At 70.7% G+C, this 83,063-nt stretch carries 59 protein-coding genes, 1 tRNA gene and 2 pseudogenes (1 of these 62 only partly in view); 34 read left to right on the top strand and 28 right to left on the bottom strand.

Translation table 11 applies throughout. The annotated features are described in order from the left end of the window. Positions 1-255 (top strand): annotated as a pseudogene (locus tag AWX74_RS27295) (crotonyl-CoA carboxylase/reductase); the annotation flags it as partial. On the opposite strand, the gene AWX74_RS27290 reads toward AWX74_RS27295, so the two are convergent. Next, positions 219-587, bottom strand: a complete 369-nt coding sequence (locus tag AWX74_RS27290) for a GDSL-type esterase/lipase family protein (protein ID WP_207550425.1) — start codon at positions 585-587, stop codon at positions 219-221. The pseudogene AWX74_RS27295 and the gene AWX74_RS27290 overlap by 37 nt on opposite strands. On the opposite strand from AWX74_RS27290, the gene AWX74_RS40885 reads away from it, so the two are divergent. From AWX74_RS40885 to AWX74_RS27280, 3 genes are all read left to right on the top strand, one after another. Then, a complete protein-coding gene (locus AWX74_RS40885; RefSeq protein WP_207550424.1) occupies positions 579-740 on the top strand; it encodes a hypothetical protein in 162 nt (53 codons plus the stop codon). The two genes, AWX74_RS27290 and AWX74_RS40885, sit on opposite strands and share 9 nt — an antisense overlap. A gap of 606 nt (positions 741-1,346) precedes the next feature. Further along, on the top strand, positions 1,347-2,996 hold the full coding sequence (locus AWX74_RS27285; RefSeq protein WP_242666442.1) for a zinc metalloprotease HtpX: 1,650 nt from the start codon (positions 1,347-1,349) through the stop codon (positions 2,994-2,996). Positions 2,997-3,630: 634 nt separating this feature from the next. Then, positions 3,631-5,445: a malectin domain-containing carbohydrate-binding protein gene (locus tag AWX74_RS27280; RefSeq protein ID WP_165615797.1), complete on the top strand. Its 1,815-nt coding sequence runs from the start codon at positions 3,631-3,633 to the stop codon at positions 5,443-5,445. Between the two features lie 161 nt (positions 5,446-5,606). On the opposite strand, the gene AWX74_RS27275 is transcribed toward AWX74_RS27280, so the two are convergent. Then, the gene (locus AWX74_RS27275; RefSeq protein WP_091282840.1) at positions 5,607-6,821 is read right to left on the bottom strand and encodes an acetyl-CoA C-acetyltransferase; all 1,215 of its coding nucleotides are present in this window, start codon (positions 6,819-6,821) and stop codon (positions 5,607-5,609) included. A gap of 300 nt (positions 6,822-7,121) precedes the next feature. Here AWX74_RS27275 and AWX74_RS27270 point away from each other — a divergent pair, with 300 nt between their 5' ends. From AWX74_RS27270 to AWX74_RS27230, 9 genes are all read left to right on the top strand, one after another. Next, positions 7,122-7,967: an SDR family oxidoreductase gene (locus AWX74_RS27270; protein ID WP_091282838.1), complete on the top strand. Its 846-nt coding sequence runs from the start codon at positions 7,122-7,124 to the stop codon at positions 7,965-7,967. Continuing rightward, a complete protein-coding gene (locus AWX74_RS27265) occupies positions 7,967-9,337 on the top strand; it encodes an aminotransferase class I/II-fold pyridoxal phosphate-dependent enzyme (RefSeq protein ID WP_091282836.1) in 1,371 nt (456 codons plus the stop codon). Before AWX74_RS27270 ends, AWX74_RS27265 begins: the two co-directional genes overlap by 1 nt. Continuing rightward, positions 9,334-10,284, top strand: a complete 951-nt coding sequence (locus AWX74_RS27260; protein ID WP_165615796.1) for a diiron oxygenase — start codon at positions 9,334-9,336, stop codon at positions 10,282-10,284. The genes AWX74_RS27265 and AWX74_RS27260 overlap by 4 nt, the downstream gene beginning before the upstream one ends. A 13-nt stretch (positions 10,285-10,297) precedes the next feature. Next, positions 10,298-11,110, top strand: a complete 813-nt coding sequence (locus AWX74_RS27255; protein WP_242666441.1) for a tryptophan 2,3-dioxygenase — start codon at positions 10,298-10,300, stop codon at positions 11,108-11,110. After that, positions 11,107-12,141, top strand: a complete 1,035-nt coding sequence (locus tag AWX74_RS27250; protein ID WP_091282831.1) for an alpha/beta hydrolase — start codon at positions 11,107-11,109, stop codon at positions 12,139-12,141. Before AWX74_RS27255 ends, AWX74_RS27250 begins: the two co-directional genes overlap by 4 nt. A gap of 337 nt (positions 12,142-12,478) precedes the next feature. Continuing rightward, positions 12,479-13,633 (top strand): thiolase family protein, encoded by a 1,155-nt coding sequence (locus AWX74_RS27245; protein ID WP_091282829.1) that lies wholly within the window; start codon positions 12,479-12,481, stop codon positions 13,631-13,633. 277 nt (positions 13,634-13,910) lie between these two features. Continuing rightward, the gene (locus AWX74_RS27240; RefSeq protein ID WP_091282827.1) at positions 13,911-14,414 is read left to right on the top strand and encodes a 2Fe-2S iron-sulfur cluster-binding protein; all 504 of its coding nucleotides are present in this window, start codon (positions 13,911-13,913) and stop codon (positions 14,412-14,414) included. Positions 14,415-14,597: 183 nt separating this feature from the next. Continuing rightward, entirely contained in the window at positions 14,598-16,064 is a 1,467-nt protein-coding gene (locus tag AWX74_RS27235) for an MFS transporter (protein WP_091282826.1), read from the top strand. Positions 16,065-16,103: 39 nt separating this feature from the next. Beyond that, positions 16,104-16,661, top strand: a complete 558-nt coding sequence (locus AWX74_RS27230) for a MarR family winged helix-turn-helix transcriptional regulator (RefSeq protein WP_091282824.1) — start codon at positions 16,104-16,106, stop codon at positions 16,659-16,661. Here the strand turns inward: AWX74_RS27230 and AWX74_RS27225 are convergent. Next, on the bottom strand, positions 16,655-18,100 hold the full coding sequence (locus AWX74_RS27225) for a serine hydrolase domain-containing protein (protein WP_091282822.1): 1,446 nt from the start codon (positions 18,098-18,100) through the stop codon (positions 16,655-16,657). The genes AWX74_RS27230 and AWX74_RS27225 overlap by 7 nt on opposite strands. 48 nt (positions 18,101-18,148) lie before the next feature. Then, entirely contained in the window at positions 18,149-18,472 is a 324-nt protein-coding gene (locus AWX74_RS27220) for a DUF6221 family protein (protein ID WP_091282820.1), read from the bottom strand. 77 nt (positions 18,473-18,549) lie between these two features. Between AWX74_RS27220 and AWX74_RS27215 the strand changes: the two genes are divergently transcribed. Beyond that, positions 18,550-19,584: a hypothetical protein gene (locus AWX74_RS27215; RefSeq protein WP_091282818.1), complete on the top strand. Its 1,035-nt coding sequence runs from the start codon at positions 18,550-18,552 to the stop codon at positions 19,582-19,584. Here AWX74_RS27215 and AWX74_RS27210 read toward each other — a convergent pair. Continuing rightward, positions 19,578-20,168 carry a TetR/AcrR family transcriptional regulator gene (locus AWX74_RS27210; RefSeq protein ID WP_131799543.1) on the bottom strand — a complete coding sequence of 197 codons (591 nt, stop codon included), beginning with the start codon at positions 20,166-20,168 and terminating at the stop codon, positions 19,578-19,580. The genes AWX74_RS27215 and AWX74_RS27210 overlap by 7 nt on opposite strands. A 388-nt stretch (positions 20,169-20,556) precedes the next feature. Between AWX74_RS27210 and AWX74_RS27205 the strand changes: the two genes are divergently transcribed. The 3 genes from AWX74_RS27205 to AWX74_RS27195 all read left to right on the top strand — a co-directional run bounded on the left by AWX74_RS27205 (position 20,557) and on the right by AWX74_RS27195 (position 24,734). Next, positions 20,557-21,885 (top strand): ABC transporter substrate-binding protein, encoded by a 1,329-nt coding sequence (locus AWX74_RS27205; RefSeq protein WP_091282814.1) that lies wholly within the window; start codon positions 20,557-20,559, stop codon positions 21,883-21,885. 285 nt (positions 21,886-22,170) lie between these two features. Beyond that, positions 22,171-22,548 (top strand): hypothetical protein, encoded by a 378-nt coding sequence (locus AWX74_RS27200; RefSeq protein ID WP_091282812.1) that lies wholly within the window; start codon positions 22,171-22,173, stop codon positions 22,546-22,548. Further along, complete coding sequence (locus AWX74_RS27195; protein ID WP_091282810.1) at positions 22,545-24,734, top strand: carbon starvation CstA family protein; 2,190 nt, start codon at positions 22,545-22,547, stop codon at positions 24,732-24,734. Before AWX74_RS27200 ends, AWX74_RS27195 begins: the two co-directional genes overlap by 4 nt. Positions 24,735-24,742: 8 nt before the next feature. On the opposite strand, the gene AWX74_RS27190 is transcribed toward AWX74_RS27195, so the two are convergent. After that, on the bottom strand, positions 24,743-25,330 hold the full coding sequence (locus AWX74_RS27190) for a dihydrofolate reductase family protein (protein ID WP_091282808.1): 588 nt from the start codon (positions 25,328-25,330) through the stop codon (positions 24,743-24,745). A gap of 187 nt (positions 25,331-25,517) precedes the next feature. Then, positions 25,518-26,246, bottom strand: a complete 729-nt coding sequence (locus AWX74_RS27185; RefSeq protein WP_091282806.1) for an SGNH/GDSL hydrolase family protein — start codon at positions 26,244-26,246, stop codon at positions 25,518-25,520. A gap of 461 nt (positions 26,247-26,707) precedes the next feature. On the opposite strand from AWX74_RS27185, the gene AWX74_RS27180 reads away from it, so the two are divergent. Beyond that, the gene (locus AWX74_RS27180) at positions 26,708-27,469 is read left to right on the top strand and encodes a polysaccharide deacetylase family protein (protein ID WP_091282804.1); all 762 of its coding nucleotides are present in this window, start codon (positions 26,708-26,710) and stop codon (positions 27,467-27,469) included. 38 nt (positions 27,470-27,507) lie between these two features. Here AWX74_RS27180 and AWX74_RS27175 read toward each other — a convergent pair whose 3' ends face one another. Then, the gene (locus tag AWX74_RS27175; RefSeq protein ID WP_193209730.1) at positions 27,508-28,767 is read right to left on the bottom strand and encodes a PucR family transcriptional regulator; all 1,260 of its coding nucleotides are present in this window, start codon (positions 28,765-28,767) and stop codon (positions 27,508-27,510) included. Positions 28,768-28,942: 175 nt separating this feature from the next. On the opposite strand from AWX74_RS27175, the gene AWX74_RS27170 reads away from it, so the two are divergent. Together AWX74_RS27170 and AWX74_RS27165 are read left to right on the top strand one after the other, a co-directional pair. Further along, the gene (locus tag AWX74_RS27170) at positions 28,943-30,124 is read left to right on the top strand and encodes an NAD(P)/FAD-dependent oxidoreductase (RefSeq protein ID WP_091282800.1); all 1,182 of its coding nucleotides are present in this window, start codon (positions 28,943-28,945) and stop codon (positions 30,122-30,124) included. An 11-nt stretch (positions 30,125-30,135) separates the two neighbouring features. Then, the gene (locus AWX74_RS27165) at positions 30,136-31,356 is read left to right on the top strand and encodes an allantoate amidohydrolase (RefSeq protein WP_242666440.1); all 1,221 of its coding nucleotides are present in this window, start codon (positions 30,136-30,138) and stop codon (positions 31,354-31,356) included. Positions 31,357-31,371: 15 nt separating this feature from the next. Here the strand turns inward: AWX74_RS27165 and AWX74_RS27160 are convergent, their stop codons facing one another. Beyond that, positions 31,372-32,511: a methyltransferase domain-containing protein gene (locus tag AWX74_RS27160; RefSeq protein ID WP_091282797.1), complete on the bottom strand. Its 1,140-nt coding sequence runs from the start codon at positions 32,509-32,511 to the stop codon at positions 31,372-31,374. Beyond that, positions 32,511-33,311: a phosphotransferase family protein gene (locus AWX74_RS27155; RefSeq protein ID WP_131799542.1), complete on the bottom strand. Its 801-nt coding sequence runs from the start codon at positions 33,309-33,311 to the stop codon at positions 32,511-32,513. Before AWX74_RS27155 ends, AWX74_RS27160 begins: the two co-directional genes overlap by 1 nt. Positions 33,312-33,594: 283 nt before the next feature. Between AWX74_RS27155 and AWX74_RS27150 the strand changes: the two genes are divergently transcribed. Continuing rightward, a complete protein-coding gene (locus tag AWX74_RS27150; protein WP_091282793.1) occupies positions 33,595-34,635 on the top strand; it encodes a hypothetical protein in 1,041 nt (346 codons plus the stop codon). Next, positions 34,598-35,896 carry a pentapeptide repeat-containing protein gene (locus AWX74_RS27145; protein ID WP_242666439.1) on the top strand — a complete coding sequence of 433 codons (1,299 nt, stop codon included), beginning with the start codon at positions 34,598-34,600 and terminating at the stop codon, positions 35,894-35,896. The genes AWX74_RS27150 and AWX74_RS27145 overlap by 38 nt, the downstream gene beginning before the upstream one ends. 356 nt (positions 35,897-36,252) lie before the next feature. Here AWX74_RS27145 and AWX74_RS27140 read toward each other — a convergent pair whose 3' ends face one another. Beyond that, positions 36,253-37,824, bottom strand: coding sequence for an aldehyde dehydrogenase family protein (locus AWX74_RS27140; RefSeq protein ID WP_091282788.1), 1,572 nt, complete (start codon positions 37,822-37,824; stop codon positions 36,253-36,255). A gap of 552 nt (positions 37,825-38,376) precedes the next feature. On the opposite strand from AWX74_RS27140, the gene AWX74_RS27135 reads away from it, so the two are divergent. After that, positions 38,377-39,096 (top strand): response regulator, encoded by a 720-nt coding sequence (locus AWX74_RS27135; RefSeq protein WP_006543981.1) that lies wholly within the window; start codon positions 38,377-38,379, stop codon positions 39,094-39,096. 910 nt (positions 39,097-40,006) lie between these two features. Continuing rightward, positions 40,007-40,210: a hypothetical protein gene (locus AWX74_RS27130; RefSeq protein ID WP_076823669.1), complete on the top strand. Its 204-nt coding sequence runs from the start codon at positions 40,007-40,009 to the stop codon at positions 40,208-40,210. A gap of 311 nt (positions 40,211-40,521) precedes the next feature. On the opposite strand, the gene AWX74_RS27125 is transcribed toward AWX74_RS27130, so the two are convergent. The 4 genes from AWX74_RS27125 to lon all read right to left on the bottom strand — a co-directional run bounded on the left by AWX74_RS27125 (position 40,522) and on the right by lon (position 45,309). Continuing rightward, positions 40,522-40,597 (bottom strand) — tRNA-His (locus AWX74_RS27125). Positions 40,598-40,792: 195 nt separating this feature from the next. Next, positions 40,793-41,389: an oligoribonuclease gene (orn, locus tag AWX74_RS27120; protein ID WP_193209729.1), complete on the bottom strand. Its 597-nt coding sequence runs from the start codon at positions 41,387-41,389 to the stop codon at positions 40,793-40,795. Between the two features lie 334 nt (positions 41,390-41,723). Beyond that, a complete protein-coding gene (locus tag AWX74_RS27115) occupies positions 41,724-42,242 on the bottom strand; it encodes a hypothetical protein (RefSeq protein ID WP_091282786.1) in 519 nt (172 codons plus the stop codon). A gap of 532 nt (positions 42,243-42,774) precedes the next feature. Next, positions 42,775-45,309, bottom strand: a complete 2,535-nt coding sequence (gene lon, locus AWX74_RS27110) for an endopeptidase La (protein ID WP_091282785.1) — start codon at positions 45,307-45,309, stop codon at positions 42,775-42,777. 539 nt (positions 45,310-45,848) lie between these two features. Here lon and AWX74_RS27105 point away from each other — a divergent pair. From AWX74_RS27105 to AWX74_RS27085, 5 genes are all read left to right on the top strand, one after another. Further along, complete coding sequence (locus AWX74_RS27105; RefSeq protein ID WP_091282783.1) at positions 45,849-46,817, top strand: pirin family protein; 969 nt, start codon at positions 45,849-45,851, stop codon at positions 46,815-46,817. Between the two features lie 183 nt (positions 46,818-47,000). After that, complete coding sequence (locus tag AWX74_RS27100; protein ID WP_091282781.1) at positions 47,001-47,741, top strand: Crp/Fnr family transcriptional regulator; 741 nt, start codon at positions 47,001-47,003, stop codon at positions 47,739-47,741. 158 nt (positions 47,742-47,899) lie between these two features. After that, a complete protein-coding gene (locus AWX74_RS27095) occupies positions 47,900-48,469 on the top strand; it encodes a hypothetical protein (RefSeq protein WP_054564384.1) in 570 nt (189 codons plus the stop codon). Between the two features lie 98 nt (positions 48,470-48,567). Then, positions 48,568-49,398, top strand: a complete 831-nt coding sequence (locus AWX74_RS27090; RefSeq protein WP_076823670.1) for a HipA family kinase — start codon at positions 48,568-48,570, stop codon at positions 49,396-49,398. Further along, positions 49,391-49,789, top strand: a complete 399-nt coding sequence (locus AWX74_RS27085; protein WP_193209728.1) for a DUF3037 domain-containing protein — start codon at positions 49,391-49,393, stop codon at positions 49,787-49,789. The genes AWX74_RS27090 and AWX74_RS27085 overlap by 8 nt, the downstream gene beginning before the upstream one ends. Before the next feature lie 68 nt (positions 49,790-49,857). Here the strand turns inward: AWX74_RS27085 and AWX74_RS27080 are convergent, their stop codons facing one another. The 6 genes and pseudogenes from AWX74_RS27080 to AWX74_RS27055 all read right to left on the bottom strand — a co-directional run. Beyond that, positions 49,858-51,315, bottom strand: coding sequence for a glycoside hydrolase family 26 protein (locus AWX74_RS27080; protein WP_091282779.1), 1,458 nt, complete (start codon positions 51,313-51,315; stop codon positions 49,858-49,860). Positions 51,316-51,725: 410 nt separating this feature from the next. Continuing rightward, the gene (locus AWX74_RS27075) at positions 51,726-56,747 is read right to left on the bottom strand and encodes an alpha-(1->3)-arabinofuranosyltransferase domain-containing protein (RefSeq protein ID WP_091282777.1); all 5,022 of its coding nucleotides are present in this window, start codon (positions 56,745-56,747) and stop codon (positions 51,726-51,728) included. Beyond that, positions 56,744-58,006 (bottom strand): glycosyltransferase family 4 protein, encoded by a 1,263-nt coding sequence (locus AWX74_RS27070; RefSeq protein ID WP_091282775.1) that lies wholly within the window; start codon positions 58,004-58,006, stop codon positions 56,744-56,746. Before AWX74_RS27070 ends, AWX74_RS27075 begins: the two co-directional genes overlap by 4 nt. After that, positions 58,003-59,721: a lipopolysaccharide biosynthesis protein gene (locus AWX74_RS27065; RefSeq protein ID WP_091282773.1), complete on the bottom strand. Its 1,719-nt coding sequence runs from the start codon at positions 59,719-59,721 to the stop codon at positions 58,003-58,005. The genes AWX74_RS27070 and AWX74_RS27065 overlap by 4 nt, the downstream gene beginning before the upstream one ends. 161 nt (positions 59,722-59,882) lie before the next feature. Beyond that, complete coding sequence (gene gmd, locus AWX74_RS27060; RefSeq protein WP_006542607.1) at positions 59,883-60,884, bottom strand: GDP-mannose 4,6-dehydratase; 1,002 nt, start codon at positions 60,882-60,884, stop codon at positions 59,883-59,885. A 64-nt stretch (positions 60,885-60,948) separates the two neighbouring features. Next, positions 60,949-63,501, bottom strand: a pseudogene (locus AWX74_RS27055) (acyltransferase family protein); the annotation flags it as partial. A gap of 1,331 nt (positions 63,502-64,832) precedes the next feature. Here AWX74_RS27055 and AWX74_RS27050 point away from each other — a divergent pair. Both AWX74_RS27050 and rpsA read left to right on the top strand, forming a co-directional pair. Further along, complete coding sequence (locus AWX74_RS27050; protein ID WP_242666438.1) at positions 64,833-66,395, top strand: acyltransferase family protein; 1,563 nt, start codon at positions 64,833-64,835, stop codon at positions 66,393-66,395. Between the two features lie 304 nt (positions 66,396-66,699). Continuing rightward, positions 66,700-68,178 (top strand): 30S ribosomal protein S1, encoded by a 1,479-nt coding sequence (rpsA, locus tag AWX74_RS27045; RefSeq protein ID WP_006542603.1) that lies wholly within the window; start codon positions 66,700-66,702, stop codon positions 68,176-68,178. A 125-nt stretch (positions 68,179-68,303) separates the two neighbouring features. On the opposite strand, the gene AWX74_RS27040 is transcribed toward rpsA, so the two are convergent. The 6 genes from AWX74_RS27040 to AWX74_RS27015 form a co-directional block, all read right to left on the bottom strand. After that, entirely contained in the window at positions 68,304-69,959 is a 1,656-nt protein-coding gene (locus tag AWX74_RS27040; RefSeq protein ID WP_091282769.1) for a cytochrome P450, read from the bottom strand. 58 nt (positions 69,960-70,017) lie between these two features. Beyond that, the gene (locus AWX74_RS27035; RefSeq protein WP_091282767.1) at positions 70,018-71,445 is read right to left on the bottom strand and encodes a cytochrome P450 family protein; all 1,428 of its coding nucleotides are present in this window, start codon (positions 71,443-71,445) and stop codon (positions 70,018-70,020) included. Further along, positions 71,442-72,050, bottom strand: a complete 609-nt coding sequence (locus tag AWX74_RS27030) for a GTP-binding protein (RefSeq protein ID WP_054564373.1) — start codon at positions 72,048-72,050, stop codon at positions 71,442-71,444. The genes AWX74_RS27035 and AWX74_RS27030 overlap by 4 nt, the downstream gene beginning before the upstream one ends. Then, positions 72,031-72,390, bottom strand: coding sequence for a DUF742 domain-containing protein (locus tag AWX74_RS27025; protein ID WP_006542599.1), 360 nt, complete (start codon positions 72,388-72,390; stop codon positions 72,031-72,033). Before AWX74_RS27025 ends, AWX74_RS27030 begins: the two co-directional genes overlap by 20 nt. Beyond that, positions 72,387-72,806 (bottom strand): roadblock/LC7 domain-containing protein, encoded by a 420-nt coding sequence (locus AWX74_RS27020; protein ID WP_006542598.1) that lies wholly within the window; start codon positions 72,804-72,806, stop codon positions 72,387-72,389. Before AWX74_RS27020 ends, AWX74_RS27025 begins: the two co-directional genes overlap by 4 nt. A 191-nt stretch (positions 72,807-72,997) precedes the next feature. After that, positions 72,998-75,385 (bottom strand): ATP-binding protein, encoded by a 2,388-nt coding sequence (locus AWX74_RS27015; protein WP_091282766.1) that lies wholly within the window; start codon positions 75,383-75,385, stop codon positions 72,998-73,000. Between the two features lie 1,220 nt (positions 75,386-76,605). Here AWX74_RS27015 and AWX74_RS27010 point away from each other — a divergent pair. Beyond that, positions 76,606-77,361, top strand: a complete 756-nt coding sequence (locus tag AWX74_RS27010) for a GNAT family N-acetyltransferase (RefSeq protein ID WP_091282764.1) — start codon at positions 76,606-76,608, stop codon at positions 77,359-77,361. 293 nt (positions 77,362-77,654) lie between these two features. Further along, complete coding sequence (locus AWX74_RS27005) at positions 77,655-78,191, top strand: glutathione peroxidase (RefSeq protein ID WP_091282762.1); 537 nt, start codon at positions 77,655-77,657, stop codon at positions 78,189-78,191. 151 nt (positions 78,192-78,342) lie between these two features. Here the strand turns inward: AWX74_RS27005 and AWX74_RS27000 are convergent, their stop codons facing one another. Beyond that, positions 78,343-78,807 carry a winged helix-turn-helix transcriptional regulator gene (locus AWX74_RS27000; protein ID WP_054564368.1) on the bottom strand — a complete coding sequence of 155 codons (465 nt, stop codon included), beginning with the start codon at positions 78,805-78,807 and terminating at the stop codon, positions 78,343-78,345. 1,241 nt (positions 78,808-80,048) lie between these two features. Between AWX74_RS27000 and AWX74_RS26995 the strand changes: the two genes are divergently transcribed. Continuing rightward, on the top strand, positions 80,049-83,063 hold the 5' portion of the coding sequence (locus AWX74_RS26995; RefSeq protein WP_091282760.1) for a DUF2309 domain-containing protein. 342 nt of this gene lie beyond the right edge of the window; the window shows 3,015 of its 3,357 coding nt (coding positions 1-3,015); its start codon is at positions 80,049-80,051; its stop codon lies beyond the right edge, outside the window.

Raw genomic sequence — 83,063 nt, 5'->3', positions numbered from 1 at the left:
GTGGGGTCGCATTTCGCGAACTATCGGGAGGCGTGGGAGGCGAACCGGTTGGTGGCGCGGGGGTTGATCCATCCGACGTTGTCGAGGGTGTATCCGTTGGAGGAGACGGGGCAGGCGGCGTTCGATGTGCATCGCAACGCGCATCAGGGGAAGGTCGGGGTGTTGTGTCTGGCGCCGGAGGAGGGGCTGGGTGTTCGTGACGAGCAGACCCGGGCTCGTCACCTGACGGCAATCAACCGCTTCCGCGGGGTCTGACCTGGCCCCGCCAGCTCGGAGTGCCCCCCTGCCGAACCGCCACACCTGATGGCGGCGTTGTGCGCCTGGATGCGGTTCATGGTCGCCGGTGTCGTGGACGGAATGAGCGTGGCGAGCATGACCGTCGTCCTCGGGGCGGCCTCGAAGATCCTGCGCAGCAGGGTGCGCAGCCGGTCCGGGGCACCGGCCACCGAGACGTTGCGCGCCATGTCGTTCGTGCCGATGTGCAGCGTGACGATGTTCGGCTGGTAGGTGCGGACCGTGCAGGACGCGATCTGGCTGATCTGGCTGATCGTCCAGCCAGGATGGCTGCGCCCAGAACGATGGCCCACGCCTTCCAGTTGTTCCAGTTGCCGGTAACCGCGTTCCTGATCGCGCCGCCGATGAGCGTCCCGAAGAACCCGTCGAGCGGTGTGCAGAGCACCGGGGCGGCCGCCCCCAGCGGTCCGACGGCGGCGGCCATGCAGATGAAACGGATGGCGTAGACCATCGCGGTGGTGGCGAGGAGGAGCCCGATGTCGCGCAGCCAGGCGAAGTCGGTGGCCTGCACCTCACTCACCTGGACCGTGAGGGCCAGGCCGGAGCCCGTCACGGCGGCGGAGCCGTCGAAGTCGTGCCAGGTCTCGGTCGGCGCGCCCGGCAGGTCCGCCCGGTAGGCGTCGAGCTGCTCCTTGATCGAGTCGCTCAGGAGCGGGTGGCGGGTGTTGAGGTCGTCCGCCCGATCATCCCCCATCCGCGACGGACCGTTGCCGGCCCGACGCCGTGAGCACTACCAGCGGCCACGCTTCCTCCGATTACGCGAACAGCCCCCAATCAACGGTTGTCGGGGGCAAAACGCATCAGACCACCGCAGGACCACTGAACGGTGTCCGCAACACGAACGTCAGCGTCAGACATAACGGCATCGCGCTGGATGCGGAGCAAACCTGCGACTGTTCTGGGCGGCGACAACCTGACCCGTCCCACTGCGGCGTCACTGGACAGTGCGCGAATTCAGCTGCGCAATTCTGCTGCGCCCGGATCCGGTTCGCAGTAGCGTTGTTCGGCTCGGTAGTCCCGTTTGTTTGGTCGGGCAAGTTCAGGGGGCGGGCGTGGCAGGGTATGTCTGGCGGCGTTCGGCGGCCGGGTTGTCGTTGTTGGGCGGCGTACTGATTGTGGGCTGCTGGCTGCTCACCTTCTTCACCCCCGTGCCGTTCCTCGTGCCGTTGGCCGTGGTGGCGGTCCTCGCCGTCGTGCAGTTCCTGGTGGGGCCGTGGCTGGTGGAATGGCTGGTGCCGGCGCACGAGCTGGCACGAGGCGAGGACGGGTATCTCAGCGACGAGCCGGTCGCCGCGGTGGTCGCCCGGCAGTGCCAGCTGGCCGGGGTTCCGCTGGTCCGGCTCGGCATTGTCGAGGACGGCGACCCGAACGCCTTCACCTTCGGTCATACCCGGCGCGACGCCCGGGTGTGGATCAGCCGCGGGTTGCTCGACCGCCTTGACGACAGCGAGGTCGAAGCCGTGGTGGCGCACGAGATCGGCCACATCCGCAACCGCGACTTCGCGGTGATGACGGCGGCGTCGGTGGTGCCCGCCCTGCTGTACTACGTCACGGCCGGGGCGCGCGGTGGCGACCAGTCCGGCGGGAACGACCCGGTCAGGATCCTCGGATTCGTCGTCTACCTGATTTCCGAGCTGGCGCTGCTCGGTCTTTCCCGGGCCCGGGAGCTCGGGGCCGATCATGCCTCCTGCGCGGCGACCGGTGACGGGGACGCCCTGTGCTCGGCACTGGTGAAGATCGTGTACGGGATGGGGGAGCGGGACCGGGCTCTCGCCGAGCGCGTCGCGGACCTCCGCGAGAACGACCACCATCGCCAGGCCAGGCGTCTGGCCCGTAAGGAGGGCCGGACCCGAGCGGTCGGCGCGCTCGGCATCGCCAGCGCCGGCTCGGCGCCGTCGCTGGACCCGGCCGGGCCGCAGCTGCCACCGGAGCGGCTGGTGCGGGCACTGCGCTTCGAGGTCACCAGCCCCTGGGCCCGCTGGCAGGAGCTGCTGTCGACCCATCCGCTGGTCGCGACCCGGATAGCGGCCCTGGAGGGGAGTGGCCTGCCCGGCGCTCCTCGGGTGTGGCGCGGGGTTCGGAGCGCGGCACAGGCGAGTGCCGAAGGGCGCCTGCGGGCCCGGGCGCAGTTCCTGGCGGAGTTGCCGGTGCACTTCGGCGGCTGGCTCTGCCTCGGCGCGGCCTTCTTCGCCTTCAAGGGCGATCCTGGCCAGGCCAACCTGACACTCGTCTCCGCGCTGGTGGCAGCCGCCGGCGTGCTGCTGGTGATCCGCGCGACGCTGCGGGCGCCGCTGGGCACCCCGGAGCCGGTCGCGCGGGTCGCCGACCTGCTGGACCGCCTCGACGCCGGCCCGGTCTCCGCGATACCGGTCAGGCTGCGGGGGACGATTGTCGGCCGAGGCGGATTCGTGGCCTCATCGAATCTGGTTCTTGACGACGGCAGTGCGATCGTGACCGTCGAATACGACAATCCGCTGCCCGGGGCCGGCCTGCTGTTCGGAGCCACCCGTGCCAGCTCCTTCGTCGGCGAAGACGTCGAGGTGACCGGTTGGTATCTGCGCGGCCCCGAACCGTATGTCGAGCTGCGCACGGTGAGCGGCACGGCGGCGGGCACCGTCCGGTGCTGGACGTTCGTCTCCCGCTACGTGCTCTCCGCCGCGGTGCTACTGGCCGGCGCGCTGGCGCTCACCTTCACGCTCTGAGCACGGGACCTTCCTGCCACCTGTCGAGAGGCGTCGTCTTCGCCTGTCGCCACACCAGGACGGGTGCGGCGGCACTCACCCCGGCCTCGGCCCCGGAGCAGCTGTTCCGGAGTACCCGGGTGGATTCTTCCGGCCCCGCCCGGCCGGGGATCCGCCCGGCTTTCTGAAAGCAAGATTTCCTTGTTCAGCTCGACCTGGGAATCTGCGCAGGCGCTGACCAGCGCAATCCAGCCGCAGATACGCAGAGTTACCCGAACTTCTGTGTCGGAGCCATCGCCCCGCCAGGTACAACCGTTTGGCCGGTTCCGGCCAAACGTCTTGCCGATTTTCCTCGCGTCGATAGCATGAGCGCGGCAGATTTGTTCCGGCGAATATATTTCGACGCACCATGCCTGATTTGTTTCTGGTGCTCCGGTTGAATTGTGATTGCTGCTCCCTGGTGTCGCGGGGTGCCGCCGATCCCATTTTGTGGAGAGCTTATGCCGGTTTACTGGCGCTCGCCCCGGCCGCGCGGACCGCCCGCCCGGGAATCTCGACGTCCGCACAGCCCGATATTCGTAAAGGGTGACGGTCGTGCCGTGCCCCGGTGGGTCATCACCCTGTCAGGTGTTTCCGTCATCAGGTGAGGTCCTCGGTGTTATCGAAGTTCAAGCGCTGGCGAACCCTGTGTGTCATCGGCATTTTTTCCGTCCTCACGCCGGTCATTGCCGCGTGTAATCCAATCGGCGACAGTGAGGGATTCGGCCCCTGGCCGGCGCAGTTCCGATACCGTATCGGTGCCACGTCGTCGTTCACCGACGTCGACGGAAACGTGTGGGCGCCCGATCCCGGGCCGTCGACGCAGACCTCGGGCGGGACGATCGACTACACGCCCCACTCCCTGCCGAACACGAACAACGACGCACTGTATGCCACGGAGCGGTGGGGCGTGTTCAGCTACCACTTCACGGGACTGACGCCGGGCGTGGCGGTGCTGCACATGTACTTCCGTGCGACCTGGGAGGCCGCGGAGGGCCAACGGGTCTTCGACGTGGTCGCCAACGGTGCGACGATCATGGACGAGTTCGATATCTACAAGGACTCGGGAGATGCGGCCTGGACGGCCGACGAGCAGGATCACGACGTCACGATCGGCAGCAACGGCGTGCTCGACGTGAGTTTTCCGGCTGCCACGGCGAACTACGGAGTGCTCAGCGCGATTGCATTGTCTCCGGCGATCAGTGGAGTGCCGGGCCTGAGCAGCCTGAGCGCGAGCAACATCACCGCGAGTTCCGCCCAGCTGAACGCCGTGATCGATCCCAAGAACGGGACGACCTCGTACCATTTCGAGTACGGGACGACGGCCTCGTACGGTTCCAGGGTGCCTGCGTCGAGCGACCAGTGGGTTTCTGGCACACGGTCGAGCGCGACCGTCGCCGAAACGGTGAGTGGTCTTTCACCGAGCACTACCTATCACTACCGTCTGGTTGCGTCCAACGGGTCCGGCTCGGCGTCCTCGGGGGACCAGACGTTCACGACACCTGCCGCGACGAGCTCCGGTCGCATCACACGCTCAGGTTCACAGCTTCGCCTGAACGGTGCACAGTACAAGTTCACCGGATTCAACTGGTACGGCGCGATCACCGGATGTCGGCCGGGTGAGCTGCCCACCGCCGCGGAGGCCGATGCCATCTTCGCGGCGCTTCCCGCGCACACGATGGTCCGGATATGGGCCATGCCTTCGGGTACCAGCGTGGACACCACGAGGCTGGCTGCTCTCGATGTCATCTACAACGCTGCGCATGCGCACGGCCACTACCTCGACCTGGTGCTGGAGAACGGCCTTTCGGACTGCACAGGGCTGCATCCCACCTACAGCGCGACCCCGAGCGCCGCGGAGATCGCCTGGCTGGACGCGGTGGTGACCCGCCACACCGACGAGACGGTCGCGATCATCGAGCCGGCCAACGAGGCGAACACCGGGGACGCCAACTTCAAGGCGTGGAACGACGCGATGGCCGCCCGCATCAAGGCGGACAACCCCAACGTGCTGGTCGGCACCGGAACCGGGAACAACGACTCGAACCAGAGCGTGATCCAGAACTACAGCTCCAGCTCGAACATCGACCTGATCTCGTATCACGGCTACTCCAGCCCGACGAACTCCTGCGAGGCGCGCGCCTGTACCATCACCGCCGGCGCAGCGGCTGCTCTCAACAAGCCGTGGTACGCGGGTGAGCGCGGGTTCTGCTGTGGCGGCGGCAGTACCGGAACAAACGCCGGAAACGCTCCGCTGCTGGGCCCGATGTACACGGCGTTCCTGAACAACTCGACCAATGCCGGGGTCACCTACTGGGACTTCCTCCGTGGCGGCACCGATCCGACGTCAATTACGCCCGATGTCGGCGGGGGAGCCGGTTCGCCGATGTGGAACGCCTTCAAGGCGTACTCCAACCCGTACCATGCGTGATGCTCGTTAGGATGGCCTGAGGTTTCGGTGAAAGCGGTTCCCGGCTACCCGGGGACCGCTTTCATCAGCGCATCTGAGCACGGGACTCACCTCCACACTCCGTCCCGCGCTCAGCGGCCTTTGAGGTTCAACGGCCTTTGAGGTTCAGCGGCGTTCGAGGGTCAGAGGCGTTCGAGGATGAGAGCCATGCCCTGGCCGCCACCGACGCACATGGTGATGAGACCGGTGGTCCTGTCGTGCCAGTCGAGGCTGTTGAGCATCGTGTTCTGCAGGCGGGCGCCGGTCATCCCGAACGGGTGGCCGACGGCGATCGCGCCACCGTTGACGTTGAGCCGGTCGATGTCGATGCCGAGGTCCCGGTAGGACGGGATCACCTGCGCCGCGAAGGCCTCGTTGATCTCCACGAGGTCGATGTCGTCGATGGTCATGCCCGCGTGGGCGAGTGCCCGCTTCGAGGCCTCCACCGGACCGAGGCCCATGATCTCGGGTGAGAGGCCGGAGACGCCGGTGGCGACGATCCGGGCCAGCGGGGTGAGGCCGAGCTCGGCGGCCTTGCTGTCGGACATGACGACGACCGCCGCGGCGCCGTCGTTCAGCGCGCAGCAGTTGCCTGCCGTGACGGTGCCGCTCTCGCGGAAGACCGGCTTGAGCTGGGAGACGGCCTCGTAGGTCACGCCCGCGCGGGGGCCGTCGTCGGTGGTGACGACGGTGCCGTCCGGTGTGGTGACCGGGGTGATCTCCCGGGCCCAGAATCCGTCCGCGATGGCCTTCTCCGCGAGGTTCTGCGAGCGGACGGCGAACTCGTCCATCTCCTGGCGGGAGATGCCGCGCAGCGTGGCGACGTTCTCGGCGGTCTGGCCCATCGCGATGTAGACGTCGGGGAGCAGGCCGTCCGCACGGGGGTCGTGCCAGGTCTCGTTGGAACTGGCCGTCGCCGCGGTGCGCGTCTGTGCGTCGTCGAAGAGGTGGTTGACGGTGTCGGGGATGTGGTCGGAGGTGCCCTTGCCGAACCGGGAGACGGTCTCGACGCCGGCCGAGACGAAGATGTCGCCTTCCCCGGCCCTGATCGCGTGGAAGGCCATCCGGGTGGTCTGCACCGATGACGAGCAGTAACGGGTGATGGTGGCGCCGGGGACGGCATCCCACCCGTTGAGGACGCCGACCACGCGGCCCATGTTGTTGCCCGCCTCGCCGCCGGGCAGCCCGCAGCCGAGGAGCAGGTCGTCGATGCTGTTCGGGTCGAGCCCGTGCACCTTCTCGACGACGGCCCGCGTGATGAAGGCCGCGAGGTCGTCGGGCCGGAGGTCCTTCAGGGACCCCTTGCCCGCGCGACCGATCGGCGTGCGTGCCGCAGCGACGATGACTGCCTCAGGCATGCGACCGTCTCCCATCCGTGATCAGCATTGGTGGGCGCCTTGGGTAAGCGCCCGCTTAGGATGGCGCCGGGTGGCCGCACTGTCCAGCGGTGCTACTGCTGCTTCGCAGGTCACGAATCCGCAGATGCGGAGCAAAACTGCTGCTAGAGTTCGCCTCTGCGGATATGGATCACCTGTGTCGTCGCAGCCGACACGTTCTCGGCCCGGACGGCACGCCTCGTCCGACCCGCCTGTCCCTGCGTGCCCTGATCGCAGGGCATGGCAGACCCGACCACTGGCGATGCCTCAGGAAAGGACGCGATGCCGCGAAACGTTCTGGTGACCGGCGGGTCGAGTGGGGTGGGCCTGGCCACCGTGGCGCGGTTCGCCCGCGCCGGGGACAACGTGTGGTTCACCTATCACTCCAGGCGGGACGCCGCGGAATCGATCACGAAGGATCTGTGCGGCGGCGGCGAGGTGCGTGCCTTCGAGTTCCGCCAGGGGGAGCGGGAAAGCCACGACAGCCTGCTCGCGGCGCTCCCCGGGCCGGTCGACGTGCTGGTCAACAACGCTGCTGTGGGCACCCGCAGCATCGAACGGTACGTCGCGGATCCACTCGACCGGGACGAGGCGTTTCTGCGGATCAACAGCATCGGCCCGCTGTGGCTGATCCGGCAGGTTCTGCCGGGGATGCTGGAGCGTGGCCACGGGAAGATCATCAATATTTCCAGCGTTGGCGGCGGCCTGGCCCAGTTTCCCGGTTTCGACATCGTCGACGGTATGAGCAAGGCGGCGCTGACCTACCTCACTCGCCATCTCGCGGCCCAGACGGCGCATTCCCCGGTCGATGTGATGGCGGTCTGCCCGGGCGCGGTCGACACCCCGATGCTGCGGGAAAGCACCCTGGACGGGTTGTCACCGCGGGCCCGGCTCGACCTCGAGGCGAGCCTGCCGAAGGGCAGGCTGATCCGGCCGGAGGAGATCGCGGAGCTGGTGTGGTGGCTGTGCGCCGACGGCTCCGGTGTTCTGCACGGCGCGGTTGTCGACGCGTCGATGGGCCTGGGAGTGCACCCGGGGCTGCTCACCGCACGGCAGCTCACCGGGCGGCACGCGGAGACCGGAGCGGAAGCCGACGAGGCCCCGGGTCGACGCCCGGTGGGTCTGTGATGGTGTCGAGGCGCGCGGCGGCGTTGGCCGCCCAGCCGCCGGCGATCGCCGTCGCCCACTTCCGCGCCGAGGCGTACCCCTATGACGCGCGGCTGCGCCCCGACGGGTACATCAACCTCGGGACGGCGGAGAACCGCCTGGTCTGGGACCTGCTGGCCCCGCGGCTGACCGCCCGGCGGGCGCTGACCGCCGCGGACACCCACTACGGCCCGCTGCACGGCACCGACGCCTTCCGTCAGGAGCTCGCCCGCTTCCTCGGCGGCGTCTGCCGGACGGAGATCGACCCCGACCACCTCGTCGTCGTCAGCGGCGTGACCGGTGCCCTCGACGTCATCGCCACCGTCCTGTGCGACCCGGGCGAGGCGATCGTCGTGCCCGCCCCCTACTACAGCGCGTTCGACGTCGATCTGGTCGGGCGTTCCGGAGCCCGGCTGCTACCCGTACCCGTGCGGGCTGACCAGGGCTTCCAGGTAACGCCCGACGTGCTGGACGAAGCCCTGGCCGCGGCGCGGGCAGGTGGGGTCACCGTCCGTGCTGTGGCCCTCGCGTCACCCGGCAACCCGGTCGGTCATGTCCTGCCCCCGCGGGTACTGCGCGAGATCGTGGCGGTCGCGGCGCGGCACGGGGTGGACGTCGTCGTGGACGAGATCTACGCGAACTCCGTGTTCGGTGACAGCTCCTTCGTCAGTGCCCTCGACCCCGAGGCTGGGGCGGCCGGAACCGGACGGGTCCACGTCGTGTGGGGCTTCGCGAAGGACTTCGGACTGCCCGGCCTCAAGATCGGCGTCCTGTGCAGCCCGGATCCGCAGGTCTGCGCCGCGGCGCGAGCGCTCGCCTACTTCGCCGCGACCTCGACCGACACCCAGGCCCTGCTGCGGGACCTGCTTGCCGACCGGGAGTGGGTGATCGGTTTTCTCGCGGAGAGCCGTCGCCGGCTCGGCCGCGCCTACAGGTCGGCGGCCGGTCTGCTGACGGTCGCGGGCATTCCCTTCGTCCCGGTGGAGGCGGGGTTCTCCCTGTGGGTCGATCTGCGCGGGTGGCTGACCGAACCCACCTTCGCCGCCGAGGACGAGCTGTGGGCGCGAATCCTCGACGAGGCCCGTGTCAACGTGCTGCCGGGCCGCCTCTTCGCCAGCCCGGATCCGGGCTGGTTCCGGCTCTGCTTCGCCACCGCGCCGGCGGTCGTGTCGCAGGGCGTCGACCGCATCGCTCGCCTGCTCGGCGGCCTGTGCGCGTCCGTGCCGGCGTCCGCGTCCGCGTCCGCGCCCGAGGCCGAGGCCGCGACCGAGCCCGTGTTCGAGGCCGAGCCCGCGTTCGCGTTCCGTTCCGCCGACCGCGGCCGGTATGAGAGCGCCGAGGGCCGGCGATGACGACGAAGCCGCCGCGGTCAGACCCGGGCGCGGGCGCGCCGATGAAGGACTGGTACGACGCGGCCGGGGTGCGCGGTGGAACCCGGCGGACCTTCCACCGGGAGCTGGAGGAGGGGCTGGTCTTCTTTCCCCCTGAGCTGGTTCCCTACCTGGCCCACGAGGCCGTCCGTACGCTGCCGGACTCCGCGTCGCGGGAACTCACCGTCCGTCATCTGTACCAGTTCCTGCTGTCCGCCACCGAGCTGGAAACCCGGGTCGTGAACCGCGGCGCGGAGCTGATCGCCGGCAACCGGCTCGGTTTCGAGGTGCCCCGTTCCCACCGGCTGGACGCCTACAAGATCTACTGTGACGAGGGTTATCACTCCCTGTACAGCCTCGACCTGGCCGACCAGATCGCCACTGTCACCGGGATCCCGATTCCCCGGTGGGACTACGGTGGTTTCGTCGAACAGCTCGACCTGGCCGCGCACACCATTCTGCCCGATGAGCCGACGCTCGCTCACCTGTTGCAGACGATCGTGTTCGAAACGCTGATAACAGCGGTTCTCAACGAGGTTCCGACGAATCCCGGGGTGGTCACCGCGGTCCGGGACGTCACCCGGGACCATGCCCGTGACGAGGGGCGCCACCATCGTTTCTTCGCGGGCTTCTTCCACCTTCTGTGGTCCCAGCTGGAACCCGCGCTGCGGACCCGGGTGGGCCACGCGCTGCCACCCCTGATCGAGGCCTGCATCGCCTGGGACGCCGCCCCCGTCCGATCGTCCCTCCTGCTCGCCGGCCTCGACGAAGCCACCGCCGACGGCGTGCTCCGGGACGTCTACGGCGGCACCGCCACCGCCAGCCGGATCGGCGCGGTCGCGCAGGCCACCCGGCGTATGTGTGAATCCGCCGGTGTTCTCGACCTTCCTGCAGTGAGAGAGACCTTCGCCGTCCATGGCATCGAGTGAGGACACCGCCACCGTGCAGCCTTCTGTCGATCAGGCTTCTGTCGGCCGGGACAACGGTCTCACGTACGCCAGCTATCTTCGTCTTTCCGAAATGCTCGACCAGCAGCGGTGCAGGAGCCTGCCGGTCGCTCACGACGAACTCCTCTTCATCGCCGTCCACCAGGTGTACGAGCTGTGGTTCAAGGTTCTGCTGTTCGAGCTGGCCGACGTCCGAGACAGAATGCTCGGCGGTGACACCTACCGCGCCCGCCTGCGACTGCGCCGCTGCCATGAGATCGAGCGCGTGCTGGTGAACCAGGTCGATGTCGTCGACACGATGACCCCGCACGGTTTTCTGGAGTTCCGCGGCTCGCTCGGGACGTCCAGCGGCTTCCAGTCGGCGCAGTTCCGTGAGATCGAGTTCCTCTCCGGTGCCGACGACCACGGCTGGCTGGCCCGGGCCGGCTGGCTGACCGCCGAGGATCGTCGGCGGCTGAGCCGGCGCCTGGCCGAACCGGACCTGTGGGACGCCTTCGTCGTCCTGCTGACCAGGGCCGGCTTCCCCGTCGCCACCGCGTCGCAGCGATCCGCGGCCCTGTGCGAGATCGCGGCCGGGGATGATCGGTACAGCGAGCTGTGGGAACTCTCCGAAGCCCTGATCGGGCATGATCAGATGTGGTCGAGCTGGCGCCAGCGCCATCAGCTGACGGTGCTGCGACAGCTGGGGGTGAGACCCGGGACGGCCGGTAGCGCGGGCGCGAGCTATCTGGCGGGCCGGGCCCAGCTCAAGTTCTATCCGGAGCTCTGGGAAGCGAGAACCTGCTTCGGCGGATCGGCCCCGGTATGACCGCCGCCGGGAGGATCGACGCCGCCACGACCGCTGCCGCCACGACCGACGCCGGCACGACCGCTGCCGCCGCGACCGACGCCGGCACGACCGACGAACGAGCCCTGCGCGACCGGGCGTACTCGCCCAGCCTGACCGTGCCGGACCTGCGGACCTGTCTGCGCGCGTACGCGGACGGTTCGGCGCGGGCCCGCGCAGACCTGGCCTGGCAGGAGATCCCCTACGGCGCCGGCCCCGACCGGATTCTGCACTTCTTTCCCGCAGTCTCCGCGTTCCCCGCGGCTGCGCCCGGACCCGAGCCCGCGGCGCCGCTGCAGATCTTCATCCACGGGGGCTACTGGCAGGAGCTGAGCGCGGCCGACTCGTCCTTCGCCGCCCCGGACTTCGTCTCGCGCGGCGCGGCTTTCGCCGCACTCGGCTATGGGCTGGCACCCGCGAACCGGCTGGACGAGATCGTCGCGATGGTCCGCGAGGCCGTCCTGTGGCTGTTCCGGAACGTTGCCAAGCTGGGCGTCGACCCGCGGCGGATCTTCGTGAGCGGATCCTCCGCCGGGGCCCATCTTGCCGCGATGTGCCTGGTGGACGGATGGCTTCCCGCCCCGCTGCACCCCACCGACGTGATCCGTGGTGCCTGTCTGCTCAGCGGAATCTACGATCTGGAACCGCTGCGTCACACGTACGTGGGGGAGCAGATCAGGCTCACCGCCGCCGAGGCGGCCCGCAACAGCCCGTTCCACCGGCTCCGCGGAACCGGCGCCGTCCCATCGTTGATCATCGCTCGGGGTGACAACGAGACGTCGGCCTTCGCCGCCCAGCACCGGCAGTTCGTCTCGGCACTGACCGGATCCGGCATCGCGCCGGTCGATCTGGTGGTGCCCGGCCGGAACCACTTCGATCTTCCTGAGACTCTCGGCGACCCAGACGAGCCGCTGGGGAGGGCAGTCCTCGCACAGATGGGCCTGCCTCAGCGGGCAGCGGCCTCTGCCCACGGCTCACCGCGGCCGCGACAGGATGACGCGGACCGCCCCTGAAGGCCATCCGGCTGGCCGACGAAGCATGGCACTTGGCAATCCGCAAGAAGCGAGGATTTCGGTTGCCGCAGCAGCCAAGATCCTCCATTCTTCGTCGGGAGCAGCGATGCGCGGGCGCGCCAGATCGCTGCTGGAGACCGACGGGTTCAGACCGCAACCACACCCTCGATTGGGATGAGCCCCCAAACCCCTGGTGGCGCTGGCGGTGGAGTCGGTCGACCTCCGTGACAACCGGCAGGCGAATAGCATCGTGCCCGCGCTGGGGTTAGCCACGACTTGCGTCGTCTGCAAGAGTGAATGCATACTCAGCAACGCTGCCAACTGAGGGGACGTCGTCATGCGTGATGCGGTGATCGTCGAGGCGGTGCGGACGCCGGTCGGCAAGCGGAACGGTGGGCTGTCGGGTGTGCACCCGACGGACCTGTCCGCGCACGTGCTGTCCACGCTGGTCGAGCGCGCGGGCGTCGACCCGGCTCTCGTGGAGGACGTCGTCTGGGGCTGCGTCGGCCAGGTCGGCGAGCAGACGTTCGACATCGCCCGTAACGCGGCGCTCGGCGCGGGCTTCCCGGAGACGGTGACCGGTGTGACCGTCGACCGGCAGTGCGGGTCGTCCCAGCAGGCGGTGCACTTCGCCGCTGCCGGGGTGGTCGCCGGCCACTACGACTTCGTCATCGCCGGTGGCGTCGAGTCGATGTCCCGGGTGCCGATGGGCAGCGCGCTGATGGACAAGGTGCCGTTCGGTGAGCGTTACCTCGCCCGCTACAACAACGCCTTTCCCGACCAGGGCGTCGGCGCCGAGATGATCGCCGAACGCTGGGGCTTCTCCCGGACGCAGTGCGACGAGTTCGCGATCAGCTCCCACGAGAAGGCCGCAGCCGCCCAGGACGAGGGCCGGTTCGACGCGCAGATCGCGCCGGTCACGCTGGCCGACGGCACGGTCATCAGCAAGGACGAGGGCATCCGCCGCGGCGGCACCGTCGAGGGCCTCGCGAAGCTGAAGACCGTGTTCAGGACGGTGGAGGACGGCGGCGTGATCACGGCGGCGAACTCCTCCCAGATCTCCGACGGCTCGGCAGCGCTGCTGATCACCACCAGCGAGAAGGCCGCCGAGCTGGGCCTTCGGCCGATCGCCCGGATCCACACCGCCGTCCTCGCGGGCAGCGACCCGGTCATCATGCTGACCGCGCCGATCCCCGCCACCCAGAAGGCGCTCACCAGGTCCGGGCTCAAGATCGACGACATCGGCGCGTTCGAGGTCAACGAGGCGTTCGCTCCGGTACCGCTGGCCTGGCTCGCCGACATCGGCGCCGACGCGAAGGCGCTCAACCCGCTCGGCGGCGCGATCGCGCTCGGCCACCCGCTCGGCGGTTCCGGTGCCCGGATCATGACGACGCTGGTCAATCACATGCGTGACAACGGCATCCGCTACGGCCTGCAGACCATGTGCGAGGGCGGCGGCCAGGCCAACGCCACCATCCTCGAGCTGCTCTGACCCGTCGGGTCTGACTCGTCGGGTCTGACCCGTCGGGCCCTGCTCCACCGACGTCTGTCTCCCGGAGGTCTGTCCCACCGGCCCCGCGTGGGTCTCCTCGTCCGCCGTGACGGGGGAGAGGCGACGCGGGTGTTGGTGGTGGGCGAGATTTAAGTAGTGAGTATTTACTCCATTCCGGAAGGTCGGCTCGGTACCCCTCTCGTCCAGGACCCCGCCCACCGAAACCGTCTGAAGCCGTCGTCGACGGCGTTGCCGGCGGCCGAGGAAGGATGGAGGTGTGAAGGATCCGCGGCCGGGTGGACCGGTGGTGCGCGTCGAGCCTCTCGGTGTCGAGCTCACGGTCGAATCCGGGGAGACGATCATCGAGGCCGCGTGGCGGCTTGGGTACCACTGGCCCACGACCTGCCATGGGCAGGGGGCGTGCACGGTCTGCCGCCTGGAGGTCGTCCGTGGCGCCGAGCATCTCGTCGCGCCAGACGCCGAGGAGGTCGGCGCTCTTGAGCCCCTGCTCTCCGGCAGGCCGCCTCGCGGTCTCGTGGGCGTCGAGGGTGCCGCGGGCGTCGAGGGTGTCGCGGGCATGGAGGGTGTCGCGCGCATGGAGGGTGCCGCAGGCGTCGAGGGTGTCGCGGGTCCCGCGGACGTTGTGGGCGCATCCGACCTCATGGGCGTCGGCAACCTGCGGCTGGCCTGCCGGGTCCGGGTGACCGGTGACGCCGTCGTCCGCAAGAAGGGCGTCCACCGCGTGCAGACCGTGACGTTGTCGGACGACGGTCTGCTCTGACACGGCGTTCCGCCCCGCCTGGCACTGCCCACCTCGTCTGGGCGACCGGACCGTACGGTCCTGCCCGTCGGCTGCGGCGGGTGTATCGCCTGTCACTCGGCCTGGTCTGACGTCAGCACCACATGCATGTACTATGCATACGTTGCATGTATCAAGCATGTAGGTGCGGACGAAAGTTGGATCATGTCGCTTGCCTCGGGTGCCAGGACGGCGCCGCCGATCGTGTCGGTGATCGCGTTGTGCATCGGCGGGATGGCCACCGCCTTCACCCAGACGCTGGTGATCCCGCTGCAGACCGAGCTGCCCCGTCTGCTGGGCACCTCGGCGTCCAACTCGGCCTGGGTCGTCACCGTCACCCTGCTGGCCGCTTCGGTGTTCATGGTGGTCGCGGGTCGACTCGCGGACCTGTTCGGCAAGCAGCGGGTGCTCATGGCGAGCGCGGGTGCGCTCATCGTCGGGTCGTTGGTGTGCGCGCTGTCGAGCTCGCTGACACCGATGCTGGTGGGCCGTGCCCTGCAGGGCATGTCGATCGGTTTCATCCCGGTCGGCATCTCGCTCATCCGGGAGATCACCCCGCCGCGGATGGCGCCGACGGCCCTGGCCGCGATGAGCGCCACCCTGGGGGTCGGCGGTGCGATCGGCCTTCCGCTGGCCGCCTGGATCGTCGACGTCGGTGGCTGGCACACCGTGTTCTGGGTCTCGACGGCCGTGGCCGCGGTCGTGTTCGTGCTCGCGGCTGTCGCCATCCCGCACATTCATGACGGCCACGAGGGCCGCTTCGACGTGCTGGGCGCGCTCGGCCTCGCGGTGGGCCTGGTCGTGTTCCTGGTCGGTATCTCCAAGGCCACCGCCTGGGGCTGGGGCGATGCCCGCACCCTCGGTGCGATCGCCGGGGGCCTGGCCGTCCTGGTGCTCTGGGTCTTCGTCGAGCTGCGTCAGGACGAGCCGCTGGTCGACCTGAGGGCCACCGCGAAACGGCCGGTGCTGATGACCAACATCGCGGCCCTGGCGGTCGGCTTCGGCATGATGGCGCAGTCCATCGTGATTCCGCAGCTGCTCCAGCTGCCGGCGGCCACCGGCTACGGTCTCGGCCAGTCGTTGCAGGCCACCGGGCTGTGGATGGCTCCGGCCGGCCTGATGATGCTCGCGTTCGCCCCGATCTCCAGCAGGTTGATCCGCAGTACCGGCCCGAGGATCACCCTCGTGATCGGCGCGCTGGTCCTGGCCGTCGGATACAGCCTGGGCGTGGTTCTCATGGACGCCCCGTGGCAGCTGCTGATCGTCATGTGTGTCGGCTCCGCCGGTGTCGGCATCGGCTACGCCGCGATGCCCACCCTCATCCTGGACGCCACACCACCCCAGGACGCGGCGGCCGCGGTCGGTCTCAACGCCCTCACCCGCTCGGTCGGCGGCAGCGTGGCGGCCGCGCTCATGGGCACCGTGCTCGCCAGCAACACCACCGCGTTCGAGGGGATTCGGCTACCCGGCGAGGGCGCGTTCACGCTCTGCTTCGGCATCGGTGCCATCGCGGCGTTGGCCGGTGCCGTGATCGCCGCGTTCCTTCCGCGCCGCCGGCGGTCGACCACGGCCACGGTCACGGCGGTGCCGGCAGCGCCGGCCACCGAGGCAGACGTCGTCACCGCCGTCTAGCGTCTGGTACTGCTTGTGTTCCACGTACTGGAGGATGCTATGGACGGCAGCCACACCGCCGGCCCGCCGCACCCTGACCACCGGGCCTGGTCGGAACCCGAGGTCTCGGGGGATCTGAGGTTGGCGGGGGACCTGGGGGAGTCGATCGACGACGAGGCGCTGCGGGCGCTCGGGAACGAGGTTCTGCGGCTCAGCCGGAGGCGGGTCCAGCTTCCCGAGGAGTCGACCCTCGACCGGTCGAGCTTCCGGATCCTCTGGGCGCTGGCGGAAACGGGCCCCCTCTCGATGCGAGAGCTGGAGGAGATGCTGCAACTGGAGCAGTCCACGGTCAGCCGCCAGGTGAAGGCCGCGATCGGCCGTGGTCTCCTCGAGTTCCTGCCCGCGCCCGGCACCCGGCGCCGCCTGCTGCGGGCGACCCCGGAGGGCGAGCGGGTGTACGCGCATGAAGGCGCACTGCGGGCCGAGGTCTTCAAGAAGGCGCTGGCCGAGTTCGGGCCGGACCGGGTGCGGGCCCTCGCCGCCGAGCTGGGCGCGCTCAACGACGCTGTTGACCGCCTGACCGCCGCCGAGCCCGCCCGGACGCCGGGACGTCAGTAGGCCTGCCAGGGGTCCGGGTCGATGCCGCCGGGAATGTCCACGCCGGGGTCGTAGGGCGTGCGGGTGAAGACGAAGGTGCCGATGTCCAGGTGGCCCGCGGTGCCGTCCGCCGCGCGGACGACGCGCAGGGTCTCGCCCGCGTAGTAGCCGTCCAACCCCGTCCAGGTGCCGTCCGGCTCGGCGCGGAAGCGGGAGCCGCGGCCCGTCTGGCCCTGCGGGATGAGCTCCAGCCCGCCGTCGGCGCGCAGGTACATCAGGTGCGGTGCCGGGCCCCAGTGCCACAGGCCGGTGAGCGCCAGCAGCTCCGGGTCGACGGCGGACACCGGGCGCCAGGGCTCCGGGATGCGCGGCTCGTGCTCGGCGACGATCCGGATCAGGTCCGCCGCGATCTGGGCGACCGCGGGCCCTGCCGTCGCGTTCGCCAGGACGACCGCGGCGACGTCGTCGCTTCGGCTCACCCAGACCCCGGCCAGGAATCCCGGCATCGAGCCGGCGTGGCCGTACAGCAGGCGGCCGTCGTGCCGCCGCAGCTGCAGGCCGAGCCCGGTGGCGGTGGTCCAGCCGTCGGCCTTGTCGGGGCCCGAGGTGGGCTGGCGCATCTCGGCCAGGGTGTCGGCGCTCAGGATGTCCTTGTCGCCGCGGGTCAGGAACACCGCCCAACGGGCCAGGTCGGCGGCGGTCGACCAGAGCTGGCCCGCCGGCGCCATCACACCGGTGTCCTGCAGAGGCTCGGGCAGCATCACATCGGCCCAGGGATGGACCGCGAAGCCACCGGCGTGCGGCGCCTGCGGGAGCAGTGTGGTCCGGCTCAGGCCGAGCGGTGCCAACAGCTCCTGGTGCAGCGTGTCGCCCCACGGCTGCCCGCGCAGCCGGCTGACGAGCGCACCGAGCAGCGCGAACCCGGGGTTGGAGTAATGGAACCGGCGGCCCGGCGGATGGCGCAGCGGCGGCTCGTCGAGCACGTCGCCGAGCCGCGGCCGCAGCGTTCCCGGGGTGCGCTCCCACCAGGGCCCGGGAGGTTCGGAGGCGAGGCCCGAGGTGTGGCCGAGCAGGTGGGCGATCGTCAGCGCTCCGGCGCCGCCTGCGGCGCCGACCCCCGCCCCCAGGCCAGCCGCTGCCGCGGCTTCGGCTGTGGGCGTGGCCGCGAGGTCGGGCAGGTGCCGGGCCAGCGGGTCGGCCAGATCCAGCGCCCCCTCGTCCCGTAGGCGCATGACCTGGACCGCGACGAAGGTCTTCGTGATCGAACCGATCCGGTACTGGACGTCCGCGTCCGGGCTGTGCCCGTCGATCATGCTCCGGCCGTCGGCCCAGACCAGTCGCCCGCCGCGTACGACGGCGCCGACCAGCGAGGGCGTGCGCCCCTGTGCCTGCCCGACGGCCAGCCGGTGCAGCAGGGCGCGGCGGGTGCCTGGCAGCAGCTCCTCGGCAGGCACAGCCATCGTCCGTTCCTCCAGGTCGCTGATCGTCCGGCGAATAATACGTCGTGCTCAGCCCTGGTCCGGATCGACGCCGAGCATCCGGGCGGCGGCGCGCAGGGTCGCGCAGGCCCGGCCCTCGGGAACGCTCCACGGCCCGTTCTCGCCCTCGCAGTCGTGTCGGTAGCCGTGCAGCTCGACGATCTCGCGGGCGCCGGCGCACAGCACGAGAACAGTGCTCGGGTTCCACCGGGCGACGTGCGCGGCGGTCGCGGGAGCGACCCCGGTCATGCCGGAGGCCTGCCGCGGATTCCAGATCGACGGCCCCGGGACGGCCCGTGCGGTCCCTTCAAGCTGGCCGATGCGGTCGAGGATTCGGGCGCGTAGATGAGGCACGGTCTCCCCGGCTTGTCGGCGTTGTTCGTTGTTTGTTGCCTGTCCGGAACGGGTGATTTCTGCCATGATCTGAGATCATGAACTTCTCCTCCGCGGAGCCCGGTTCCATAGCGTCCGCGGTGGCGCGGGGCTTCGGTTCCTGGGGCGGTGGCAGGGCGCGGCAGCTGCCGTTCGGCCGCAACCTGACGCACTTTCTTCCCGGTGTCGCCCCGGTTCAGCAGCTTATCGGCGCGAATGCGGATACCGCGGTCGCCGTCGTCGGTATGTCCGCCTACCCGATGGGTGTGGAGATCACGCTGGAAATACGGCTGCGGCACGGCAGCGGGCCGGGCTGGGAGCCCACACTTCCGGGCGGCTGGGAGCACGGGGCGAGCATGATCGTTCCGTTCGCCGTCCGCTTCGCCGACGGGCGTACGGCGAGCAGCATGCCGTGGCCCCGGGAGTTCGCCTGGCCGGCACCCGGCCGCGACGGCGTGGAGCTCGTCGTGTCGGGGCGCGAGGTGTCGGAGCCGGAGGCCGGTCCGCGGGCGGTGGTCCGCTACTGGCTCGCTCCGCTCCCACCTCCCGGGCCCCTGACCCTGCTGGCCGCCTTCCCGGCACGTGGGCTGCAGATCTGCGAGACCGTCGTCGACGCCGCCGTCGTGCGCGCAGCCGCGGAGCGGGCCGTCGTCCTGTGGCCGGATGGGCTCGCGTTGCCCTGTCCCGGCGTCCCGCCGGCCGACCCGGAGGCGGCGGACGAGCAGATCCGAGCCGCCTTCACCACGGCGTTCACCGGTGGGCAGGGCGGCTCCGACCCGGCCGCGGTGGCCGCGGCGACCACCGCGACGCTTGCGGCGATCGAGGGCGGAGAGGCGTTGCGCCCGCTGCTGGAGCAGGTGCGGTCAGCACACCCGGACATGGTGCGGACGGCTCGGCCGAGCATCGACGACATCGTCTTCATCGATCCGGGGCATGCGGCGGTCCGGTTCCGGGTCCACCTGGGGAACGGCCCGGATTTCGGGGAGCAGATCGGCTTCGCCGTCCTCACCGACACCGCGGCGGGGGAGCGCGCCGCCTGGAAGGTCGCCGCCCGTACCTACCGAAAGGTGGTGGGCTGGGGCGGCGTTTATTGAGCCCGCACCCCGTCGACGAGGATGTTCACGAGCCCCCCGAGGTCGGGCTTGGGGTCGTCGGTGAGGCTGGAGAGCACCCGGTAGAGCATGGTGCCGAGGATGGCGTCGATGAGCGCGTCGAGGTCGGCGTCCTTGCGGAGCGTGCCCCGTTCCGCCTCCTGGGTGAGGCGGCTGAGAATCGCGGTGCGGATCGGGTCGGCGAGGTGGTCGTAGAGCCGGGTGGCGTTGGTCTGGCTGTCCACAGCTGCCGCGACAAGCCCGCGAATCATCGCTGACACGACCGGATCGGCCAGCCACAGTCCATACTGCAGCGCCCATTCCTGCAGGTCGGCGCGTAGGTCGCCGGTGTCCGCGGGTGGGGCGATCGCAACCCCGGACTGCGCGGCGAGGACGGCTTGCGCGACCACTGCCGCCTTGGAGGGCCAGCGCCGGTAGATCGTCTGCTTGGCCACGCCCGCCCGGGCGGCGATGCCCTCGACCGAGAGCCGCTCGTAGCCGACAGAGGTGAGCAGGTCCGCAGCGGCGCCGAGGATGGCGCGGTCGGCCTGGTCGCTGCGGGGTCTACCCCGGCGGGCATCGGTCACGGCGCCTAAGCCTAGACACAGGCGCGCCGATGCATTAACAATACGCACCGTTGCGGAGACTTGTGAGGAAGTGGGCGCGGATGGTGGCCGGTGACTCCTGGAGGTCGAGATGGGCAGGTTGCCGTGCGCGGAACCCGGATCCAGCCGGGCCCCGCTGGTGGCCTCGGGCCCGGCCCGTCAGCCGAGGAGCGTGGTCCAGCCGATGGGGCAACCCACGGGTCACCGGGAGGCCCGGCCAATGCCCGGCCGATCGCTACCGGTGATCGGCTCGCGGCCGGGAGCGCGCTGTATCTGATTAAAGGCGACGGAATATGCCCGGGCGCCGAGACACTGGTTCAATTCATCAAGCCTTGCACATCGCATGGCGTTGCGAAGGGATTTCGGTCTGATGAGACGACACTTATCGTGGATTTCCTCTGTCGTTGTCATCGCCGGCCTTCTGGTCGGCGCCTGTTCGAATTCGGGTGACAAGAAGACCCCCGACACCCCGGTGTCGCGTGAGGCCAACGCCTCGCCGGGCGTCACCGCCGACGAGATCCACTTCGCCGCTATCGGCACGAAGACGAACAACCCGCTGGGCACCTGCCTTTACGATTGTTTCATCCAGGGCATCAACGCCTACTTCGACTACCGCAACAGCGAGGGCGGCCTGGACGGCCGTAAGCTGAAGCTCACCACGACGATCGACGACGCCCTTGCCAAGAACAAGGAGGGCTCGCTGCAGATCATCAACGACAATGACACCTTCGCGACCCTGAGCGTCCCGATGCTGGCGACCGGCTGGCCGGACCTGGCCAACGCGGGCATCCCGGTCTACTCCGTCCCGTGGTACCCGGACGACATGAACGGCCACGACTCGATCTACGCGAGCAACGGCGTCGAGTGCATCGCCTGCACCCGCCACTTCATGGCCTACGCTCCCAAGGTCCTCGGTGACAAGAAGATCGCCACCCTGGGTTACGGTGTCTCGCAGAGCTCCAAGGACTGCGCGAACGCGGCGACCGACACCATCAAGCTCTACTCGAAGGAAACCGGCCAGCAGGTCGTCTACACCAACAACGGCATCGCCTTCGGCATCCCGAACGGGATCGGCCCGGAGGTCAGCGCGATGAAGAACGCCGGCGTCGAGTTCATCGTCAGCTGCTTCGACATCAACGGCCAGAAGACGCTGGCCCAGGAGCTCAAGCGGCAGGGCATGGCGGACGTCCCGATCCTGCAGTCGAACTCCTACGACCTGACCTTCATGAAGAACGCCGGTGACCTGTTCGAGGGCGACGTCCTCGGTGTCGCCTTCCGGCCCTTCGAGTCGAACGGGGAGGGCAACGGCCTCGCCCTGTTCAAGAAGTGGATGGAAAAGAGCGGATCGAAGCTGACGGAGCTCGCCGAGTACGGCTGGATCGCCGCCGAGACCGCCTACCAGGGCATCAAGGCCGCTGGCCCCGGATTCACCCAGGCTTCCGTCGTCAAGGCGACGAACGCCCTGACCTCCTTCACCGCGGGCGGCCTCGTCCCGGCGATCGACTGGTCACGTCAGCACGAAATGCCGACCCAGGACGACCCGGCCACCCACGGGCCGAAGCAGGAGTGCATGAGCCTGCTGACCTACAAGGGCGGCAAGTTCGAGTTCATCGGTGGGGCGACCGCCGAGAAGCCGTGGCTGTGCTGGCCGGGCACGGACCGGAAATGGTCCGAGCCGGTTCCGACCGACTTCCAGTAAGTACTCAGTACTCAGCACCCAGCGCTCGGAGCTCCGCGCCCCACCCGTCAGCGGGCCGGCCCCGTGCGCGACAGGCCTCCCGCGGTCGGCCTGGCAGAACAACCTCCCGGATGTCAGGCCGGCCGCAGCGGAGGGAAAGCAGCGCCCCGTCACAGCGTCGTGACGGGGCGCTGCCCCGTTCTGGCTGGCCGCACTGCTGCCGCTCCATCACGTCGGCCTGGGCGCCGAGGCTCGCCGCGGCGACGCGAAAACTGTATGTAGCCGGGTCGTTGCTTTTCGTGTGTCATGTCGGTGGACTCCGCTCATGAGGACGTGCCGGCGTTGATCCGCCTGACCGGCCGTGCGTGCACGGCGCTCCGCGCGGACGAGATGATCGTTTTCGACTGGGCCGCGCTGGGGCTGTGCTGCGGATGCGCCGGCCAGCCGTGGCTGCGCACGGCGCCGAGGGCTGTCACGTGCGGGTACCGCGGCTTCCGCCCGCTCGACACGGACCCGCCCGACCGCGCCGTGGCCCATCCGCGGGCCTACCCGTACCTGGTGGGCCGGGCGATCGCGGTGGACTGCCGCCGCCGGTTCGGGCTGCGGCGCTTCAGCTGCGACCTGCCGCCGGATGTCGGACTCGCGGGTCTGTCCAGCGGGGCGATCAGGGATGGCGGCTCGTGACCGCGCATCGCGTCGTCGTCGACACCGCCGGCAGGGCCGGACGGGCGCGGTCGATCGCCGTCTGGACCATCGTGGCGGTGGCCGGCGGGGTTGGCTGGGCTGTGCTCGCGCTGTCCCGGGGCGAGTCGGTGTCCGCGCTCTGGATGCTGGTCGCGGGCCTGGGCTCCTACGCCATCGCCTTCCGTTTCTACGCACGGTTCCTGGCGGACAGGGTGCTGCGCGTGGATGACACCCGGGCGACGCCGGCCGAGCGCCTCGCCAACGACGTCGACTTCCAGCCGACTGACCGGCGGGTGCTGTTCGGCCACCACTTCGCCGCCATCGCCGGGGCCGGCCCGCTCGTCGGCCCGGTCCTGGCCGCGCAGATGGGCTACCTGCCCGGCACGATCTGGATCGTCGTCGGCGTGATCTTCGCCGGCGCGGTGCAGGACATGATCACCCTGTTCTTCTCGGTGCGCCGTGACGGCAGGAGCCTCGGCCAGCTGGCCCGGGACGAGATCGGCCCGGTAGGCGGGGTGGCCGCGCTGGTCGCCGTCTTCGCAATCATGATCATCTTGTTGGCGGTGCTCGCACTCGTCGTGGTGAACGCGCTCGCGCACTCGCCATGGGGCACCTTCTCGATCGCGATGACGATTCCGATCGCGGTGTTCATGGGTCTCTACCTGCGGGCGATTCGGCCCGGACGAGTGGCCGAGGCGACCGCCCTCGGCGTCGCGGCGTTGTTCGCGGCGATTGTCGCCGGCCGCTGGGTACAGCAGTCGGGGCTCGCCTCCGCTTTCACCCTGAGCCCGAAAGCGCTGGTCATCTGCCTCGTCGGCTACGGTTTCGTCGCCTCGGTGCTGCCGGTGTGGATGCTGCTCGCGCCACGCGACTACCTCTCCACCTTCATGAAGATCGGCACCATCGGTCTGCTCGCCGTGGGTGTTGTCGTCGAGCTCCCGGTGCTCCAGGCGGAGGCGGTCAGCCCCTTCGCGACCAGAGGTAACGGGCCGGTGTTCGCCGGCAGCCTGTTCCCGTTCCTGTTCATCACCATCGCCTGCGGCGCGCTGTCCGGATTCCACGCGCTCGTCGCGTGCGGCACCACCCCGAAAATGATCCAGAAAGAGTCCCAGATACGGCTGGTCGGCTATGGGGCGATGCTGGTCGAGTCCTTCGTCGCGCTGATGGCGCTGATCGCGGCGGCGGCTCTGACCCCTGGCCTCTATTTCGCCATGAACGCGCCCGCCGGAGTGGTCGGGCAGACGGCGGCCTCGGCCTCGGCCGCGGTCGCTCACCTCGGCTTCACCATCACCCCGGACTCACTCGACGCCGCGGCCCGGGCCGTGGGCGAGCCGACGCTGGTAGCCCGTACCGGCGGCGCCCCGACGCTCGCCGTCGGCATGTCCCACATTCTTTCCGGCGCTTTCGGTGGCGGCGGGCTGGCCGCCTTCTGGTACCACTTCGCCATCATGTTCGAGGCGTTGTTCATCCTCACCACCGTGGACGCCGGCACCCGGGTCGGGCGGTTCATGCTTCAGGACACGCTCGGGAACCTGTGGAAACCGATCGGCCGGGTGAGCTGGTGGCCCGGAGTCTGGCTGAGCAGCGCCCTGGTGGTCGGTGCGTGGGGCTATTTCCTGTGGGCCGGGGCGACTGATCCCCTCGGTGGGATCAACCAGCTTTTCCCGCTGTTCGGGATGGCCAACCAGCTGCTCGCGGCCATCGCGCTGACTGTCGCGACCACCCTGCTCGTCAAGAGCGGGCGGGTGCGGTGGGCCTGGGTCACCGGTGCCCCGCTCGCCTGGGATGTCGCCGTCACCTTTACCGCGGCCTGGCAGAAGGTCTTCTCCGCAGACCCCAGGGTCGGGTTCTTCGCCCAGCGGGACCGCTACGCCGACGCTCTCGACGACGGCAGGATTCTGGCACCGGCCAAAAACATCGGTGACATGCACAGGGTCGTGCTGAACTCCACGGTGGACGGTGTCCTGGCGATGCTGTTCGCCCTGCTCGCGCTCGTCGTGCTCGTCGATGCGGCCCGGGTCTGCGCACAGACCATCCGTCGCCGGGTGCCGGTGCCCACCACGGAGGTGGCGCATGTGCCCTCACGGATTGCCGTGCCCCGAGGTCGGTCTGCGAGTGAGGCGGCTGTTCCGCCCACCGCGCACTCGGGGGTAACTACGGCTTCCAAGGCGGATTCACCGCTTTAGCCTGGCGTTCAACCTCGTTTCCGCACCCGATAGCGCAGGTGAAGCACCCGGTTGCCCTGAATCATCACGTCAGGATCCTCCAGCAGGTGCTGCGCGTGGACCGACCCGAAGTAGCGTTTGCCGGACCCGAACACGACGGGTACGACGTCCATGCGCACCTCGTCGACCAGACCTGCGGCAAGCACCTGGCCACCGACCTCGCCGGCGGCGACCTCGACCACGCGGTCGCCCGCAAGCTCCTGTGCCCTGGCAACGGCTGCCTCGACGCCGTCGACGAAGTGAAACGGCGCCTCGGGGGCCCAGCCCTCGGGCTCCGGACGGTGCGTCACGACGACCACGTGGTCGATCCCGCTCGGAGGCTTCCCGCCCCAGCCGTCCGTGATGTCGAAGACGTGGCGGCCGACGAGTGTCACCCCGATCTGGTCCCAGTACGGCCGGGTGTAGTCGTAGGACGTCCGCGACACCCTCAGCTCGCCGCTCTCGTCCAACGGGACGTCACCGCTGGTCAACCAGTCGAACAGCGGTCCGGGCTGGTCATTCTCGTCCGCGACGAAGCCGTCCACCGACACCGAGCTGTACATGACCACCTTGCCCACGGGCACTCCTCTGCTTCTGGGTGGCCCCAAAACTAGCGTGGCGTGAGCTGTCGCTCCGGTAGGAAATCAATCGGCCGGTCGCGACCAGCCGTCCAGCGCGTGGCCGGAATGTTCGCGCAGGAACCGCCGCAGGAACCGCTGCCGGGCTTCGACGCCGTGCCGCTGGTGCTCGACATCGACGAGCCCGTCAGGCGGCGGCGGTGTCCTCCGGCTGGGCGGCCTCCGCGAGGGCGCGGCCGAAGCGTTCGGCACCGAAGGAACGGGTCGGGCAGGGGGTCATCGGCGGCATGATGATCGGGCAGAAGTGCACACCGTCCGGGCTGCGCACGGGTACCTGCCCATCCTTCTCGCAGGCTTCGCCGGCCTCGCAGGCCAACCGCGGCATGAACAGGCCCTTGATGGTGAGGACCTCCCCTGCCGGGGCCACCCGGACGTTCGTCCGCATGCTGGCGATGTCGCGCCACAGCCGGTCGAGCTCGGTCAGCCCGTCGGCCCCGACCGGCTGGTCCTTGCGGGGCGGGGAGTCGGTGAGAACGACTTCGACCCCGCGGCGGGTCAGGATCTCGACGGCCTCCGTGACGTCCGTGCGGTAGGCGGTGAGCAGGTCCCGGTCGCGCATGCAGTCGGAGCCGGTGTTGCCGGAGAACGAGAGCACGGCGACGGTCGGATCCCAGCGGCGGGCCTGTTTACGCATGTCGTCGAGCCAGTCGCAGGGGGCCGTGCCGCCCCAGGTCCGGGTGAGCGTCTTGCTGGAGCCGTCCGCCTGCGCGGCCGCGACGAACGATTCGTGGGCCTCCCAGGCCAGCGAGTCGCCCCAGAGGACGATCCGTGCCTCGTCCGGGTCCTGCCGGCCGGCGCTGAGCGCGATCCCGGCGAGAACGATGGCGCCCACGAACATCCAGCCGATAGCGCCCATGCGTGGGATGTTCAGCGCGACTCCCCTCCAGTTCGCCGACGCGTGATCGCCGGGACCCAGTCCCGGACCAGTATCACGTTCGGACACGGACAGACCACGCGGTGACATCGTCCTGCATCCGCGTGAGCGAGCCGCTGCCAGGGGCCACGGTTGGTCGTCCGTAGGAGGTGGCTGTCGATAGGGGGCCACGACGGACGTCCATCGGAACCCCGGTGCTGCCGGCCATCGCGTTGCGGTGTCGAGTCGGACCGGATGGCCTTGTCGTTGTTACGCGCCGAGGGCGCCGGCCCCTGCTTCAGTCAACTCCCCGACACAAATACCACGCATGGTGGTGACGGAACGTGCGGGTCGCGCGGAACGGCCACGACGGTGTGGGACAGTGTGCATCGGGGACTGGTCCGGCATGGGGCCTGACTGGTAACGGTCTGACTGGTAACGGCTTGGCGCACGGCGGTGGGGGCATGCGACGACAGGAAGCGCGACGGGGCCGCGCGGGAACGGGTCTCGCGACGGTGGGCGGTGGTCTCGTGGCGGCCAGCGCGCTGCTTTACGGTCTGCCGTCACTGGCGACGTTTCGCGGGCTGCGCACCGCGGTCGCGCCCGCGCTGGCCGGCGTTGGCCGCGCCGACCATGTCGCTCTGACCTTCGACGACGGTCCCGACCCGGCCTCAACCCCGAGCTTCCTCGAGGTGCTGGACGAGCTCGACGTCCGCGCCACCTTCTTCGTCCTCGGCGGGATGGCGCAGCGCTCGCCCGGCCTGGTGCGGGAGATGGCCGCGGCGGGGCACGAGCTGGCCGTCCATGGGTGGGACCACCGCCCGATGCTGCTGCGGGGCCCGATGTCGACCTACGACCAGCTGGCGCGGACCCGTGACCTGCTGGCCGAGACGACCGGCCGGGCGCCGCGGTACGTCCGGCCGCCACACGGGGTGCTGTCGTCCGGGGTGCTCGCCGCCTCCCACCGCCTCGGCCTCACCCCCGTGCTGTGGACGGCCTGGGGCCGGGACTGGACGGCGACCGCCACCGCGTCCAACGTGCTGGCGACGATCGAGCCGGACCTGCGGGGTGGCGCCACGGTGCTGCTGCACGACAGCGACTGCACCTCGGCGCCCGGGGCGTGGCGCAGCGCGCTGGGGGCGCTGCCCGAGCTCGCGGCCCGCTGCGACGACGCGGGCCTTCAGCTCGGCCCGCTCGCCGAGCACGGTCTACGTCCCTACGCCTGAGGCGCCCCATGCCTGAGGTGCTCTATGTCTGACGTGCTCTATGTCTGACGCGCGCCCCACGCCTGAGGCGTTCCACGGCTGAGCATCTGGCGTAGTTTCAGGCCCAGGTGCAGGGCGAGGCGGTCGTTTCCGTCGCGCAGGTCCAGGCCGGTGAGGTCGACGATGCGGCCCAGGCGGTAGTAGAGCGTGGTGCGGTGGATGACCAGGCGCGCCGCGGTGCGGGCCGGGTCTCCGCCGAGGTCCAGGTACGTCTCCAGGGTCTGGACCAGCGCACCGGACCGGTCCGCGGCGAGCAGGCGGCGCAGCCCGGCCGGTAGCGCACTGGACTCCAGGGATTCCAGTGGCAGCCGCGCGAGCAGCCCGTACACACCCAGTTGGTCGGAGAACACCGTCTGGCCGAGCGACGGGACCAGGCGGGCGACCCGGGTCGTCTCCAGCGCCTCGCGGTAGCTGCCGGCGCCCTCCCGCAGGGCGGGGCGTTCCGGCCCGAGCCCCACCCAGACAGCGGACGCCGGCAGGTGAGTCGCGAGGTCCGCGTGGATCCGCTCGGCCTCCGCCCGCAGCGCCTCGCGTCGGGGCAGCCTGGGGTGCATCAGGAGCAGGATGCCGCCGGTGGCGCTGGTGGCCATGCCCAGCGCCCGCGTCGGGGTGAGGCGCTGCCGCGCCCGCCGCAGGGCCAGATCCAGCTCGACGGTCCCGGCCGGGCTGGCGGTCCCGGCATGGGAATCGGGGGCGGTGGCGGCGTGGTCGATCACGACGGCCGCGGCCAGCACCCGGGCGTCCGGTGCGATGCCGTGGTCGGCCACGAGCCGGGCGGCGGCGTGTCGGCGCACCTCGTCGTCCGGGTTGAGGATGTCCCGCAGCAGCTCGCGTTCGGAGGCCCGGCGCAGGTCGTCGAGCAGGCGTTCGCGGAAGAGCACCTCGCCAGCGGCCGCGGCGGCAGCGCGCGCCGGCTCCAGATCGTCGTCCGGCACGGGTGTCGGCTCGTCGAACAGCCAGAGGTAGCCGAGCAGCGTCCCGGAGCAGCGGACCGGCACGCAGAGCCGCGCGAACGAGCCGAGCCGCGGGCTGGCGGGGATCCGCACCGGACCGGTGGCCGTGTCGATGCCGAAGTCGCGCGCGTGCCGGGTGACGGTGTTCTCCGACCGTGGCCGGCGCAGCATGATCGAGTCGATCCGGAACTGGTCGACGGGCTCCTCGTGCGCGGTGTGCGCCAGCAACCGGGAGTCCAGATCGTCGATCGCGACCGAACGGCCCAGCCGCGCGGCCAGGTCCTCCGCGATGTCCTGCAGCCCCATGTTCGGTGCCGCCTTTCCGACCTGATGCGGTTCACCCTCGTTCACGGGCTCGGTTGGTTCATCTGTCGCATCCTGCTCCTCATTCTTCCTACAGCAGGTGGAGGTGATGAGGACGACCACTGACTAGCGTCGGGACGGGCGCGGGGCAGGCGGCCCGTACGCATCAGGAGGTGGCATGTCAGGCAGACGAGTAGTGATCGTGGGCGGTGGGCTGATCGGTCTGTCAATCGCCCGGGCCCTGACCGCGCGCGGGGTGGGTGACGTGCTGATCCTCGAACGGGCGACGCTGAACAGCGGCGGCACCGGCAAGTCGAGCGGCATCGTGCGCTGCCACTACGGTGTGCCCTCGATCGCCGCGATGGCCTGGCGGAGCCTGCCGGTCTTCGAGGAGCTCGGCGAGGCCATCGGGTTCAGCCAGGTCGGTTACATGGTCGCCGTCGGGCCCGAGAACGTGGAGCCGCTGCGGGCCAACACCACGACCCACCAGTCGCTCGGGATCGACGTCGAGCTGATCGACCATGACCGGGCCGGGGCGCTGTGGCCGTACCTGCGCCTCGACGACCTGGCCGCGTTCTCCTACGAGCCACGAGGCGGATACGCGGATGCCTCACAGCTGGCGACCCAGTTCGGTTTCCAGGCCCGTGACGGTGGCGCCCGCATCCGACAGAGCACGCCGGTGACCCGCGTCCTGACCGCCGGCGACGCGGTCACGGGTGTCGAGCTGGCCGGTGGTGAGAAGGTCGAGGCCGACATCGTCGTCGTGGCGGCGGGCTGGTGGTCGGGTGCGCTGATGGCCGGCGTCGGCGTCGAGCTGCCCATCGAGTCGCTGCGCTCGGAGCTGCTCGTCGTCGACGCCGGTGTGCCGCTGCGCGACCTTCCGGTCCTCTCCGACCTGGTGAGCCTGCAGTACGCGCGGATCGAGGGCTCCGGTGAGCTGCTGGTCGGCAACAGCGACCACAGCCGGCCGAAGTTCGCCGACCCGGACGACTACTCCAACCGGGCCAGCGAGGCCGGGCTGGAACGGGCCGCAGAGAAGGTGCTGCACCGCTTCGCGAAGTTCCCCGAGCCTTCGGTCGCCCACACCTACGCCGGCTGCTACGACATCACCCCCGACTGGAACCCGGTCATCGCGCCGGTCGCGCCGGCCGGCCCGGCCGGCCTGTTCCTGGCGGCCGGTTTCAGCGGCCACGGGTTCAAGATCAGCCCGGCGGTCGGCACCCTGATGGCCGACCTGATCCTCGACGGCGACAGCCGCGACCCGGACATCCCGGCGGCGGACTTCCGGCTCGGGCGTTTCGCCGAGGACGACCTGCTGACCAGCCGGTACCCGTACGTCGGTGCCGGCGAGATGCGATGAGCCGGGATGCGATGAGTGGGGAGAGCGCGATGGAGAGCGCGGCGGCGGTCGAGAACATGCTGGGCGAGATCGCCGGCGTCGGGCGGGCCTCGACCGGGGGCTACCAGCGCTTCGCCTGGACCCGCGAGGATCACACCCTGCGGGAGTGGTTCCGCGGTGCCGCCGAGGCCGTCGGGCTGGACGTCACCGAGGACCGGGTCGGCAACCAGTGGGCCTGGTGGGGGGACCCGGACGCATCCCTGGCGGCCGGGCGGCCCGGTGTCGTCACCGGCTCCCACCTCGACTCGGTGCCGGGCGGCGGCAACTTCGACGGCCCACTCGGCGTGGTCGCGGCGCTGCGGGCCGTCGACACGCTGCGCCGCGACGGCTTCACCCCGGCACGCGCGATCGGTGTCGTGAACTTCGTCGACGAGGAGGGCGCCCGCTTCGGCGTGGCCTGCGCCGGCTCGCGGGTGCTGACCGGTGCGCTGTCACCCGACCGCGCCCTCGAGCTGACCGACGGCGATGGCATCACGCTGGCGCAGGCGCTCACCGCGGCCGGCCGGGACCCGCGTGCGCTGGGCCGCGACGACGAGACCCTCGCCCGGGTCGGCACGTTCGTCGAGCTGCACATCGAGCAGGGCCGCTGGCTCGTCGACGAAGGTTCGGCGGTCGCCGTCGCCTCCTCGATCTGGCCGCACGGGCGGTGGCGCTTCGACTTCACCGGCGAGGCGAACCACGCCGGCACCACCCGGCTGGCCGACCGCGACGACCCCGCTCTCGCGCTCGCGTCGCTGATCCTCACCGCTCGCGAGGCGGCCGCCACGCTCGGGTGCGTCGCGACCGTGGGCAAGATCCGGGTCGTCCCGAACGGGGTGAACGCGATCCCGTCGGCGGCGACCGGCTGGCTGGACGGCCGTGGCGCGGACGAGGCGGCCGTGCGCCGGCTGGTCCCGATGATCGAGCGGACCCTCGGAGCGCGGGCGGTGGAGGAGTCGTTCACCTCGACCACCCGGTTCGACCCGGCGCTGGCGGCCGACCTCGCCGGGCTGCTCGGCGGGGCTCCCGTCATCGGCACCGGCGCCGGGCACGACGCCGGAGTGCTGGCGGCGCACGGCGTCCGCGCCGCGATGCTGTTCGTGCGCAACCCGACCGGCGTCTCGCACTCGCCGGCCGAGCACGCCGAACCTGCCGACTGCGACGCCGGTGCCGCCGCACTGACGACCGTGCTGCGCTCGCTCGCGGCCGGCTGACGGTCAGCCGGACCACTACCAGCCTGGTGCGGCGGGGATGGTGGCCCGCCAGGTTCCGCGCAGGAGCTTGATCGATCCGTCGTCGCGGACCATCGCGCGTGCGCCGAGCCATGGTGTCCAGCCGAGCCGGAGCCAGTCGTCCCGCGCGGCGTCCAGTGCATCCCAGAGTCGGCGGGGCCCGCCCTGGTGCACCGTCGGCGGGTCGGTCCCGACGGCGGTGGCCCGTGCCCACGAACCGTCGGGGTGGGCCAACAGCGCGGTGTGCCCGCCGTCGGGTTCGGCGCGGTAGTCGTGCCGGACACCTGGGACGGCCAGGGTGAGCGCGGTCGACAGGTCCCAGGCGTCGGCCACGTTCAGCACCGGGTACCGGCCGACCGTGACCTCCTCGCCGTCCAGGTCGGCGATCCTGTCGAAGCCGGCCGGGTGTTCGGGTGGGTAGTCGGGTCCGGTGCGGACGCTCATGAAGCCGGCCCGGTCTCGCTCGATCCGCCCGAACACCCCGTCAGCCGTCCTGGTGGCGGTGAGGATCATCGAGGTGCCGCGGATCGTCGTGACGAGCCGGCCGCCGGGGCGCAGCGCGGCCAGCCAGCTCGGCGGGATGCTGGGGACGGACATCATGGACACGATCCGGTCGTACTGGCCGGGTAGCGGGGCGGTCGCGTCCGCGGTCACCACGGTGGGGTACAGGTCGAGGCGGGCAAGGCGCCGCGTGGCGGCGGACACGAGGTAGGGGTCGACGTCCAGGCTGGTGACGTGCTGGTCGCCGTAGCGGCGGGCCAGCAGTGCCGCCCCGTACCCGGAGCCGGTGCCGACATCGCAGATGGCCAGGCCGCGGGTCAGGTTCGCGTACCGGTACATGGTCACGACCAGAGACGGCAGGGTCGACGACGAGGTCGGACAGCCCTCGGGCCGGTCGCTGCTGCTGGCGTGGTCGGCGTGCAGCGGCCCGACGCGGGTCACCAGCGACCGGTCCGCGTAGGCGCCCGCGAGGTCACCGTGGCGCAGGACCCGCGCCCCATCGTCGTCCCGCTCCCACCAGGCCGGGACGAGCAGATGCCGCGGGGTGTTCGCGATCTGCTCGTACCAGCGGGAGCCGGGATGGGTCACCTGGTCAGCCAGGTTGCGGGCGTGGGCCCGCCACTCCTCTGCAGCCATCAGGGTGGGACCTCCTTGGAACGGATCGAAGTCTGTGCCATGCCATGTGCGCTCGCCCACCGTTGCGCGATGTCGGCGGCCCGCTGCTTCCAGTCGGATGGGTCGACTGATACGGCGTGGGCCCAGACCCGGGCATGGGCGGCGGTGAAGCGATCGAGGTGCGGTCCGTCGGTCCAGACCCGCGAGGGGCGGCACCAGTCCTCGGCGGCCTGGATGGTGTGGCCGGCGACCATGAGACCGAAGGCGCACATGGCAAGGTCGACCCAGGGCGCACCGCGGCACGCCCACGCCCAGTCGACGATGTGTGCCCTTCCCTGGGCGATGAGCACGTTGTGCCGGTTCAGATCGGAATGCACCAGCGCTTCACCGCTCATGGCCGGCTCGTGGTCGTAGTGCCGTTCCACCCGGGCGGTGGCGTGGGGTGGCAGCGGCAGGCCTTCCAGCTGGGTGAGCGCCTCACGAAGCAGCGGCAGGTCAGCCGATCCGGGTGAGAAGTCCGCGCGGTGGCCGTCCACGTGCTCGAAGCCGAGCATGACCCAGCCGTCGGTCTCGAAACTCCACAGCAGCGCGGGCGCGAGCTCGCGCACGTACGGGTTGGTCGCGGCCTCGTTACGCAGTGACCCGACGAACGGACGCTCCCGGGCACCTTTGATGAACACCGGCCCGTGCGGGGTGTGCAGCGTGGTCGTGATGTTCGATCGTCCGCCGGTGGCGGGGTGGGACGCGGTGACGCGCCCCACTCGTCGTTCCACCTCGTCGCGGACCGAGCGCGGCAGCTCGCTCCAGGGCAGTTGGGTCACGCTGGTTCGCTCCCGAGATCGAGGTCAGCCTGCAGTGATCCCTTAGCCAGTTGATCTGGCCCAACCTGGGGGCTGACAAGTGCATGCATCGTGGAGGTTCCGGTCCAGGTGCCTCATGGTGGGGCCAACTGGCGCCGCAGCCATCGTGTGCACCGTGCTCTGGCTGGAACGTGCCCTCGATCTTGTCGAGCGTTACGTCCGTACCCGGTGGGGCTGGACCGGAGTGGAGCTGGAAATACCACTAACTGGAGGGGGCACGGACCCGGCTGGGATGGTGAGACGAATGATTGATCTTGACGAACTGGTCGCGTTCGTCCGCGATCGCAACGATGAGGACCGTGAGGAGATTCGGCCTCGCTACTTCCAGACGCATTGGCCCGGCTCCTTCCAGAAGTATCGGTCCCGCTCCCAGATCGTCGCCCGCCACAGCGGAGACTGGGTCCTTGCCCACGCGGACGTGGTGGACGCCCACCTGGCGCTGATCGCCAGATGGAACGAAGCCACAGGCAAGATGCCCGTCCCGCTCGTAGTGGAGGACGCGGCGCGCACCCTGGCCACGCCCTGGAGTGTCCGGGACGACGACACCCAGCACCCGCAGTGGAGAGACAGATGGACGGCTGTGAGCGGCGAACCGCGCGGCGTCTGGCTCACCCCAGGCCAGCAGCAGGTCTGGCCCGCCAACACCGTCATCCATCTCTGCCTTCTGTGCGGCGCCCGCTACCTGCCGGGGCCGGTCGTTGGTGCCCTCAAACCGAGCCGGGCGGGGGGCAAGATCCTCCTAGGCGAGCTGCTCCAGACGGTGGAAGAGTTCCACGCCTCCGCGCCGCGGAATTCCCTACTCGCCCGAGCCCGCGACGCTGAGGAGGCGCTGGCAGAACACGCCCGGGACGTCCACGGGGCGCACAACGCCGAAGAGTTCGCCGCACTGATCGAGGCGGGCGCCGTCAACCGCCGGGTACCCAGCACCCCAGAGGGGAAAAGACGAACGGGCGTTATGACGAACGATGCCCAAACTGCCTCGAACTACCGCCGCGCTCTGATCAACTTTGTTGACGCCCGCATGCGCGAAGTCGGCTACCGGCTCGAGTTGGACGTTCCACCCGGCCAAGCGGACGACGAAGGCATGCCGGGGACTGCACGGCTCCTCGCTTCGTGGGAGGCCGCCGACAAGCTGCGTTCGGACAATCCGGGCGCCGCCGGTTTCGCGGACGGGCTCGAATACGCCCTGCGGACGCAGGCTGCGCTGTTCCGCGACCACTCCAACTACGACGAGAACTGGAGACCAGGTGAGCCGCCGAATTGGGCAGGGGGCCGGCGCCATTGATCACCTCGGTCCGCTCGCCGCCGCCGCGGCCGGCAGTGCGCCCGGTAATCCACCTACCGGGCATCCGAACCAGGCGAACCGTGCGCGGCGCGGGGCAGACTTCGATGCGATTCGGTCGTGGCGTACAACATTGCTCATGACCGACAACGTTGGACGGCGGAGTCTGCGTCGCTGGCCCCTGATCGTCCTAGGGGGCGTCGGCGCGGCTTTCCTCGTCTGGCTGTGGATACAGGCCCCGGCGTTGTACGCATCGACTCCGACGGAGGACGGCCGAGCGCAGGCCATCGCCGTCACCCGCGCCGGCATCCTCGGAGTGATTGCAGCGGCGGTTGCCTTCGGCGGGGTCATGCTTACTGTCATCGAGACCCGCAAGGCCAACGAGCAGACACGGCGGCGTGATGCGCTAACGCACGAGCGGGAGATGGCAGAACAACGTTCCAGCCGGTACACCGCCGCGATCACCCAACTCGGCTCGGACGCGGTCAACATCCGCCTTGGCGGGATCTACGCGCTGGAACGGCTGGCGCAAGACTCTCCAGCCGATCAACCGACCGTCGTCGAGGTCCTGTCGGCGTTCGTCCGCAACCGCAGCATCGACCCTGAGCTCCGTAAGGCGCCGCCTGCGGGGGAGGACGGCACCACCCCACCGGTCCGCCCGGCAGCCGACATCCGCGCCGCCGTCCAAGTCCTCGCCCGCCTCCCCGTACTCGATGGCGTGCCCCGCGCAGACCTCATGGGTGCTGACCTCACCGGACCGGCCAGTCTCGCTGGCCTGCAGTTCCCCGTCAGCGCAAGCCTCGAAGGGGTCGACCTCGGCCACGCCGACTTGTCGGAGGCTCGCATGTCCGGCATGAACCTGGCAGGTATCCGCGGCAGTGGCCGAGCGGATGGGTATCCGCAATTCGCAGCAGCTTTGCTAGACGGTGCGACCCTGGCTGGGGCGCAACTCGCCGGAGTCCAGTTCGACGGTACGAACCTGACCCGCGCCATCCTCATCCGAGCCGACCTCTCGATGTCGAGCTTTAACGGCGACATGACGGGAGCCGATCTCACAGGTGCGCATCTCTGGAGAGCGGGCTTAGCCGCCGACCTGAAAGACGCGATTCTCACCGACGCCAATCTTTCCGAGGCAAATCTCGATCGATCCTTCAACCTGACAACCGAGCAGGTTCGCGAGGCTCGCGGGGACAGCGGGACAACGCTCCCGGACGGCATCCCAATGCCGGCGGACTGGCCCATCAATGGGAGACATCCTCGCTGACCGGGGCAGGGAGCTTCGGTGGCAGACGCGTCCGCGAAGTCTGCCGCAGACCTGAAACTGCGTCGAGCTCGGCAGGACCACGCTTCATCGCAGGGTCGGGCGGCCAGGACCGCGGTTTCAGCAGCTCCAGCGCAGGCCCCCACAGCGTCCTTGGGGGGCGCCCCGCCCCGCGAGCCGGGGGAGGCTCGGGGCCATCAGCGGTGAGCACGGCGGCCGTACGGTCACCTTTGGCCGGACTCCGAGGACGACACCCGGAAGGCTGTCGACGTGGTCCTCGGAGCCCGGCTCGCCGCTGAAGCGGCCCAGGAACGGACCAGCGTGTCGGCAGGTGACCGGCAAGTCCCTACACCGTGGGCTTACGTCTCCGGGTACAGGGAGTAGGAGGGGAAGTTGCCGTAGAGGCGTTCGTTCGGGTCGGCGCCGACGGTGACGGCGTGGACGAGGTGCTCGCCGCCGACGAACGCGCCCTTCCAGGATGCGCCGCGGCCGCCGAACGGCTCGGCGCGGTCGCCGCGGGAGCGGGGCTTGTTGACTCCGACCTTGAACGCGGAGAGCTCGCCGGACAGCCGCCGTGCGGTGGTCTCGTCGTCGCAGGCGAGTGAGGCGACGAGGGCGCCGTTGGAGGCGTTCATGGCGGCCAGCAGTTCCGCCTCGGAGTCGACGATGACGATGGTGTCGATCGGGCCGAACGGTTCGGCGTGGTGCAGCGCTGCGGCGGGTGGCGGGTTGAGGATGGCCACGGGCGGGACGTAGGCGGCGCGGTCCTGGTCGGGCAGGAAGCGTCCGTCGGCGAGGTCGCCGCGGTACAGCGGCACGCCGCCCTTGGTGATCGCCTCGTCGACCTTGCCGGCGAGTTCCGCGGCCTTCTCGGCGGTGATCACCGGGCCGTAGTCGAGGTCGGGCAGCGGGTCGGAGTCGTTCTCGACGGCGAGCGGGTGCCCGAACCGCACCGAGGAGACCACCGGCAGGTACATCTCCAGGAAGCGGTCGAAGAGCTGGCGCTGCACGACGTAGCGAGGGTAGGCGGTGCAGCGCTGCTTGCCGTACTCGAAGCCCTTGCGCAGGTGGGCGGCCAGCAGGTCCCACTGGGAGAAGTCCCAGATGCCCCAGGCGTTGAGGCCTTCCTGCTCCAGGAAGTGCCGCTTGCCGGTGTCGACGAGGGCGGCGGCGACCTGGCCGCCGGCGGAACGGCCGCCGACGAAGGCCAGGCAGCCGATCTCCGGCGCGCGTACCAGTGCGGACGACAGCCGTGAGCCCGAGCCGGAGACCAGGGAGATCGGCAGGCCGGCGCGCCGGGCGAGGGCGGCGGCGAGCGTCAGGCAGGCGGCGCCGCCGTCGGTCGGTGTCTTGGCGATCGCGGCGTTGCCGGCCAGCATCTGGACCAGCATGGCGTGCATGAGCACGCTCATCGGGTAGTTCCAGCTGGCGATGTTGCTGACCGGGCCGGGCAGGGGGGTGCGGCCGGCGGTCATGGGCTCGATCTCGTCGATGTACCAGCGGACCCCGTCGAGGGCGCGGTCGACGTCGGTGCGGGCGAGGCGCCAGGGCTTGCCGATCTCCCAGACGAGCAGTAGCGCGAGCAGGTCGCGGTGTTCCTCCATGGCCTCGACGGCGGCGGTGACCCGGGCCCGGCGGTCGGCGAGGGGGACGTCGCGCCATTCCTTGTGGTCGTCGAGGGTGGCGCGGATGGCTTCGCGGGCCTCGTCCGGGTCCATCATCGGTGGCCCGGCGATGGGGGAGCCGTCGATGGGTGAAAGGCTGTGCAACGGGCTACCACTTCGGTGCCACCTGCCGCCCCAGAGATTGAGCAGGCGGTCCTCGTCGAATGCTTCGGGGGCGACCTGGCGGGCACGTCCGTAGGCATCGGCCCAGGCGGTGCCCTGCTTGAGGCGCAGGCGGGTCGGTGGCGTGCTGGCTGAGGCGTCCATCTGCCGAGGGTCTCTCTGATCGGATCGTCGCGCCACCAAACAGACTTCAATGCCGTCTTGCACCTGGTGTTATCCAGTGCATCCAGTTGACCTGGATAACTGGCTATGAAGTCGCCGTTACGTGGACGTGCGGGTTGCTCGGCCTGGTTGCCTGGTTCTGGTATGCATCGAGGTGAATGGTGTTCCAGTTCCTGGCGTGGCCGGCGGCGAGAGCCGACGCCTGTGCCGTCGACCCGGTCCGATCCGACATCGATGCAGGTGGTGGGGTGTGTGGTGGGCAGGCGCGGTGCCGCTGGTGGGGCTGATGCAGGGGTCTGGGCGGCGCTGGGACGTGCGCGAAAACCGCCGAGAAGGCGGCAGTTGATCTGAATGCGCGTACTCTTCCGTCTATGTCGGATATGTTAAGGCCGCGAGAGTGAGAGGTGACTTCCGCGTGCCTGCGACCTCGGGTGTGTGGTGCATCACGTAGAGTGGGCGGGTGTCCGAAACGGCATTCGTTCGCGGCGGCGAAGCCGCGAGGCAGAATAATCGAACCCGATTTCCGGATGTGTGATGACGGCCAGTGTGGTGCCGCCGTCGGCCGCTGATGCCGACCCGACCCGTAACGGGGCGCCGATACGGGTCCTTGTCGTGGACGATCACGAGCTCTTTCTTCAGGGCCTGCAGGTCGTCCTGGACACCGAGGACGACATCTCGGTGGTGGGGCGAGCCGCCGACGGGCAGGAGGCGCTCGTGCTCGCGTCCGGCACCGCGCCGGACATCGTCCTGATGGACGTCCGGATGCCGGGTCGTGACGGCATTGCCGCCGCTGGCGCGATCAAGCGATCGGTGCCGCGGGTGCGGGTCGTGATGCTCACCGTGTCGGACGAGGAGTCCGACCTGTTCGAGGCCATCAAGGCCGGGGCGGTCGGCTACCTGCTGAAGTCGATTCCCCCGCACGAGGTGGCGGACGCGGTGCGCGCCGTCCACAGCGGGCAGAGCCTGATCAGCCCGTCCATGGCCTCGAAGCTGATGGTCGAGTTCGCCACGATGGCCCGTGGCGGAGGTGAGGACCGGCCCCGGGCACACGCGCCCCACCTGACCGCGCGTGAGCTGGAGGTCCTCAAGCTGGTGGCGGAAGGGCGCGCGAACCGTGAGATCGCGCGCAAGCTGTTCATCAGCGAGAATACGGTGAAGAATCACGTCCGGAATATTCTCGACAAACTTCAGCTCCATTCGAGGATGGAAGCAGTGATGTACGCCGTCCGCCAGGGCCTGTTCGATATCGAATAAACAGGCCCGGTGCGTTCGCGCAGGCGCGGCGTCCACACGGCCCCGCCGTTCGCGCGAGGTGTCGGGGTGCCGGGGGCACCGAGGTCCCGAGCCTCGGTGCTGAGGGCGCCCCGGGCAGGGGGCGTCGCCGGGCCCGAGGGGTGGCCGGCGCGGAGACGACGGGCGGGTGCCTGGTGGGTGAGGACGCGGGCTGGCCGTCACCACGCGGATTCCCCGGCACGGATGTCACGGCGTGGACGGTGCGGACGGCGTCAGGTGGTTGTGCGGCGTCACCACACGCTGGAGCCTCCTGACGGTGAGATCCATGTCTCGATGGCCTCGCGCGGAAGGTCCGGTGGGATAAGGCCGTTTGGCGGCCGTCGGTGATTTTCCGGGTTCCCCTTGGAGGCTGCGCCGCCGGGGGAATTGCTGCCGGGAAATCGAGGAGCGGGCGGCTGGGAATGGCGTTGTCCGCGCCGGGCCGGGAAAGAGGCCCAGGTAGGAAGCGTCGGAACGGCGGCCGGGAGTGCCGCTGGTGAACCGGGTACGGCGCGGCCGCACCGCGCCGGTTGGGCCGGGACGTCCGGTCACCGCCGTGTCGTCGGGTGGGCGCGGACAGGCTATCGGGTGTCCGGAAATGGCCGGTCGGTGCGCGGCCGGTGAGGGAGTGCGGCTCTTTGCTGCATTCCGGCCCATACGATGTCGACGTTGGCTAGCGTCATCGGGCGACCAGGCAGTCCGCTGTTCCGGCGGTGACGGATGGTCGGGAGGTGAGCGAGTCCGGTCCTTGTGGGGCCGGCGGCCAGGGCCGGTACAGCACCTGGCGCGCGTCCAGCCGGTGGCGAGAGCACCGGGCGGGCGAGGCGCCGCACGCTGACCGGCCGGAGGATGCGGTCCACGGTTGGTCCTGACCGGGGAGGTGGGTACATCGGTGACGACAGCGGAGCAGCCGTCCGGGGCGCATACCAGCCCGGAGCGGGTGAACGTTATCAACCAGATCTGTCTGACCTGCCGCGGTGGGCGGGCGGTGTTCGAGCTTCGTGCCGCGGACCAGGGCGGAACTGCTCCGCATCTGGAGCCCTGCCGCCACTGCGCAGGCAAAGGCCGGCACATCGGCCTCATCCCACCAGTGTGATCATATAGCGAGTCGATCCCGGCTCGGGACGGTCGGATGACGACCAGGTGACGCCTCGGCCGTCAGGCCGCCGGGACCGTGGTGTACACGGTCCCGGCGGCGTCTGCGCGGGATCGTGAACCTGCCGGGGTGATGACCGCGGCCGAGGTACCCGGCTGGGGCCGGCGGGTGCCTGCTGAGGCGGGCTGCCCGACGCTCTCCAACGAGCCCATTTCCTGGGCGCGGATAGGGCGCGCAACCCGATGACCGTGTTTCGTGCCGCCCAACCGGCCCTACCTAGCCAAAAGGGCCAGGTAGAACGGCTGGAGCCATGGGGTGAGTGACGGGATTTGAACCCGCGACACCCGGGACCACAACCCGGTGCTCTGCCAACTGAGCTACACCCACCATGCCGGTATCAACCGGACCCGACCTCAACCGGGCTGGGCCATCGTACCGGTTGAACACGCCACCGTGACGCCCGGGGTGGCGTTCGAACGGAAAAAATGCCGATCAGCGTTGATCGGCCGAGCTGCGCCCGGGCGAGCTGTGCTCGTTCGACCTTGTAGCTTGTGCGACCTGACCTCCGGTGCCCCCGGGAGGTCAGCTGGCGCGGATCGCGGCGGCTGCGGCGCGGGCGGCCTCGGTCGTCGGGCCGGGCTGGGGTACGAAAAGGATCTCCCGGTAGTACCGCAGCTCCTCGATGCTCTCCTGGATGTCGGCGAGCGCGCGGTGACCGCCGGCCTTCACCGGTGCCGCGTAGTAGGCCCGCGGGTACCAGCGCCGCGCGAGCTCCTTGATCGAGGAGACGTCGATCATGCGGTAGTGGAGGAACTCGTCCAGCTGGGGGAGATAGCGCGCGATGAAGGTGCGGTCGGTCGCGATCGAGTTGCCGCACAGCGGCGCCTTGCGTGAGTCCGGCACGAAGCGGCGGATGTAGGCGAGGAGCTGCTTCTCGGCCTCGTCGACCTTGAGCTCGGAGGCTCGTACCGCGGTCGTGAGCCCCGAGGCCTCGTGCATCTCCTTCACTACGGGGAGCATCTGGTCGAGCGCTGCGTCCGGCGCGCCGAGGACGAGGTCGATGCCCTCATCCAGGACGTTCAGCTCGCTGTCGGTTACCAGGCAGGCAACTTCGAGTAGCAGGTCGGAACCGGCGTCGAGGCCGGTCATCTCGCAGTCGATCCAAACCAGACGATCCATCCCGTTCACATTAGGGAATTCCGTCGCTGTCGTCACGTACGCCCCTCCACTTACCTCTACGCCCCAGCCTGCCTGCGCCGCGCAGGCGAATGCCGCACCCGCGCGGTGCCGGGCAGCCGGAAGTCGGGCATCGGCGCATCGCGGGCGAGCCTGGCCACACCATGACACTGTGCGCACACCGCGCGGTGACCGGGTGCCACCCGGTTCTGGCCCGGCCGGGCTGTCCATACTCGCCGCGCGGCGGTGCCGTTGCCAGGGGAGGGCCAGGCCGGCTCACCCCGGCAGGCACGGCCGGCCAGATCCGCAAGCCAGGTCCGCCGGTCAGATCCGCCGGTCAGGTCGGCTGGTGGCTTGGGGTGGCGGTGTCGTTTTCGATCCGGAAGCGGATGGTGGCGGGCGCGATCCCCGGGTTCGCGGCGGCGGCCCTGAGCGTGTAGAGGCCGTCGTCGACCTCGCTGGTAAGCCAGCCGCCCGGATGCGGGTTGAACAGGTAGGGAGCGGCCTGCGCGTCGAGGGTGTAGGAGAAGTCGCCCGGCCCGGTCAGGGTGTACCTGATCCCGCCGACCTGGCCTGTGGTGCTGAGCGTGATCTGCTGGAAGCCATGAATGATCGTGCCTTCGGCCACGCCCTCGAACCGCGTGAGAGTGCCCGGCGGCGCGCTCGTCGGAGCGACGATCATCCCGGTCTGTGTCGGCTGCGAGGCGGCCGGAGCTGTCTGCTGCTCGACAAGTTCATCGGCGGCCTCGGATGCCCTGGACGCGTCGTGCTGGAACTGCACGACCAGAACGGGCATCAGGACGAGGGCGGAGAGGAACAACGCCAGACCAACCCAGCCTCGCCGAAAGGCGTCCACGTGGGCGCACCCTTCGTCACGGCCTGCGTAGAGACGCCCACTCTAGCCCGCCGGCCCGCACCACCCGCACTCGGGCCCGATCACTGCCCGGGCCTGATCGGCCCGCCGCCAGATCAGCGCGGACGCCGACCCGGTGGACGGGTCGGGGTGCGCCCCGGCCCGCGATTGTCCCGCGGGCGCTGACGGCCCCGTAGTCGACTCACTGCCAGGATGCGCTCCTGTGCGACGCGCTCCTGCCGAAGACACCGGCCACGATCCACACCCCGAAGGTAGCTGCCCGAGCGCCGTTTCGTGGGTGGCGTCACAAGGTGTTAACCGAACGCCCGGCGTGTCGCCGATGTCGGGCGTTGCGTCCCATCGGTTCCTGCGGCGTGCCGTTGTTGCTGCTGGACACCGACAGACAACGTGACACCGGTGTTCACCAGCTGCTCTGCGTGACCCAGCCCAACCGGCGCCGCGGCACCTGACAGACCCCCCTCGGGTGGGCCCGTTCAGGTGCCGCGGCGGCTGAACCCCCTGCGGGGGCGCCGATTCAGGCGGCCAGGGCGGTCCTGGAGCGCCCGGCCTCGAAGGCCGGTTCCAGCGCGAGCTCAAGCACCTCGCGGACGTCCGCGACCAGGTGCACCGTGAGCGCCTCCCGCACCGCGGCCGGGACGTCGTCCAGGTCGGGCCCGTTGCGGGCGGGCAGCAGCACGGTGGTGATGCCGGCCCGGTGCGCGGCGAGCAGCTTCTGCTTCACCCCACCAATGGGCAGCACCCGCCCGGTGAGCGACACCTCGCCGGTCATGGCGACGTCCGCGCGCACCGGCCGCCCGGACAGCAGCGACGCGAGCGCGGTGGTCATGGTGACGCCGGCACTCGGGCCGTCCTTGGGCACCGCGCCGGCCGGGACGTGCAGGTGGATCCCGCGGTCACGCAGGTCCCCGACCGGCAGCTCCAGCTCCACCCCCCGTGAGCGCAGGTACGACAGCGCGATCTGCGCCGACTCCTTCATGACGTCGCCGAGCTGGCCGGTGAGCGTCAGACCGCTCGCGCCCGTCTCCGGGTCGGCCAGGGACGCCTCGACGAACAGGACGTCCCCGCCGGCGCCGGTGACGGCGAGCCCGGTCGCCACCCCGGGCAGCGCGGTGCGCTCCGCGGACTCCGGGGTGTGCCGCGGCCGGCCCAGGTAGCCGGTGAGATCACCGACGCCGATGGTGACCGGCAGCGCCGCCTCGCCCAGCGCGACCTTGGCGACCACCTTGCGCAGCACCCGCGCGGTCGCCCGCTCCAGGTCCCGCACGCCGGCCTCGCGGGTGTACTCGCCGGCCAGCTGCCGCAGCGCGTCGTCGTCGACGGTGACGTCCGCCGGGGTGAGCCCGGCCCGCTCGATCTGCCGGGGCAGCAGGTGGTCGCGGGCGATGGTGACCTTCTCCTCCTCGGTGTAGCCGTCGAGCAGGATCAGCTCCATCCGGTCGAGCAGCGGCGCGGGGATCGCCTCCAGCACGTTCGCGGTCGCCAGGAACAGCACGTCCGACAGGTCGAGCTCGACCTCCAGGTAGTGGTCGCGGAAGGTGTGGTTCTGCGCCGGGTCGAGCACCTCCAGCAACGCCGCCGTGGGGTCGCCGCGGTAGTCGGAGCCGACCTTGTCGACCTCGTCCAGCAGGATCACCGGGTTCATCGAGCCGGCGTCGCGGATCGCCCGCACGATCCGCCCCGGCTGCGCGCCCACGTAGGTGCGCCGGTGACCGCGGATCTCCGCCTCGTCCCGGACGCCGCCGAGCGCCACCCGGGCGAACCTGCGGCCCATCGCGCGGGCCACCGACTCACCCAGCGAAGTCTTGCCGACCCCGGGCGGACCGGCCAGGGCGAGCACCGCCCCGCTGCGCCGCCCGCCGACGACGCCGAGCCCCGCATCGGCCCGGCGCCGGCGGACCGCCAGGTACTCCACGATCCGGTCCTTCACGTCTGCCAGGCCCGCGTGGTCGGCGTCGAGCACGGCACGCGCCGCGGTGATGTCGTAGGTGTCCTCGGCGTGCTCGTTCCAGGGCATTTCCAGGACGGTGTCGAGCCAGGTGCGGATCCAGCCGCCCTCGGGGGACTGCTCCGACGTCCGCTCCAGCTTGTCGACCTCCTTCAACGCCGCCGCGCGGACCTTCTCCGGCAGCTCGGCGGCCTCGACCCGGGCCCGGTAGTCCTCCTTGTCCCGGTCGGCGGACTCGGAGGTTCCATCCAGCTCGGCGAGCTCCTTGCGCACGGCGTCGAGCTGGCGCCGCAGCAGGAACTCGCGCTGCTGACGGTCCACCCCCTCCTGGACGTCCCGCCGGATGGTCTCGGCGACGTCCACCTCGGCGGCGTGCTCCCGCGTCCACGGGATGAGCTTCGTGAGCCGGGCGGTGACGTCCAGGGTGCGCAGCAGCTCCAGCTTCTGCTCCGCCGACAGGTAGGAGGAGTAGCCGGCGGTGTCGGCGAGGGTGCTCGGGTTCTCCAGCGCCGCCACGGTGTCGGCGACCTGGTCGACGCCCCGGGTGCGCAGCAGGCCGGTGACCAGCGTGCGGTACTCGAGCGCGACCTCGACGAGGCGGGCGACGGCACCGTCGGCGTCGTCATGCCCGCTGCGCAGCGGGGCGCTGAGGGTGCCGGTGAAGCCGGCGGGCACGGCCGACTCGAGGATCGTCGCCTCGACCCAGCTGACCTCGCTGTCGCTGTCGCTGTCGCCGATGGCGGCTTCACCTCCGCCGGCGATGCCTGCGCCGTCAGTCGCCAGCTGGGCGCGGGAGCTGGCGCGGACGACCGCGGCCGTCTCACCGTTCGGCAGCCGCCCGATCTGTTCGACGACGGCCACCACGCCGACGTCGGCGCGGACCCCGTCCACCCGGGGAACCAGCAGGAGCTCGGGTCGGCGCTGGTCGGAGCGGCTGCTGATGCCGGGCGCGCGCGGCTCCGGCACGAAGCCGGGTCGGCCGCCCCGGGCCGCGTCCACGACGGCGCGGGTCCGGGCGTCCGACAGGTCGAGTGGAACCACCATGCCGGGCAGGAGCACCGTGTCGTCCAGTGGCAGCAGCGGCAGGAGCCTGGTCTGTGACATACGACCTTCATCCCTCGATTGGAGCGTTCATGACCCACGAACCTTGAGTACGAACCACTCAAGCTGTTGGAGTCGCTGGTTGTTCCCGGGTCCGATCGCTCTGAGCGAACCGTGGTCGGGCGCTGTTCCCCCGTCACCGCTGCCGCCACCGCCTCCGCTGTTGCTTCCGTCACCGCTGTTGCTTCCGTCACCGCTGTCGCTGAGCAAGAAGCGAGGATTTTGGCTGCTGGAACAACCGAGATCCTCACTTCTTGTCGATCGTCGGGTGCCTCTACGTCCGATTTGTCGATATTGAGATGAATTGCTCCCGCTCTGCGGCTACCGCCACTGGCCCGCGTGGTCGGGGTGGCGGGAAGGTACCGGGCGTTCGACGGGTTGTGGCGGGTGGTTGTGTGCGCAACCGTCTGTGCCTCGCCGATCCTCGGCTCGCCGGGGTGGCCAGGTGCCGGTGGTCGCGTGCGGAAGGCGTGCCCTCGCCCGGATCATCCCGTCCGGGTGGGGCACGATGACACGGGAACAGAGCCACCTGGGAGGTCACCATGCCAGCCGTCACCGCCGACACCCTCACCCTGCCGAGGCTGTCCGCGCCGGGGCTCGGCGATGTCGAGCGGCCCGTCAGGAAGGTCGTGACCGCCCCGACCGGGTTCGAGGGAGAGGGCTTCCCCGTCCGCCGGATGTTCGCCGGGGTGAGTCTCGCCGACCGTGACCCGTTCGTGCACGGTGACCAGATGGGCGAGGTCGACTACGCCGCCGGTGAGCCCAAGGGCACTCCCTGGCACCCGCACCGCGGCTTCGAGACCGTCACCTACATGATCGACGGGACCTTCCAGCACCAGGACTCCCATGGCGGCGGTGGCCTGATCACCGACGGCGCGACCCAGTGGATGACGGCGGGGTCGGGCATCCTGCACATCGAAACGCCACCGGAGGCGCTCGTTGTCAGCGGTGGTCTCTTCCACGGAGTGCAGCTGTGGGTGAATCTGCCGGCCAAGGACAAGTTCAGCCCGCCCCGGTACCAGAGCATCGAAGGCGAACAGGTCTCTCTGGTCGCCTCGCCGGACGGCGGGGGCCTGGTTCGGATCATCGCCGGTGACGTGGGTGGTTTCCGCGGTCCCGGATCGACCCACACGGCGATCACGGTGGTGCACACGACGGTCAGCCCGGGAGCGCGCGTCAGCGTCCCGTGGAACCCGGAGTACAACGCGCTGGTCTATGTGCTGGCGGGGGAGGGCACCGTCGGCGCCAAGGACACCCCCGTGCAGCTCGGTCAGACGGCGGTGCTCGGCGCTGGGGACCGCATCAGCCTCGCGGCGGGCCCGCGCCAGGACGGCGACACCCCGAACCTGGAGGTACTGCTGCTCGGCGGCCGGCCGATCCGGGAGCGCGTGGAGATGTACGGGCCGTTCGTGATGAACACGCGGGCTGAGCTCCAGCAGGCGATCGAGGACTACCAGGCCGGACGGCTCGGCGTCATCCCCGAGAACGCGCTGATGCCGCACCGCGTCTGATCCGGCCGCATCGGGCCTCATCCGGCCTCGGCCCGGCCGTACCGCGGGCCGGATTCGGGCCGGCGCGGGTGTGATCGTGGCTTGCTGCACCCAAACCTTCACCCCCAGGCGCCGACGTGGTGATATCAACCGTTACGGTAGGCGGCTGCCTGGAGTGCGATCGGTGAGGTGAAGGAGCGGGTGATGGTTCCGGTGGTGGGCCCGGCTGGGCCGGACCGCCAGCGTCCGCGTCGTATGGACTGGCCGGCGAACAGCCTGCTCGGCATGTTGGCCGAGCCGACCCGTGCGGAGTTCGTCGCGCTCGGCAGTTACCGGGAGTTCGCCAGCGACGAGGTCCTGCTGCGGGAGGGTGACGCCACCAGCTTCGTCGTCCTCCTGCTCAGCGGCTGGGTCAAGGTCACCGCGACCACCGAGAACGGTGGCTTCGCGCTGCTGGCCATCCGGCACGGCGGTGACCTCGTCGGTGAGCAGGCCGGGCTGGATGGGGAGCCCCGTTCCGCGACGGTCACCGCGGCCGGAGCCGTTCTCGCGAAGGTCGTGTCGTTGGAGGCCTTCCTGGCCTTTCTGCGGGCGCACCCGGATGCGAACAGGCCCGTGCTGCAGTCGGTGAGCGCCAAGCTGCGCAACTCGACCCGGCGGCGGGTCGAGTTCAGCGGGTGCACGGTCGCGATGCGGCTGGCCCGGGTCGTCTGCGAGCTGGAGCGTTCCTACGGCGCCGGCGCGCCGGACGGCACGGGTCGTCGGGTGCAGATCGCGCTCACCCAGCCGGAGCTCGCCGCGCTGGTCGGAGCCGCGGAGCCCACCGTGCACAAGGTGCTGCGCGAGCTGCGCCAGCAGGGCATCGTGGACACCCGTTACCGGGCGATCGTGATCCGTGACGTGGACGCGCTCTACCAGGCGGCCGGAATCACCCGGGACCCGTGAACCCGCGGCCGCTACGGGAAGTGGGGCCACTGCGTTGTCCGGTCGACATTGTGGGCGCAAACCCGTCACATGAGGATGTGTTCGGCATGCCACCGGTGATTCGGTGTTCCGTAGATGAACGGTAAATTCCGCTGGAACGTCGCCATCGGAGGCTGAGCGTGAACGAAGTGGTTCCCGGCATCCGGCGCCTGTGCATTGCCGTCGCCGCGGACAGGTCGCTGGGAGGGATTCTCGACGAGGCCTGCCTTGCCGCCGATGTCCAGTGCGCACACTGGTTTGCCCGGCCCGAGGGCGACGAGTTCGCGGTTTTTCCGCCCGGAATCGACGAGGTGCGGGTCGTCGGCGATCTCGTCCGTGGTCTGCGGCTCACGGTCGGCCGGATGAATGCGGGTGCCGCGGCACGAACACGGCTTCGGGTGGCGCTGCACCAGGGAATCACCCGATGTGACGAACGAGGGTTCGGCGGGCGCGCGGTCGAGAAGGCCTGCGGCCTGCGTGACGCCGACATCGTCGAGCGCGAGCTCGCGGAACATCCGCACGCTGATTTCGCGCTCATCATCTCCGCCGAGCTGTTCGACGACGTGGTCGGCGACGACGGCGCGGAAGGCCTCGACCTCACCGCCTTCCGGCAGGTGGTCGTGCCCGGTTCGGGTTTCCTCGCGTGGGTGTCGATGTCCGCGGCCCTTCCGCTCCCGCTCACATTTCCGGCGGTCGCCGGCCCGAGGTAACGCCCCCCGCCCCAGCCCCGCCGGGCCCGGGCCCGTGTCCGCGTTCGTGTCCGTGCCCCGCTCCATCCGGTCCGGTGGCCGGCGGGCATGCTGGGGATGTGCTCCGTCATGTTCGCGCCGTTCGCTACGCCACACCGCTGCGGGAGGGAGGCAGCCTTCCCGGGCTGATGGAGGGCGACGATCTCGGCACCTGGGTGGTCAAGTTCACCGGAGCGGGCCAGGGCCCGAAGTCGCTGGTGGCGGAGGTCGTCGTCGGTGAGCTCGCCCGCCGCCTCGGCTTCGCGGTGCCAGAGCTCGTGGTCATCGACGTCGATCCGGATCTGGGCCGCACCGAGCCGGACCAGGAGGTCCAGGAGCTGCTCCGAGCGAGCCCCGGCAGCAACCTCGGCATGGACTACCTGCCCGGGTCGATCACCTACGACCCGCTCGCGTTCGCCGTCGAGCCGTCGCTCGCCGCCCGCGTGATCTGGCTCGACGCGTTCACCCTGAACGTCGACAGGTCGTGGCGGAACCCGAACCTGCTGGTGTGGGGCGGGCGCCTGTGGCTGATCGATCACGGGGCCGCGCTGTATCCGCACCACGACTGGGCCGGCATCGAGGCGGCGGTGGACCGCGCCGCGCCCGGCTTCACCGACCACGTCCTGCTTCCGGTGCTCGGCGCGGACGCGCCGGAACTGCTCTCGGCCGCGGATGCCCAGCTCGCGCCCGCGGTCACCGCCGGCCTGCTCGCCGATGCCGTCGGCCTGGTGCCGGGAGAGTGGACGGACGCCCCGGGCTCGGCCTACGTCGACTGGCTGCTCGCTCGGGTCTCCGGGCGCCGCCCCTGGCTCGCGGAGCTGCTGGTCCCGGCCCCGTCGACCGTCCCGGACCGCTCGGCGGGCACCCGCGGTGGACGTCCCGACTGGCTGCGCGGAGGCCTGGGTGCCTGACCTTTTCGAGTACGCGATGGTCCGGGTGATGCCCCGGGTCGACCGGGGCGAGTGCGTCAACGTAGGGGTGCTGCTGTGGTGCCAGGCGGCGAACTATCTCGGGTCGCGGTGCCTGGTCGATCGGGCCCGCCTGGTCTGCCTCGACCCGTTCGTGGATCTCGACGCGGTGGCCGCGCATCTCACGGCGCTGCGGAAGGTCTGTGCGGGCGGCCCGGACGCCGGCCCGGCCGCGCGGCTTTCCGGCGGGGAGCGGTTCAGGTGGTTGACCGCTCCCCGCAGCACGGTGGTGCAGACCTCACCGGTCCACACCGGCTTCACCGACGACCCCCCGGCGGAGCTGGACCGGCTGGTCGAGCTGCTGGTGGCTCCGCCGGGTCCGATCGTCCGTTGACGCAAGGCGACGTCGCTCGCGGGTCCCCCACGTTCCCGCGAGCGACGCGCCGCTCCGAGGGCCTCCCGCTAGGGGCTGCTCCACAGATCGGTGTAGAGCAGTGCGGCGGCGTTGTTGATGAACAGGCAGTGATCATCAGTGGGGCGATACAGGTTCGAGCCGACGTTCGGCGGCTCGCAGGTGCTGTAGTAGTTCTCGTAGTACAGGCCCTGCCCGGCACGCTGCTCCATCCAGTCACGCATGAACCGGATGTAGTTGGGGTTGTCCCCGGCGCCGTTCTCGTCGCGCCCGCTCACCACTCCCCACTCCCCGATGCCGAAGAGCTTGTTGTGGGCGCGGGCGAAGTTGTAGAGCCAGGTGACTCCACCGATGGCGTTGGCCTGGTTGTTGAACTCCGCCTGGGTCCGTGACGGCGGGTAGTGGTCGTAGGCGTCGATTCCGATGATGTCCACCCAGTTGTCACCGGGGTAGAGGTCGAGCGGGTTGTGGCTGGATGGGTTCTGCGAGTAGTGCGCGTTGATGGTCCAGTCGAGCAGCGGATCCGGATCGGACGTCGCGTTGATCGAGTCGGCGATGTGCCGCCAGCAGCCGATGTAGGCCGACGGGTTGCTTCCGGACCACTGGTACCAGTCGCCGTTCGCCTCCCAGGCGATCCGGATGATCGAGTTCTGCCTGCCGGTGGTGTTGAGGGTCTGTCCGAAGGTGCGCCAGTAGCCGTCATAGGCGCCCGCGGCACAGGCCGTGAGTGTGCTCCCCGAGTTCTCGGGGAAGGGAGGTACCGAGATGACGAGACGGCCCGGCCAGTTGGCGAAGTTGGCCTGGGTCCAGGACGGCTGGACGATGTTCTGCCAGTTGTTCCGGCTGACGAACACATGGGCGAGGTCGCAGGGGCTTCCCCTGCGGTCGCAGAAGGCGTCGACGTTCGCCGCGTTCTGGACGGGATCGCCGTTCGCCCCGGAGAACCACGGCTGACCGGACCGGTTGCCGGGGTTCCCGCCGCTTTGTTCGACGAAGACCTGTGCCCGGTCGAACGTGATCTGAATTCCGCCCGATGCCGGTTCGCGCCAGCCGACGTTCACCAGTACCGCGGTGTGGATGCCGGGATTGAGGAGGGCGGACTGGTAGATGCGGGCCACCGACGGGGTGGCGGAGTAGGTGTTGACTGCGGTCGGCGTCCCGCCGTCGACGCTGATGGTCGCGATGCCTCCGTTGGGCGCGAGCACACCGTAGATGTCGACCTGGGTGCCGGAGAAACGGAGCACCGCGCCGCTGGAGGCGTCGGCCGTACGGGCGTAACGCCCGTTGGGTGTGCTCGGCGAGCAGCCCACGCAGGCCGTCCAGTCGCCGAAATAGCTGATCTGGGAGACCCCGGAGCCGACGGAGTTGTCCTCGATGACGACGCTGGGCACCGGCACCGCCTGCGCGCCGAGGTCGGCGATGGTCGTGCCCGCGACCAGGACCGGCACGAGGACCGCGAGGCGCAGCAGCGCAGTGCGCCGCCTCGACCGCCGCCGCCGACCCGCCATGGCGTGCGCGCCGTGTTGGCCGCCGGCACCGTGTTGACTGCCGGCACCGTGTCGACCGCCGGCGTGGATGTTTTCACTCGCGAAGCTGTGCTCCCCCCCGCTGTGCCTGCCCACGCTCTGCTTGCCCGCGCCGTGTGGCCTGGCCGGCCGGATCCGCCAGGTCGCGGATCGTCGATGCCGACCGTGCCGACCGTGCGTCGGGCTGATTTCGCCGGAGTCGGTTGCCTCCTGCGGCGAAATCCCCCGATCCGAAGTGGTTTCTTGTGGCACCCCCGCGCCTCATCCCTTCGTCAGGACCCGTGGTCGGTCGCACTCGTCGACCAGGAGCCGCTCGTAGCAGATGACGCAGCGATGCTATACGGAGGGTAACCGGAAGTTACTCTCTGCAACCTTTGAGTCGGAGATTCGGCCTACCGTGCCGGACTTGCGTCCGCGGGGGCGGACGTCGCCGGTCGCTGGCGGCGTCGGGCCGCGAGGGTGATGACCGTCTCGGCGGCCAGCAACAGGACGGCAAGCCAGGAGATCGCGGCGACCTTGTGGAACGCGGCCACCCAGGACCCGTTCGACGGGAGGTCGAACCGGCCCTGTGCCTGCAGCACGTAGAGCGCGCTGACCGCCAGGCACACCACGGGCGCCAGACGCAGCACGATCCGGGCTCGGGGCACCCGTGCCGCGGCGGCGGTGCACAGCGCGACGATCAGACCGACCAGCGGACTGACCAGCACCACGCTCACCGCGCCGAGAGCCAGCGCCAGAATCACGGTCGACCGCCCGGAGACGACCGGTGCCGCGCCCCGCCACGGTTCGGCGGTCGGCAGCTCGGCCAGGCTGGCGGCGCCCGGACCGGGCCGACCCGAGCCGGGCAGGTTCGCCGCGCCCGGTACCGCGGGCAGGCCCAGGTCGCGCCAGGTCCGCCCGCGGCGGCGCCGGTAGGTGCTGGCGATCAGCACCGCGAGGCTCAGCACCCCGGTGACGACCGAAAGCTTCAGCGCCAGGCCGACCACGTGCTGCGGCGCCCAGTCGATGACGACACTGAAGCTGCCGCTCGTCGGGTCGACCCGCCAGCCGTTGGCGTAGGCGTCCACCAGCCGGGGCTTGCCGAGGTCCTGGCCGTCGGCCTTCGCCGTCCAGCCGGGGGACTGGCTCTCGCCCAGCACCAGCCAGAACGGCTTGCCCGGCGTCGCCCCGGTGACGTCCACCCGGAACGACGTGTCGCTGGTCGCCTTGACCTTCAGCGTGGGCAGAGACGCGGCCCCGCCGCTGCCCGTACCGCTGGTCGCAGTGGTCGCGGTCGCGGGCGCCGAGGTTCCGCCGGTGGTGATCGCGGCGGCGTCCGTGCTGTCGCCGGTGGCGTCGAGCCATGCGCCACCGCCGGCCTCGGAGGCGAGCAGCAGCCGGTCGATGTCGATGCCGGTCACGGAACCGTTCGCGGTGCGTATCACGTGGTCGCCGGCGCTGAGGGTCACCGGCGTCCCGCAGGCGCGCAGCGAGAGGCCGTCGCGGCCGCTGGCGTCCTTTATGGTGCCGGTGACCTGGACCCCGATCGGTGCGCCGTCGATGGTCAGCAGATCGGTGCGACACGGCGCGGGAATGTCCTGCGCGGCGGCGGCGACGAATCCGGTGCCGGCCGAGCCGGCCGGGCCGGCGGTGCTCGCCGGGACCGCGTTGATCGTGTCGCCCGTGGCGGCGGCGGTGGCCCCCGTGGAGCCGGCGGCGCCGGGTGCCGTGGTGGCCGCCTCGTTGCGGCCGGTCCCGCCGGCGGTGCCGTCAATCCCGGGGACGGACAGCTCCGCGATACCCACCGGCAGGTTGGTGATCGCGCCGCTGATCGTGTCCGTGCTGGTGACCGTGCGGACGTCGTCGACGACGATCCGGATGGTGTTCCCGGTGACAGCCGGGAAGCTCAGGCTCACGGTCTGGGTGGCGTCCCGGGTCTGGGAGGTCACCTTGGTGTCGTTGATCGGCGGGACGGTGACGGCGCCGACCCGGCGCCCGTCGACCACGATGCCGATCTTCGTCGGCACCGAGTGCCGCCCGTCGGCCACGACCGTCAGGTTCATCGTGGAGAACGTGACCGGCGTCGGTGCGGCGATCTGCAGCCAGGTCCCGACCTGGTCGCCGAGGCCCGGGCTCCACGCCGTGGTGGCGTTCCCGTCGAACGCGCTCGACGCACGCGCGTCGAGGTCACCCGGCAGCCGGCCGGACGAGGACACCGTCGGCGCCGCCGCGGCGCGGCCCAGCGTCGCGTCGATGAGCTGGTCCGGCGCGTAGGCGGAGATCCGGGCCGTGCCGGTGAGCGCGAACGTGCGCGCCGTGGGCAGGTTGAACGTGCGCTTGATCGTCGACTCGGGGTCCATGCGGAACGGTTCCGCCGGGTTGGCGCGGTCACGCGACATCTGCAGGCTCAGCCGGTGCTCCAGCGAGTCCGCGCCGGCGGCGTCGAGGGTGTCGGTGGGCAGGCGCAGCACCTCGTCCGCGGTGAGCGGCTTGCCGTCCGGGCCCGGGATCTCCACCTCGGCCAGGCCCACCCCGGACAGACCGTCGTAGGTGCGCTGCTCGCCGTAGTTCGTGGCGTCGACGTGCACCCGCAGGGTGGTGAAGGTCCGGGACGGGAAGTCGATGACCTGGCCCAGCTCGGTGCGGGAGGAGTCCCGCAGGTCGACGGTGACGGGGGAGCCGCCGTCGAAGGTCAGCGTGACGCGGGTGATCCACCGGTTGCGTGGGCCGTTGATCGGCTGCACGAGCCGGATGTGGTCGGCGGTCGTCGCCTTCGTGAGCTGTACCTGCCAGGCGGCGCCGGTCGGGTCGGTGAACGCCCCCACCCGCCAGGCGGACTTCATGTCGCCGTCGATCGCCTGGGTCGGCCGGTCGGCGACACCGTAGGAGAACGTGTTGCCGTAGTCGGTGGCCCGCACGTTCGCGACCTGCGCCGCGGAGCCGGGCGGGGACGTCTGCATGATCGTCTCGGACGCGTGCCCGGCGTCGGGGAAGAGCACCAGCCGGTTGTCGTTCGGATCCTTGGTCAGTGGCGTGACGCCTGGCTGCTCGACATACCCGAAGTTCTCGCGGACGCCCGTCCACCGCTCGGCCCGCAGCCGGTTGGTGTCGCTGACGAGCAGCTCCGCGCCGTCGTTGAGGGCCTGGCGCATCTTGTCGGGGTCGGAGACGAGGTCGCCCGCGTAGAGCACGGTGCGCCCGCTGTCGAGCACGGCGTCGAGCTGGCCGGTGGCGGCCGCGTCGACGAGGGCCTCACCGTTTCCGCTGACCAGCAGCGGTGCCTCGGTGCTCTCGGCCCGCACGATCGAATGTGGGTCGTCGACGGCGAAGTCGGCCAGCGCCGGCGGGTCGATGACGTCCGCGTCGGTGCCCAGCGTGATCTCGTCGGTGTAGGGGATGCCGGGGTCCTCGAGGGTGGGTGGCCCGAAGGCGCGCGGCTCGCTCAGCCCGTCCGGCCGGTTGTTGGCCACCAGGTCCCAGGTCGCGCGGGGGCGCGGGGTCCGGAACCGCTCGTAGGCGAGGTTGCTGCGCAGGACGACGTCGCCGGCGCTCATCAGCCGGGCGATGTCCGGGATCGACTCGGAGTCGAGCACGCCTTCCTGCATCCGCCGGTCCAGCGCGCGCACCAGGTCCACGGTGCCGGCGTCGCCGTAGGGGATGAGCTCGCGGACCACCGACGGCCGGTCCATCAGCCCGTAGGTGACCGGGTCGAGCGTGGTGCCCCACCGGTAGTGGGCGAAGTCGGCTCCGGGCAGCTCCAGCACCCGGGTCTGCTGGCCGGTCGTGTCCGCGGCGACGGCATCGAGGGCGCTGGCGAGCTGCTGCTCGTAGGCCGGGATGTCTTCCGGGCGGTCCAGCAGCGGCTCGATGAACTGCCCGCGGAACAGTGGCGACATGTTCAGCACGAGCATCAGCGCCGCCCCGCCGAACGCCAGGGTCGGCACCAGCGCGGGCCGTCGGCGCGCGGAGGCCGTGCCTGCCGTGGCCGCGCCTGCCGCGGCTGCCGCGGCTGCGGCCTCGGCTCGCCGTGCGCGGCTGGCCGCGAATCTCTGGTCGAGGACGGCCAGGCCGCCGGCGAGCAGCACCGACAGCCCCAGCACCACCATGGGAACCGCGCGGGGCAGCGAACGCAGCGCCAACCCGGCGGTGGAGCCCTCGGCGAAGTCGCGGAACAGCCGGCCCAGCGGCGACGGGTCGTCGTACGGGTACACGCCGACCGAGATCGTCGCGCCGAGCGTGATCAGGGCGACGAAGTAGGCGCGATGGCCCCAGCGCACGCAGGCGGCGGCGGCCAGCGCCAGGATGGGCACCGCGAAGCTGATCGCGATGATCACCAGGTTGCCGGTGTACTCGGTCGCCGGGCTGATCCAGGGCCCGAGGGCGTCCTCGCCGTAGAAGAACCAGTTGCCGAGGCCCCGCAGCACCTCGGACGCCTGCGAGCTGCTCGCGACGGTCTTCACCGTCTCGGTGAACGCGAGCACGTTCAGGCCGTAGCCGGCCTGCGTGTACAGACCGGCCATCCACCACGCGGACGTGACGATGATCAGCGCCACCGCCCGCGTGCACAGGCCGAGCGCGGTCGCGAACCGGATCTCGCGGGTGCCCCACACCGCGAACGGCACCCACAGCAGCGGCGCGAACAGGATGAAGATCAGGCTGGACGCGTTGATGCTGCCGATCAGGGTCACCATCAGCGCGAACGCCGCCGGCCACCGCCAGCCGGAGCGCAGGCGGGCCCACCGGGCGCGGCCCGTGGCGGCAGCGGCAGCGGCAGCGGAGCCACCGGAGGCATCGGTGACGCCCGCTCGGGCGAGCTCGTCCACGCCGGCCTCGCGCAGGCCGCGCACGGTGATGCCGATCAGCCAGCCCAGGCCCGCGTACGGCAGCAGGATCGCCGAGATCCGTGCCTCGTACTCCAGGGTGTAGGGCGTGAGCATGTAGCCCAGCGCGGCGATGAACGCGTACCGGTCGGGCCAGCGGAACGACCGCATCAGGAACAGCACGCCCGCGCCCGCGCCGAACAGGATCGAGCCGGTCCACAGCCGCTGGGCCACCCAGTCGGGCAGCCCGACGAGCTGGAGGAGCCAGTAGAACAGGCCCTGCGGGAACAGGTAGCCGATGTTCTGGTGGGTGACCGTGCCCATGCCGACGTCGGGATCCCACATCGACACCGCGCGGGAGAGCATCCGGCCCGGGTCGAGGTAGAGGTAGGCCTTCGTGTCCGCGCCGATCCGCCCGGGCGCCGTTGCCAGCAGCGGGATGTAGGCCAGGGCCGCCAGCACCAGCGTGGGCCACGAGGGGATCACACGTTGGAAGCGGTGGGGGATGCGCGGTCGGCGGGTCGAGCCTGGGCCGTCGGGGCCCAGCGTGGCATCCGGCCCCGGCTCCGGCCCGTCGGGCGTCGCGGAGCCGGATGCCTGAGCGGTCAACGTCACTGGGGCGTGCCCGGGTGGCTGCTCGGGGCGGGGCGGCGCAGCAGCTTGCGACGAGCGGCCTCGTTCACCAGGGCGAGGTAGGTCGCGCGGGCGGTCTGCTCCCAGGTGAACGTCGCCGCGTGAGCCAGGGCGCCGGTGGACAGCCGGGTCCGCAGCTCGGTGTCGGTCAGCACGCTCGCGAGCGTCTTGCCCAGGTCGTGCGGATCCTCCACGAGCAGACCGGACGCGCCGTCCACGACCGCATCGGTGTGGCCGGCGATCCTGGTCGCGACGGCGGGTGTCCCGCAGGCGGCGGCCTCGGTGATCGTCATGCCCCAACCTTCTCTGGCGGAGGCGGAGGTCAGCACCCAGGCGCGCCGATAGAGGTCGAGAAGCTCCGCGTCGTCCACCCTGCCGACCAGCCGCAGCCAGCGGCCGGCGCCGGCGGCCGCGACGCGTGCCTCCAACGCCGGGCGCTCGTACCCCTCGCCGACGATCACGGCCTCCATCGCCGGATGCTCGTCATGCGCACGGATGAGCGCGTCGATCAGCACGTCGAACCGCTTGACCGGGACCAGCCGGCCGACCGCCAGCACCAGCGGATGCGGCGAACGCTCCCCGGCCGGGCTGAAGGACGGGTCGATGCCCGGCGGGATCACCGAGATGTTGCCGGCCGGCAGGCCGAGCAGCTCGATGATCTCGTCGCGGGACGACTGGGACAGCGTGAGGATGCGGGTCCGCCGGTACATCGGCGGCGCCATCTTGAACTCGATGGTCTCGCCGACCTGGGCCAGCTTGGGGGAGAGCACCATCCGCCACATCTCGGCGTGCACATGGTGCAGGAACACCACCCGCGGGCAGCGTGCCCAGAGCGGGGAGAAGAACGGCATGCCGTTCCAGATCTCGACCAGCCCGTCCCAGGGGCCGCCCCGCCCGAACGCGCCGGACATCGCCGTGCGCGGGAAGACGGAATAGCGCCCGGCCTTGCGCACGACCTGGTACCCGTGCCGCCGTGCGGTCTCCGGATGGCCGGGGGCGAGCGCGGTGCGCAGGCTGACGTCGACACCGGCCGCGGCCCACCGCTCGGCCACCTTGTCGGCATGCAGCTCCGAACCGCCTGACTCGGGGTCGTCGAGATCACGCCAGGCCAACATGTGGATGCGGCGCAGGCCCGACAGCTCGACCAGCTCGGCCAGGGTCGGGGTGGGGGCGGACAGCGCCGTCAGGTCGATTCCGGAGAGCGCGGCCAGCGCGGCTTCCTCCTGCGGGAACGCGCTCATGCGCGGGCCGTCCGGCGCGCGGCGGCGAGGACCATCAGCCCGGTCACGACCGCGAGAACCGCCTGGCAGCCGAGATTCGCGCGCGCGGTCGACACGGGGGAGCCCTGGGCCCAGACCATCAGGGACACGGCGGCACCGGTCGCGATGGCGAGCACGGCGAGCACGGCTCGTTCGCCGAGTGCGAGCAGGTAGTGGGAGAACAACACGGTCGCTCCGAGACAGGTCATTGCTCCGGCGAGTGGAAGGAGGGCACCGGAGGCATTGGTGAAACGCGGCCCGAAAGCCAGAGACAGCAGTGTGTCGGGTGCGATGGCGGCCACTGTGAGCAGCCCCACGGCAGGCACGGCGAGTATCGCCAGGGTTGCGCCGAGCTGATGCAGTGCGTGCTGCCCCAGGTGATTACGGTCCGCGGCTTCAGGCAGGAGGAAGCCGGCGAGAACGATGGCTCCCAGCACGAGTACCTTCGCCGCGACCGACACAGCCGCGTAGGGGCCGGACTCGTCCGGAGAGAGCCTGCCCTGCAGCAGAACATCGATGTTCTGCAGGATGGCCAGGAACGCCAGTGTCACCAGGGCCGAACCGACCTCGACGGCGAGGCGCCGAGGCTCCGCGGTGGCCGCCGGGCCGGCGACGGGCAACGGCAGCGTCGTCGCCGCGGTGTCCGTGCCTGCCGGGGGGCCTGCCGGGGTCGCCGGAGGCGGCTGCCAGCCTACCGGCTCCAGGTTGCCGAGCGCGGACGGATGCCGCCGCAGGCACCACCGGGTGTGCACCAGCGCGGCGAGCACGCCGAGCAGGACGGCGATCGCCGCGCCGGCCTCGTCCAGACTGGCGAGCACGAGCGCGATCGTGGAGCCGCTCTTCACCGCGGCGTCGACGAGCAGGTTCGCGGACAACGCGGGGTACAGCCGCCCGCACTGCATCAGCCCGCGGTCGACACACAGCAGGCACCAGGCGGCACCGGCGATGATGATCTCCGCGACGCCGCCGGCGCCGGGCAGCGAGAGCTCGTCGGCGATGAAGCCGCGGGCCAGGATCGCGACCACGGCGACAGAGAGGACCACGATGACGCCGACCCGTCGAACCCGGCTGATCCACGCGTCGATCAGGTTGGCCTGGCCGGTGTGCTGCCAGTTGGTGATCCGCCGGACGACGCCGACGAGCAGGGCGCTGCCGGGCATGGAGACGACGAAGAAGATCGCGAAGAGCTGGGCGACGGCACCGTAGGACCGGGTGCTCATCGCCCGCGCGATCACCAGGGTCACCCCCAGGTTCGCCGCGTTCGCGACCAGGCCGGCGAGCGCGAGCGGGATGGCGCCGCGCATCGCGGCCCGGATGCGGTCGCTCTGGCCGCGCAGGCGCGCGGGCGCCAGGCCGGCGAGCCCGGGAAACGCCGCCAGGCTCGGATGCGTCCGCCGTGCCGCGCCCGCCCCGCCCGCGTCACGCGGGTCCGGCAGGCCGGGTGCCTGGCCCGAGGCCGGCGTGCCGGCCGTGATGCCGGCCGCGCCTGTGGTGCTGGACGCACCCGTGCCGCCGTCGTACGCGGTGCCTCTGGGCGCGGTGCCTGCGGGTGATGCCGTGCCCGCGGGCGAGGAGGAGGTCGGCGCCCGGCCCGCCGCCGGGTCGGACGCGCGGAACGACATGGGTGCCCGTCGGCCCGAACGGTGTCGTCCGCGGGACTGAGGGGGGAGGGAACCGGCGGCCGGACCAGTGTTCATCGGCTGTCCCCCGGAGTCACGCACGCGCGTACCCTCCCCGTCACAGGGCGTGACATGCATCCGGACGTGAACTCACCCGCGCCGAGTCGTGGCGCGGGCCGCAGGGTGTGGGATGCGGGCCTTTCGCACGCGTCCCGACATGAGTGTCCGGGCAGCATCAGTCACCTGTTCGTCAGCGTCTGTCCCGCGGCTGCGGCCTCGGCGGCGAGGTCGGCGTCGACCATCATCTCAACCAGCTCATGGAAGCCCACCCGCGGCTTCCACCCCAGCACCTCACGAGCCTTGGACGCATCACCCACCAGCACGTCGACCTCCGCCGGCCGGAAGAACCGCGGATCGACCCGCACGTACTCCGACCAGTCCTCGATCCCCACCCGCGCGAACGCCACATCCAACAGCTCCCGGATGCTGTGCGTCTCACCCGTCGCGACCACGAAGTCGTCCGGGACGTCCTGCTGCAGCATCCGCCACATCGCGTCCACATAATCCCCGGCGAAACCCCAGTCCCGCCGCGACTCGAGATTTCCCAGCGACACCGAGTCCTGCAACCCCAGCGAAATCCGCGCCACCGCCCGAGAGATCTTCCGCGTCACGAACTCGATCCCGCGCCGCGGCGACTCGTGGTTGAACAGCAACCCCGAACACGCGAACAACCCATATGACTCGCGGTAGTTCACCGTCAGATAGTGCCCGAATGTCTTCGCCACCCCATACGGCGATCTCGGGTGAAATGGTGTCGTCTCCCGCTGCGGGGTCTCCCGCACCTTCCCGAACATCTCCGACGAGGACGCCTGGTAGAAGCGCACGCGCGACAAATCGTTACCCGCCGCGATCCGCAACGCCTCCAGAACCCGCAAAACTCCCATTCCGGTGGTCTCACCGGTCAGCTCCGCCTGCTTCCAGGAGAGACCCACAAAGGAGATCGCACCCAGGTTGTACACCTCGTCCGGCTGCGAGATCTCCACGGCACCGATCAACGACGGCAGATCGGTGAGATCCCCCTCCAGGAGCACCACCCCCGGGACCACCCGCTCCACCGTCGCGACCTTCGGGTTCGACTGCCCGCGCACCAGGCCGAACACCTCATAACCCCGCCCGACCAGCAGCTCACCCAGGTACAAGCCGTCCTGGCCGGTGATTCCCGTAATCAGTGCGCGAGGCACGATCATCCTCCTGTGGACCGTGGAGTACTGCTGCGGAAGGTTAGCGCCAGGTAAAGCGACGAGGTCACTCGGGTACCGGGCTCGGCGTGCCCGCGCCGCCAGTTGTGGCCGGGCGGAGCATCCGTACAAGCTGAGGCACAATGACATCACCTGCCCGTGCGCCACCACCGTTGCTGATGTGCACGCCGTCGTCGTCGCGTACCTGTACGCCGTCGATCTCGTCGCGGTACTGGTTGTCCGGGCTGAGGATCGTCGCGAGATCGATCACAGTTGTCACCGCGGAGTGCCGGGCGGCTGCCTGGCGTAGCAGGGCGTTGAACGCGATCACCCGGTCCGGCCTGGTCTCCGGGTAGATACTGCCGTCAGCCGCCTCGTCCTTCCTGAACATGGGGGTGGTGAGAAGGACCACCTTCGCCCCGCCGGCCGAGAGCGTGGTGATCGCCAGATCGAGCTCCCGCCCCAGGTAGGCGTCGAAGGCGGGATCGCCGATGTGCGTCCGGCGACCGTTGTACACCTGGTCGGTGACCTCCCAGCGGCCGACCAGCAGCAGCGCGACGTCGGGGTGGACCTCGTCGACCTTCTGCCGCAACCGGTTGGGCCAGTTGACGCAGCTCGCCTGCGGATAGTCCCGCTCGCCCTTGAGGTACCTCGGCTGTGCCCGGGAGACGCCGCAGCCGAGCTCGGAGGCGTCGCGGACCTCCATCCCCTGGTCCGCCGCGGTGACGGTGAACTGGCTGAAACCCAGCGTGAGCGCGAGCGAGTCGCCGGCCATGATCGCGCGCAGGGCCCGGCCACCGGAGGCGGGCTCGGCGCGCGCCGTCGGTGGCGCCGCGGACGCGGCCTGCTGTGCCAGGCGTTCCAGATCGGCCGCGCCACGTCCGGCGGCAGGATCCGCGATCGTCGCCACCATGACGACGGCGACGACGGCGCCGATCGAGGCGGGAACAGTGAGCCGCGGCCGGGGGAAGCGGATCTTCCCGCGCCGGATCGGGTTCTCGACCAGGTGGAACGAGGCGATGGTGATCGCCGCCGTGACGGCGACCCGGGCCGCGAGCAGCGCCGGGCCGCTCAGCCCGGTGCGGCTGGCGGTGACAGTCAGAAAGACTGGCCAGTGCCACAGGTAAAGCCCGTAGGAGACCCGACCGATGGCAGGCAACGGGGCGCAGGAGAGCACTTTCGCGGCCGGCCCGGTCGGCACCTCGATGATCGAGGCGATCAGCAGCATCACGACGACTGCCACGCCCAGGAAGCCGCCGGTATACAGCATCCGGCTCTCCCCGTCGACGGTCGCCCAGATCGTGAGCATCGCCAGGCCCGCCAGGCACCCGACGACCGCCAGGCCCTTCTTCGTCCGTGCGGTGAGCGGAGTCCGCCGCTGGATCCGCCAGACGGCGAGGGCCGCGCCGGCGAGCAGTGCCTGGGCACGGGTGTCCGTGCCGTAGTAGATCCGGGACTCGTCGCTGTCGAGCAGGACCAGCAACAGCCCGAGCAGCGCCGAGGCCTCCGCCCCGAGAACCGCCACGGTGAGGATCAGGGTCTGGGCCCGGCGGCGCTGGTTGCGCCAGCGGGCCACCGTCCGTCCGGTCTGCCACATCAGCAGGTAGACGCACAGCGGCCACAGCACGTAGAACTGCTCCTCCACCGCCAGCGACCAGGTGTGCAGCAGCGGCGACGGGGTGGAGAGATGATCGAAGTAGCTCTGGTCCGACAGCGCGAAGCGCCAGTTGGCGACGTAGCCGAGGGTGGCCAGCGCGTCCATGCGCAACGTCGCGACCTCGCTGGGAGCCGCTACCCAGCGGGCATAGGCCGCCACCCCGAGCATCATGGTCAGCAGCGCCGGCATCAGCCGGCGGGTGCGCCGGATCCAGAACGACCTGAGGTCGATGCGCCTGGTCGCGCGGTACTCGGTGACAAGCAGGCCGGTGATCAGGAATCCGGAGAGCACGAAGAAGGCGTCGACGCCGAGCAGTCCGCCCGGCATCCAGCTCAGACCGGCGTGGTAGGCCATGACGCTCATGACCGCCAGTGCCCGCAGGCCGTCCAGCGCGGGGGAGTGGCCGAGCGGCGCGAGGACCGGAGCCGTGAGCGGGCCCGTCTCCATCGGGCCGGTGTCGGTCGGGCCGGTCTCTGGAGAGCTGCTGGGCCGCGGCACGCCGGTCTCCCGCGGGCCGGAGTCCGTCGGAGCGGCCTTCCGCGGGCCGCTCCTGCGCAGGCTGGGACGCGCCGGGCCGGTCTCCATCGGGCCGGTCTCCAGCGGGCCCGGCTGCGTCGGTGGCCGGGTGCGTGCCGATGGCCGGGGGGGTCCCGGTATCCGTGTCCGGGCGGAGGTGCGCTCGATCCGCTCGGTGTCCTCGCCCCGGTAGCCGGTCGCCGTGCGCAGCCGACCATCAGGGTCGGGGACGGCGTCGCGCTGGTACGCGGCGTCGAGGCGGCTGCGGTCGAGGCGGTTCTGGTCGGGTGAAAGGCCGGTGGCCAGCTGGTCGGAGCCCACGGCGCGGTCACGCTCCCGGCGCGAGCCAGTCCTGGTGGTGGCCCGGCCTTCCCGCGAACTGCCGCGTCGGGGGCGGGCCAGCGGGTGGGTGTCGATCTCTCGGCGGCTCAGCCCAGTCCCCTTTCCGAGTCGTTGTTACCTGGCCCGTCGATCCGGTGACCCGCGGATCCTGGGCTCGGAACGCGGCTGACCAGGAACGATCTCCCGGCCTGGGTGCAATGTCCGTTACGACCACGATGCCCGATGTGAGGCGGGCGCCTGCTCGCGGGTCCGCCTTTGACGCGGATCGAGGGCTGGCCGGGTCGACCGACGTCGGCCCGGCCCGACTGCCCGGTCCGCCCGAATTCGCCGTGTCGTCGCGGGAAACGAGTTTGTCGCCCGGCCGCGTGGTCACGGCTGCGCCGGCGATGTGCCCCGGCCGGCATCCACATTGCCATTGCCTGTCCTGGATGGGCTCGACGTCACCTCGCTGTGGTCGGGGGAGAAAACTCGGAATCATCCTTGCCCGTCGGATTCACCCAGTTGTCGTCCCGGCGGTACCACGGCGTCGAGGCTACGACGAAGGGATCGCCCGACGACACTGATGGGTGGCGAGGCTCGAGCTGTCCAGTGTGTTGATCGGCACGACGGAAGCCCATTGCGCGTGGGCGGATGGGCTGCCTGGCCGGGCTGACCGGAGGGCCTGTGGCGGGACTGCTGGCACCGTCGGCGCAGTTCAGCGTAGTTGCCCGTTCGGCTGGCGAGGCTGGGGTCAGGCGCGCCGCTCGTCGTCCGCTGGCCGGACGGCGCGGCATCCACGTTAGCCGGTCGGCTGGTCGGACAGCTCAACCCGTTGATTAATTGACCACCACTTCCGATGTATACGTCCTCCGTTGAGCATTCGCGATCGTTGGTGCTGGTCGTTGTATGTCGGTATATGGGTGTTAGTGCGTGCCGGGCGTAGCCGCTCCGCGTCGCTGGCGCCACCGCGGTGGCGCTTCGTGCGATCCGCGCTAAACACACTGCGATCAGTTGCGGCGCAATCTTGCCAAGTCACTACTGTCCGTGCTGGTCCTCTGTATGGTCGCGTGCCGCCCCGGAGAAAGGCGCAGGCCGCGCCGGCTGGCCGTGGCGGGCTTCACCAAGCGCCGTCGGGTCAGGATTCTCGCTGGACGCCGGGGGAAACGGGCGCTTGCGGCGAGGTCGGTAGCGGTCCGGCGTCACGCTTGCGCGGGGCCCGCGCGTGGTACCTCCTGGTACCTTGCGTGCGTGCCTGACATCACCGACAGTGGCGGTCGGGATAGATGACCGCCGGCTTCCGAGGCAAGCTCGGCGTTGCCACGAAAAGCGTGGCCTTCGCTGGTGCTGGCGCTGGTGCCGGTGCTGTCACCGATGGTGCGGGGCCCGCCGTGGAGTCCCGGCGTGGGCCGGCTGGCGCCGAACCGACTGAAACATCCGGATCATCCGGATCGGCGGAGGTGACGGGGCGGTCGGAGGCCCGGTCAGGCCCGCCGGTGGTGTTCCCCGGCTTCGACGGGCTGCGTGGGATCGCCGCGCTGCTGGTGCTGGTCGTCCACGTGGCCTTCTACAGCGGGCTGACCACGGGCGACAACGCGATCGGGACCTACGTGGCCCGGGGCGAGATCGGCGTGGAGATCTTCTTCCTGATCTCGGGTTTCCTGCTCTACCGGCCGTTCGCCGCCGCGCACCTCAGTGGCCGCCGGGCTCCCGACGCCCCGGCCTTCTACGTCCGTCGCCTGCTGCGGATCATCCCGCTCTACTGGCTGGCGCTCGCGGTCGCGCTGAACGTCGTGCCGGACGAGCGGATGGGCGTCCACGGTTTCAAGGGGCTGGTGCAGACCGCCCTGTTCGCGCAGGGCTACCGCAAGGAGACCGCGATCCAGGGCCTGACCCAGGCCTGGACCCTCAACATCGAGTTCGCGTTCTACCTCTCCATCCCGCTCTACGCCTGGCTGCTCGTCCGCCGGCGGCGCTCCCCCCGCGCCCAGCTGAAGGTCGAGCTCGCCGCGCTCGCGGTGATTTTCGTCATCAGCCGGGTGCTGCACTACAAGCTGATCGGGTCCGACATCTGGTGGGCGGACGGCTGGACGGTGTGGCTGCCGGTCTGGTGGGACCTGTTCGCCATGGGCATGCTGCTCGCGGTCCTGTCCGCCTGGTACACCCAGAACGGGCGCTCGCCGCGCTGGGCGCAGTGGCGTTGGTTCGGGGCCGCCTGCGTGCTGGCCGCCGCGTTCTTCTACTGGTTCTCGAGCACGCAGCTCGGGCTGCCCCGCAGCCCGCTGTTCATCCCGGACCGCGGCCAGGACATGGGGCGCCACCTCTTCTACGGCCTGACCGGCTTCTTCCTGCTCATGCCCGCGGTGTTCGGGCCGAGCGACCGCGGCCTGGTGCGCAGGTTCCTCGCCTGCCGCCCGATGGCCTGGCTCGGGATGATCTCGTACGGCATCTACCTGTGGCACACCACCGTCATCGACGTCGTCGTCGAGCGCATCAGCCCGGCCGACGGCGCGCGCCCCTTCTGGCCGTTCTTCCTCATGGTCCTGGGGTTGACCTGCGCCGTCTCCGCGGTGACCTACCTGCTGGTCGAGCGCCCGTTCATCGCGCTGGGGCGGTGGCTGGTGGGCCGGCTGCGGGCCCGTTCGAGGCCGGCCGGGCGGGTCGGCCAGGCAGCCGGGCCAGGCACCACGGCGCCATTGGCGACCGGCCTGACGCGCGGCGTCGCGGTGTCGGATGGCGGACACCTCGGTGTGGGCGGCGTCGCCGCCGGTGCTGTGGACGGTGACCCGGCACGGACGATGCCGCTGCGGATCGGCGGGACGGGACAGGCTCGATCCGGCGACGTGCCCGCCACCCGGGTGCCTCCCGAGGACATCCCGGGCGCACCTGCTCCCCGGGCCGCCCACCGGGGATTCAGCCGCCGGGATCGGCGTGACGCGCGGTCGCACCAGCCGTCCCCGGGCGGAACGCCCGAGGGTCGACGTGGACACTTTCACAGTCAACTCGAGGACGAGACCAGGTGACTTTTCGTACTATGTGAGCGTCAAAGGGTGAGCGGGATGGCCGCTGGGTGGCCACGAGATGGCCTGCCGAGCCGGCGATCCGGCCGATCGACTTCGAGTCGGTGGCTGCTCCCGTTGACCTCCAGGGACACCGCTCCCTAGACTTGGGAGTTGCACGAGGGTTCGTGGGTCTCAGACCGAGCGGATCCACTCGAGCAGTCGCTTTCGGTTCTGACAGTGTCGTTCTTGCGGTGCCTGTCCCTCCGTCCCGGCGGTTCGATCCGGCCCTCGCGCGAAGAGACGATTCCCAGTCGGAGCCGACCCCTTGACGAGCACCACCGACGTACGACCCGTGGAGACCGTGACCACCTCGCACAGCCCGACCACACCACAGGTTGCGGTCAACGACATCGGCTCGGCCGAGGACTTCCTCGCCGCGGTCGACAAGACGATCAAGTTTTTCAACGACGGCGACATCGTCGAGGGCGTCATCGTCAAGGTGGACCGCGACGAGGTGCTCCTCGACATCGGCTACAAGACCGAGGGTGTGATCCCGTCACGGGAGCTCTCGATCAAGCACGATGTCGACCCGCACGAGGTCGTCTCGGTCGGAGATGAAGTCGAGGCCCTTGTCCTCCAGAAGGAGGACAAGGAAGGTCGTCTGATCCTGTCCAAGAAGCGCGCCCAGTACGAGCGCGCCTGGGGCACGATCGAGAAGCTCAAGGAGGAGGACGGCGTCGTCACCGGCACCGTCATCGAGGTCGTCAAGGGTGGTCTCATCCTCGACATCGGCCTGCGTGGCTTCCTCCCCGCCTCGCTCGTGGAGATGCGTCGCGTCCGCGACCTTCAGCCCTACGTGGGCCGCGAGCTCGAAGCCAAGATCATCGAGCTGGACAAGAACCGCAACAACGTGGTTCTCTCCCGCCGCGCCTGGCTGGAGCAGACCCAGAGCGAGGTGCGCTCGGAGTTCCTGGCGCAGCTTGCCAAGGGTCAGATCCGCAAGGGCGTGGTCAGCTCCATCGTCAACTTCGGTGCCTTCGTGGACCTGGGTGGCGTGGATGGTCTCGTGCACGTCTCCGAGCTGTCCTGGAAGCACATCGATCACCCGTCCGAGGTGGTCGAGGTCGGCCAGGAGGTCACGGTCGAGGTCCTCGACGTCGACCTGGACCGCGAGCGGGTCTCCCTGTCGCTGAAGGCGACGCAGGAGGACCCGTGGCGTCAGTTCGCCCGGACCCACGCGATCGGCCAGGTCGTGCCCGGCCGCGTTACCAAGCTCGTGCCGTTCGGTGCGTTCGTCCGGGTGGACGAGGGCATCGAGGGCCTGGTGCACATCTCGGAGCTGGCCGAGCGCCACGTCGAGATCCCCGAGCAGGTTGTGAACGTCGGCGACGAGATCCTCGTCAAGGTCATCGACATCGACCTCGACCGCCGTCGGATCAGCCTTTCGCTCAAGCAGGCCAACGAGGCCTCCGCGCTGGCCGGTGAGGGCGACACGTTCGACCCGAGCCAGTACGGCATGGAAGCCAAGTACGACGAGCAGGGCAACTACGTCTACCCCGAGGGCTTCGACCCCGAGACCGGCGAATGGCTGCCGGGCTTCGAGGAGCAGCAGGCCGAGTGGGAGCGGCAGTACGCCGAGGCCCAGACCCGGTACGAGGCCCACCAGGCCCAGATCCGGGCGGCGCAGGAGGCGGACGCGGCAGCTGCGGCGCCGTCCTCCTACACCTCGCAGTCGGAGCAGCCCGCTTCGGCGATCGACGAGGAGGCGCTGCGGCGGCTTCGGGAGCAGTTCGGCAGGGAGTAGTCCGGCGAGGGAGCACCTGGTGCTCCCGGCGCTGGTGACCAGCACCAAACCTCAGGGCCCGTGGGTTTCCCCACGGGCCCTGAGGTTTTTCCGGGCTTCGGATCAGTCGCGCGGACCGACACCGGTCAAGGCGACGTGAACCGGACCGGCAGGGTGGCGAGGCCACGCACCCAGACCGAGGGGCGCCACAGCAGCGCCGTGGGCTCCACCGCGAGCTCCAGGTCGGGGAGGCGATCGAGCAGGACCTCGACGGCCGTGGTCGCGATCGTCTCGGCGGCCATCTGCGCGGGGAAGGGACAGCGGTGCTCGCCGTGGCCGAATGCCAGGTGGGCGTTGTTGCCGGCCGCCCGGCCGGACTCGCGCGGACGCGCGCGCGGATCGGTGTTCGCGGCGGAGAGGCCGAAGATGAGGAGATCGCCGGAGCGGATCCACCGCCCGCCGAGCCGGAGGTCACGGCGAGCCCACCGCGCGACCAGGTTCTGGATCGGCGGGTCCGCCCAGAGGACCTCGGCCATGGCACCGCCGACGCTGAGCCGGCCGCCCGCGAGATCCACGGCGAACCGGTCGTCGGTGAGCATCAGGCGAAGGGTGTTCCCGATCCAGTCGGCGGTCGGTGCCTGGGCCACGGTCAGGGTCGCCATGACGTCCTCGACGATCTCCTCGTCCGTGAGCTCCGCCGGGTGGGCGATCAGCGCTGAGACGGCGTCGTCGCAGGGCTGGTCACGGCGGCGGCGCACGACCCGCACGAGCATCGCGTGGACCCGGCGGCGCGCGTCGCGGGCTCCGGTGCCACCGCTGACGAGCAGGGTCAGATCCCGGGCCAGGGCGGTCAGGTCGCCGGCGGGCAGCCCCCACATCTCGGCGTTGACCATCGCGGGCAGCGGGCCGGCGTACTGGCTCATCAGCTCCGCCCGGCCGTTGCCCGCCACCGCGTCGATCAGGGTGTCCGCGCCACGGGTCACCCGGGCCCGCAGGTCGTGCGACTCGAACCTGCCGACCACGTCACCGATCGCCGCCAGCCGCCGGGTGTGGGCGGGCCCGTCGAGGCTGCGCAGGGAGGGTCGCTGGCCGACGATCGGCTGCAGGGGCCAGCCCGACGGGACCAGATCCCAGGCATTCCAGATCCGGGCATCCCGCCCGAACAGGGCGGGCGTCCCCGCGACGTAGACGACCTCCCGGTAGCCGAGGACGAGCCAGGCCGGGATGTCACCTTCGAGCAGGACCGGCGCGACCGGCCCGTGCTCGTCCCTGATCTGGTGGTAGAAGGCGGCGCGCCGGTTGCCGGGTCCCTCGGCGGGCAGCCGGGCGGCGCCGTGGTGCGCGGGCCAGCGGGCCTCGAACGTCGACCGGTCGTCGGGCTGGCGCGCCGGTTCCTGGCCGCGGTCCCGCTCACCGGGTGGCGCGATGGGCGGCACCGGCGGTGAGCCGGGACGTCGGGGCTCCGGTGGGCCGGCCGCGGTGGCGCCGGGCGTGCCGGTGAACCCGAGCGCGGTGGTGGGCGCATCGGCCGTTCCCGGCGGAGCGGACGATGCGGGCATCGCGGACGCGGTGGACGCGGCCGGTGTGGCCGGTGCGGCCGGCACGGCCGGGGAGCTGGACGAACCCGGCCCGGCAGACCCGCGGGTCCTGCCGGTTCCGGGAGCCTCGCCGCGCCGGGTGGTGCTCGGCGCCGGGCAGGACGTGCCGTACTGGCGCAGTGGGCTGTACTGGCGCGCGCCGCTCAGCGGCCGGGGCATGCCGCTCGGGCAGGCGCCGGGCTGGCGTGAGTGGGGATCGGTCATCGGTGGTCTCCGGGCTCGGTTTCAGCGTGATGCCGTGCGGCGCGGCCAGTCGCGGACGTCAAACTGGGCTGAACCGGACCGGCAGGGCGGTCAGTGCCCTGTTCCACGCGGTGCGTCGCCAGGCCAGCGCGCCCGCGGGTACGGCGAGCCGCACGTTGGGCAGCCGGTCGAGGAGCACCTCGACGGCGGTCCGTGTGATGACCTCGGCGATCTCCTGTGCGGGGAACGGGCAGCGGTGCGCACCGTGCCCGAAGGACAGGTGCGCGCTGTTGGGCCCGGACGCCGTGACAGTGCCGTCGGCGTCGGCGTCGGCGTCGGCGCCGGTCGCGTTTCCGGCGTGGTGCGCGGTGCCCCGCAGGGCCGGGCCGCCGCCCGGGTTGTGGTGGTGGGCGAGCGCGGCGCCGCACCCGGCCGGCGGGCCCGAGGCGTGGTCGCGGCGGACCCGGGGATCGGAGTTCGCCGCCGCGAGGCCGAGCGCGACCATCTCCCCGGCCCTGATCCGCTGGCCACCGAGCTGGATGTCGCGGGTCGCCCAGCGGCCGGCGGTGATCTGCAGGGGCGTGTCCTCCCACAGGACCCGGGTGAGTGCCTGCATGACGCTGCGCCGCCCGCCGGACAGCTCCAGCGCGAAGGACCCGTCGGTGAGCAGCAGACGCAGCGAGTTGCCGATCCAACCAGCCACCGTGCGCATCCCGAAGCCGAGGGCGACCGCGAGATCCTCGACGATCTCGTCGTCCGTCAGCTCGGCCGGATGGTCGATCAGGCCGGAGATGATGTCCTCGGTGGGAGGCTCGTCCAGTCGGATGGCGAGCAGGTCGCGCAGCCGGGCGACGAGATGGCGATGGCCGCGGGCGGCGTCCGCGTCGATGTCGACCAGGTCGACGAGGTCCTCGGCGATCTGGGTGGCGTCGAGGTCGTCCGGTCCGCACAGCGAGGCCAGGACCAGGGCGGGCACCTGGTGCGCGAACGACGCGACCAGATCGGCCGAGCCGAGCCCGGCGAAGTCGTCGATCACGCTGTCGGTGATGGCCTCGGCCCGCGCGCGCAGGAGGAAGACGTCCACCTCGCCCAGGACGTCGTTGACCGCCTGGTAGCGGCGCTGATGGTCCTCGCTGTCGGTGTGGAGCAGCGAGGGGCGCCGGCCCAGCCCGGGGAGAGGCGCCCAGTCCGCAGGGATGTTCTCCCGGCGGGCCCGGTTACGCGGATCGCTGGTGAAGATCTCCGGGCTGCTCAGAACGTAGTGCAGCTCGCGGTACCCCAGAACCAGCCAGGCGTGCCGGGTGCCGTCGAACGTCACCGGGATCACCGGGCCGGGCGCGGCGGCAGGGGCGGGAGCGGGGGTGCGGTGCGGGTTCGAGGCCGGATTGGGACGCGGGTCGCGGTGGCCCCGGGCCTGCGGGCGCCGCACCGGGGCGATGTCGGAGCGGCCGCGGCCCACGCCCGGGCGCGGAGCCGGCCCCGCGCCCGGACCGAGCATCGTGGTCATGAGGCCTCCTTGCGGGCGGAGGCCTGCTCGTAGAGGTGCTGTACGAGCGTCATCAGCACGTCCTTGCTGGACGAGCGGTGCCGGGCGTCGCAGTCGATGACGGGCACGTCGGGGGAGAGGGACAGCGCCTCGCGCAGGTCCTCGAGGGAGTGCTCGGGCTCGCCGAAGTTGTTCCTCGCGACGATGAACGGCATCCGGTGGTGTTCCAGCCGATCGATCGCATACCAGGAGTCGGAGACCCGGCGGGTGTCGACGAGGACGACCGCGCCGATGGTGCCGGCGAACAGGCGGTCCCACAGGAACCAGAACCGTTCCTGACCGGGCGCGCCGAACAGGTACAGCACCATCTGCGCGTCCAGGCTGATGCGTCCGAAGTCGAACGCGACGGTGGTGGTGTTCTTGTCCGTGACCGCGCCGGGGTCGTCGATGCCGACGCCGGCCTCGGTCATCACCTCCTCGGTGCTCAGTGGGCGGATCTCGCTGACGGAACGGACCATCGTGGTCTTGCCGACGCCGAATCCGCCGACGATCACGATCTTGACGCCGTCCTTGGCCGTGGTCTGCAGCGGCGGCCGGACGGCGACCTCAGAGCTTCTGGAGTCCAACGAGCACCTGCTTCAGGAACGCGGGATCGGGAAGTTGAAGCGGATCGGTCGGGGTGGAGGGGTGGCTTGCCGCGATCAGGCCCCTCTCCAACAGGTCGGAGAGCAGGATCTTCACGATGCTCACGGGGAGCTTCAGATCCGCCGAGAGTTCGACCACTGCGGTAGGGGCCCGGCAGACCCGCAGGATCCGAATGTGTTCGGACTGCATCCCAGGGGCGGGGTCCGCTCTGCTCGTGACGAGCGTGACGAGGTCGAACGCGGTGCGTCCGGCCCGGCTGCGACCACCGGTGACGGTGTACAGCCGGTCCGGGTCCTCGCTGTCGACGAGCCGTCGGATCACGGCTGTCCGGCGGGCTGGACGGGCCCGCGGGGTGCGGCGCTCAGGTATTCGCCGATCTGTTCGACCAGCTCACTCATGTTGTGGCCGATGATGCCGGCGTCCGCGTCGTCGGTCGCGATCACCGCCAGGTGGGCACCCTGGCCGGCGTCGACGATGAACAGCAGGCCGCCGTGGAACTCGGTCATCGACTGCCGAACCCCGCCGGTGCCGTCCCCGAACTCGATGGACGCTCCGTGCGCGAGGCTCTGGATGCCCGAGGCGATCGCGGAGAGCTGGTCGGCCTGGTCGATGCTCAGGCCCGATGACCGGCACAGCTTGAGCCCGTCCCGGGACAGCACCAGGGCATGGTGCGTTCCCGGGGTACGAGCGAGGAGGTTCTCCAGCAGCCAGTCAAGATCGCTCTCAGTGGTATTCATCGGGATTGCGGGGTGCCGTGCGGTGGGCCCGCCCGGGTTGCCCCTGCCTCCAATCTGGTCGTCCAGTGCTGGTCTGGTCGTCGTGGAAAGGCCAGGTCGGGAAGGTTCTGATCGGGACGTCCCCGCTGGCTGACCGAACCGGTCCGGTCCGGTCAGCCAGCGGGCAGCCGGTGCCGCTCATCGGGACGTCCTCACCGGGACGTCCTCGTCGGCCGGGTGCGTCGGGTCGGCGCGGACCCCACGCGCGTCGGAGCCAGCGGCGGCTTCGAACCGGCCCCAGCCGAAGCCCCCGCTCCGGCCCCTCCAGCCGGGCTGGGGCCGGTGGTCGGGCCGGGCGTGGCCGGTGGCCGGCTGTCCTCGATGTCGGTCACGGCCGACTCGGAGCTGTCCGTCGCCGCCGCGGGCAGCTCCCCGGTAGCGGAGCCCCGCGTGGTCGCGGAGGTCGTCGCGGTCTCGGAGGCCTGCGCGGTCGCAGCAGCGGCGTCGACATCGGCGACATCGGCGGCGGCGGTGTCGGCCGTGTCGGTCGGGCCGACCGCGGCGGCGAAGCTCTCCGGTTGGACGGTCGTGGCCAGCTCCGGGCCCGGCTCAGGTGTGTCCGTCGGCATGGCCGGGGCCTCGTCCGAGGTGCGGGCCGCGGCCAGCTCCGCCATCTCGATCAGCTCCGCCAGCGCCGCCATCTCGAACTGCTCCGCGGAGATGGTGGTTTCCGCGTCGATGGGCGCCGGGTTCGTCGCGGACGCTGTGCCCGTTGTCGGGCCGAAGAGCGCCGCAGGGCCCGGCATGCCCGGTCCAGGCATGCCCAGTCCCGGCATTGCCAGCTCCGCCGTCCCCTGGGTCGGCATCTGCGGGCTCGCCGGCGTCGGACCAGGAGCCGCCGGGCGCGTTGTGGTCGACCTGGTCGCGCTGGCGGCGCGCATGGCTCGACGGAACGCGGCGAAGTTCGCGATGGAGTTGCGACGGGCCCGGTGTGAGCGCGGGCGGGAGACGGCGGGGCCGGCCGCGCGGGTGCTGGCGGTGAGGGACTGGCCGCGGGCTCGCTTGGGCAGGGTGATCCGGGCGGTGACGGCATCGATGCCGGTGGCGGCTGCGGTGTCCGCGGTGCCGCTCGGCCCGGTGTCGAGCGCGACGTGGGGGTGGGCGTGAGTCTGCTCCGTGCTCGGAGCGTTCCTGGTACCGGCGCGGGTCGGGAAGGCGCCGGGTTCACGGGTGGGAAGGGCACCCAGGGCCGTGACGAACTCGGACGGATCCGGTCTGCGTGGCTGGTGGTTCGCCAGGTCACCACCACCACCCGCTCCCTGCCGCTGCCGGTTGAAGCCGGGGTCCGACGCGGCCGCGCTTCGGCTGTGCCGGTCGTCGGCGGCCGCGGGCGGCAGGGCCCGTGGGGCCCGGGCCGCCACGGCGGTGCGCAGGCCCGTGGTCGCCGCGTCCGTCGCGTCGCTGATCGTGGGCGGTGGCTCCACCGATCTCGGCGCGGTGATGAGCTGGCGCGGAACCATCACGATGGCACCGGTTCCGCCGCGCGACGACGGGCGGAAGGACACCGTCAGACCGTGTTTGCGGGCGAGCACGCCGACGACCGCGAGGCCCAGCCGGGTGCCGGAGAGGCTGGTCAGGTCGAGCGATTCCGCCGAGACGGCGCGTTCGGCCCGTTCGAGGGCTGCCTGCCCCATGACCAGGCCGCCGTCCTCGATGGTGATGACGACGCCGGCCTGCACCTCCTCGACGTAGACGTGCACCTCTTCGGAGGGCGGCGAGAAGCTGGTGGCGTTGTCCATGAGTTCCGCGAGCGTGTGCATCACGCCCTCGGCGGCGTAGCCGACCACGGCCACGGTGCTGGTCGAGTGGAGCCGGACCCGCTGGTAGGCGCTGATCCGTCCCATCGCCCCGCGCAGCAGGCTTTCCATGACGATCGGCTTGGTCCAGCGACGACCCGAACGCCCGCCGGTGAGAACGGCGATGCTGTCAGCGAGGCGCCCCGCCTGGGCGGTGAGGTGGTCGAGCCGCAGCAGGTCGCCGAGAACCTCCTCGCTGTGCCGTTCCTCCATGGTGCGAAGGTCGGCGAGCATGGCGGTGCTCAACGCCTGCATGCGGCCGGCGGCGCTCGCGCAGGCGGCCATCGCGGCGGAGCGCATCCGTTCGCCGCGGCTGACCTCCTCTGCCACGGTGCGCAGAATGTGCAGGTGCGCGCCGTCGGTACCTCGCGGCGCCTCCCCGAGGGCGGCCTGGGCGGTGGCGCCCTCTCGCAGGCGGGTGACGACGAGGGGGAGCACCTCCCGGGACAGCCGTTCCGTCTGCGCCGTGGAGGTCTTGACCTTCGCTTCGAGCGTGACGACCCGGCCGCGCAGCTCCATGGCGATCTGCCGGTTGCGGACCGCGAAGACGCTCGCCAGCCCGACGACTATGGCGGCGACGGATGCGCAGAACAGGACCGGCCCGCGGGCGTCGGTGGGTGACACCGCGGCTATGCCGAGGCCGGTGAGCATCACCACCAGCACCGCGGCGATCGGCGGTGCGATCAGGTCGCGGACCGTCGGTGGTCGCCGCACCTGATGGCGCGCGATTGCGTGTTCTGACATCGATCAGGTCCTCGTCGTCGGTGGTCGGTGGCTCAGGGCCGGCCCGCCGCGGTCAGGAACTTCCGTCGGGAATTCGGCTGAGAATCGACGGATCTTGCGTGGCGCCGCGCGTTGTCCCGTTCGTTGGCTGATGTCTCCCGAGGTTCCTCCGGGGCGCTTGTGAGTCGCCTTCGAGGGGTCGCCCGGGGTAGTTTCGTAATGTTTCTCCGCGTCGCGGAAAAATGAAGTGAAGTGGCCGCTGAAATGTGGTTCCCGATGCCTATTGACACCGGCCTGGAGCCCCTCTCCGGCCGTGCTGACCGCGTCGATCTCCGCCCCCTTGCCGTCGCCCCGATGCGCCTGTCCTACCTGGGTTGATCCGGTGTCGATCCTGGGTCGAACCCGAACTATCAGTGCAGGTCATCTGCGCGTCGCACATGCTATTGACCGCCTAGGCGGGTCGTGCGGCGGGCGTTGCGGGCTATCTCCGGGCCATAGCCGAAAGTGGTATCGGAGTGTTTCTGTTGTGTTTCTGTAGTGAATCTGGATTGATCCTGTTTTGCTGGAAACCGATGCACAGCCCCCGGCTGAACGGGGGCGCCGCTGCGCGGAGTTGACAGCTTGGCATTCCCGGCGGCCGCGCTGGCCTGACCGGGCTATTTCTCGCCAGAAACGACGACGCTTTTAAGTCGGTGTCGGCCGCTGCTGTTATGTGCTAAATTCATTCTCAGTTCACGGGTTCGGTCTGCCGGCCGGTGTGCGGGTGGGTGAGAATCCGGCCTGTTCCAAGCGCATTCCGGTCGGGGCCGGGTGCGGGGCGGTGGGCCGCGCCCCCTCCGAACGGGGGTGGTGCGGCCGCCGGGTGCGGGCTGTTCCGTGGCCCGGAGGGGGCGTTCCTCGGCTGGTTGTCAAGTTCGACGCCCATGGCCGGTCGCGCGTGTCGCCGTTCGGAGCGCCACCTGCGGTCGCCCCCCGGTTGGCTCAGGCGTGCGGCGGGCCGGTCCACGGCGCGGTTGACGGCGCGGCTGACGGGCCCTTCTCGCGCGGGCGCGTCCGGACCCCGCGTCACGACCGCCGACCCGCTCGAGGAGCCGTCTGACGGGCCCGGTGCGGCATTCGGCCGAGCTGGTGGCGGGTGGCCGCCGGCCCGCGACGAGGGTGGGCCGTTCACCGGGTTTCGGGCCCGGCGCATAGTCTGACCGTGGGCGCGTCCTGGGCGCCTGTCGCCGGTGGGAGGTTGGATGGGTCCGACGGGCGCAAGCCCGAGCCCGAGTGCGTTGCCGGGCGCGAGCCTGGGGTCGGTGGCAGTCACCACTCCGGAGGCGGCACTCGACAACCCGGTCTGGGCGTCGCTGACGGGCGTACACACTGCGCTGGCCATCGTGCACGGGCGCGCGGCGCGTTACCCCTCCGATATCTCGCCGTTCGCCGCGGTGAGCGACGACACCGATCCGGCCGCGTGGGCCGACCTCGCCGATCTGGTGGGGCCGGGTGTCCTCCTCGGCTGCGCGGGTCTGAGGTCACTGCCGCCTCCGGGGTGGGACATCGTGATGGCGGTCCCCGCCGTTCAGCTGCTCGGCGATGACGTGGCCGGCCGTCCGGACCCCGAGGCGGTTCGCCTGGGAGCGCAGGACGTGCCGGAGATGCTCGACCTGGTCGCCCGGACCCAGCCGGGTCCGTTCGAGCGGCGCACCATCGAACTGGGTGCCTACCTGGGCATCCGGCGCGGCGGGCGGCTCGTCGCGATGGCAGGGGAGCGGATGCGATTCCCGGGTCGTACCGAGATCAGTGCCGTGTGCACCGATCCGGTGCACCGCGGGGCCGGTTTCGCCACCCGCCTGATCAGGGCGACGGCCATGGGCATCCTCGCCCGTGGCGACCGACCCTTCCTCCACGTGATGGTCTCGAACATGGACGCGATCCGGCTCTACGAGGACCTCGGCTTCCGGGTCCGCCGCGAGATGTCGTTCGTCCAGCTGCGCACCCCGACACACTGACCGCCCCGCTCGGCGCGCCCCACCCACCTACCCGGGCTGCTTCACCCGGATGCCTCGCTCGGCTGCCCACTTCACCGGCGATTTCTGTCACCGCGGCGGTGACAGAATATTGCCCGTCCGGGTAGCGTCCGATGTGTCCGCGCCGTCCACGTCGCACGCCCAGCCTCGCCCGAGGCGGTCCTCCGGCCGTCCGGGGCGTACCGGTCGTACCTGGCCCTGGTTCAGCGACGACTCGGCGTCCCGCCGCCGGGCCCGTGATCGTCGGGTCCGCCCCATCGAGAGCCAGGTCGCAGATGACTGTCCATGACTTCACCGTCGAGGCGTCGGACGGCACCCCCCGCCCGCTGAGTGAGTACGCCGGCAAGACGCTGCTGATCGTCAACGTTGCCAGCAAGTGCGGCCTCACGCCGCAGTACGAAGGTCTCGAAGCGCTCTACCGGGATCTCAAGGGTCGTGGCCTGGAGGTCCTCGGCTTCCCCTGCAACCAGTTCGGCGGCCAGGAGCCCGGCACCAACGCCGAGATCCAGGAGTTCTGCTCGACGAACTTCGACGTGACGTTCCCGGTGCTCGGTAAGGTCGAGGTGAACGGGCCCGACGCGGCTCCGCTGTACACCTACCTGCGCTCGGAGGCCCCCGGTGACTTCGGGCCGGAGTCGGGCTTCCTCTACGAGCACATCAAGCGCTCGCGGCCCGAGGCCATCGGTACCGACGAGGTCAAGTGGAACTTCACGAAGTTCCTGGTGGACGGCGACGGCAAGGTCGTGCGTCGCTTCGAGCCGACCGTCACGCCCGAGGAACTGCGCGGCGAGCTCGACGGCGCCCTCGCGTAGCAGCCGCACGACCCCCTCGGTCCCACCGGGCGGACGTCTGGTTCGTCCGCCCGGTGGGACCGGGCCGCCCGGCCGCCTCGGTGGGCCGGGCGGAATCGGGCTTACCCCGCCGGCCCGGGCCGGTTCGCGCGCCGGCCAGCCGGTTCGCATGTCAGCCCGTCGGCCGCACCTCGGTGACCGGCCTCACCTCGCCGAGGCGGACGGGCGTGACACCGTTCGCCTCCACCTGCTCGCCGCAGCTCGCGCACACGCAGCGTGGCCGCAGCTCGGCGCCGCAGGAATGCCGCCACACGGTCGGCGGCGGGCCGGCCGTGACGTACCGGTCGCCCCAGTCCATGAGACCCAGCAGCACGGGCTGCAGTGCCCGGCCGGCCTCCGTCGCCAGATACTCGTGACGCGGCGGATGCTCGCTGTACTGGCGCTTCTCCAACACCCCCGCCGCGACCAGCGACCGCAGCCTCGCGGCCAGGATGTCCCGGCTCGCGCCCGTGTTCTCGACGATCTGGTCGAACCGGCGTGCGCCCAGCATGACCTCCCGCAGGGCCAGCAGGCTCCACCGCTCCCCGACGACGGCGAGGGCGTTCGCGATCGAGCACTCCCGGGCCGTCCTGCTCATCGCGGGTCCTCCTCGTCCGACGTGGCCTGACACGGTACGTCCGAAAATCAAACTTACCACCTTTTTGGATGGTCCGCCCGGTGGGAGCCTGCCGGCCTTGCGCGCCCACGGCCGTGCCACCAGGCAAGACATAGGCAAGGTGGGAGGATTCTGGCCGTCCTGGTGCCTGTGGTAAGCGGAACCCGACTTTGACCGGGCAGTCTGGGGTTACCTGCCAGCGGCGAGCGATCTCCGGCATACCCACCCGATTTCTATCGGGGTTGGCACCGGGGTGCGACAGGCCTCCTGGTGATCAGGAACTTCGGGCGCCTGTATGGGGGTTGCTCGCAGGGCGGCTCGGGCGGGTGGGGCGGGTGGGGCGGCTTTGCTGGTTCGCAAGGTCTGGGGATTCTGGTTGTTCCTGCGACCGAAATCCTCAAGTTTTTCCTGGAAGCAGGCTGTGGGTCGGGCCCGGGGTGGGGTTGCGGGTTCGCAAGATCTGAGGATTCTGGTTGTGCCCGCGACCGAAATCCTCAAGTTTTTCCTGGAAGCGGCCCCCGGGTTCGTGGAAGCGGCCCCCGGGTTCGCCCATCAGTGGCGCTCTCGGCCGCGCCCGCCCGGCCCGGCGGTCTGCCGCCAGGTGAGAATCTGATGATCATGGTCGCCAGGGAGCGTGCGGTTGCGGTACCGCCTGTCACTCCGGGGTGCTGGCGGGCGGCGTGGCGCGCGCCCTTCCCGCTCCCGCGCCGAAAGGTGCCTCCGGTCGGTTGCCGTGAAGCATTTGTCGATGGCTTCCGGGGGGCTCGCCGACCGCCAATCGCCGTCCATTGGATTTGCTGGGAGGAAAGGCCTTCCGGAAAGTGCGACGGTGATTCGTGCCACCGCGATGATCGGCACGTGCCGAAGGGGCCCAGAGTCCTTCATACTGATACCTGTCAGGCGATCCTACGGCGGTGGCTCACCGGCCAGCCTGGTCGACCCTCGGGTGGGGCGGAGCCGGCCGCGCTTTTCCCCTGGGATGCGCGGCCGTGTTCGCCGCCGATTGTGTGTCGGCCCGCGGGCCCGCCGCGCCGTCGGTCGCCGAAAACCCGGAAAAATCCGGGTGGTCGTGGGAGAGAGGCCGGCCTTCGGTCTGGCGGAGATCGGCCGGTACCGCAACCAGCGTGCTGGAGGGCACACATTCCTGGTCGAGGAAGCAGTACCTGGAAGGCCCGCGGGAAATGAAGGAACCGGGCCACCATGAATGGGGGACGGGAGGGGACATGGCCCACGTCGAGGATCAGACCGAACTGATCGTCCACATCGTCGAGGAGGTCGCCGAGCTCCTGCCGCCCCAGGCACCACTCGGGTACTTCTCCCACCACAACCCGCTGCACGCCCTGGAGGAGCTCCCGTTCCCGCAGGCGGTCGAGCGTGCCGGCGCGCTGCTGGGAACGGCGGCGTTCCAGACCGAGCGGGCCTTCTCCGACCACCTTTCGTCCGGCCGGATCCTCACCCGGGACCTCGTGGCCGTGCTGGACCAGCACGGCGGGCCGGGCGGTGACGCGTCCGCTTCCGCAGGGGACGCCGAGATCCTCCCCGGCGGGCCGACCTGGAACGACTTCCGGCTCGCCCGGCTCGGCCTGTTCGTCGACGTCCCCAGCGCCCCCGCGGTCTCCTGGCGGCTCGCGGACGGCGGCGAGCTCAGCCACTTCCATCCACTCGTCTCCCCGGCCCGGCGCGAGGAGCTCACCCGACAGGCAAGGCGGCGCTTCCCGGCGTCCCGGCGGCGGTCCCCGCGCGGCCGCGCCGCCGAGCGCAAAGCGCTGCGGGCCGCGCTGTTGAGTGCCCTGTGGGGCGATCTGCTGCGGTGCGTGCCGCCCGCCCCACCGCGGGCCGTCCCGCTGCGTCGCCGTGACCAGTTGCTCCACCACTTCGGCGTCGACATCGACGAGATGATCCATCCGGTACTGATCAGGTTGTGCGCGGCCTTCCTCGACCAGGGGATGGCCGCCTGGGAGCTGCCGCACCGGGAGGACGGCCTGCTCACAGCCTTCCGTCACCTGTTCGGAACGCTCGGGGCAACCCGGGAGCCGCACTGGTCCGGGCTCGCCGCGCACCTGCGCCGGCAGCTGCGCCAGGGCTGGACCGCCGAACGCACGGTGACCTGGGCGCTGCGGGCGCTGCGGGTCCCCGTGCCGGTATGGCCGGAGGCCGTCCGGGCGACGCTGATGTCGCTGCGTGGCTGGGCGGGTATGGTCCGCCAGTTCGAGGCCCATCCCGACCGGGCACCGTCGCAGCCGTCGCCCGCCCGCCTTGTGGACCTGCTCGCCGTCCAGCTCACGCTGGAGGTCGTGGTCGTTCGTCACCTGCTGGGCCAGACGATCGGCCCGGACGCCACCCCGGAGGACCTCGGCCCGCTCGGTGACGGCGCCCCGGCGGGGCCGACCGGCGAGGCCCGGCCCGACCGGCCCGCCCAGGATCTGGCCGCCCCCGGTATGGCCGTCCCCGGTCGGTCCGCTCCCGATCTGGAGCTGGTCTACGAGGCGTTCGTGCTCGCACAGATCATGGACGTCGAGACCGAGGCGCTCGGGGACCCGCGGTGGGCCCGGGCCTGGCTGGGTGCGGTCGCGGACCTCGGCTCCCGGCGACGGCGCTGGCTGCTGCACCTGGCCTATGAACGGCGCTACCGCACCGAGATCCTCGACGCGCTGACCGCGCACGACCGCCGCTTCCCCGAGCTCGGGCTCGGTGCCGGTGCCGAGGCCGAGGCCGAGACCGAGGCCGGAGCTGGGGCTGGGGCCGGGGATGGCGGCGCGTCCGAGGCCGCCTTCCAGGCCGTGTTCTGCATGGACGAACGGGAGGAGTCGCTGCGCCGGCACCTGGAGGAGATCCACCCGCGGGTGCGCACGTACGGAGCGGCGGGGTTCTTCGGTGTCGCCATGGCCTACCAGGGACTCGACGACGTCCGGCCACGGGCGCTGTGCCCGGTGTCGGTCACGCCGCACAACCTGGTCGTCGAGCAGGCCGTGGACCAGGCGGAGCTGATCGCCTATCAGCAGACCCGGCGCCGGGACGCCCACCGCCACCACATCCTGTCGGCCGCCCGGGGCAGGTCCGGTCGGCCGACCGGCCACAACGCGGTCGCCGGGCTGGCCCGGCTGGTTCCGCTGGTCGTCGGTGCGGTGGCCCCGCGGGCCGTCGGTGAACGCGCCCGGATGCTGTGCCCCCATGACCGCCCCGGCCCCTGGCCGCGGACTCGACTGGCCGTCGAGGCCAGCGAGGGCGTCGAGGCCGGAGGGGTCGAATCCGGGTCCAGTGCCGGTGCCGGTGCGGTGGTGGGCGGCGCGGGGCTGGTGCCCGGTGTGGGCGCGGGTCCGCTGCGGCTCGGCTTCACGGTCGACGAGATGACGGAGATCGTCGACACCCTGCTCACGACGATCGGGATGACCGGGCCGACCGGTGGTGTGGTCCTCGTGATCGGGCACGGATCGTCCAGCGTCAACAACCCGCACGCGGCCGCGTACGACTGCAGCGCGACCGGTGGCGGCCGCAGCGGCCCGAACGCGCGGGCGTTCGCGGCGATGGCGAACCATCCACGGGTACGGGCGGCGCTCGCCCGTCGCGGCCGTCTGATCGGCCCGGACACCTGGTTCGTCGCAGGCCATCACGACACCTGCGAAGGCTCCCTGACCTGCTACGACACCGACCTCGTCCCGGCCGGTTCGCAGGCGGCGCTGGCCACCGCGACCGAGGCGCTGCGCGCGGCCGTCCAACTCGACGCGCACGAGCGCTGCCGACGCTTCGAGTCGGTGGGGGCCGACGTCGCCGCCGACACCGCGCACGCCCATGTGCGGGGGCGGTCGGCCGACATCGCGCAGTCGCGGCCGGAGTACGGGCACAGCACCAACGCCACCTGCGTGATCGGCCGGCGCTCCCGCACCCGCGGGCTGTACCTGGACCGCCGGTCGTTCCTCGTCTCCTACGACCCCACCGCCGATCACGACGGCTCCGTGCTCACCCGGCTGCTGCTGTCCACCGCACCGGTCGGAGCCGGCATCAGCCTCGAGTACTACTTCAGCGCGGTGGACCCGACCGGCTTCGGCGCCGGGTCCAAGCTGCCCCACAACATCAGCGGCCTGGTCGGTGTCATGGACGGGCACGCCTCCGACCTGCGTACCGGCATGCCCTGGCAGTCGGTGGAGATCCACGAGCCGATGCGGCTGCTGATGATCGTGGAGGCGGAGCCCGACCTGCTGGCGTCCATCGTGCGGGGGCACCCGCACCTGCGCCGGCTC

Source organism: Parafrankia irregularis, assembly GCF_001536285.1.
GTDB lineage: Bacteria > Actinomycetota > Actinomycetes > Frankiales > Frankiaceae > Parafrankia > Parafrankia irregularis.
The sequence above is the reverse complement of the archived record's forward strand: the minus strand, read 5'-3'. Positions and strand labels throughout refer to the sequence as shown.

Bases quoted from the DNA above. Each gene is read 5' to 3' on its own strand.
- AWX74_RS27170 (WP_091282800.1), top strand. From the start codon at position 28,943: ATGTCAGGCAGACGAGTAGTGATCGTGGGCGGTGGGCTGATCGGTCTG.
- AWX74_RS27230 (WP_091282824.1), top strand. From the start codon at position 16,104: ATGGACGGCAGCCACACCGCCGGCCCGCCGCACCCTGACCACCGGGCC.
- AWX74_RS27005 (WP_091282762.1), top strand. From the start codon at position 77,655: ATGACTGTCCATGACTTCACCGTCGAGGCGTCGGACGGCACCCCCCGC.
- AWX74_RS27245 (WP_091282829.1), top strand. From the start codon at position 12,479: ATGCGTGATGCGGTGATCGTCGAGGCGGTGCGGACGCCGGTCGGCAAG.
- AWX74_RS27260 (WP_165615796.1), top strand. From the start codon at position 9,334: ATGACGACGAAGCCGCCGCGGTCAGACCCGGGCGCGGGCGCGCCGATG.
- AWX74_RS27105 (WP_091282783.1), top strand. From the start codon at position 45,849: ATGCCAGCCGTCACCGCCGACACCCTCACCCTGCCGAGGCTGTCCGCG.
- AWX74_RS27080 (WP_091282779.1), bottom strand. From the start codon at position 51,315: ATGGCGGGTCGGCGGCGGCGGTCGAGGCGGCGCACTGCGCTGCTGCGC.
- AWX74_RS27165 (WP_242666440.1), top strand. From the start codon at position 30,136: ATGAGTGGGGAGAGCGCGATGGAGAGCGCGGCGGCGGTCGAGAACATG.
- AWX74_RS27180 (WP_091282804.1), top strand. From the start codon at position 26,708: ATGCGACGACAGGAAGCGCGACGGGGCCGCGCGGGAACGGGTCTCGCG.
- AWX74_RS27040 (WP_091282769.1), bottom strand. From the start codon at position 69,959: ATGACCGATCCCCACTCACGCCAGCCCGGCGCCTGCCCGAGCGGCATG.
- AWX74_RS27035 (WP_091282767.1), bottom strand. From the start codon at position 71,445: ATGACCACGATGCTCGGTCCGGGCGCGGGGCCGGCTCCGCGCCCGGGC.
- AWX74_RS27235 (WP_091282826.1), top strand. From the start codon at position 14,598: ATGTCGCTTGCCTCGGGTGCCAGGACGGCGCCGCCGATCGTGTCGGTG.
- AWX74_RS27225 (WP_091282822.1), bottom strand. From the start codon at position 18,100: ATGGCTGTGCCTGCCGAGGAGCTGCTGCCAGGCACCCGCCGCGCCCTG.
- AWX74_RS27020 (WP_006542598.1), bottom strand. From the start codon at position 72,806: ATGAATACCACTGAGAGCGATCTTGACTGGCTGCTGGAGAACCTCCTC.
- AWX74_RS27205 (WP_091282814.1), top strand. From the start codon at position 20,557: ATGAGACGACACTTATCGTGGATTTCCTCTGTCGTTGTCATCGCCGGC.
- AWX74_RS27010 (WP_091282764.1), top strand. From the start codon at position 76,606: ATGGGTCCGACGGGCGCAAGCCCGAGCCCGAGTGCGTTGCCGGGCGCG.
- AWX74_RS27200 (WP_091282812.1), top strand. From the start codon at position 22,171: ATGTCGGTGGACTCCGCTCATGAGGACGTGCCGGCGTTGATCCGCCTG.
- AWX74_RS27140 (WP_091282788.1), bottom strand. From the start codon at position 37,824: ATGGACGCCTCAGCCAGCACGCCACCGACCCGCCTGCGCCTCAAGCAG.
- AWX74_RS27215 (WP_091282818.1), top strand. From the start codon at position 18,550: ATGAACTTCTCCTCCGCGGAGCCCGGTTCCATAGCGTCCGCGGTGGCG.
- AWX74_RS40885 (WP_207550424.1), top strand. From the start codon at position 579: ATGGCCCACGCCTTCCAGTTGTTCCAGTTGCCGGTAACCGCGTTCCTG.
- AWX74_RS27000 (WP_054564368.1), bottom strand. From the start codon at position 78,807: ATGAGCAGGACGGCCCGGGAGTGCTCGATCGCGAACGCCCTCGCCGTC.
- AWX74_RS27270 (WP_091282838.1), top strand. From the start codon at position 7,122: ATGCCGCGAAACGTTCTGGTGACCGGCGGGTCGAGTGGGGTGGGCCTG.
- AWX74_RS27250 (WP_091282831.1), top strand. From the start codon at position 11,107: ATGACCGCCGCCGGGAGGATCGACGCCGCCACGACCGCTGCCGCCACG.
- AWX74_RS27185 (WP_091282806.1), bottom strand. From the start codon at position 26,246: ATGGGCGCTATCGGCTGGATGTTCGTGGGCGCCATCGTTCTCGCCGGG.
- AWX74_RS27070 (WP_091282775.1), bottom strand. From the start codon at position 58,006: ATGAGCGCGTTCCCGCAGGAGGAAGCCGCGCTGGCCGCGCTCTCCGGA.
- orn (WP_193209729.1), bottom strand. From the start codon at position 41,389: ATGGATCGTCTGGTTTGGATCGACTGCGAGATGACCGGCCTCGACGCC.
- AWX74_RS27015 (WP_091282766.1), bottom strand. From the start codon at position 75,385: ATGTCAGAACACGCAATCGCGCGCCATCAGGTGCGGCGACCACCGACG.
- AWX74_RS27175 (WP_193209730.1), bottom strand. From the start codon at position 28,767: ATGGGGCTGCAGGACATCGCGGAGGACCTGGCCGCGCGGCTGGGCCGT.
- AWX74_RS27275 (WP_091282840.1), bottom strand. From the start codon at position 6,821: ATGCCTGAGGCAGTCATCGTCGCTGCGGCACGCACGCCGATCGGTCGC.
- AWX74_RS27100 (WP_091282781.1), top strand. From the start codon at position 47,001: ATGGTTCCGGTGGTGGGCCCGGCTGGGCCGGACCGCCAGCGTCCGCGT.
- AWX74_RS27135 (WP_006543981.1), top strand. From the start codon at position 38,377: ATGACGGCCAGTGTGGTGCCGCCGTCGGCCGCTGATGCCGACCCGACC.
- AWX74_RS27150 (WP_091282793.1), top strand. From the start codon at position 33,595: ATGATTGATCTTGACGAACTGGTCGCGTTCGTCCGCGATCGCAACGAT.
- lon (WP_091282785.1), bottom strand. From the start codon at position 45,309: ATGTCACAGACCAGGCTCCTGCCGCTGCTGCCACTGGACGACACGGTG.
- AWX74_RS27265 (WP_091282836.1), top strand. From the start codon at position 7,967: ATGGTGTCGAGGCGCGCGGCGGCGTTGGCCGCCCAGCCGCCGGCGATC.
- AWX74_RS27160 (WP_091282797.1), bottom strand. From the start codon at position 32,511: ATGGCTGCAGAGGAGTGGCGGGCCCACGCCCGCAACCTGGCTGACCAG.
- AWX74_RS27065 (WP_091282773.1), bottom strand. From the start codon at position 59,721: ATGAACACTGGTCCGGCCGCCGGTTCCCTCCCCCCTCAGTCCCGCGGA.